Raw genomic sequence first — 115,343 nt, 5'->3', positions numbered from 1 at the left:
AAGGACGGCTTTTCGCACAAATAACCTACGACCAGACACAACGTCCGACCCATACTCGCTATTTTGACCAGAACAATGTCGTGGTCATTATGGAAAATCATCTGACTGGTGATATCATCTTGACACTTGAAGGAAAGCGTCATATCTTTAAATCTAAACAAGAATTTGTCGTCTTTTATCTGCAATATCGTGGATATGATACAGATCGTATTATTTATAATTCTCTAGCAACCCCCTTCTTGGTGGCCTATGCTCTTCGTCCTAAAAATGGTCGTGCAGAAGATGTTCTTTTCTGGCAAGAGCCTATCGGAGAATCCTTACCTGGTAATATGAAAGTAGCTATGAAAATGCCTCATCGCAATATCCGCATCGCTGTTCAGGACAATCATGCCAGAGAAGAAAAAGGGAATTCTGCAGGAACATATCAACGAGCAACTAGATAATCGTAGAAAACCGTTGAAAAGAGAGAAGCAAGAGTTTAGTATGATTGCAGTTCTAGGTGGCATTCTTTTTCTTATCACCCTCTTGGTCACAATCATCATGCAGTTGGGACAATTCTTTTAGTCTCGGATATTCTAGTCAGAATGATAAAAAACAGCAGACTTTCCTGCTGTTTTTTGTTACAATTTATACATGACTAAGAATCAAGAAAATAGAAGGGAGTGCCACTGTGTTAGCAATTGAAAAAATTAGGAACATCACTCCCGAAAATCTTCCATCTTTAACGATTTTGACGGGAGATGACTTGGGGCAATTTGAGCTGTTAAAAGACGAGTTTTTGAAGCAGATCCACTACGATCCAGCGGATTTGAATGTCACATTATTTGATATGAAAGAAACGTCTTATGCAGATGTGGAGCTAGATTTAGTCAGTCTGCCTTTTTTTGCAGATGAAAAGATTATTATTTTAGATCATTTTGCGGATCTAACGACAGCAAAAAAGCGCTATTTATCGGATGAAGAGCTCAAGTCCTTTGAGCAGTATTTGGAAGATCCTAGTAGCACGACCAAATTGGTCATTTTTGCAGAAGGTAAGCTGGACAGCAAACGCAGATTAGTCAAGATACTCAAGCGCGACGGACAGATCTTTGAAGCAGCTGAGATTAAGGAAACAGACTTACGTCAGTATTTTACCAAACAAGCCCAGCTTGAAGGTCTGGACTTTGCTCCGAAGGCTTTTGACCACTTGCTGATCAAATCAGGCTTTCATTTTAGTGAAATCAGTAAAAACTTGGCTTTTCTGAAGTCTTATAAGGAGTCAGGGCAAATTAGTCTAGAAGACATTGCTGAGGCCATTCCCAAAACCTTGCAGGACAACATTTTTGATTTGACTCAGCTGATTTTACAGAAACAAATTGATGCGGCACGGAGTTTGGTGCGCGATCTGACCTTGCAGGGTGAAGATGAAATCAAGTTGATTGCTATCATGTTAGGTCAATTTCGGATGTTTACTCAGGTTAAAATTTTGGCGGATAATGGCCGATCTGAAAGTCAAATCGTGGCGGAGTTATCAGACTATCTAGGCCGCAAGATGAATCCCTTCCAAGTCAAGTTTGCGCTTAAGGATGCGCGTGGTCTTAGCCTCAACTTTCTGAAAAGAACCCTGACCTGTTTGATTGAAACGGACTACCAGATCAAGTCTGGCCTTTATGACAAGGACTACCTTTTTGACCTTGCCTTGCTAAAAATCGCAACAGGAAACTTCTAAAAGCTTAGCAAAATTTATAAGCAAAATAGTTGAAAAATGTGCGTTTTTACGTTATGATTTGTATAATAATAAAGAAAATGAGGACAAGTAAATGGCAATTATTTTACCAGATCTACCTTATGCATACGACGCTTTGGAACCTTACATCGATGAGGAAACAATGCACCTTCACCATGACAAGCACCATCAAACTTACGTAAATAACGTAAATGCAGCGCTTGAAAAACATCCTGAAATTGGTGAAGATTTAGAAAAACTGTTGGCAGATGTTGAGTCTATTCCGGCTGATATCCGCCAAGCAGTGATCAACAACGGTGGTGGACACTTGAACCACGCTCTTTTCTGGGAATTGATGACTCCTGAAAAGACAGCTCCTTCAGCAGAACTTGCAGCAGCGATCGATGCGACATTCGGTTCATTCGAAGAATTCCAAGCAGCCTTCACTGCAGCAGCAACAACTCGTTTCGGTTCTGGTTGGGCATGGTTGGTTGTCAACAAAGAAGGGGAACTTGAAGTAACTTCAACAGCGAACCAAGATACACCAATCTCAGAAGGTAAGAAACCAATCTTGGGCTTGGACGTTTGGGAACATGCTTACTACGTGAAATACCGCAACGTGCGTCCTGACTATATCAAGGCTTTCTTCTCAGTGATCAACTGGAACAAAGTAGATGAGCTTTACGCAGCAGCTAAATAATAGAATTATAAAACGGATCGCAATGATTCGTTTTTAAATGCCCTTAAATTGACCTTTCTACTTGTTATTTTAATGAGAATCTTTTATAATACTAAAATATTAGGAGAAAAACTTTGATTAAAAATGACATAAAGAAACTGGCTTGCTGGTTCGGTGGTGTTTTCTTATTTATTTGTTTTTTAGGTCTTTTGGTGGAGCCACAGCGAGCTGATAAAAAGATAGCAGAAGCAGGTCAATCAATTGCTTCTTCACAGTCTACAGAAGGAGAGGAAACGAAGTCTGAGGCGACTGCGCGTGCTAGCAAGACGATGGAAGAGAAGCAACAGGTGATAGAGCAAGACCTTCCGACCATGGAAGCTTTGGGTTTATCTTACGATTATGCGAATATGACCTTGCCACAAGTTATTCAGGCTTACATGGATGACATGGGAATTGACTCTTCGCAGATTGCTTTTTCTTATAAAGATCTGACAAGTGGGCAAACTTATGCCATGAATGATACCCAGCCTATGACAGCAGGCTCTACTTATAAACTCCCCCTTAATATGTTGGTTGTTGATGAGGTAGCAGCAGGAAAATTATCGCTGGAAGAGCGGTTTGATATTACCAACACCAGCTATGAATACAAGGGAGAGCACGATAACTATGTAGCGGCCTTCAATGGCGCCATGTCTATTCCTGATATGCAGGAGTATTCCCTAGTCTACTCTGAAAATACGCCCGCTTATGCGTTAGCAGAGCGATTGGGTGGGATGGACAAGGCCTACAGCATGTTTGAAAGGTATGGTCGGTCAAAAGCTAAAATCAAGACGATCAGCGGCAAGAATAAAACAACAACGGACTATTATATTCAAGTTCTAGAGTATTTGTGGAATAATCAAGAAAAATACAAGGATATTCTTTATTTTATCGGTGTGTCCTTCCCCGGTGAATACTACAAACGCTATTTATACGATTTGACAATTTACCAAAAGCCTGGTTATGTTAGAGAGGCTCTCAATGTTGATGCTATTGTTATGGAGGAGAAGCCTTATATTGTGGCACTTTATACAGCCTATCTAGGTGGCAGCACAGAAGCCAGTGAGGAGATTAGTGGAGTTGGTATTGATCAGGTCGGTCAAATTGCCTATATCATCAATGAGTGGCACCGGGTTAATATGAACTAATCTAATAAATACGCCTTAGATGAAAATCTGGGCGTATTTTTGGTTTTTATTGCAGTGGAGTTTGATGATTTTTAGATTGAACGTTGTTTAGAAAAAATTCGAAATAGATTTGACATAAAGAAAGGGAAAATGTATAATCTATTTAGAAAAAAATCTAAACAGTTCAGGAGAAAAAACGATGATTTCCATTCATATCTTGATTGCTATGCTGCTGATTTTAGGGGCAGTCCTTGTTCCTTTGGTTTATTTTAAAAAGACCAAGCACATTTCTCTGCTAGTTTTCCTTTTAGGGGGAGTTGGCTTTTATCTGTCTAGTCAGGTTCTGGAAAATATCTTGCATCGTATCGTTTTACAGCCTCAGGCTGATGGGACTATTGCTTTGCGGATGGAAAATCCTTGGCTATACGTTCTTTATACTGTTGCTGCGGCAGCTATTTTTGAAGAAACAGGTCGCTGGGTCATCTTTTACTGGCTGCAAAAGAAGCGTCCACTGACCTTTGGGGATGGTGTGGCCTATGGCTTGGGGCATGGTGGTATTGAGGCTTTGTTTGTTGGTATTGTCAGTCTCTTAAACCTTTGGGTTATAGCTCAAGTAGTGACTCAGGGGAATGCTCAGATGCTGGCTCAAATTCCTCAAGCAGTTATTGACAATGTCCGTTCCATGAGTGCTGGCAGCATCTATCTTTTGGCTCTTGAGCGGATCTTGGCTATTCTTATCCAAATCTTGCTGACCTTCTGGGTTTGGAAGGCGGTCAAGGAGAAGGCTCCAGTGTATTTTTTAGCTGCGCTGGGACTTCACGCCCTGATTGACTTAGCGCCTTCCCTGGCTCAGGTAGGCTTTCTTCCGCCACTTGCAGTTGAAGCTCTGCTCTTGGTAGAAGTAGTGGCACTAGTCTTTCTGACCAAGAAAATCTTGAAAGTTTACCTGAAAGAAAGGTCTAATCATGGGGATCAGTCAAACGCTTAAAGCTCTAGCTGACCCAGTTCGGAGGGGGATTCTGGAAATGCTCAAGCATGGTCCAAAGTCTGCAGGGGAAATTGCCCAAGCTTTTGAGCTGACGCCTGCGACGGTATCCTACCACCTCTCTCAGCTAAAGAAAGCCGGTCTACTCATAGAAGAAAAGCAGAAGAACTTTATTTATTACAGCTTAGATGTCACTGTTTTTGAAGAAATTCTTGTCTGGTTTCAATCTCTTGGAGGAGGAAACGAAAATGAAAAAAAATAGTTTACAAGAATTAGGATGGGCACTTGGCGTCATGCTCTTGCCAGTTTTCTATGCCATCTGGGTCTATCAAGAATTACCAGATAGCCTAGCGATTCACTTTGACTTATCTGGGGAAGGAGACAGCTTTTTACCTAAGTTTCTGTTAATCTCTGCTTCTCCAATTGTCATGATGCTGCTAGAAGTTATGATTTATTGGTCTACTGTTGCTAAAGATATCTTAAATCCCACTTTTAAACACCTTATTCGCTGGATCTTTCCCTTTAGCTTTGTCTTACTCTATATGGCGACTATCTATGGGGGCTTAGACGAGGACTTTGATATCCGTAAAATAGCAACTGTGATCGTTGGTGTGGCTTTTATAATTATGGGAAATTATCTGCCGAAAAGAGTCCAGGCGGATAGAAAACCCATGAATAGAAAGTGGGCACGTCTTTTAGTTTTGCTAGGCTTTCTTATTTTTATAATGGCTGTTTTCTGCCTGTAAGCGGATTTATGCTATAATACTAATAGCAAGTAAGAAGGGTTATTATGATCAATAAGGAACATTATCAGATTATTAGGCAGCATCCAGCATTTGCACATTTTCCTGTGGAAATTTTTGATAAAATTGCTATTGAGATTCAATTCCGCAAGATTCCCAAGGGACAGATTATCTTCTTTTCAGGGGACCGTAGGGATCGTCTTTTCCTCCTGCATCGAGGCTATGTTCGTATCGAGCAGTACGATTCAACCGATACTTTTTCTTATATGGATTATATTAAAATGAATAGTGTGTTTCCATATGGGGGCATGTTTTTCGATGAGCGTTATCATTATACAGCTAGCGCGGTCACCAATGTCGAGTATTTCAGCATTCCTATGGACTTATTTGAAGACTATTCAAAAAAGAATGTCGATCAGCTGTTGTTTATCACCAAGCGTTTATCGCAGATTTTAGAATTTCAGGAATTGCGCTTACGGAATGTCGTCTCAGCCAGTGCTACAGATCGCGTGACCCAGTCTTTATCTATTTTATGCATGGATCTGTGCAAAGAGCAGGATACACTTCCATTTCCAATGAGTATGAAAGAGTTGGCCAAGTTAGGAGCCACCACACGTGAAACAGTCAATCAAGTTCTAAAAAAATTAAGAGAGGAAGAAGTGATTGACTACGAGCATAAAAAACTGACATTTAAGAATAAAGATTACTTTATGAGATATTTTGAAGGAAGCTAATCAATCATTTGATTGGCTTTTTTCAAACATTTTTACACATTTAAAAGTTTTTTCTGATCATATTCTAATATTAATTGAACATATATTTTTTACAAAAAAATATATATTCCTAAAAATAATAGAACAATCAAAATATGCAAAGAAAACGCTTTAAAATAAATAAATATCATAATGTTTTATAAAAAACGCAAAGGATTTGGCATTTGTAATGTAAGATTTTAGGTGTAAGCCTTTCCAATCCATGATAGAATAATAGCATAAAAGGGATTGGGAAACCAAACCTCAACGAAAAGGAGGACAATAGATGTCTACACATCCAATTCATGTTTTCTCAGAAATTGGAAAACTGAAAAAAGTTATGTTGCACCGTCCGGGCAAAGAGCTGGAAAACTTGCTACCGGACTACCTAGAACGTCTTCTTTTTGATGACATTCCTTTCTTGGAAGATGCTCAAAAAGAACACGATGCATTCGCTCAAGCTCTTCGTGATGAAGGAATTGAAGTTCTTTATCTCGAAAAATTGGCTGCTGAATCCTTGATTTCTCCAGAAATTCGTGAACAGTTCATCGAAGAATATTTGGAAGAAGCAAATATTCGTGGACGCGAAACGAAGAAAGCTATTCGTGAATTGCTGCATGGTATCAAGGACAACCAAGAATTGGTTGAAAAAACAATGGCAGGTGTTCAAAAAGCTGAATTGCCAGAAATTCCTGACGAAGCGAAGGGTCTGACTGACTTGGTAGAATCAGATTATCCATTTGCGATTGATCCAATGCCAAACCTTTACTTCACACGCGATCCATTTGCAACCATTGGTAATGCCGTATCGCTCAACCACATGTTTGCAGATACTCGTAACCGTGAAACACTTTACGGTAAATACATTTTCAAATATCACCCAGAATATGCTGGAAAAGTGGAATTGGTTTACAACCGTGAAGAAGATACCCGTATTGAAGGTGGGGACGAACTAGTTCTTTCTAAAGATGTATTGGCAGTTGGTATTTCTCAACGTACCGACGCAGCATCTATCGAAAAACTTTTGGTGAACATCTTCAAGAAGAATGTTGGCTTCAAGAAAGTATTGGCCTTTGAATTTGCTAACAACCGTAAATTCATGCACTTGGATACTGTCTTCACTATGGTTGACTATGATAAGTTCACAATTCACCCAGAAATCGAAGGCGACCTTCGCGTTTACTCAGTTACTTATGAAAACGAAAAACTGAAGATCGTTGAAGAAAAAGGTGACTTGGCTGAGCTTCTGGCTCAAAACCTTGGCGTAGAAAAAGTTCATTTGATTCGTTGCGGTGGCGGCAATATCGTAGCAGCTGGACGTGAACAATGGAATGACGGTTCTAACACCTTGACTATTGCTCCTGGTGTGGTGGTAGTGTATGACCGAAATACCGTAACCAACAAGATTTTGGAAGAATACGGGCTTCGCTTGATCAAGATTCGCGGAAGTGAATTGGTTCGGGGCCGTGGTGGACCTCGTTGTATGTCTATGCCATTTGAACGTGAAGAAGTTTAATTCGTGTTCAACAATTTATCAATAGAAATTTAATAACTAGAAAGAGGAAATAACAGAATGACACATTCAGTATTCCAAGGACGTAGCTTCCTTGCAGAAAAAGACTTTACTCGTGCAGAATTAGAATACCTAATCGGACTTTCAGCTCACTTGAAAGACTTGAAGAAACGCAATATTCAGCACCACTATCTTGCTGGTAAGAATATCGCCCTCTTGTTTGAAAAAACATCTACTCGTACGCGTGCGGCCTTTACTACAGCAGCTATCGACCTTGGTGCGCATCCAGAATACCTTGGTGCCAATGATATTCAGCTTGGTAAGAAAGAATCTACAGAAGATACTGCTAAAGTATTGGGACGTATGTTTGACGGGATTGAATTCCGTGGTTTCAGCCAACGCATGGTAGAAGAATTGGCAGAATTCTCAGGTGTTCCAGTATGGAATGGTTTGACTGATGAATGGCACCCAACTCAAATGCTTGCTGACTACTTGACAGTTCAAGAAAACTTTGGTCGTTTGGAAGGCTTGACATTGGTTTACTGTGGTGATGGACGTAACAACGTTGCTAATAGCTTGCTCGTAACAGGAGCTATCCTTGGCGTTAACGTTCACATCTTCTCACCAAAAGAACTCTTCCCAGAAAAAGAAATTGTTGAATTGGCAGAAGGCTTTGCTAAAGAAAGCGGCGTACACATCCTCATCACTGAAGATGCAGACGAAGCTGTTAAAGGTGCAGATGTACTTTACACAGACGTTTGGGTATCTATGGGTGAAGAAGATAAATTCGCAGAACGCGTTGCACTTTTGAAACCTTACCAAGTTAACATGGAATTGGTGAAGAAAGCTGACAATGAAGACTTGATCTTCTTGCACTGCTTGCCAGCATTCCACGATACGAATACTGTTTACGGTAAAGATGTTGCTGAAAAATTTGGCGTAGAAGAAATGGAAGTAACAGACGAAGTCTTCCGCAGCAAATACGCTCGCCACTTTGACCAAGCAGAAAACCGTATGCACACAATCAAAGCTGTTATGGCTGCTACACTCGGCAACCTTTACATTCCAAAAGTATAATTAATAAACCGTAATACCAACAGCTATGAGGGCTGCGACTAATAGCTTTAGTCCAGTCCTCTTTTATATGATGGAAATCTGTTATTTCTTATAAAAATTTGAAAAAATATTAAACCGAAATCTAAAGGCATTCAATTGAATGTGATAAAGGAGAATTTATGGCAAATCGTAAAATTGTGGTAGCTTTGGGAGGAAATGCGATTCTTTCTTCTGATCCATCAGCAAAAGCTCAACAAGAAGCTTTGGTGGAAACAGCTAAGCACCTTGTAAAATTGATCAAAAATGGGGATGATTTGATCATCACTCACGGTAATGGTCCTCAAGTTGGAAATCTCTTGCTCCAACATTTGGCTGCTGATTCTGAAAAGAACCCTGCTTTCCCACTCGATTCACTTGTTGCTATGACAGAAGGTAGCATCGGTTTCTGGCTGCAAAATGCCTTGCAAAATGCTCTTTTGGATGAAGGAATCGAAAAAGATGTTGCTTCAGTTGTGACACAAGTTGTTGTCGATAAAAATGACCCAGCTTTTGTTAACTTGAGCAAACCAATCGGTCCTTTCTATTCAGAAGAAGAAGCAAAAGCAGAAGCTGAAAAGAGCGGAGCGACTTTCAAAGAGGATGCTGGCCGCGGTTGGCGCAAGGTTGTTGCTTCACCAAAACCTGTTGATATCAAGGAAATCGAAACAATTCGTACCCTCTTGAATGCTGGTCAAGTGGTCGTTGCTGCTGGTGGTGGCGGAATTCCAGTCATCAAGGAAGACAACGGTCATTTGGCTGGTGTTGAAGCTGTTATTGATAAAGACTTTGCTTCTCAACGCTTGGCAGAATTAGTCGAAGCTGACCTTTTCATCGTCTTGACTGGTGTAGATTACGTCTTTGTCAACTACAATAAACCAGACCAAGAAAAGTTGGAACATGTGAATGTTGCTCAGCTGGAAGAATATATCAAACAAGACCAATTTGCCCCTGGCAGCATGCTTCCAAAAGTAGAAGCAGCTATCGCTTTTGTCAACGGTCGTCCAGAAGGAAAAGCAGTTATTACTTCCCTTGAAAATCTTGGCGCTTTGATCGAATCTGAAAGCGGAACAATCATTGAAAAAGAATAAGCTATTTTACTAGTAAATATATGTTATTTCTAACGTCTTTATATCAAGTTAGGAATATTTCTTGAAAATAAATGCGATATTTTCAAAAAATACTAGTTTTTTAGACCTTAATGTGGTAAAATAAATATAAATAGAAAGCGTTTTTCTTAAATATTTATTTAAGAAAGTGGTTGGTTTTTTGCACTTTGTTAGACATTAGGAGGAAAAACAAATGAGTGAAAAAGCTAAAAAAGGGTTTAAGATGCCTTCATCTTATACCGTCTTGTTGATAATCATTGCTATTATGGCAGTGTTGACTTGGATCATCCCTGCAGGTGCCTTTGTGGATGGTGTTTACAAATCCCAACCTCAAAATCCGCAAGGGATTTGGGATGTTCTCATGGCACCGATTCGGGCTATGCTAGGTACTCATCCAGAGGAAGGTTCGCTGATTAAGGAAACTAGTGCAGCGATCGATGTAGCCTTCTTCATCCTCATGGTTGGTGGTTTCCTTGGTGTTGTCAATGAAACTGGTATGCTAGACACTGGTATTGCTTCTATTGTGAAGAAGTACAAGGGCCGCGAAAAAATGTTGATTTTGGTTCTCATGCCTTTGTTCGCCCTCGGTGGTACAACTTATGGTATGGGTGAAGAAACTATGGCCTTCTATCCTCTTCTTGTGCCAGTTATGATGGCTGTTGGATTTGATAGCTTGACTGGGGTTGCCATTATCTTGCTCGGTTCACAAATAGGATGTTTGGCATCTACCTTGAACCCATTTGCGACAGGTATTGCTTCATCAACTGCAGGTGTAGGTCTTGGTGAAGGGATTATCCTTCGTTTGATTTTCTGGTTTGCTTTAACTGGTCTTAGCACTTGGTTCGTTTACAAGTATGCTGATAAGATCCAAAAAGATCCAACTAAGTCTCTTACTTATGCAACACGTGATGAAGATATGAAATTCTTCAATGTTGGAGAAGATGAAGAAAACGTTAATTCAACTCTTACTAAGAAACAAAAACATGTCTTTGTTCTCTTTGTACTGACCTTTGTCTTGATGGTCTTGAGTTTCATTCCATGGAGTGACTTAGGTATTACTCTCTTTGGAGACTTAAATACTTGGTTGACTGGTCTTCCAGTTATCGGTAAGATTGTTGGCTCATCTACAGCTGCTTTGGGTACTTGGTACTTCCCAGAAGGCGCAATGCTCTTTGCCTTCATGGGTATCCTTATTGGTGTTGTTTATGGTCTTAAAGAAGACAAGATTATCTCTGCTTTCATGAATGGTGCTGCTGATTTGCTCAGTGTTGCCTTGATCGTAGCGATTGCCCGTGGTATCCAAGTTATCATGAACGATGGTATGATTACCGATACTATCCTCAACTGGGGTAAAGAAGGCCTGAGCGGTCTGTCTTCACAAGTCTTTATCGTTTTGACTTATATCTTCTATCTGCCTATGTCATTCTTGATCCCATCTTCATCTGGTCTTGCCAGCGCGACTATGGGTATCATGGCTCCACTCGGAGAATTTGTCAATGTGCGTCCTAGCTTGATCATCACTGCTTACCAATCTGCTTCAGGTGTCTTGAACTTGATTGCACCAACATCTGGTATTGTGATGGGAGCTCTTGCGCTTGGACGTATCAACATCGGTACTTGGTGGAAATTTATGGGCAAACTTGTAGTTGCTATCATTGTAGTGACTATCGCCCTTCTTCTCCTTGGAACGTTCATTCCATTCCTATAAAGAGTGAGTGAGGTGATTCCATGAAAACATATATAACAAATCAAGTTAAAGATGAATTTCTTACATCATTAAAAACCTTGATCTCCTACCCTTCGGTTCTTAACGAGGGAGAAAATGGAACACCTTTTGGACAAGCAATTCAAGATGTCCTAGAAAAAACTTTAGAGATTTGTCGAAGTTTAGGTTTCACTACCTATCTTGACCCTAAAGGTTATTACGGATATGCAGAAATCGGTCAGGGAGCAGAGCTTCTGGCCGTTCTCTGTCATTTGGATGTTGTTCCATCAGGTGATGAGGCGGATTGGCGGACACCGCCATTCGAGGCATCTATCAAAGACGGCTGGATCTTCGGACGTGGTGTCCAAGATGATAAGGGACCATCTATGGCTGCTCTCTACGCGGTCAAGGCTCTGCTAGATAGCGGAGTAAAATTTAAAAAGCGGGTTCGTTTTATCTTTGGTACGGACGAAGAGACACTTTGGCGCTGTATGGGGCGGTATAATGAACTTGAAGAAACAGCGACGCTTGGCTTTGCACCAGATTCTTCCTTCCCTCTGACCTATGCTGAAAAAGGCCTCTTGCAAGTCAAGCTGCATGGTCCTGGTTCAGAACAGCTAGAGCTAGAAGCTGGAGAGGCCTTTAATGTTGTGCCTGGCAAGGCTAGCTATCAAGGAGAACTTTTGAAACAGGTCGTGGCAGGTTTGCAGGCAGCTTCTTTTGAATACGAGCAAAATGACCAACAAGTCACTGTTCTCGGTCTACCTAAGCATGCCAAGGATGCAGCTGAAGGTATCAATGCTATTGTTCGGCTAGCGACAGTTTTGCAGCCTTTACAAGCTCATCCTGCTCTGGCCTTTATTGCAGAAGCGGTGGGAGAAGATGCGACTGGTAGCCGTTTATTTGGTGACATTTCAGATGAACCCTCTGGTAGACTCTCCTTTAATATTGCAGGTCTGACGCTGAACTCAGAAAAGTCTGAAATCCGTATTGATATTCGGATTCCTGTCTTAGCGGATAAAGATCAGCTAGTAGCACAACTAGCGGAGATTGCTGGGCGCTACCAGCTGGACTATGAAGAGTTTGACTATTTGGCTCCGCTTTATATACCTAAGGACAGCGAACTGGTCAGTACCCTAATGGCTATCTATCAAGAAAAGACTGGCGATACTAGTCCAGCTATGTCCTCTGGTGGGGCTACCTTTGCTCGAACCATGCCAAACTGTGTAGCCTTTGGTGCTCTTTTCCCAGATGTAGAGCAGACGGAACATCAGGCCAATGAACGAGCGTCTTTGGAAGATCTCTATCGTGCGATGGATATCTATGCTGAGACTATTTTCCGCTTGGCAGGAGAGTAAAATTGCTAGGATAGATATCAGTGTTGCAGATTTTTCCAAGTAAAAACTGTGAATCAACACGAAAAAGAGTTGGATTTTCCAACTCTTTTGTCATTTACTAAAGAAAAATGGGGGTGCAAATTCTTTGAGTTTATCAAAGCATTCGATAGCAGCTTGATTATCTTCGCAGATGATCAGGCAGACATCGTCTCCGCAGACTGTAGCAACAATCTGGGGTAATTCCAGAGCGTCTAAAATGGCACCAAAAGATTGGGCTAGTCCGGGTAAGGTTTTCATGACGACTTGATGCTGAACGGGGCGGAGCATGACGAGGGCATCTTCCATATAGAAGCGCAGTCTTTTTTCCCAACGAGAAGGGGCGATGCTGTTAATGACATAGTAGGATTTGTCATTTTCGGTCACTTTGACTAGATTGAGAGTTTTCATGTCACGAGAAAGGGTAGACTGGGTGACAATGACACCATTTGCTTCCAATAGTTCTTGGAGTTCCTGCTGGGTATGGACTCTTTTTTCCATGATGAGGGAGCGGATGAGGCGATGCCTACTTTCGATTTTATTCATAGATTCACCTGTATTATTTGATAAACATAGCGTCGCCAAAGCTAAAGAAGCGATAGCGCTCAGCAATAGCGTGCTCATAGGCTTCAAGTGTCAGTTGGCGTCCAGCAAAAGCTGATACCAGCATGACAAGGGTTGATTTTGGCAAGTGGAAGTTGGTTGAAAAAGCATCAACAATCTTCCACTGATAGCCCGGTTTGATAAAGATATTGGTCCAGCCGGAGTCTGCTTGGATTTGACCCTCAAATTTGCTGCCGATTGTTTCCAGTGTTCGGATAGAAGTGGTACCGACAGCAACGATGCGGTGGCCGCTTGCCTTGACTTGGCGCAGGGTCTCAGCTGCTTCTTCAGACAAACTATAAAATTCGGAATGCATCTCATGCTCTTCCAGATTGTCAACTGATACGGGACGGAAGGTTCCGAGCCCGACATGCAGCGTCAGGTAGACGAGTTTAACGCCTTTTGCCGCAATTTTATCCAGCAATTCCTCCGTGAAATGAAGGCCAGCGGTTGGAGCAGCGGCGGAGCCGTTTTCTTTGGCATAGACTGTCTGGTAGCGTTCACGGTCTTCTAGCTTCTCGTGGATATAAGGCGGCAGGGGCATTTCACCCAAACTTTCTAGAACTTCTAGGAAAATACCCTGATAATCAAAGCGAACGATCCGTCCGCCGTGTTCTAGCTCTTCTGTAACAGTGGCAGTCAAACGACCATCACCGAAAGAAACACGCGTTCCGACTCTTAGACGCTTGGCGGGCTTGGCTAGAACTTCCCAGAAGTCTCCTTGGGTATTTTTCAAGAGCAGGAGCTCGACATGACCGCCGGTTTCAGGCTTGGTTCCATAAAGGCGAGCTGGCAGGACACGGGTGTTATTCATAACCAAGGCATCACCTGGCTCAAGTTGGTCAATAATATTGTCAAAATGTTGGTCACTAAACTGGCCAGTTTCCCGATCTACAATGAGTAGGCGAGAAGAGTCTCGCTTCTCCAGAGGGGTTTGAGCAATCAGTTCTTCCGGCAAGTGAAAATCAAAATCAGCAGTATTCATTCTATCTCCTTAAATAGTTCTCATGATCCAAATATAGTAGGCGGCAAGTAAAAAGGGAATACTGATAAAGAAAATTCCCAAGCATAAAAAAATTAGTTGCCAACCTAGATGTTTTTTTAAGAAAAGCCCAGTGGTAAAAAGGGCAATTCCGAGTAAAAAAATTATAATCATTGGTAATAGCATGCTTTTATTATACCATGATTTGACGCTAAGTCTCTTAGTAAAATTTGAAAAAATTAAGTAGAATCTACTTGACAAAAATTGGTCTATACCATATAATAAAATAAGGAATCAATCAAGAAAAATAGGAGAACAGAATGAAAGTTATTCGTGTTGAGAATCAAGTAGAAGGCGCAAAGGTAGCTTTAGAAATCTTGAAAGAAAAGTTGGCTCAGGGGGCTAAAACACTGGGCTTGGCAACAGGAAGTAGCCCGATTGAGTTTTACAAGCAAATCATTGCCAGTGACCTAGATTTGTCAGAGCTGACCAGTGTAAACTTGGATGAGTATGTGGGACTTTCAGAAGATAATCCCCAGTCCTATCGTTACTTTATGAATGAGCAGCTATTTAATAAAAAGCCTTTCAAAGAGAGCTTTTTGCCAAACGGTACAGCAGAAGATGTGGAAGCAGAAGTGAAACGCTACAATCAAGTCTTGGCTGATCATCCAGTGGATTTGCAAATTTTGGGAATTGGCACCAATGGCCATATTGGCTTTAATGAGCCAGGAACTAGTTTTGATAGTACTGTCCATATCGTCGATTTGGAGCAATCAACTATCCAAGCGAACGCTCGCTTCTTTGAGAAGATAGAGGACGTACCGACTCAAGCCATTTCAATGGGAATTCGGAATATCTTAGATGCAAAATCAATCATTCTATTTGCCTATGGCGCTTCTAAAGCTCAAGCCATCGCAGGAACAGTCCGAGGTGAGGTAACAGAAGCTGTGCCAGCTAGCGCCCTTCAAGGCCATGAAGATGTCGTGATTATTGCAGACAAAGAAGCTCTAAGTTTATTAGAAGCCTAACAATCTATTTCCTATCTAATTTTTAGATAGGATTTTTTATATTTATCAAAAACCTTGTTAAAAATATGGTATACTAATTAGGAATGATTTTTTTGGAGGATAAATGTGAAGAAGAAGTTTTTGGTGTTTGGATTGATTTTGTCTGCCTTTCTATCACCGCTTTCTGCTGCGGCAGATGAATTGGTAGATATGGCACGAAAAATGTATCCCAATGAAAATGTACAAGCAATCAATCGTCCTAAGTCATCTTTGATGATTGACGGAAATACGGGCGATATACTGTGGCAGGATAACATTGATGAGGTTCGCGATCCAGCTAGCATGAGTAAGATCATGACCTTGTACTTGGTTTTTGAAGCCATTAAAGAGGGAAAACTCAGTTTAGATACGGTGATTAAGGCGACGCCGCAAGATCAGGCGGTTGCGGGAATTTATGAAATTTCCAATAATAAAATCGTGGCTGGAGTCAATTATACTGTTTCTGAGCTGATTACCATGACAGTTGTACCCTCTTCTAACGCAACAACAGTGATGCTGGCAAATTACCTATCAGATAACGATCCCGATGCTTTCTTGGACAAGATGAACGCGAAAGCGCAGGAACTAGGCATGACCAATACCAAATGGTTTAATGCCAGTGGTGCAGCAGCAGTTTCTTTCAAGGGTTATTATACACCTCAGAGATATAACAATTATGTTAGCAACCAAACGACTGCGCGTGATTTAGGGATTTTAGCTTATAATTTTGTAAAAAACTATCCAGATATTTTAAACTATACCAATCAGGCCAAAGTGACCGTCAAGGCAGGCACGCCTTATGAAGAAACATTTGAGACTTATAATTACTCTCTGCCAGGTGCTCGCTATGCTTTAGAGGGAGTAGATGGTCTGAAGACAGGCTCAAGTCCGAACGGTGCCTTCAACTACATTGCAACTGTCAAGCGCGGAAACCAGCGCGTGATTGGCGTTATCATGGGCGTTGGCGACTGGTCTGACCAAGACGGTGAATATTACCGCCATCCATTTGGAAATGCCTTGATCGAAAAATCTTATGCTGACTATGAGTACAAGAAATTATTCTCTAAAGGGAAGCAAGAGATTGGTGGAAAAACTTATGATTTGCCAGAGGATTTTTATGCGACAGTCAAAAAAGGCGCGAAGGCAAAACCTGTAGTTGAGAATGGTGTCTTGAAGGCCGGAAATGATCTATACACACTCTCTCCAAAGATCTCTGATGAGATGAAAGTGGAGGAAGTAGATGCTTCTGTTACCCAGTCTGCCAAAGAAGAAGTCACTAAGAAAGAAAATAATAAAACTTGGTATAGTGACTTGCTGAGCAACCGCTGGTTAATTGCCTTGCCAATTGTCATTATTGTCCTGATTTTCTATATTGAGAATCGGAAATCGAGAAAAGCTAAAGCAAGGGCTAGAAAGCAAAGATTTAAATAAAGGCTTATGCTTATTTTGCAAGCTGAGATAGAGGCTGGGACAAAAGTCCTAGCCTCTCAATTGTCTTTGGATTGTCGAGCAAGACGCAGTGGTTGAGTGGACTCTACTACGCTGATTTCATCAGCTTTTACAGCCCTACTCAACTGTGCGGAGGTGGGACGACGAAATCGAATTCTAACGAATTACCGATTTCTGTCCCACTCTCTATTCTATTTTGGAGAGATTTTGATGATGGGAAAAAAGTTTTCTAATAGCTATTTGGCTTATTTTTTGATGTATAATTTTTATTTTCTGTCCAATTCATTGTTTTCGACCTTGATATCCGTTTATATGTTGGATAAGGGGTACACGGCTGGTCAAGTATCTATCGTCGTATCAGCTTCTTTCTTTTCTTCCATGCTGGCTCAGCCAATCATGGGGCTGTTAAATGATACTCTTGGCATCAAGAGGGTTTCGCTTATCAGTTTTTTCCTGATTATCCTGGGAGACATTTTTTTCATGGAGGCTGATAATCTATGGCTTTTAGTTATCTGGTATAGTTTTGTCTTGATGCTCATCAATGGGGTGGGTACCGTGATGGATGTACTAGCAACCCAAAGTCCTTATAAATATGGGAAAATCCGAATTTGGGGAACAATCGGTTATGCCGTCGGTTCACAGCTGGCAGGTTTGATTTATAAGAATATCTCTCCCCAGGCCATTTATTTGGTCTTTATTGGAACCATGCTGCTGAGTATTATAGGGGTTCTTGGTATGAATCCTAAGCGGGATAGGTTGGCTAAAAAGAGTGAAAAACGAGGCCATTCGCTCTTTTCAGCTATACTTAAAAACAGAACCTATCTTTTTTATCTTTTCCTTGTTGCCCTTTACTCTGGTGTGGGCAATACAGGGCATACCTATATTCCGTCCATGCTAGAATCCAGCGGTTTGAGTGTTGATTGGGCAACGACAGTTGTCGCAGTTTCTGTACTATGCGAGGCGCCCTTGATCTTTTATTCCTATCTTTTCATGGATAAGATAGCTGTCAAAAAGTTGCTCTATATTTGTTTAGGTATGATGCTCCTTCAGTACACAGTTTATGCTTTGAACTTTGGCTTGGATTCGAAAATTGCAGTTACCCTGCTTTCCAAGCATGCTTCTGGCATGGTACTGACTATGCTTAGTCTGCGCATCGTAGCAAATTTGGTAGATGAAAAATATTTGGTGACCGCTTTTGCGTTACTACAGACAGGGAGAAATCTAGGAACAATTTTCATTCAGAATATGTCAGGGTCTATCTTAGATGGTTTTGGCTATGGTAGTATGAATTTCATGCTGGCATCGATTATAGGTCTAGTGCTCTTGCTTGCTCTCTTTTTGAAAGTTCCTGAAAAAAAGAATCAGAATTTATTTGGATAAGAAAAAACGAGTTTGGAATTTTTTCAGCTCGTTTTTGTTTAGGGATATTACATAAGTGAGAGAATAAATAATACTTCGTTTTATTTCACAAGCCCTCTCTTTGGTGTTTTAATTACGAATAAAGATATAAAAGACATTGTTTTGAAAGGGAAATACTCATGTTGCTTGCGAAAAATAAAGAGGGGATTTTGCTGAATGCGATGGAAAATCAGCCTTCTCTAGGCGAACAAACCTTTTGTCCGGCCTGTTCGGGAGCGGTCCGCTTCAAAAAAGGAAGGGTCATGCGACCGCATTTTGCGCATATTTCTCTTGAAAATTGTTCATTTTATACGGAAAATGAAAGTGTGGAGCATTTGAACTTGAAAGCTGGACTTTATAGCTGGGGGAAGCAAAGCCAAGAGGTGCAGGTGGAGGCCTTTTTGCCTGAGATAAGGCAGATTGCCGACCTTTTGATAGATGACCGTATAGCGCTGGAGGTTCAATGCAGTCCACTCAGTCAGGAAAGACTTGAGGAACGGACGCTGTCTTATCGACAGCATGGCTATCAAGTTCTCTGGCTTTTGGGCAAGAAATTATGGTTAAAACAGTCGCTGACGAGACTGCAAAAGGACTTTCTTTATTTTAGTCAAAATATGGGCTTTCATCTTTGGGAATTGGATGAGAAAAAGCAGGAGATTCGGCTTAAATATCTCATTCACGAGGACTTGCATGGGCGTGCTCAGTACAAAGTCAAATCCTTTCCTTTTGGCCAAGGCTGCCTGTTATCCGTCTTGCGCAGCCCCTTTCAAAAGCAGGGGTTGGAGAGTTATCTGGCTAGGCAGGATCCTGAAATCTGTCGCTATGTTCGACAGCAGCTTTATTACCAGCAGCCTCGTTGGATGAAGCTCCAAGCTCAGCTCTATCAGAAAGGAGACAATCTTTTAACCAAGTCGGCTGAGGATTTCTATCCGCAAGTTCGGCCTGTCCAAGCTAGCTCCTTTTGTCAAATAACAAGAGACTTGGCGCCCTATTACCAGCACTTTCATCGCTATTATCAGGCTGAAAAAAATAAGCAGCTTCAAATTATCTATCCACCAGTATTTTATGCGAGGATTTCCCCCACTTTTATGATAAAATAGAAAAGATGGAGGAAATTTCTATGGCAAAACAAAGAAATGAAATTGAAGAAAAATATACTTGGGATTTGACTACTATTTTCCCGACTGATGAAGCCTTTGAAGCAGAGTTAGCGCAGGTTTCAGAAGAAGTGAAGAAAGCAGCTAGTCTGGCTGGGCATTTGCTGGATTCAGCGGACAGTCTTTTGACAACGACAGAAATCCAGTTGGACTTGATGCGCCGGATTGAAAAGCTTTATTCTTATGCTCACATGAAGAATGACCAGGATACTCGTGTGGCCAAGTATCAAGAATATCAGGCTAAAGGTATGACTCTTTATAGCGAATTTGGTCAAAGTTTTGCCTTCTATGAGCCTGAATTTATGGCGATTACAGAAGAGCAGTACCAAGCTTTCTTGGCTGAGCAGCCAGGTTTGCAGCTGTATCAGCATTATTTTGATAAGCTTTTGAAAAAGAAAGCCCACATCCTAACCCAGCGCGAAGAGGAGCTATTGGCTGGTGCTGGTGAAATCTTCGGTGCAGCGGGCGAAACTTTTGCTATCTTAGATAATGCAGATATTGTCTTTCCTATGGTGCATGACGAAGATGGAAATGAAGTTCAGCTTAGTCACGGCAACTATATCACCTTAGTCGAGTCTAAGAACCGAGAGGTCCGTAAGGAAGCTTATGAGGCTCTTTACAGCGTCTACGAGCAGTACCAGCATACCTATGCTAAGACTCTGCAGACCAATGTTAAAGTTCACAATTACAATGCGAAAGTCCGCAAGTTTTCATCGGCTCGTGAAGCGGCCTTGTCAGCTGACTTTATTCCAGAAAGTGTTTATGACAGCCTAGTTTCAGCTGTCAATAAGCATTTGCCTCTTTTGCAGCGTTATATCGCTTTACGAGCGAAGATTCTAGGCATTTCTGATTTGAAGATGTATGATATGTACACACCTTTGTCAGAGACAGACTACAAGTTTACTTATGAGGAAGCCTTGGCTAAGTCTGAGGAAGTTCTGGCTATTCTGGGTGAGGATTATTTGAGCCGAGTGAAGACAGCTTTTTCAGAGCGCTGGATTGATGTTCATGAAAATCAAGGCAAGCGCTCAGGAGCATACTCAGGCGGTTCTTATGATACCAATGCCTTTATGTTGCTCAACTGGCAGGACACGCTGGATAATCTCTTTACCTTGGTGCATGAGACAGGCCACAGTATGCACTCCAGCTATACTCGTGAGACCCAGCCTTATGTCTATGGAGACTACTCTATCTTCCTAGCTGAGATTGCTTCAACGACTAATGAAAATATCCTGACAGAGAAGCTCTTGGAGGAAGTAGAGGACGATGCTACCCGCTTTGCTATTCTCAATCACTTCTTAGATGGCTTCCGAGGAACCGTCTTCCGTCAAACCCAGTTTGCTGAGTTTGAGCATGCTATCCACAAGGCTGACCAAGAAGGTCAAGTTTTGACCAGCGAGTTTCTCAATGAGCTCTACGCTGACTTGAACGAGAAATACTATGGACTGAAAAAAGAAGATAATCCACAGATTCAGTACGAGTGGGCTCGGATTCCGCATTTCTACTATGATTACTATGTTTTCCAATACTCTACAGGATTTGCAGCCGCTTCTGCCTTGGCTGAAAAGATTGTCCATGGCAGTCAGGAAGACAAGGACAAGTATCTGGACTATCTCAAAGCCGGGAACTCTGACTATCCACTCAATGTCATTAAAAAAGCAGGTGTGGATATGGAAAAAGAAGACTACCTAAATGCTGCTTTTGCTGTCTTTGAGCGTCGCTTGGACGAATTCGAAGCCTTGGTCGAGAAGTTGGGACTGGCGTAAGATGGTCGAGACTTATAATCAAAACTCTAATCCCAATATGCGCCGGCCAGTGGTCAAGGAAGAGATTGTAGACTTTATGAGACAGCGACTCCAGCCAGTTTCTGGTGGACTCAAGGAGCTGGAGGATTTTGCCAGAGCTGAAAATGTGCCCGTGATTCCCCATGAGACAGTGGCTTATTTCCGCCTGCTACTCGAAAGCCTCCAGCCTGAGAAGATTTTAGAAATCGGGACGGCTATCGGTTTTTCGGCCCTTTTGATGGCGGAACATGCGCCTCAGGCTCAGATTACGACTATTGACCGCAATCCAGAGATGATTGAGCTGGCTAAGGCTAATTTTGCTAAGTATGACAGCCGTCAGCAGATCACCCTGCTGGAAGGCGATGCAATGGACCTGCTTGAGACACTGGAGGATTCCTACGACCTTGTCTTTATGGACTCTGCCAAGTCCAAGTATGTGGTCTTTCTGCCTCAGGTTCTCAAGCGCCTCAATCCTGGTGGTCTGGTCCTCATTGATGATGTCTTCCAAGGCGGTGATGTTGCCAAGCCTTTTGAGGACATTAAGCGCGGTCAACGGGCTATTTACCGAGGTTTGCACAGCCTATTTGACGCAACTTTGGATAGTCCAGATTTGACTGCGAGCTTGCTTCCTTTAGGAGATGGGCTGCTTATGATTAGAAAAAAATGACATCTTTGATTTTTTCTTAATTTCCAAAAATTTTTAGGAAAAATTAAGATATCAAGTTGGATTTGTGGTACAATAGACAAAGTGAATTTATTGAAGGAGTAGATAAAATAATGAAGAAAAAAATCCTTACAGGAGCAGTAACTCTCTTTTCTGTAGTGGCTTTAGCAGCATGTTCACAAACAGCAAAAGATAAAGATATTGTGACAATGAAAGGTGAAACAATCACAGTAAGTGAATTTTACGATCAAGTAAAAAATAATGGATCCTCTCAACAAGTCTTGCTTCAAATGGCCATTAAGCAGGTTTTTGAAGAAAAGTATGGCAAAAAAGTAACGGATAAAGAGGTTGAAGAAGCCTTTGAAAAAATGAAATCCGCTTATGGTTCTGCCTTCCAAAATGTTCTTGCTCAAAGCGGAATGACAGAAGATGCATACAGAGACCAGATCCGCGCAAATAAATTGGTTGAATACGCTGTTAAGAAAGCAGCTGAAAAAGAGTTGACAGATGACAACTACAAGGCTTTCTTTGAAACTTACACACCAGAGGTAACGGCTCAAATTATCAAGGTAGATAGTGAAGAAAAGGCTAAGGAAGTGCTTGAAAAAGCTAAGGCTGAGGGAGCAGACTTTGGTCAGTTAGCCAAGGAAAACTCAACCGACAAGGACACCAAAGATAAGGGCGGCGAGGTGAAATTTGATTCAACCTCAACAACAGTTGCGGATGCTGTTAAAAAAGCTACTTTTGCTTTGGAAGAAAATGGCGTTTCTGATGTAATCACTGTACGAGGTAAGCAGAATTATTCAGCAAGTTACTACATTGTTAAATTGGTGAAGAAAACTCAAAAATCTGCAAAATGGACAGATTACAAGAAGCAACTAAAAGAAGGAATCCTGACTCAAAAACAAAACGATGCAAGCTTTATTCGTTCCGTTATTTCTAAAGAATTGAAGGAAGCGAATCTGAAAGTGAAGGATCCAGCTTTCCAAAATGTCTTTGCCCAATATGTAGAAGGGGATACTTCTAGCTCATCGTCTAAAGAAGAAAGCAAGTCACAGTCTTCTAGTTCAGAAGAAAAGAAATCACAGTCTTCTAGCTCAGAAGAAGCAAAATCTGGGGCTTCAAGCTCAGAAGAAAGCAAGTCAGAAGCTGCTCATACTGAAGAAAACCCAGCTCCTGCAGCAGAATAAGCTTGACGAAAAGCCAAGAAGTCAGTATAATAAAATTATTGAGAATTGATTTTCTAGATCTCAGCTCAGAGAATTGGCGGTGCTGCGAGCCATGTGAGAGGAAAATTCATGCTACTCATGTTTCAAACTAAATAGTTAATGAGAATGACAAGTTCATTGAATGAAGGTGGTACCGCGGTTTTTCGCCCTTCAGACAAAGAGCTTGTCTTTTATCTTGACTCTGGAGGTAAAGCGATGAAAACCTATCTTGTCAAACAAAAATTGCGCCTAGGTGGCGAACGCTTTGATATCAAGGATGATCGAGGTAACGTAGATTACCAAGTAGAAGGATCATTTTTCCAGATTCCTAAGAGTTTCACCATCTATGATGCCCAAGGACAGACAGTTAGCCAGATCAGCAAAATCTTTCTAACATTTTTGCCTCGGTTTGAAATCAAGCTCAGTGACGGGACAAGCTTTTATATTCGCAAGAAACTGACTTTTTTCCGTGATAAGTATGAGTTTGATGATTTAGGCCTTCGTATTGAGGGCAATATCTGGGATTTGAACTTTAAATTACTAGATGATCGCGATCAAGTCGTGGCAGAGATTACCAAGGAACTTTTCCATCTGACCTCCACTTATCAGGTGAGTGTCTATGATGAGGCTTACTCAGATTTGGTCATTTCCCTCTGCGTCGCCATTGACTATGTGGAGATGCTGGAAAGTTCATCATAAAAAACATTAAAAAGATTGAAGGAGAAAAATAAAATGAAACAAATGTCAAGTGCTCAAATTCGCCAAATGTGGCTGGATTTCTGGGCAAGCAAAGGCCACTCTGTAGAACCATCAGTCAGTCTGGTGCCAGTTAACGACCCGACTCTTTTATGGATCAACTCAGGGGTAGCAACTCTTAAGAAATATTTTGATGGGACCATTATTCCTGAAAATCCACGCATTACCAATGCGCAAAAAGCGATTCGTACAAACGACATTGAAAACGTAGGGAAGACTGCGCGCCACCATACTATGTTTGAAATGTTGGGGAACTTCTCTATCGGGGATTACTTCCGTGATGAAGCTATTACTTGGGCTTATGAACTCTTGACAAGCCCTGAGTGGTTTGACTTCCCAGCTGAAAAACTCTATATGACCTACTATCCAGACGATAAAGATTCTTACAACCGCTGGATTGAAGTGGGAGTGGATCCTAGCCACTTGATTCCAATCGAGGACAACTTCTGGGAAATCGGTGCGGGACCTTCTGGACCTGATACAGAGATTTTCTTTGACCGTGGAGAAGCCTTTGACCCAGAAAATATCGGTATTCGCCTGCTTGCAGAAGATATCGAAAACGACCGTTACATCGAAATCTGGAATATCGTTTTGTCACAATTTAACGCGGACCCTGCTGTACCTCGTAGCGAGTACAAGGAATTGCCACACAAGAACATTGATACGGGCGCTGGTTTGGAACGTTTGGTGGCAGTTATCCAAGGGGCTAAGACAAACTTTGAAACAGACCTCTTCATGCCAATCATTCGTGAAGTTGAGAAATTGTCTGGTAAGGTCTATGACCAAGATGGCGACAATATGAGCTTTAAGGTTATCGCTGACCACATCCGTTCTCTTTCATTTGCCATCGGTGATGGTGCCCTTCCAGGAAACGAAGGTCGTGGTTATGTCCTTCGTCGTCTTCTCCGTCGTGCTTCTATGCACGGTCAAAAATTGGGTATCAATGAGCCTTTCCTTTACAAACTCGTTCCAACTGTTGGAAAAATCATGGAAAGCTACTACCCAGAAGTACTTGAAAAACGTGATTTTATCGAGAAAATCGTCAAGAGCGAGGAAGAGTCATTTGCTCGTACCCTTCACTCAGGTCAACACTTTGCCCAAGGCATCGTAGCAGACTTGAAAGAAAAAGGTCAATCTGTCATCGCTGGTTCAGATGTCTTCAAACTCTATGATACATACGGATTCCCAGTTGAATTGACAGAAGAAATCGCTGAAGAAGCTGGTATGACTGTAGACCGTGAAGGTTTTGAAGCAGCCATGAAAGAGCAGCAAGAACGCGCGCGTGCGTCAGCTGTTAAGGGTGGCTCAATGGGTATGCAAAATGAAACCCTTCAAAACATCACAGTGGAAAGTCACTTTAACTACAATGCTAGCCAATTGCCCTCTAAGTTGGTGGCTATTGTAGCTGACAATGCTGAAGTTGAAGCTGTTTCAGAAGGAACTGCCTCTCTCATCTTTGCAGAGACTCCATTCTACGCTGAAATGGGTGGACAAGTAGCTGACCACGGTCAAATCTTGGATGCTGCAGGAAACGTCGTGGCTACTGTAACAGATGTTCAAAAAGCACCAAACGGACAACCATTGCATACAGTGGAAGTTCATGCTCCGCTTGCTTTGAACCAAGAATATACCTTGGCAATCGATACCAATCGTCGTCACCGTGTCATGAAAAACCACACAGCAACTCACTTGCTCCATGCGGCTCTTCACAATATCCTTGGTCACCATGCGACACAGGCAGGATCTCTGAACGAAGTCGAATTCCTTCGCTTTGACTTCACGCATTTCCAAGCCGTAACTCCCGAAGAATTGCGCGCCATTGAACAACAAGTCAATGAGAAAATCTGGGAAGCAATTGCAGTAGAAACTGTTGAGACAGATATTGACACGGCTAAAGAAATGGGCGCTATGGCCCTCTTCGGCGAGAAATACGGTAAGGAAGTCCGAGTTGTAACCATCGGTGACTACTCTGTCGAACTTTGTGGTGGTACCCACGTTGGCAACACTTCTGAGATTGGTATCTTCAAGATTGTCAAAGAAGAAGGAATCGGATCAGGAACTCGCCGTATCTTGGCAGTGACTGGTAAGGAAGCCTTTGAAGCTTATCGTGAACAAGAAGATGCTCTGAAAGCAGTCGCAGCAACCTTAAAAGCACCTCAACTCAAGGAAGTACCTCATAAGGTTGAAGGCCTTCAAGAACAACTCCGTCAATTGCAAAAAGAAAATGCAGAATTAAAGGAAAAAGCCGCAGCGGCGGCAGCAGGTGATGTCTTCAAGGATGTGAAAGAAGTCAACGGCCACCGTTACATCGCTAGTCAAGTTTCTGTATCAGATGCAGGTGCCCTTCGTACCTTTGCGGATAACTGGAAACAAAAAGACTACTCTGATGTGCTTGTCCTAGTTGCAGCTATCGGTGACAAGGTCAATGTGCTTGTTGCAAGCAAGTCAAAAGATGTGCATGCAGGAAACCTTGTCAAAGAATTGGCACCAATCGTCGATGGACGTGGTGGTGGTAAACCAGACATGGCCATGGCAGGAGGAAGCAACCAAGCCAAGATCCAAGAACTCTTGGATGCAGTAGCTGGTAAATTGTAATCAAGTAAAGATCTATCCACTTGGGTAGATCTTTTTGCATACTCAAAAAGCTAAATCCGACTGGATTTAGCTTGATTGTAACAGCTAAAAAAGAAAGTAAAATTTACTATACGTCTGAATACAAGTTATAGCTCGTAAGGAAATTTAAAAGAGAGTGGGACAGAAATCGGTAATTCGTTAGAATTCGATTTCGTCGTCCCACCTCCGCACAGTTGAGTAGGGCTGTAAAAGCTGATGAAATCAGCGTAATAGAGCCCACTCAACCACTGCGTCTTGCTCGATAATCCAAAGACAATTGAGAGGCTAGGATTTCTGTCCCACTCTCTTGCTATCTAGTCCACTGTTTTACTTTTAATTCTAGCTCTCAGAAAGCGCAAATCATTAAAAATATAAATTAGAAAAATGATTTGACAAGAGTAAACGCCCCAATCTAACCTATAAATATCTATTTGAATAGTGATGGAAAACAGGGCATACATCATTAAGATAAAACTAGCTATGAAAAGTAGGAAGGATTGTAGGCTTGCTATAAAAGGATAGCCTCTCTTTTTCAAAATGGATTTGAATAAAAGAGCTAGGGCAGGTAAAATGGGAAATAAGGTAAAACAAGTCAAAAAATAGGGACCAGTTAAACTTCTAAAATATTTTCCCCAAAAGATAGAATCCTTGTTTTGAAAAATATAAATTGGATGTGATCCATCGTTTAAAAAGGGTAGGCCAAGGATGACCAGATAAAATACAATCAATAATCCAATTTGCCAAGAGAAACCTGCTTTCCTTCTCTCTTTATTGTCTGACATGTCTATCTCCCTTCTATGATTTTTCCTTGCTTAACCTCAACATAATCACCGTTAGTTTCATCAATAGTCCCCAAGACATAGGTTCCATCAGGTAAGCTTAATTGTTCTAGTAACTGTTGGATTTGGTCTCTTAGATAAAAATGTTCCTTGTATCTTTCTTCTGGCAAGATAATTTGAACATAAACTGCGCTATGTGATAAGGCATCATTTAAAGGTAAATCGTAGAATTCTTCAAGAATAGAATGTTTATTCCAAACGGCCTCTCTCATACGATCGCTATACCAATCTATACCTATAGTAAACCTATTTTTGTCAGATAGAATGCTTCTCAGCTTAACAGTTCCCCCTTTTAGGTGTGAAGCCTGATTTAGCTTACCCGTTAAGGATTGTTCCAATTTAGTTCGCTCAGGGTTAATTTCTAAAGCTTTTTCAAGAATTGGCGCATATACTCTGATAGATTCATCATAAGTCACCCCTAACTCAGATATAGGGTCCTTCCATACATCCATCCTGTCGAAATAAGGCATGACTAATTGTTTGAAGCGGACCGATTTTTTTACAGGAACAGAGATGGTTTTGTCCTTAATTTTTTCAGTATAGTTATAATTGACATCTATGCCCCAATTTTCTTCAGCCCAGGAAAAGCCAGTCATCTTAACATCTCCAAGAAAATTACGATTGGCGTAAAAGCCTTTGAGATGAGCTTCTAGATTCTGGTAGAAAAACAAAGACGAGACCACTAGAAAGCATACAAGCACCATGAAACTTTTTATCTTGTCCGTATCAATCTTTAAATTCTTTTTCAATGGCTTCCTCCTTAATGACTTGCTTAAACTCCTCTTCCGTACGGATTATTTCTGCTTTGCCACTCTTTGTATACTCCCTGCCAATACTCCAGTAAAATGAGTCGGCATCGGGGAAGAACATTTTTGTTAGGGTGATGCTATCGTTGAGGGGCATGTTTTCTTTTAAAACTACTATATAGCCGTATTTTTTCAATATTGAAAGGAGTAGGCTATCCTCTGGTTTGCGATCACTATCATCAGCATCACTATCCGTTAAACGTGATTGGTAATCGTTCTTTTTGTAACTAAACAAAGTAGGCCAATCCGTAGTTACATTTTCGCTATCATCCTTATATGCCTCTGTAATAAATGATGGACTTGAAAGTACCCGGTAGATCCCTCCATATCCGAAATGAATCGCCTCTTTAGGTCGTTTCTTTGTTGCTTTTTTAGTGGTTAGGTTTACATAGATTTCATCATTGTCTTTTATCTGGATTTTTACATATTCATCTTTTCCATCAGAATACATAAGATTATCCATCTCGCCTTCTATGGTGACATAACCCATATCTTGAACGAGTTTTAAGACATCAATGGTTTGGCCATCCCCTTGCTCCTGACCCAGTAGTTTATAATAACGAATTCGGAAGTATTCTTCCTTGTCCTTTTCTTTCAGTGTTCCTACATACTGCTTGGAATCCTGAAATGCTAAAAATTTCCGTCCGACAGCAAAATCATAGGAACTCCACTCGTCGCTCTCTTTAAAAGAAAGAGCCATCATAGGGAATTCTGGTGAGGTCTCGGCAATAGCTATATAATCAGTTAAACGCTGATTCTTTCCTTTATAGACATAATTTCGTTCTTTGACCACATAAGCAGCTTCTTTTGTGAAAAAGAAAGAACAAGCACCAGCGATCACAAAAATGACCAGTGCCGCTAAAGCATAAATCTGCCACATTTGCCAAGAGAAATTCTCTAGCTTCTTCATCCTATTCTCCTTTTAGATAGATTATGGACTATTATATCATTTTTTGTAAACTTCCTGCCATAAGCAAAAGAAAAGTATGATAAAATGGTATTATTATAGTTTTATAAGGGAAAAATATGAATCAAACACGTCTCAAAAAACTCCTAAAAATATCGAGTTTCTTTCTATTCGCTTTTGTGACATATCATGTCTACTATCAATCTCTCGTCCCTCATCTTACAGCCAGGAACGAGGAAGATGCTAGACTGAGCCAGTCCAAATATCAAATCGCCTATGGTCAAGTAAGAGATTTCCAAAAAATCGGAAATTTTGCTTTGGCTATTGATATGTTTGGTGATGTCCAGCAAAAGGAAGGCTACATTATTGCTCAGAATTATCGCATTCCCAAAACTCAGGATCCTTCTGAGGGGCAAGCATTTTATGACAAAGAAAAGTCTGAGTATTTTTATCAAATTGATATTTACAAAGAGGATGAAGGGATTCAGTCGCTGAGGAAGATTGATGTAAAAGATATCCTTCTCAAAGAAAAGAAGAAATATAAGATCATCAGTACGGCGAAAATAGATGCTTTTGACTCACCAACCAAGGCTCCCTATTTGGAAATAGGGCTGGAAGAAATCGATGGAGATACTCGAGAGTTCTCTCTTATAATTGATTTACAGACCTTAGAAAGTCGCATTACTCGCCTTATAGGCTCTTCATCTGAGGAAAAAATCACTAGCAGGACTAATAGAGAATTATCGGTTGTCAGAGCCAATCCTGTCTTTGCAGAGCGCTTGAAGAATCTGAGCTTCGTTATTGCTAGTAATGATACCATCACAATGCGACCATATCAGGGAGGAGAACTCATCAATCTCTACCAAGAATATCCTCATATTTTTGAAATGACTAAAAAAGGTAGTTTTACGATCTACCCACAGTTTCAATACAAAGAAGATTTAACTCAACAAGTTTCAAATTTTGCTAATCTTTTCAATTATCCAGGTGAGGCTCCCTTTTGGTCTGCTCAACAGAAACAAGATTACGAGGCAGACCGAGCTTTAAAACAGACAAAAGATTTATCGACTTCCCTTTCATATGATTTTTTCATGGAGAGGGTGAAAGAAGAAGGCAAGCTTAATGCGGTAGAAGGAGTGATTCCTATCGGTTTTGATATCAATACTGGGGAAATAGTCACCGTTGATTTCAAAAAAGGACCTGTTTATCTCCAAAATTTTGACCTAGAAGACCATATAGATAGTCTAAGCTTTATGGAGTCCAACTATTCCTATATAAGGGATGTGCGGTTTGATCAAGTCAGTATCGACACAGCCATGTCTTATAAATTAGGTAGAAAATCAGTAAATGATTACAGTAGGTTGATTGAGGATTCTAAAATTAATAAACCGCGAGAGACACGCTACATCACTTGGCTTCAATATAAAGCAAATAACAATGTACATGAATCCGATATGAATATCGTTAAGGGAATTGTGGATCAAGGGATCTTGTACAAAATCTTCTCCATATTTAGTCTTGAAGAAGGGCAGATGACAGTGAATCAGACTGGGACCAACAGCAATCTTGCAGTAGGGAAGACCAAAATATTAGTACAAAATGGCCATCAGCTTCTTGATTCATTACAGTTTGAGACAACTGATGTGCCTAGCTTGAATCACGATGAAATGATCCAGTCTGGTCGGATTATATATGTCCTTATCGATGGGCAGCTTCGTCAAGTAAAAGTTCCGGAGGAAAAGTAGGTGCAGAAGATAGTGATAAAAATAAAAAAATGCTTTCAAAATAAATTCTTTTTGAATGTTGCTGGCTATACCTTGGCTTTTACACTTGGTTTATTTTTGGCTTTTTATGTTTTTGAGAGGGAAAAAATAGCCATTCAGTCTGAGCAAAGACAGGCTAAAACATCCCAAGAAAAGAAAGCTACAAGAGCGAAAGATGAGACTGTTCAGATAGAAAAACTTGCAGATAAGATCTATATGGTAAAAAATCCTAATTCTGCCATCTTGTCTGATAAGTACGTCTTACAGCAAGAAATGAATTACTCTGATCAATCCTTCCACTTCGACAGCTATCAGGCCTTTAGTAAGGACAATAAACATAGCAACCATGTAAAAATTAAGCTTTTTAATCAAGTTGAAGCGTTGTATAAAGATTACGATTTAGTCCAATTGGCTCAAAAACTGCATAGTCAAGCTATACCGGGTAAAGTTAGCCATCAGCTCTATCAAGATCCTCAGGATGGGCAATATTATTTTGCTTGTGAAGTCTATCTACCGGGTGGTAAGGATGAAAATGATTACTCAAACGCTCATGAGGAGAAGCCTATCTATACTCTCTATACCAATATTGAAAACGGGCAGACCTTTTATCTAAAAGATTATTTTAAGCCCCTGAGTATCCGTGACAAGTATCCTGTCTATGGTGCTAGTAATCTGGATGACAAACTAGAGAAGTACGGCTTGGTTTTGCTCAACAGTCCGCATAACTTTACCCTCATTCAGGGGGAAGAAAATTTACAGATCAAAAAGTTAAAACTAAGCCAGCAATTTCCAAATGTAGAGGAAAAACTTGCTAGTGGCTGGAGTTTAGTTGTAACTGGAGAGGATTCTTATGAAACCAGTATCAGACTTCTAGCGTCTGAAGGAGAAACCGACCTCTATACAAATGTCAAACTAGATCGTTCTTATTCATCTGATGACCAAGATCATCTCTTAAAATCTTATCAGAATTTCCTTGAGTTATACAAGGAGAAATAAGCAAATTCCTTTCTATCAAAAAACATCGTTCCATATGAATCTTTCCAATGATACTTTTCATTGCTTTCATATGGAGCTTTTTTTATGCCTTCAGAAAGTTATTTTGGATTTACCAACTGGACATCCTTAAGAATATCTTTCTCAAACATTTGTAAAAGATCTAAGTCTTTATGACAAAAATCTTTATTTTTTTGACAAATATACTTGTCAAAAAGAAAAGAATCTGTTACAATGTATTTAAGTTAAGAAGAAAAGATAAAAGGAGGAACTAATGGAGATACTGTTTTGGTGTCTACTTCCGATATTTTCTGGTTTGTGGCTGACGTCATCCAGTGAATTGAAAAATGTAAAAAGGAAGTTGAAACGTTTAGAGAGAAATAAAGAAAGGAGTGGAGAAATGTCACGTTTTTTTAAAGAAATGATTGGGAAAAAACCGATCATCATTGGTGAAGTTTTCGGGACAGATTGCTGGGAGGTAGTTGATGCTGATGACGATTGGGTTAAGTTGAGTAAGACCAATAAAAAAGGTCAAACAAGAATGAAATTGATGCGAATTGACGATATCAAGTCTGTTGAACTGAAAGAAGACTGAGAGGTGCTGTCATGAAGCTGAAAAATCGACTTAAAGAGCTGAGGGCCAGAGACGGGCTGAATCAAACTGACTTGGCTAAGAAAGCCGGCGTGTCGCGGCAGACGATTAGCTTGCTGGAGCGGGATGAATACACGCCCTCCGTGATCATTGCTCTCAAAATTGCTCAGATTTTCAACGAAAGTGTCGAAAATGTCTTTCGCTTAGTGGAGGAAGAGTAGATATAAATGAGATGAAGTAGATACAATAATATCTTAGTGATTGTATTTATATTTTATTGGCCCATTTTGTTGCGATTATCTTGGGTGGTTTGCATATGCTGTCTTGGCAGCGACTGCTTGATTTTCCTCTGATAATTTGTGTTTATATCGTTGTTATGGCTGAAATGGATGCTGAGAAAAAAAGGAGAATTAGAATGAAAGAAAAAAGAAAGAAGTCAACTCGATACCGTTTTTGGAGAAATATTGTGTTTATTGCTGTGGGAGGTGTAGTGGGTTTTATCGCTGGCTCTCTGGTCGTTTATTATGACTTAGCAGTTAGAATTGATTTTAGCCAGCTGATTAGCCTGAAGGCAGTGCAAGATATCATGATAGTAGCCATATTTCTGCTTTTTCTAGGAACGCTTTATTATCTTCACATCAGCCGGGAAAGTATGTCACGCTTGGAGAAGATGGAAGATGACGAGGAGATAGAATCATTAGAACAAGCGGGAAATCGAGCTTATGCTCTAGCTGGTATTTTAACGAATTTAATGCAGATTCCCTTCATGTTTTATGCGGCTACTGGCTTTGCAGAGGGAATCCGTCACGCAGATTTTAATATTCTGCCAGTCTTTGGTAAATTTTTCTTCTTGGTTCTTTTAATAACTGTAGCTAGCATTCTAGTTCGAAAAGGATTTAAAACGGTGAATGGAGAAGAGCTCCCTCGCTATAGCAATGTCAGGGAAACCAGAGATTTCTTAATGGATAAGATGGATGAGGCAGAAAAACAGATTAATTATGAAGAAAATTTTGAATTAGTCATGAAATTAGTAAGCTTTATCTTTCCTAGTATCTATATTGGACTGATACTGTTAAATCTTCTATTCCAACTGGATACGATTTTGGCTTGGATTGCGGTATCGGTCATCTATCTTTATGTTACTGTCAGCCAGTACAAAATCGTTAAGCGTTATTACAAGTAAGAAAGTGAGAAGAGGCCTTATGTCACAAGTGATTCAAGTAGAGAATATTTCTAAAAGTTTTGGAGATAAAAAAGCTTTAGAACGGATTAATTTTCATATCGATCAAGGAGAAATTTTCGGATTTCTAGGACCATCTGGCTCGGGAAAAACAACCTTAATTAATATCCTGACAGGCCAGCTTGATGCCGACAATGGTCAAAGTAAAATCCTTGGTAAAGCTTCAGATGCTATTAATGCTCAGGATTTGGTGAAAATTGGCCTAGTATCTGATACAAGTGGCTTTTATGAAAAGATGACTCTCTATAAAAACCTGCAGATATATGCGAAATTATACGATTTAAAAAATGAGCGGATAGATGAAGTTTTAGAGCAGGTTGGTCTGTTAGAAAGCAGAAATATTGTAGCAGAAAAACTTTCGACAGGTATGAAGCAGCGGATGTTTCTAGCTCGGGCTCTTTTAAATAATCCTGAGGTCTTATTCTTGGATGAGCCAACGAGTGGACTTGATCCCCGTACTTCCAAGGTGATTCATGAGCTTTTGCTTGAGCTGAAGAAAAAGGGAACAACCATTTTTCTGACGACGCATGATATGCATGAAGCTAGTGCCCTTTGTGATCGACTGGCCCTGCTAAATAAGGGAGTATTAGTAGAATATGGCGAGCCGAAAGCTATTATTCAAAAATATAACACAGCCAAGAAAGTTAAAATTAGCTATGAAAATGGAGAAACCGAGCAAATTTCGTTCTCAGAATTGGCTACAAAAGACCTAAAATTGGCTATTACAGTACATTCTTGCGAACCTACATTAGAAGAAATCTTTATTCAATTAACAGGAGAAAAATTAGATGTATAAAAAAATTAAAGCTCTCACATGGCTGCGTACTCAGATTTTATTGACAAATTCTTCTTTGCTTATGTCCGTCTTGCTGCCCTTTGGCCTCCTATTTTTGTACAATATGATTTTAAATAAGAATGGCAATGCAGGCCAAGGACTATTGAAGATGATCCTGCCTATGACCTTTGCCATGAGTGGCGGCTACATGGTGTCTATTATGATGGCAGAGGACAAGGAGAAGCGTAATCTAAAAACCTTGATGCTGAGCGGGGTTCGTTCTGGCGAATACCTCTTATCCATGTTGGTTTATCCCTTCCTATTTACAGTCTTTGCCTTGCTTTTTTTCCCATATTATTTGCATGTAGACCTCTCTGGCAAATGGCCTATCTATCTTTTGATCAATCTCTTCATTATTGTTATTATCCTTTTAATCAATCTTTTTATTGGTGGTATTTCCAAGACACAATCTCAAGCTCAGGTTTATAGTTTATTTCCGCTGTTGCTGATTAGTTTCGTACCCTTATTTGCTAGTTTTGATAAAACAATACAGCATATTCTGCGGTTTACTTTTATGAATCCATTTATCAACTTCTTTGAAACAGGAGACTATTCTTTTAAAATTGAAGATTTCTCTAATTTGGTGATTTGGCTTCTTATTTTTATCAGTGCAAGCACTTATGTCTTGAGTAAAGGTCGAAAATGATGGAGGAGCCTTTATGAAACTCATTAAAAAAATCAACTTTATGGAAGAAAAGAAATATGTAATCGGTCTAAATGTAGCGGGGCTCTTGCTGATTTTTCCCTTCTCCATGCTTTTTGCGAAATTGACCCAGCTAATCTTCCGAGCCGATCATTATGATTTTTCGGGTCTAGATCTTGCCTATTTGTTAGTTTTTACCTTTATCCTTGTCGTCATCCATGAGTACATCCACGGTTTCTTCTTCAAGTTTTTTGGTAAAGGGAAGGCCAAGGTCAAGTTTGGTTTTAAAAATGGAATGGCTTATGCGACTAGTCCAGGAACTTTTTACAATCGTAAGGACTTCTTGGTCATTGGTTTGGCTCCCTTTGTTTTGATTAGCTTGCTTCTGACCTTGTTGGCCATGCTGGGCTTGCTCAGTTCAACTCTCTACATGCCTTTGGCTAGTATTCATGCAGCGGGCTGTGTTGGTGACTTTTACATCGCTTTGCTGCTGTTGGGCCAGACTGATGACATTCTGGTCGAGGATACTGAGGTTGGGATGAATTTTTACCAGAAAGAAGAGCCTAGTCAGGAATAGGAATCAGTGGCATTAGATACTTCTTGTAAAATGTCTATTAAAGAGTAATATACTTGATAATTTAATGATTTAGAGCAATGTTGATCCTGCCTAAATGGATGGCAGCGTGATACCAAATTCAAATTTAAGACAAATGAAACCCGAAGGACTAGGAGTTCCTTCGGGTTTTGTATATAAGAGAAAAATGCTTAGACAAGTTCGTCAATAGAAGTATAATCGAGATTCAAGCCTTCTGCAACTGGTCGGCTAGTGATGTGACCGTGATAGGTTGTGACACCTTCACGCAATCCAGCGTCGTCTGCAATAGCTTGTTTGAAGCCTTTGCCAGCCAACGCTTCGATATAAGGAAGGGTGACATTGGTCAGGGCGATAGTAGAAGTGCGAGCCACGGCACCAGGGATATTGGCTACTGCATAGTGGAGAACACCGTGTTTCTCATAAACTGGCTCATCGTGGGTTGTCGCGCGGTCAGCAGTCTCAATAACGCCACCTTGGTCAACAGCCACGTCAACAATAACAGAGCCGGGGCGCATTTGCTTAACCATATCGTCAGTCACCAGTTTTGGAGCTTTAGCACCAGGAATGAGCACAGCTCCAATCACGACATCTGCTTCGCGGACGCTTGCCTCGATGTTAAATGGATTGGACATGAGAGTTTGAATTTGGTTGCCAAAGACTTCTTCTAGCACGGATAGACGTTTGGCACTAATATCGAGAATCGTAACTTGAGCGCCTAGTCCCAGAGCGATACGGGCTGCATGAGTTCCTACAACACCGCCTCCGATAATGGTAACTTTACCTTTTGGAACTCCGGGGACACCGCCAAGGAGAACGCCAGAGCCACCTGTTTGCTTGGTTAGGAAATGAGCTCCGATTTGAACCGCCATACGACCAGCAACCTCACTCATAGGTACTAAGAGTGGTAGTTGTCCTTGTCCGTCACGTACAGTCTCGTAGGCTACCCCGGTAGTTTTAGCTGTTACCATAGCTTGGGCTAATTCGGGAGCAGCGGCCATGTGCAGGTAAGTGAAGAGTAGGAGGTCATCACGCAAGAATTGGTATTCAGCTTCCAGCGGTTCTTTAACCTTAACAACTAACTCAGCTGCCCAGGCTTCAGCAGCAGTGGCAACGATTTTTGCACCTTGCTTTTCATAGTCTGCATCTGCAAAGCCAGATCCAAGTCCAGCATTTGTTTCGATCAGTACCTGATGGCCTTTTCCTACAAGACTGTGTACACCAGCTGGCGTCAGAGCAACGCGATTTTCATTATTTTTAATTTCTCTTGGAATTCCGATTAACATAGAGCTTTACTCCTTTTTCTAACACTAGGATCTCCGAATACAGGACTACAAGGGGACCTAGGCCAATTATTGTGATGTTTTAATTTTAAAGGAAACTATCGCAAAAAGCAAGAAAAAAAGATTGTTTTGAGCAGGGAATTATGCTATTCTGTTAAGAAAAAATAGGAGGAAGAGATGGAAAATATCTATGTTGAGCTGAGTCAGCATTCCAGATTGGAAACGGAACGATTGATCTTGCGTCCAGTGACTTTGGATGACGCTCCAGCCATGTTTGAATATGCTTCAGACGAGGAGAATGTTCGCTATACCTTTGCGACCAACAAAAATTTAGAGGAGACCCGCAATAATATCGCCCTGTTTTATCTAGCCAGTCCTTTGGGGCGCTGGGGTATTGAGCTGAAGGAAACTGGCGACTTTATCGGGACGATTGACCTGCATAAGATCCGCTTGGACTTGAAAACGGCAGCTATCGGCTATGTGATCCATAAAAAATACTGGAATCAGGGCTACACGACTGAGGCCACTCGGGCAGTGCTTGAGCTGGCTTTTGAAGAAATCGGCATGAACAAATTGGTTGCCCTGCATGATATCGACAATCCTGCCTCTGGTCGTGTCATGCAAAAGTCAGGCATGATCTTTTCGCACGAAGAGCCTTACGCAGCCCTGGACAACCATGAGGAAGGGCGCATCGTGACACGGGTGCATTACTATCTGACTAGGGATCAATATTTTGCAAAAAAATGAGAAAGAATATTGACAAGTACCTATCTACATGATATAGTAGATAGGTAATGCTGATTTAGCTCAGTAGGCAGAGCGCATCCATGGTAAGGATGAGGTCGCCGGTTCGATCCCGGCAATTAGCACTAGATAAAGAGGTTGAGATTTTCTCAGCCTTTTTTGGTTTTAAATCAGGATTTCTCCTCGTTTAAATGCAATGCTTGTGGCTCTCATAGGCGCCCAAATATGATATAATAAAAGTAATATTAGCAAGGCAGGTAAAATATGTATATCGAAATGGTGGATGAAACCGGTCAGGTTTCTCAAGAAATCATCAAGCAGACTCAGGAAATCTTGGAGTTTGCGGCTCAGAAAACGGGCAAAGAAAATAAGGAAATGGCTGTGACCTTTGTGACCAATGAGCGCAGCCATGAGCTCAACTTGGAATACCGAGACACAGATCGGCCGACGGATGTCATCAGCTTGGAATACAAGCCAGAGCTGGATATTGCCTTTGACGAGGAAGACTTGGCGGATAATCCTGAGCTGGCTGAGATGCTGGAGGATTTTGATGCTTATATCGGCGAGCTCTTCATTTCGGTGGACAAGGCGCGGGAGCAGGCAGAAGAATACGGCCACAGCTTTGAGCGAGAGATGGGCTTTTTGGCGGTGCATGGTTTTCTGCATATCAACGGCTATGATCATTATACGCCGGAAGAAGAAGCGGAAATGTTTGGCTTACAGGAAGAAATTTTGACAGCTTATGGACTTACAAGACAATAAAAAAAACAAGCGCAAGTGGAAAAATCGAGATGTCATATCGAGTTTGGAGTTCGCTCTGACAGGGATTTTCACAGCTTTTAAGGAAGAAAAGAATATGCGGAGCCATGTTCTTTCAGCTGTAGCTGCCATCATTGCAGGTTTGATTTTTCGGATTTCAGCGACGGAGTGGCTGTTCTTGCTGCTAAGCATCTTTTTGGTGATCGCCTTTGAAATCATGAATTCAGCCGTTGAAAATGTTGTGGATCTGGCTAGTGATTATCACTTTTCTATGCGGGCTAAGAATGCCAAGGATATGGCAGCTGGTGCAGTTTTGGTGGTTTCTGGTTTTGCAGTTATTACAGGTTTGATTATCTTTCTGCCAAAACTGTGGGATATTATTTTTTAGAGAAGGAATAGAACAATGACTTTTAAATCAGGCTTCGTAGCCATTTTAGGTCGACCAAATGTCGGCAAATCAACTTTTTTGAATCATGTCATGGGGCAAAAGATTGCCATCATGAGTGACAAGGCTCAGACGACCCGCAATAAGATTATGGGCATTTATACGACGGATAAGGAGCAGATTGTCTTTATCGACACACCGGGCATTCACAAGCCTAAGACGGCTTTAGGCGATTTCATGGTGGAAGCAGCCTACAGCACGCTGCGTGAGGTGGACACGGTTCTTTTCATGGTGCCAGCTGATGAGGCGCGTGGTAAGGGCGATGATATGATTATCGAACGCCTGAAAGCGGCTAAGGTGCCAGTTATTTTGGTGGTTAATAAGATTGATAAAGTCCATCCGGATCAGCTCTTGGCGCAAATTGATGATTTCCGCCAGCAGATGGACTTTAAAGAAATTGTGCCGATTTCGGCTCTGCAGGGCAACAATGTTTCCCGTCTGATTGACATCCTCAGTGAGAATTTGGAGGAAGGTTTCCAATATTTCCCAGAAGACCAGATTACCGACCATCCAGAGCGTTTCTTGGTTTCAGAAATGATTCGCGAGAAGGTTCTACACCTGACTCGTGAAGAGATTCCCCACTCAGTTGCGGTGGTTGTTGACAGCATGAAGCGAGACGAGGAGACGGACAAGGTCCATATCCGAGCGACGATCATGGTCGAGCGAGACAGCCAAAAAGGCATTATCATCGGTAAAGGCGGCTCCATGCTAAAGAAAATTGGTTCCATGGCTCGTCGCGATATCGAGCTCATGCTCGGAGACAAGGTCTTCCTCGAAACTTGGGTCAAGGTCAAGAAAAACTGGAGAGACAAGAAGCTGGACTTGGCGGACTTTGGCTATAATGAGAAGGAATATTAAAAGAGCAAGAATTTTTCATTTCTGGTTATCGATTGAATTGTAGATAGGGAAATTGAATGAACAAAGACTATATTTCCTATATTCGCTCCAAGGTAGGGCATGATAAAGTTATCCTGAATTTTGCTGGTGGAATTCTAGCAGACGAGGACGGTCGTGTGCTTCTGCAGTTGCGAGGTGATAAGAAAACATGGGCGATTCCTGGAGGAGCTATGGAGCTCGGGGAGACTTCTCTGCAAGCAGCCGTGCGTGAATTTTACGAAGAGACAGGCATTGCTGTTGAAGCCAAGCGCTTGCTGAATGTTTATACGAATTTTGATGAATCCTATCCTAATGGTGACCAAGTACAGACGGTTGTCTTTCTGTATGAGTTGCAGGCACTGGAGGATTTTGATATTTCCAATTTTCATAATGAGGAAACACTGTGTTTAGGCTTTTTTTCTAAAGAAGAAATAGCAGAGCTGGAAAATGTATCGAATAAACACCGCCTGATGCTGGATGAGTATTTTTCGGACAGCTTTGCTATGGGGCTATGATATTGAGAATACTAAGAAAGGAGCTTTATGCCTGAATTACCTGAAGTGGAAACGGTTCGGCGTGGTTTGGAGCGTCTGGTTGTTGGCAAGACGATTGGGCAGGTGCAAGTCCGCTATACCAAGATGATTGGAACGGGAGTGGATAGCTTTGTCCATGACTTGCCAGGTCAGACCATTGAAAGGATTGGTCGTCGGGGCAAGTATTTGCTCTTTTACCTGACGGGCGGAGTGCTGGTTTCCCATCTGCGAATGGAAGGCAAGTATCTTTTTTATCCTGAAGCGGTGCCTGAGCGCAAGCATGCTCATGTTTTTTTTCAGATGACGGATGGTGGGACGCTTGTTTATGAGGATGTCCGCAAGTTTGGGACCATGGAGCTCTTGAGAAAGGATCAGCTGGAGCCTTATTTTGCTGCTAGAAAGCTTGGTCCTGAGCCGACAGATTCAGACTTTCTCTTGGCGCCTTTTGCAGCAGCTTTGGGTCGTTCCAAGAAGCCCATCAAACCTTATTTGCTGGAGCAAACCTTGGTCGTTGGGCTAGGGAATATCTATGTAGACGAGGCCCTTTGGCGGGCGCGGATTCATCCGGCAAGGTCAGCAGCTAGTCTGAAGCCTGCTGAAGTGAAACGGCTGCGTGAGCAGATTATAGAAGTTTTGCAGCTTGGGATTGAAAAGAGAGGATCAACCATTCGGACCTACCGCAATGCTTTGGGCGAAGATGGCACGATGCAGGATTTTCTGCAGGTCTATGGAAAGACCGGTCAACCTTGTGCTAGATGCGGCAGCCCGATTGAGAAAATTAAGCTGGGTGGACGCGGTACTCATCTCTGTCCTCATTGCCAGAAAGCGAGGTAGCTGTTGTGGTAAGAATTATTGGTATCACCGGCGGCATTGCTTCGGGTAAGTCAACAGTGACAGAGTTTCTGCGGCAGCAGGGCTATCAAGTCATTGATGCGGATCAAGTGGTGCATGAGCTGCAGGAGCCTGACGGACGGCTTTATCAAGCTCTTTTATCCGCTTTTGGCTCAGCTATCCTACAGGAAGATGGCCGCTTGGATCGGCCCAAGCTGGGAACTATGATTTTTGGAAATCCCGAAGTCTTGGCGCAATCCAGCCAGCTTCAGAACGAGATTATTCGAGAGGAACTGGCTAGCAGGCGAGATTTACTCGCAGAGACGGAAGATATCTTTTTCATGGACCTTCCCTTGTTGTTTGAGTTAGGATATGATAACTGGTTTGACCAAATCTGGCTGATGGATGTGACGGAGGAAATTCAGCTCAGTCGTCTTATGGCTCGAAATGCTCTCAGTCGGGAAGAAGCAGAAAAACGCATAGCAGCTCAGCTATCTCTCCAAGAAAAACGAAAGAGGGCGGACGTGCTGATTGATAATAATGCCTCGCTTGAGGGAACACGACAGCAGATTCGCGATGCTTTGCAGAAATTAGAAAGAAGATGATTCTATCACGATACAAGTAAATTGGAAACATAATCTGAAAATCGCCTGGTTTGGGAATTTCCTGACAGGTGCCAGTATTTCTCTGGTCACTCCTTTCATGCCCCTTTTTGTGGAGCAGCTAGGAGCGCGTGGTCACGAAGTGGAGTACTATGCAGGTCTTGGCATTGCCCTTTCGGCTGTTTCGGCAGCCTTTTTATCCCCTGTCTGGGGTAGTTTGGCTGACCGCTATGGCCGTAAACCTATGATGATTCGGGCAGCTACGGCTATGGTCTTTACCATGGGCGGCATTGCCTTTGTGCCTAATATTTTTTGGCTCTTGGTCTTACGCTTTCTCAACGGCGTTTTTGCGGGCTATGTGCCCAACAGCACCGCCTTGATTGCCAGTCAGGTTCCTAAGGAAAAGACTGGTTATGCGCTGGGAACTTTGGCAACTGGTGTCGTCGCTGGCAATCTCATGGGGCCCTTAATTGGTGGAGTGATTGCTGAAGTTTTTGGTATCCGCAATGTCTTTCTACTGATTGGCTTTTTCTTTCTGATTGCGACCCTGATGACGGCTGCTTTTATCCGAGAAGATTTTAGGCCAGTCACCAAGGAAGAGGAGATTGGCTTTGGGGAACTCATTCGCCAGATTAGATATCCCAAGCTCTTGCTAACTCTTTTTCTGACTAGCTTTGTTATCCAGTTTGCAGCCCAGTCTATCGGTCCGATTCTTTCCCTTTATATTCGGGAGTTAGGCCAAACGGACAATTTAATTTTTGTATCTGGCCTGATTGTTTCGAGTATGGGGCTGTCTAGTATGCTGAGCTCAAGTATTTTAGGTCGGATGGGGGATCGGATGGGCAATCATCGCCTGTTGGTTTTAGCTCAGTTTTATTCCATTATCATTTACCTGCTCTGTGCTCATGCAGGCTCGTCACTCCAACTCGGTTTTTATCGATTCTTGTTTGGTTTAGGGACCGGAGCCTTGGTGCCCGGGGTCAATGCTCTATTGAGTAAAATCACGCCTAAGTTTGGGATTTCTCGAATCTTTAGCTACAACCAGATTTTCTTTTATCTGGGTGGTGTCATCGGCCCCATGTCAGGCTCGGCTATTGCAGCGACAGCAGGCTATCATTCAGTCTTTTATGCTACAGCAGGCTTAGTGGGATTGAGTCTCCTTAGCAACCTTTTTTGTTTTGGAAATTTATTGAAAAAGAAGGAAATCTAGTGCGCGTTAAAATTCATTTGAAATGCTCCAGTTGCGGCAGTCAAAATTATCTAACTAGTAAGAATAGTAAGACTCATCCTGATAAGATTGAGGTATTGAAGTACTGCCCCAAGGAAAGAAAAGTAACCTTACATCTTGAATCTAAGTAGATTTTATGGTAAAATAGAAAAGATTTTAAGGAGTTTTATTTATGTATAGCCTATTATTAACGATTTTAGTCATTTTATCAGGTTTTATTGTCATTGCTATTTTCATGCAACCAACTAAAAACCAATCTAGTAACGTGTTTGATTCGAGTGCCAACGACCTTTTTGAGCGGTCAAAAGCACGGGGATTTGAAGCTGTGATGCAGCGTCTGACAGGATTTTTGATCTTTGTCTGGTTGCTGATTGCCTTGATATTGGCAGTATTATCTAGTAAATAAAATGGGCTCTGACTTTGTCTTGGCCTTTTTTTAAAGTTTAAAAGGGGCAATAACAAGAGTCCCTCATAGTATAGAAAGAAAGTATGAAAGAAGAAATCATAGAATATTTAAAAGAAAAGCAGCAGGCCAGCGTGGATGAGCTGGCGGCTGCTCTGGGGAAAGAGTCTTCCAAGGACTTTAGTGCCTTGGTCAAGATGATCTCCCAAATGGAAAGAAAGCATCAGATTCGCTTTGATGATGAGGGGCGGATTGAGCTTTACGAGAAAAAAAAGCAGGAGCGTCTGACGCTCAAGGGTGTTTTTCATGCCCACAAGAATGGCTTTGGCTTTGTCACCCTGAATGAAGAAGAGGATGATCTTTTTGTCAGCCGTAATGATGTCAATCATGCCATTGATGGCGATACGGTGGAAGTGGTCATTACCAAGGTGGCAGACCGCATCAAGGGAACGTCAGCTGAGGCTAAGATTATCGATATTTTGGAACACAGCCTGACGTCGGCAGTTGGCCAGCTGGTGTTGGATGAGGAAAAGCCCAAGTATGCCGGCTATATCCGCTCAAAAAATCAGAAAATCCGTCAGCCTATTTATGTCAAAAAGCCAGCTATGGTTTTGGATGGCACAGAGGTGCTCAAGGTCGCTATTGACAAATATCCGACCAAGAAACACAATTTCTTCGTGGCTAGTCTGGTCGATGTGGTCGGTCATGTCAATGATCCAGGTATAGATGTACTGGAAGTGCTAGAGTCGATGGATATTGTCTCCGAGTTTCCAGAAAAGGTCTTGGAAGAAGCCGAGCGAGTTCCAGACGCACCGACGGAGAGTGATTTGGAAGGACGTTTGGACCTGCGTGAAGAGATTACCTTCACCATCGATGGAGCGGATGCCAAGGACTTGGACGATGCGGTTCATATCAAGCGCTTGAAAAATGGTCATTTTCAGCTGGGCGTCCACATCGCAGATGTATCCTACTATGTCAAAGAAGGCTCTGAGCTAGACAAAGAAGCCCTCAATCGAGCAACCTCAGTCTATGTGACCGACCGCGTGGTGCCTATGCTGCCAGAGCGCCTGTCCAATGGAATCTGCTCTCTCAATCCCAATGTGGACCGTCTGACCCAGTCGGCTATTATGGAGATTGATGCCAAGGGGCGCGTGGTCAAGCATACCATTACTCAGTCTGTCATTAAAACGACCTTCCGCATGACCTACAGCGATGTCAACGACATCATCGCAGGTGATGAGGAAAAAGCTGCGCAGTTCAAGGCCATTGTGCCTAGTATTGACAGCATGGTTCGCCTGCATGAGATTCTGGAAAGCATGCGCTTTAAACGCGGAGCGCTCAACTTTGACACCAATGAAGCTAAAATTATCGTCAACAAGGAAGGCCGGCCAGTGGATATTGTCCTGCGTCAGCGGGGGATTGCTGAGCGCATGATTGAGTCCTTTATGCTGGTGGCGAATGAGACGGTGGCTGAGCATTTTGCTAAGCTAAATTTGCCCTTTATCTATCGGATCCACGAGGAGCCTAAAGCAGAGAAGGTGCAGAAGTTCATCGACTACGCCTCTAGCTTTGGGATTCGGATATACGGGACGGCTAGCTCTATGAGTCAGCAGGCTCTGCAGGATATTATGGAGGCGGTCAAAGACCAGCCTTATGAGGATGTCCTGTCTATGATGCTTTTGCGCTCCATGCAGCAGGCTCGCTACTCTGAGCACAATCACGGCCACTATGGTCTGGCAGCGGAGTATTATACGCATTTCACCAGTCCGATTCGCCGCTATCCGGACCTTCTGGTTCACCGGATGGTGCGGGATTATGGCAAATCTAAAGAAATAGCAGAGCATTTTGAGCAAGTGATTCCAGAGATTGCCAGTCAGTCTTCCAGCCGAGAGCGTCGGGCTATCGAGGCCGAGCGTGAAGTCGAAGCCATGAAGAAGGCTGAGTACATGGAAGAATTTGTTGGAGAAGAGTTTGACGGCGTGATTTCAAGCGTGGTAAAATTTGGACTCTTCGTTGAACTGCCCAATACGGTTGAAGGCTTGATCCATGTTACCAACCTACCAGAGTTTTACAGCTACAATGAGCGGACGATGACCCTGCAAGGAGAAAAGTCTGGCGTGGTCTTCAAGGTCGGTCAGCAGATTCGCATCAAGCTGGTTCGAGCGGATAAGGCTACGGGCGAGATTGACTTTGAATACCTGCCTAGTGAATTTGACCTGGTAGAGAAGACTAGCAAGAGTGGCAGAGGCAGGTCAGGCAAAAAGAGACGCCGTGAAGATGACAAGCGCAGCCATTCTTCCAAAGAAAAAGGCAACAGAGATAAGAAAGATAAGAAGTCCAAGAAAGGCAAGAGCCAGAAGGCATTTTACAAGGAACTAGTCAAGAAAGGAGCCAAGCATGGCAAAGGGAGAAGGAAAGGTCGTCGCGCAAAATAAAAAGGCCAGACACGACTACACCATTGTGGATACCATAGAGGCTGGCATGGTGCTGACCGGGACGGAAATCAAGAGTGTCCGGGCTGCCCGTATCAATCTCAAAGACGGCTTTGCCCAGATCAAGAACGGTGAGGCCTGGCTCAGCAATGTCCATATCGCTCCTTATGAAGAGGGCAATATTTGGAACCAAGAGCCTGAGCGTCGTAGAAAGCTGCTGCTGCATAAGAAGCAGATCCAAAAGCTGGAGCAAGAGACCAAGGGAACTGGTATGACGCTGGTGCCGCTTAAGGTCTATCTCAAGGACGGTTATGCCAAGCTCCTCCTCGGTCTAGCCAAAGGGAAGCACGACTATGACAAGCGCGAGTCCATCAAACGCCGTGAACAAAACCGCGACATAGCAAGACAGATGAAGAACTTTAATACAAGATGAAAGATCTTCAGGACAAGCTGTCGTATAAGATAAAGGGATATAATTTATAAAATAAAGCTTAATGTACGATATGAGCAAGAATTGACTACTGAATCATTTCTTGCTTTTTTGATAGTGATACCTTGAATGCCTTAGCACTTGTCAAGTCTGCTCTTTTCGAGTATGATAAAGACAGTTAAAATTTTGAAATTTGGCTTTCAGAGAAAGGATTTTTTATGACAGAAAAATTGCTAGCTTATAAACGCATGCCAGTGTGGACAGCTGAGACCATGCCCGAACTGGTCAAGAACAAGCACAATACCAAAGAGGGAACTTGGGGCAAAATCACTGTTCTCAAGGGACGCCTTAAGTTTATTGAGATGTCAGAGGAAGGTGAGGAGCTAGCTGAGCACATCTTTGAAGCTGGTCAGGATAATCCTTTCTCCCAGCCCCAAGCTTGGCATCGGGTCGAAGCCTTGACAGATGATTTGGAGTGGTATTTGGAGTTTTACTGTCGGCCTGAGGATTACTTCCCTAAGAAATACGGCAGCAATCCAGTGCACTCAGAGGTTTTGGAAGCCATGCAGACGGTCCGACCAGGACGGGCCTTAGATCTCGGCTGTGGTCAAGGCCGCAATGCTCTCTTTTTGGCCAAGCAGGGCTTTGAAGTAACGGCCGTAGATCAGAATGAGCTGGCACTGGAAATCCTACGTAGCATTGTCGAGCAGGAAGATTTGGATCTGCCAGTTGGGACTTACGATATCAACTCAGCTAGTCTGACCCAGACTTATGATTTGATCGTTTCTACCGTTGTTCTGATGTTCCTGCAGGCAGAGCGGATTCCAGATATTATCCGCAATATGCAAGAACATACAGCGCTTGGTGGCTACAATCTCATCGTCTGTGCTATGGATACAGAGGATTTCCCTTGCTCTGTTCCCTTCCCATTTACCTTTAAGGAAGGGGAGCTTGCCGAGTATTATAAAGACTGGGAACTGGTTAAGTACAATGAAAATCCTGGCCACCTCCATCGCCGTGATGAAAACGGGAATCGGATTCAGCTCCGCTTTGCGACTATGCTGGCTAAAAAAGTGAGATAAATTCTTTGAAGCTCAAGTCGGCTCTGCCAAAATCTCTAGTGAATTGATTATAAAGATTTTATAGTAGGATATTTTCTGATAAGACAAAAAATAATAGCCTTTCCTCTAAATAAGATGGGGCTATTTTTTTGTTTATCTGCTCTGATTTGAGAAAAAAGTAGAGGAAATATAGATTAGATAAAAAATATACACAATTTTGTGTAAACGCTTGCAAAAAATTTAGAAAGAGAGTATACTAAAATAGGAATGTTAAGGTATTACGGTTTATGTTGTTTAGACTGGGAGTTGATTCCAGCCCCGCAGATAGTCAAAAGGAGATAGACTATGAAGAAAATACTGCTCAGACTAATGTTCCTTGCAATGTTAGTTGCTCTTTTGCCTGTTCATGTGGCACAAGCGTGTTCTGCGTTTATTGTCGGTAAAGACCTGACAGCAGATGGCTCTACTCTATTTGGTCGGACAGAGGACTATCCCTACGCCCCTGACGGTGGTCGGCACAATCAAAACTATGTAGTTGTGCCAGCTAAGACCTATAAAGATGGCGATAAGATAGAAGACGAGTCAAATGGCTTTACCTATCCGCATTTGGCGAATGAAATGAAATACACAGCTGTCTACGACTCTGATCGTGACAACGGAAGTAACGGAAACTTCGCTGCGCATGGCTTTAATGAACTTGGTGTAGCTATGACAGCGACCGTTTCAGCAACACCAAATGACAAAGTGTTAAAAGAAGACCCACTTGTAAAAGATGGTCTTCCAGAAGCATCATTAGTTGACCTGGCTTTGCCTCGTGCAAAAACAGCACGTGAAGTTATTGAGACAGTTGCGAAAGTTCTGGACGAAAAAGGATCAGCAGAAGGAAATATCATCGTTGCAGCAGATAAGAATGAGCTGTGGTACATGGAAATCCTGTCTGGTCACCAATACGTAGCTATCAAATTCCCAACGAATAAGTATGCTGTCTTTGCGAACACTTACTATCTTGGTCACGTTGACTTGAACGATAAGGAAAATGTCATTGCTTCTAAAGATGTGGAAGAAGTAGCTAAAAAAGCAGACAACTATAAGACTGACAAAGATGGCAACTTTATGATTGCTAAATCATACGGACCTGATAAATATATGGAACGTAACCGTTCTCGGACCTATGCAGGTATCAAGTGGATGGATCCACAAGCAAAAGTAAATTATGACGATGAAGCTTTTGATCTCTTGCGCGAACCAACTGATCCAAATAAGAAATACACAGTTCATGATGTGATCGCTGAACAAAGAAATCGTTTTGAACACTTGCCAGAATATAAAGCAGATGACTTAGTTGAAGTCGGTAAGAAGATCGATGGCAATGTTTACAAATATGCACTAGGTAACGAAAACGTAATCGACGCCCACGTTTATCAAATCAAACCAAACCTACCAAATGCCTTTGGTGGTGTTATGTGGCTGGGTCTGGCACAAAGTCGCAACACACCATATGTACCATTCTATGGTAATGTAGAAGATACTTACGAAGCTTTCAAGAACCGTTCTACTAAATATGACGGAAAATCTTGGTATTGGACTGTATGGCATATTGACCAAATGGTTATGAAATATCCAGAAATCTTTGGTAACAGCATCCAAGAAAAATGGAAAGAAAAAGAAGCTGAATGGGATAAAGAACAAACCGAACGTGATGCCAAATATGCAAACTACACAGATGAACAAGCCAAAGCCGCTGGTCCAGAAGTGACGAAGGAAGCCTTGGAACGCTCAGAAAAAATCTTTAAGGAAATCAAAGCAGTTGAAGCAGAGATGGAAGAAAAGATTAAGAAGGAAAAAGGTAAAGATGCAGATCTTGTCTATACAGGATATAACAAAGCAAACCTCTTAGCTGATGCAGAAAAAGGAAAATCAGCGGACAAAGCTAGCGATACGAAGAAAGATAGCTCAAGTCAAACTACTTGGATTGTCATCGGCGTATTGGTTGTGCTAGTTGCTGGATTCTTCGGATACAAACAATTTAATAAAAAGAAGGAGGAAGAATAAATTTTGAAAGAAAAGCTAGAAGCTTAAGACTTCTGGCTTTTTTCCTCTCTCGGATAATAAACCTATATCCTAAAATACTTAGTAAGGAGATGAGGATAGAAGATTAGAATTGTCAAAAAACTAGGCTCCATCTTGCTTTTAGCGGTAAATTGCTATAAAATAGATAGGGTTAAACATCAATACTTTTATATTGCAAATAGGAGAAAAGATGACAAAAAAATTAAAACGTCCAGAGGTGCTGTCACCAGCCGGTACGTTAGAAAAGTTAAAAGTAGCTGTTCGCTATGGGGCAGATGCTGTTTTTATTGGTGGTCAAGCCTATGGCTTGCGTAGTCGTGCGGGGAACTTCACTTTTGAGCAAATGGAAGAAGGTGTCCAGTTTGCGGCTGAGCATGGTGCCAAGGTCTATGTAGCGGCCAATATGGTCATGCACGAAGGAAATGAGGCTGGAGCTGGAGAATGGTTCCGTCGTTTGCGAGACATTGGGATTGCGGCTGTTATCGTTTCTGACCCAGCCTTGATTGCGATTGCAGCTTCTGAAGCACCTGGTCTGGAGATTCACTTGTCAACGCAGGCTAGTGCAACCAACTATGAAACGCTTGAGTTTTGGAAAAATCTTGGTTTGACACGGGTTGTTTTGGCACGTGAGGTTTCCATGGCTGAGCTGGCTGAGATTCGCAAGCGTACCGATGTAGAAATCGAAGCTTTCGTTCATGGGGCTATGTGTATTTCTTACTCTGGCCGTTGTACCCTTTCCAATCACATGAGTATGCGTGATGCCAACCGAGGCGGTTGCTCACAATCTTGTCGTTGGAAATATGATTTGTACGACATGCCTTTCGGACAAGAACGCAAGAGTTTGAAGGGTGAAATTCCAGAAGAATTCTCAATGTCAGCTGTTGATATGTCCATGATTGATCATATTCCTGATATGATTGAAAATGGTGTCGATAGTTTGAAAATCGAAGGTCGGATGAAGTCTATTCACTACGTTTCAACGGTAACTAACTGCTACAAAGCAGCCGTGGATGCTTATTTGGAAAGCCCAGAAAAGTTTGAAGCTATTAAGCAAGATCTAGTAGATGAAATGTGGAAAGTAGCTCAACGTGAGTTGGCAACTGGCTTTTACTACCATACGCCAACTGAGAATGAGCAGCTTTTTGGAGCCCGTCGTAAGATTCCAGAATACAAATTTGTAGCAGAAGTGGTTGCTTATGATGAGGCTACACAAACTGCGACCATTCGCCAGCGGAATGTTATCCATGAAGGCGATCAAGTGGAATTCTATGGACCTGGTTTCCGCCATTTTGAAACCTACATTACTGACCTCCATGATGAAAAAGGGAATAAGATTGACCGTGCGCCAAACCCAATGGAATTACTGACGATTACAGTTCCGCAGCCAGTCCAACCTGGTGACATGGTTCGTGCCCGCAAGGAAGGTTTAATCAATTTGTATAAAGAAGATGGCACTAGTGTGACTGTTCGTGCTTAATTCGGAGCTAAGTCTGGAGAAATTTGCTAGTTAAGCAAGACTTGCCTGAGTTGATGCGAATTGATAGCAGAACTAGTTATCCTATAAATTCTGCTGTTGACTTTCAAAGAAAAAACTCTTCAAATCGCTTTTGATTTGAAGAGTTATTTTTTGAATTTGCGGCTTTCGGGCCGAATATCTTTTCTCTGGGCTTCACGGATGTTATTGGGAACTAGACTGATGCGTTGGATATCAGGCACACGGATGATGGTCGTCATGCTTTTTTTGAAATTTTTGACAATCAACTGTTGGCGGTCACGGTCATATTTGACAATATCTCCAGTAAAATTCTTATCCAGAAAAATAACATGGACACCAGAATTTTTCCGCAGAGCTAAGTCAATCGTATGTAGGATATGACTCTTGTCGTCCTCTTCCTGATCTGTCTTTTTATAATTGATAAACTCATTCGTCTTTTGTAAAATCATTTCGAGATATTTTTTCATAGATAAAATCTCCATAACTTGTTACAATATATTATATAATAAAATAAGTAAAAAAGTAAAATCTTTTACGAATAATGAGATAGAAAGTAGAAAAGAGGTAAAGTATGGCAGATTTTAAATTTGAAATCGAGGAAAAATTGCTCGTTTTATCGGAAAATGAGAAAGGTTGGACCAAGGAGCTAAACCGCGTAAGTTTTAACGGGGCGCCTGCCAAGTACGATATTCGCACTTGGAGTCCTGACCACAGCAAGATGGGTAAGGGAATCACCCTTTCCAATGAAGAATTTCAAGTTCTTTTGGATGCGTTTAAAAACGGGTAGAGAAAACTCTATCCGTTTTTTCTATTTCTCTGAAAAATAGGGATGGAATTTCAGACTCTTAAAAATAGGAATGCTGATGAGCGTAATTGCTACAATTTTTAAAAGATCAGGAAGAATGAAAGGTGTGACACCAACGGCAATGGCTTTAGAAAATTCCATATTAGCTAGAAAATGAAGTCCGATAACTCCACCGACGAAGACCAGTGTATCTCCGATCAGATTAGCCAAAAAGATCGTGTAAAACTTGCTATCCTTGCTTGTCAGACTGGAAGTAAGCAGCGCAAAGAGTAGATAAGCCCAGAGGTAGCCCGCGCTTGGACCAAAAAGTGCTTGAAATCCACCGCTTCCTCCGGCAAATACCGGCAGACCAATAGCTCCTAGCAGCAGATAAAGCAGAACAGACAAGACAGCTTCGCGGGTTTTAAAAATGGTTGCAATTAAGCCCACGGCAAAGGTCTGCAGCGTAATGGGAATGGTACCGATAGAGAAACTAAGCTGGGAGAGTACAGCTAAGAATGCAGCGCCGATAGCTGGGAGGGCAAGAAGAAAAGCTTTGTTCTTGTTCATAATAGTAAACCTCTTTTTAAAATTATGGTAACTATTTTAAATCAAAATAAAAAAAAGTCAAGTCTTTTTACATCAGACTAGACAGTTGTTTGCTTATTTCCGCTTTTTGCGGCTCCGAATGAGGAGGAAGATAAAGGCGATTAAACCAAAAATATTAAAGAAAATAATTCCCAGAGCTGCTAATAATTTTTTCGTCTTGCTCATTTCCAATCCCCTTTCTCTTAGTATTTCTTACTATCATATCAAAAATACGGTTTTTTGAATAGCAGAAAGGGTAAAAGATGGTTGGGAAGTCATGAATATTTCAAGAAAATAAGACTATCTTCAAAAATTACAATTTATAAGTTTGTCCAGAAGAAGTGAGCCAACTAAATAAAAAAGAGGAAGATCCATTAAATAAATCTTCCTCAATTTTAGAAATAATTTAGAATTTCTTGAATGATAATTGAATTTTGTGCTTTAAAATAAAGAAAGAAGTCAAAGAACAAAGCCAGATAGTGTGACTAGCTCTAACCAAATGGCATAAGACTTCTTTCTTACAAAAATGTAAGATAAAAATCAAAAATGAAAGGATAAGTTATGGTTGTCTTCTTTTCTTTATTTTATGATAATACTGAGCTGTAGAAAGGCAAAAGAAGAAACTTTTAGCGCATGGTGACAAATTCTTCGGAGCCAGTTGGGTGGATGGCAACGGTGGCGTCGAAGTCGGCTTTGGTAGCTCCCATCTTAATAGCAACAGCGAAGCCTTGGATCATCTCATCTACGCCATAGCCAATGCCGTGGAGGCCGACAACCTTTTCATCCTGACCAGCAGTGATAAGCTTGAAGCGAGCCTGCTGGCGGTGCTGGGTGACAGCTGAGTACATGGATGTGAAGCTAGAGGTGTAGACATGAACTTGCTCAGCACCATAATCTCGAATAGCTTCTTCCTCCGTCAGCCCTACTGTGCCAATAGCGGGGTGGGAGAAGACGACAGTCGGAATAGTGGAGTAATCCATCTTGGCATCTGTCTTGCCGTTAAAGAGGCGCTCAGACAGGGTGCGGCCAGCCTTGATTGCTACTGGCGTCAGCTCTTTTTCGCCCGTCACATCGCCCAAGGCATAGATGCCAGGTACGACAGTGTTTTGGTACTCATCCACAGCGATAAAGCCACGGTCATTTAGGGTAACTCCTGCAGCATCAAGATTGAGCCCTTGGACATTTGGCTTGCGGCCAATAGCCCAGATGATCCGATCGGCAATATGGCTACTGCCGTCTTGGAAGTAGAGTTGTAGTTGGCCATCAGGAAGTTTTTCCACTCGTTCGGGTATCTTGTGAGCATGAAGACTAGGGCCAGATTTTTCCATCTCAGCTACCAATCCGTCAATCAGATAGCTATCGAAATTGCGGAGAGGACGGTCGCGACGGACAAAGAGATCCGTCTTGACACCTAGAGTATGGAGGACACCAGCAAGCTCCACTGCGATATAGCCTGCTCCGACGACAGCAACAGACTTGGGTAGCTCTTCCCAAGCAAAGACATCATCAGAAGTCTCACCGTATTCGGCACCAGGAATCTGAGGAATGGCTGCATGTGCACCCGTTGCGATAACGATGTGCTTGGCGCGAATCAATTCTCCATTGACTTCGACTGTATGCTTGTCAACGAAATGAGCGCGACCTTCGATCAGTTCAACGCCGTTGCGTTTGAAGCTGCCATCATAGGATGAGCGAGCGCGGTCAATGTAGGCTTCCCGATTCTTTCGTAAGGTAGCAAAGTCAAAGTGCTGATTTTCTGAAGTAAAGCCATAGTCTGGTCCGTAGTGTTGGATGGCCTCGGCAATCTGAGCACCGTACCACATGATTTTTTTAGGGACACAACCGACATTGACACAGGTTCCCCCTAATTTCTTTTCTTCAATGACAGCTGCTTTAGCACCATGCTCACCAGCACGATTCATGGTAGCAATACCCCCGCTACCACCGCCAATTGCAATAATATCGAATTCTTTCATAGTTAGATAGAAGCTCCTTTAATCAATATGAAGTAATTGTACCTTTTTTAGAAAATGAATGCAAAAATCTGCTATGATTTAGAGATCCTGCAGCGTTTTTAGAGGAAAAATGGTCTTTTAGGGATTTTGTCTCTTTTCCTATCACAATATGTTAGGCATATGATATAATGTAGTATAAAAGAAAAATGGTTTTCATCAAGAGGAGGAAAAAAGATGAAAAAGCTGAAAAAATGGCAGCTATTTAGTATTATCGGAGTTGCTGTTGTAGTTGTATTGGGAGCAATTTCTGCAATAGTCCTGAGCAATCTTAGTTCTACAACAGAACCTAAGGAAGTTGCACCAATTGTGCAGCAGGCAAAAGAAGGTAGCATAGCCTCATCTGTCCTGTTGACGGGGACCGTAACGGCTAACTCAGAGCAATATGTTTATTATGATGCTACCAAGGGCGACTTGGAGTCCGTCCTAGTCAATGTTGGCGACCAAGTAGCTGTAGGACAAGCACTTGTTCAATATAAGAGCACAGAAGCTCAAGCAAATTATGATGCAGCAGTTCGTGCTGTCAATAAGGCTGACCGTCAGATTAATGACTTACAGACTAATGGGGCGACAGTAGAAAAAACTGGCGATGAAGAGACGGATAGTAAATCCCTTGCTTCTGCTCAACGTACCGTCGATTCTCAACTGGCTGATTTGCGTGATGCACGTTCAGACGCTGTGGACAATATGAACAAGGCGCAAGCTTTGTTGAATGCAGCGACTGTTACAAGTACTGTTGAGGGGACAGTAGTAGAAGTAAACCGCGATGTATCCAAATCCACAACAGGAACTAACCAAACCTTGGTGCACATCGTCAGCAATGGTAGCCTTCAAATCAAGGGAGAACTCTCTGAGTACAATCTGGCTAATTTGTCAGTTGGACAAGAAGTAACCATTACCTCAAAAGTGTATCCAGATAAAAAATGGACAGGTAAAATTAGCTATATTTCCAACTATCCTAAGGATGGACAGCAAGCTTCATCAACTAATACAGGTGGCGCAGCTTCCTCTGCAAAATATCCATTTACAGTCGATATTACAAGTGAAATTGGTGATTTGAAGCAAGGTTTCTCTGTCAGCGTTGAAGTGAAAAACAATACAAAAGGGATTCTTGTACCAGCAAGCAGTATCATCTCAGACGGAGACAAGAACTACGTTTGGACTGTCGAAAAAGGTAAAGCAAAGAAAGTGGAAGTGACCTTAGGAAATGCTGATGCTGAAAATCAAGAAATCTCATCTGGTTTGACAAAAGACAGTAAAGTTATCACCAATCCAACAGATAGCTTGAAAGATGGTCAAGAGGTGAAAGCGGATGAAAAAACTCATTGATCTACGGAATATTAATAAAACCTATCGGAATGGTGATCAAGAACTTAAAGTTTTAAAAAATATCAATTTGACAGTTGAAGAAGGCGAGTTTGTGGCCATTATGGGGCCGTCAGGTTCCGGAAAGTCCACCCTGATGAATATTATCGGGATGTTGGATCGTCCTTCTACTGGTGAGTATTTTTTAGGAAATGAAGATGTTGCAAACTTGGGTGACAAAAAATTAGCCAAGGTTCGCAATAATCAAATCGGCTTCGTTTTTCAGCAATTTTTCCTCTTATCTAAATTAAATGCCCTTCAAAATGTGGAACTCCCGTTGATTTATGCGGGGGTGTCACAAGGAAGTCGAAAAAATTTAGCTAAGCAGTATTTAGAAAAAGTAGATTTGGGCACTCGTATGACTCACTTGCCATCAGAGTTGTCTGGGGGACAGAAGCAACGTGTTGCGATTGCGCGTGCCTTGGTAAACAATCCTTCGATTATTCTTGCCGACGAGCCGACAGGAGCCCTCGATACCAAAACTGGCGAGCAAATTATGGAACTCTTGACGGAGTTGAACGCTGAAGGAAAAACGATTATCATGGTTACTCACGAACCTGAAATTGCTGCCTATGCTAAGCGTCAGATTGTCATTCGTGATGGGGTCATCTCTTCAGATAGCGCTGAGAAGGAGGAACGTGATTAATGCAAAATTTTAAATTTGCCATTAGTTCCATTCTTGGGCATAAGATGCGGGCTTTTCTGACCATGATTGGGATTATCATCGGGGTTGCGTCTGTTGTCGTCATCTTGGCACTGGGAAATGGAATGCAACAGGGAGTTACCAAGAGCATCACAAAAGAACAGAAGTATGTCAGCTTGCTTTATTCTCCCACTAAAAATAATTATACGATGGGAGTTAATTTGATGGAGGTCAATGGTGGTCAAGATGCAGATAGTGAGATACTAGAGGAACCACCTGTTGTCCAAGAGTCTTGGGTCAAGGAACTACTCAAAATTGACGGAGTCAAGGGCTATTATGTGACCAACGGTTCGACAGCTGACTTTTCTTATCAGAACAAGAAGTCTGATAAGGTCAACATTACGGGCGTGAATGCTACATTCTTTAAAATTAGAAAATATGAGATTTTAGCTGGACGAACTCTCTTGCCTAGTGACTATCAAAGTTTTTCTAATGTGATGATGATTGATGAAACAGTGGCAACCAGCCTGTTTGGAAGTAGTGCGGAAGCCCTGAATAAAATAGTTTCAGTCGGTGATAGTAATTATCGGGTTGTTGGTATCTATAAGGATCCCAATGCTGGTCAGAGCATGAGTATGAGCTCAGGTAGCGCCTTGATGGCTAATACACAGGTAGCATCTGAATTTCATACAGATGAAATCTCAACTGTCTATATCTATGTGCCAGAAGTGGATCGTATCAACGAAGTTGGTGTAGAAGCGGCCAAAGAATTGACGGCTCTTTCAGGAGCTCGTCAAGGAGAATATCAAATCCTGAATATGGATACCTTGCTGGAGCAGTACAATCAAATCACAGGAACTATGACCGGTGTTATCGGAGCTATTGCAGGAATTTCCCTCTTTGTTGGTGGTATCGGTGTGATGAATATCATGCTAGTATCCGTTACAGAGCGGACACGGGAAATTGGTTTGCGAAAAGCTCTTGGAGCAACGCGTGGAAATATTCTCACGCAGTTCTTGATTGAATCCATGGTATTGACCCTTATCGGTGGCCTGCTTGGTCTTAGCCTTGCCTACGGGATCAATGCTCTGCTAGCTGCAGTCGTGCCTGAAAACGTATTTGGAGGCCCACCAGTTGTCTCTGTCACTGCAGCAGTTGGAAGCCTTGTCTTCTCAGCCATGGTTGGGATTGTCTTTGGTATCCTGCCAGCCAATAAAGCATCTAAATTAGATCCGATTGAAGCGCTGAGATATGAATAATGTAAGTAAAAGTCTGGGAAACCAGACTTTTTGTCATGTGAAAAATCCCACTGGAATTCCAGTGGGATTTGTTTTTTAAAAATTGTGTAAGTTTGAGATTACTTCATTGTTGGGAAGAGCAATACATCGCGAATGGTAGTCACATCTGTGAGCAACATTACAAGACGGTCGATACCGATTCCGAGGCCTCCAGTTGGTGGCATACCGTATTCCAAAGCTTCAACGTAATCATAGTCGATACCAGTTGCTTCGTCATCGCCCAGTTCTTTAGCTTTTGCCTGTGCTTCAAAACGTGATAATTGATCGATTGGATCGTTCAACTCAGTGAAGGCGTTGGCATATTCTTTGGTCATGATGAAGAGCTCAAAGCGGTCCGTGAAGCGTGGGTCTTCTGGGTTTTTCTTAGCCAGAGGTGACACAGCAACGGGGTGACCGTAGACAAAGGTTGGCTGAATCAAGGTTTCTTCAACAAATTCTTCAAAGAAAGCATTGATGATGTGTCCAACTTCAGTATAATGTTTTTCAACTGGTACTTTCTTTTCCTTAGCCAAGGCAGCAGCCTCTTCGAAGGTCATATCTTGCCAGAAGTCTACGCCAGTGATCTCTTTAATAGCATCCACCATATGAACACGTTTGAATGGCTCGTTGATCTTGATCTCAGTGCCTTGGTAGTTGACTGGACCATCACCTTTAACTGCTTTAGCAGCATGTTGGATAATGCCTTCTGTCAAGTCCATGATGTCTTGGAAATCAGCATAGGCTTGGTAAACTTCGATAGAAGTGAACTCAGGGTTATGAGTGGCATCCATCCCTTCGTTACGGAAGATACGGCCAATTTCATAGACGCGTTCCATACCACCGACGATAAGGCGTTTCAAGTGAAGCTCAGTTGCAATCCGTAGCACCATGTCAATGTTTTGAGCATTGTGGTGGGTAATGAATGGACGAGCAGCAGCACCGCCTGCTTCGTTGTGGAGAACAGGTGTTTCAACTTCAAGAAAGCCTTGACCATCCAAGTAACGACGGATTTCTGAGATAATTTTTGAACGAGTGACAAAGCGCTCAAAGCTTTCACGGTTAGAAATCAAGTCCAAATAACGTTTGCGGTAGATAGTTTCAACGTCAGTCAAACCGTGGAATTTCTCTGGAAGGGGACGCAGAGCTTTTGAAAGGTGAGTAATATGTGTTGCTTTGATAGAGAGTTCTCCCATATCTGTGCGCATCACATCGCCTTCAATTCCCAAGAAGTCACCCAAGTCAGCTTTTTTGAAAATCTCATAGTTTTCTTCACCAACCTCGTCCTTACGAACGTAAATCTGGATTTGGCCTTCACAGTCTTGGATGTGGGCAAAGCCGACTTTCCCTTTTCCACGTTTAGTCATCAAACGACCAGCAATAGTTGCTTTTTCGTTCAATTCATGTAATTCTTCTTTGGATTTGTCGCTATATTTTTCTTTAAGTTGAGCAGAATTTGCAGTGCGTTCAAAACGTTTTCCGAAAGGATCAATTCCTTGCTCAGCCAGCGCGGCCATTTTTTCACGGCGAATAATCTGCTGGTCATTTAATTCTTCAATATGTTCAGTAGTCATTTTCTTCCTCCTAAGGCTTTCCCTTCTATTCTATCACAAAATAAAATGAAATTCAGCAATAATTATCGATAAAAATAGAAAAACTGCGATGTTTAAAGATTCGCAGTTTCATCAGTTAGCATGTAATCTAAGTTGTTCCAAGTAAGTAACTTGAAAGAGTCAAAATCGTCTGTTTCCAAAATGGTGACACTAGCGTTGGCCAAGCCTCCGTCCTTACGGAGCAAAGATGTTTCGTAACCGAGCAGGCGACGAATGCTGGCAGTTAGGTTGGCTCCATGTCCGATAATCAAGACATTTTGATAACCTTTCCCTTTGAGAGACTTCACGAAGGCAATTGTCCGATTGGTGGTTTGAGCGACGGATTCTGCATCAAATAGTTGGTGATCAAACTGGGATAGATCGTGGCGAAAAGCCCACATCTGCTGAGGATAAGTGTTTTCTACAGTAGTAATTTTGGCTCCTTCTAGTTTTCCAAGAGCCCACTCTCTTAGTTCAGGAGTCGAAACAATGTCGGTTTGATACTGGTTTTCACTTTGGATAATTTCTGCAGAACGGTAAGCACGCGGCAAATCGCTAGAGTAGATTTTATCGAATTGAACGTTTGATAAATGCTTGCCCAAACGCTTGAGCTCATCAATGGATGTCGCCAGTAGTGGAGAATCTCCGCTTGCCCCTTGGAAACGCATTTCTAGATTCCATTCGGTTTTTCCATGTCGGATAAAATACAATTTCATATCAAGATCCTTTTTCTTTTTGAAGCTAAAAACTTAGTCCTCTTTCAAGTCTGCGAACTGCGCTTGAACAAAATCAGCCAAGTCCTGAGCCTTGATCTGGATGCTACGGCCGATCTCGCCAGCAGAAACAATGATGCTTTCGCGACTCAGAGCCGTTTGGTCAATGAAAATGGGGAAGGAGTGTTTTTGGCGAATGCCTATAGGATTATTGGCGCCATGGATGTAACCAGTCGTTTTTTCTAAATCTTTCTGCGGAATCATGCTGACTTTTTTATTGCCTGAAATTTTTGCTAATTTCTTTTCCGACAGATGTTCGGTGATGGGGAGAATGCCAATGACTGTTCCTGTTTTATCCCCGTTTAAAGCCAGTGTTTTATAAATGAGTGAGCGGTCAAATTCCTCTGTCAGGCTATCATCCAAAGCATTAATCTGCAAGCCTTGGTGCTCGATTTTTGCCTTGTTTAAAATTTGCTCAACCAGTGTTTTTTTGAGTTTTGTCTTTTTAGCCATTATTTATATTTCTCTTCTAATTGGGACATCCAAATTCCTAGCCAGATACCTAGTCCAAAGAAAAAGGCAGCAAGAACGAGTGTGAAAATGGATACGCCTGCATAACTAATGCTCTCACTGTTGCCACTTTGAGGGAGAACAATGAGCAAGGTGCTGGACAATACAATGCCAATGATAAAATGGTAAACGCGGGAATGATAATGCTTCAAAATGTAATCCATGGCTTTTGAAAAGAGAATCAGAGCCAGAGCGCCACCGATACCGATTGGCAGGAAGGTGCCAAATAAATCCAGGCGTTTAAATCCTGTCAGCATGGGAGTATAGAGCCCTAAAATCAATAGCAGATTTGAAGGGCTGAGTCCCGGAATCAAGATTCCTAAAGCGATAAGAGCACCCGCTAAAACAAAGGACAGGAAATTAGCTGGCAGTGTTCCCACCATTCCATTCAGCGAGTAAAGAAAGATCCCTGACAAGATGAAACTAAGCCAGAAGGTAACAGTGTCGGCTCGATCTCTGTCGGATTCCTTGACGGATTCTTTGATTAGGCTGGGAATGGTGCCGATGATGGCTCCAGCAAAGCCCCAGAGAACGATAACCTTGTAATTATCCAGCAAGAGATTGACTGGATAGGAGAAGGCTGCGATCCCTAAAACCATCCCAATAGCTACAGGAGTGAAGTAGAGAACATTCTCGATAAAATTTTCTTTGATATGGGCTAAAAAGCGAATCATTCGCTCATAAATCCCCAAAATAGCAGCTAATACACCGCCAGACACACCAGGCAGAATGAAGCCAAGCGCGATAATCATTCCTTTTAAAACTCTAGCAATCCATGAAATCATAATATCTCCCTACAAGTTTTTTCATTAGACTATTGTACCATAAAGCTACACACTTTTCTGAAAAAAGCAAGAAAAATATCTTGTACAGAGAAAAAAGATACAAGATTTCCTAACAGTTATCTTGCATCTTTTTTATTTTGGTGTTGAAAATAATTTCTTATAAGTCTCTTTTTTATCCTGTACAGGAGAGAGCTGATTGAGGTCTAAGTTATGTGGGAAACCTTCCAATTTACCTTCTGAGGTGTATTGATGGAGGTCATAGGGCTGTTCAGTATTTGGAGCAGCGTTATAGTAGCCGTCATTATAGCCATAAGTTGGAATCCAAACGGCAGTAAATTTCTCAGTTGAGATACTATGCTCTTCCATGAAATAGGTCCCAATGTAGATACCAATATTTTGAGCTCCAAGACTTTCAAGCTTGGCACGAAAGGCCTCAATTCCTGCGTTCATGTCGCCCATGGTCTTTTCTTCAACATCAAGCCAGTAAAAGGTAGGTTTATATTTCGAAGATGCCTTGTAGAAGCTTTCAGCCTCTTTTTCCATTTCTTTGATATTGCCTGCTGCTATATAAGCATACACAGCCACAGGAATCCCCCGTTTTTGAAACTCTTGGATATGGGTAGCAAATGATTTGTCAAGTCCATTTAAATGAGTGGCAACATTTTCTTTTTTTGCTTGAGCTCCACTATGCACGCGAATGATAGCACCAGAAATATTTGTTGATAAGGTATCATAGTCTATTTCGCTGGGCAATTGCCAACCGGAAAGGTCAACGATAGGCTTATTAAGCAATTCTTCCTCAGGTTCGTCTGAAGGAGTTTCCTCCTTTTTTTTCTTGGTTGTCACCTGACTGACTTGAGATTTTTTTGTTTGGGCTTGTTTAATTTGCACATCAAGATGGTGCTTGCTTATGACAATATATAGAATAAAGCAAGCAAAGAATAGCAAGAGTGCAAGCGGTTTAATCCTTTTTCTCATACTGTTTCATTGTAACGTAAAATAAATAGAAAAGCAAAGTATTTATCTATATTTCCATCGAAATACGAAAATGTAATCTGATTGCAATAGAAGATAAAACAATTTGAAATAATTGGATATTTGAGGCGATAAATAAGTAAATATCTATTGAGACCACCCTAATGCTTTTTTTTCGAATCAAAAGGTGGTATAATGAAGGTTGAATTTTTAGAAATTAAATGGTGAAATATGAAAATTGACAAAAAGCATTTATTGAATTACTCAATTTTGATTCCGTACATGCTGTTATCTGGCATTGGCTTGATTGTCGTTTATTCCACGACGAGTCCTATCCTCATTCAAAATGGGCTCAATAGTTTTCGAATGGTCGCCACTCAAGCAGGTTTCTGGCTCTTCAGCTTGGTGATGATTGGGATTATTTACCGAATGAAGCTGGATTTTCTGAAGAGGCCAGGAGTGATTACGTTTGTTATCATAGCTGAAATTATTCTTCTTTTACTCTCACGCTTTATCACAGGAACGATCAATGGGGCACATGGTTGGCTCAAAATAGGCCCAGTTACTGCTCAGCCGGCAGAATACCTGAAGATTATTTTGGTCTGGTATTTGGCCCTACAGTTTTCTAAGAAACAAGAGCAAATAGAAGTATATGATTATCAAGCAATCACCTTTAATCAGTTGATTCCGCGTGCCGTTACTGACTGGCGGGTTATTGTTGCTTTCCTGATAGGCCTGGTGGTTATTATGCCCGATTTGGGAAATGCGACCATCCTGCTCTTGACAGTTTTGATTGTAATTTCTACCAGCGGAATTGCTTACAGATGGTTCTCGACCATGCTTGGCGCTGTTGTAGGAGGGTCGGCAGCAGTTTTAGCGAGTATTTGGTTGATAGGTGTCAAGCGTGTTGAGCAAGTTCCTGTTTTTGGATATGTTGCAAAGCGTTTTAGTGCTTTTTTCAACCCTTTCGACGATTTGTCTGGCTCAGGTCACCAGTTGGCCAATTCTTACTATGCCATGAGTAATGGTGGTTGGTTTGGCTTAGGCTTAGGAAACTCCATCGAAAAACGAGGTTACCTACCAGAGGCTCATACAGACTTTGTTTTCTCGATTGTTATTGAGGAAGTCGGATTCTTTGGAGCAACTTTAATTTTAGCCCTGCTCTTTTTCTTGATTTTACGGATTATTCTCGTAGGTACAAGGGCTAAAGACCCATTTAATTCTATGATGGCTTTGGGAATTGGTGGTATGATTCTAATGCAAACCTTTGTCAATATTGGTGGTATCTCGGGCTTGATCCCTTCAACCGGTGTAACCTTCCCATTCTTATCTCAGGGGGGGAACAGTTTATTGGTTCTATCAGTTGCCATTGCCTTTGTTTTAAATATTGATGCTAATGAGCGACGAAACGCCATGTATCAGGAACTAGAAGTAAGTCAATCCTAAAAGATCTTCTTGTATGTTAGCTCTTCAGCAATAGAAAGGTGTAAATAATGTCATTTACAAAATTAGAAAATTATAGCAATAAAGAAATGATTCGAGAAGAAGTCTCTATTTTAACGGACTTGTTGGTAGATATTACTCGGGATATTCTCAGTCCTGACACTTTTGCTAAAATCTCCATGATTGAAGAACTAGCAGTTCAATCTAAATACCAAGAGCTGAAAGCAGTAGTAGAAGAATTATCCACGGATGATATGGTCTATATCTCACGCTATTTTGCTATTTTACCTCTGCTCATCAATATTTCTGAAGATGTTGACTTGGCTTATGAGATCAATCATCAAAATAATATTGACCAAGACTACCTTGGTAAGCTTTCGACGACGATTGATTTAGTTTCAACACGAGAAAATGCGCAGGAAATCCTGGAAAATCTAAATGTTGTTCCTGTTTTGACTGCTCATCCGACTCAGGTTCAGCGCAAGACCATGTTGGATTTGACCAATCATATCCATACACTTTTGCGTCAGCATCGTGATGTTAAAGCTGGTCTGGTGAACGAAAAGAAATGGTTAGCCAATCTCCGTCGCTATATCGAGCTGATGATGCAGACCGATATGATTCGGGAAAAGAAACTTAAGGTTACCAATGAAATCACTAACGTTATGGAGTACTATAACAGTTCTTTTCTTCAAGCAATCACGAACCTGATGCTAGAGTATAAACGCTTAGCAGAAGAAAAAGGAATCCATTTGGAAAATCCTAAACCAATCACCATGGGAATGTGGATTGGTGGTGACCGTGATGGAAATCCATTTGTAACCGCTGAAACTCTGAAATTGTCTGCGACGGTACAGAGCGAAGTTATTCTGAATTACTACATTGACAAGGTTTATACGCTCTATCGTAACTTCTCCCTATCTACTAATCTTTCAAAAACAAGTGAAGCTGTAGCCAAGATGGCAGCTTTGTCCAGCGACAAGTCTGTTTATCGGGAAAATGAGCCTTATCGCCGTGCTTTTCATTACATTCAGTCCAAGTTGATTCAGACCTTACTTTATCTGAAAGAAGGTAATTTCTCCGGTGAAGGGCATCGTTTGGCTGATAAAGCTGAAGCAGTCCTGCATGCAAATGCTGCTACCTCGGTCAGCCATAATGGTAGAGAAATCATTCCAAATTATATCCAGTCTAAACTTAGTGGTAGTTTAGATGAATTACGAAAAGAACAACTTCCATCTTACAAAGATGCGCAAGAGTTTAAGGAAGATCTTCTAGTTATTCGTGATTCTTTGCTGGAGCACAATGGACAAGCTCTGGTGACCGGAGAACTTACTGAATTGCTACAAGCAGTTGACATTTTTGGTTTCTTCTTGGCCAGCATTGACATGCGTCAGGATTCCAGTGTCCATGAGGCTTGTGTGGCGGAGCTCTTGGCTTCTGCTAATATCGTAAAAGATTACAGCAGCTTGTCAGAGGAAGAAAAATGCCAAGTTCTCCTCAAGCAGCTTCTGGAGGATCCACGGATCCTGTCAGCCACTCATGCACCTAAATCTGAACTTCTACAAAAAGAATTGGAGATTTTCAAGACGGCTCGTCAGCTTAAGGATGCGATTGGCGAAGATGTTATCAAGCAAAATATTATTTCCCATTCGACTAGCGTATCAGATCTGCTAGAGTTGGCGATTATGCTCAAGGAAGTCGGCTTGATCGATGAAGAAGGTGCGCGTGTGCAGATTGTTCCTCTGTTTGAAACGATTGAGGACTTGGATAACTCCTGCGATACTATGGAGAAATATCTGTCTCTGCCAATTGCTCAAAAATGGATCGCTTCTAAAAACAACTACCAAGAAATCATGCTGGGCTACTCAGATAGTAATAAGGATGGTGGCTATTTATCATCGTGCTGGACACTTTATAAGGCTCAGCAACAACTGACAGCTATTGGTGATAAGTTTGGCGTCAAGATTACCTTCTTCCATGGTCGTGGAGGAACTGTCGGTCGTGGCGGTGGCCCAACCTATGAGGCAATCACTTCGCAACCATTGCGAAGTATCAATGATCGTATCCGCCTGACAGAGCAGGGTGAGGTTATCGGCAATAAATATGGTAATAAGGACGCTGCTTACTACAATCTGGAAATGCTCGTATCGGCAGCTATTAACCGTATGATAAGCTATAAGAAGAGTGATAGTAATACGAGCAATGAATACGAGAGAGTGATGGATCGAGTGGTCGATCGAAGCTACCAAATCTATCGCGATCTAGTCTTTGGCGACGAACGTTTCTACGATTACTTCTTTGAGTCTAGTCCTATTAAGGCCATTTCTAGCTTTAATATCGGTTCTCGTCCAGCGGCCCGTAAAACGATAACTGAAATCGGCGGCTTGAGAGCCATTCCTTGGGTCTTCTCATGGTCTCAAAGTCGGGTTATGTTCCCTGGTTGGTATGGCGTTGGCTCTAGCTTCAAAGAATTTATCGATGAAGATCCTGAAAAGAATCTGGCCTTCCTTCAATTTATGTATCAGAGATGGCCATTCTTCCAGTCCCTCTTGTCAAATGTTGATATGGTGCTGTCCAAGTCCAATATGAATATCGCTTTTGAATATGCGCAACTTTGTGAAGACCAAAATGTACGCGATATTTTCAATACAATCCTAGATGAATGGCAGCTGACCAAGGATGTTATCTTGGCGATTGAAGGCCATGACGAGCTCTTAGCAGAAAATGCCTATCTCAAGGATAGCTTGAACTATCGGATGCCTTATTTCAATGTTTTGAACTATATTCAGCTTGAGCTGATCAAGCGTCAGCGCCGAGGAGAACTTTCACCAGAACAAGAACGTTTGATCCACATTACCATCAATGGAATTGCGACAGGACTACGAAATTCTGGTTGATGCACAAGGAGCTTTAAATACTATCAATAAAAAATCGGCTTTTGAGCCGATTTTTTATTGAGTTTAAACTATTTTGAATCAATAACTTATTTCCTGTGATTCGTGTAAATAAAAAATGAAAAAGTTTTCATATCTGTGCGCTAAAATACTTGAAAGTGTTTACAATTAGTGATACAATGATAAGTGTAGAAAAATGAAAACGATATTTTCAACAAAAGAAAGGAAACTATATGAACACAGACGACACAGTAACCATTTATGATGTCGCCCGTGAAGCGGGAGTTTCAATGGCGACAGTCAGCCGAGTTGTAAATGGTAACAAGAATGTAAAAGAAAATACACGAAAAAAAGTACTAGAAGTAATTGAACGTCTTGACTATCGTCCTAATGCAGTTGCCCGTGGCTTGGCCAGCAAAAAGACGACCACTGTTGGTGTTGTAATTCCTAATATCACGAATAGTTACTTCTCTACTTTAGCCAAAGGGATTGATGATATTGCCGAAATGTATAAGTACAATATCGTCCTGGCAAACAGCGATGAAGATGATGACAAGGAAGTTTCGGTTGTTAATACCCTTTTCTCTAAGCAAGTAGATGGTATTATTTTTATGGGTTACCATCTGACAGAGAAAATTCGCTCAGAATTTTCACGTTCACGGACACCAGTGGTTCTAGCGGGCACGGTGGATGTAGAACATCAGTTACCAAGTGTCAATATTGATTATAAACAGGCAACGGTTGATGCTGTGGAACTATTGGCTAAACGCAACAAGAAAATTGCTTTTGTCAGCGGTCCTTTGGTAGATGATATCAATGGTAAAATCCGCTTGTCTGGCTACAAAGAAGCTCTGAAGGGCAAGAAAATTTCATATAGCGAAGGCTTGGTCTTCGAGTCTAAATATAGCTACGATGACGGTTATCATCTAGCTGAACGTCTGATTGCTTCAAAGGCAACGGCGGCTTTTGTGACCGGAGATGAGTTGGCAGCAGGTTTGCTTAATGGTTTGGCTGATCGAGGTGTTCGTATTCCTGAAGACTTTGAAATCATTACTAGCGATGATTCGCAAATTGCTCGCTTTACTCGCCCTAATCTGTCTACTATCGGACAACCTCTGTATGACATCGGTGCGATTAGTATGCGGATGCTGACGAAGATTATGCATAAAGAAGAGTTGGAAGAGCGCGAAGTTCTCTTAGCTCATACGATCAATGAACGTAAATCGACTCGTAAATAATAAAATTGATACGGAATGGGACAGAATTAAATTTTGAAAGAATTTAGTTCTGTCTCGTTTTTTGTTTTAGTTAAACACAGTCGCCGAATATAAGAGACTCTGAGTTTCTTCTTTACAGAAATTTAGGTATAATAGAAGTAGGAATGCTGAAATTAGTTCTTGTTCCACTTATTTGACTGACGAAGGTTAAGAAGAAATAGGCTAGTTAGAGCTTGGGATAGATTTTCAGTAAAACGAAAAAAATAAAGAAGTGGAAACGCATTTTTTCTGTCTTCTTTTTACTAGTAGGCATCATTTATCGTAGCTGTATTAAGGAGAATTTTGTGATTACACAACTAGATACCAAGACTGTTTATAGTTTTATGGATAGTTTAGTCTCTATCAAAAAATATGTTCAAGGGGCCAAGGACTTGGGCTACAAAAGTCTAGGCATGATGGATGTGGACAATCTTTATGGGGCTTATCATTTTCTAGAGGAGGCAAAAGCGGCAGGACTTCAGCCCTTGCTAGGTCTGGAAATAGAAATTTATAAAGATGGAAATCCTCTCAATCTGAGACTGTTGGCCTTGGATAGTCAGGGCTATCGCAATTTGATGAAGATTTCGACTCTGAAAATGATGAATCGTCAAAATTGGGAAGACTTTCAACATCTTTTTAAAGGGCTGGCTCTGATTGTGCCAATCTTTGAGGGCGTGGATCAACTAGATCTTGGCTTGGACTTTTATGTTGGAGTCTTTCCAGATACGCCAAGGCAGGAATTGACTAGGCCAGTCCTGCCCTTACATACGGTTCGTTACTTTGAGCAGGGAGATTTGGAGACCTTGCAGATGTTGAGGGCGATTCGGGACAATATCAGCTTGCGAGAGGTAGGTCATCTGTCAAGCCATGAATTTTTATTAGCACCAGCCTCTTTAGAAGAAGCTTTCGCTGAAAACTTTCCAGAGAGTTTGGCCAACTTAGAGCGATTGGTGGCCGGTGTTCACTATGAAATCAATACTGAGTTGAAACTTCCGCGCTTCAATCCAGAGCGTCCTGCTGTAGAGGAGTTGCGGGAGTTAGTTGAGGCAGGATTAGCCAAGCGAGGACTTGCAGGTGAAGCCTATCAAGCAAGGCTGGATCAGGAGCTGGATGTCATTCATCAGATGGGCTTTGATGATTATTTCCTCATCGTCTGGGATTTGCTGCGCTTTGGCCGCAGTCAAGGTTATTACATGGGGATGGGACGTGGCTCTGCAGTTGGCAGTCTGGTGGCCTATGCTTTGGAAATTACAGGCATTGACCCAGTAGAAAAGAACCTGCTGTTTGAACGTTTCCTAAATCTAGAGCGCTATACCATGCCCGATATTGATATTGATATACCCGATGTGTATCGGCCAGAGTTTATCCGCTATGTCCGAGATCGCTATGGTAGCATGCATGCGGCTCAGATTGTGACCTACTCAACCTTTGGAGCCAAGCAGGCCATCCGAGATGTCTTTAAGCGCTTTGGTTTGCCAGAGTACGAGCTGACCAATATGACCAAAAAAATCGGCTTTCGAGACAACTTAACCACTGCTTATGAGCGAAATATAGCCTTTCGTCAGATTATCAATAGCAAACTAGAATACCAGAAGGCCTTTGAAATTGCCAAAAAAATCGAAGGAAATCCACGCCAGACCTCAATCCATGCGGCAGGTGTCGTCATGAGTGACGATGATTTGACCAATCAAATCCCCTTAAAATACGGGGAGGATATGTATCTCACCCAGTACGATGCCCACGGTGTGGAAAGTAATGGACTGCTTAAGATGGACTTTCTGGGCCTGCGCAATTTGACCTTTGTCCAGCGGATGAAAGAAGCGACTCTAGACAAATACGGAGTTGATATTGATATTGCTGGTATTGACCTGGAAGATGAGGAAACTCTACGCCTCTTTGCAGCGGGTAATACCAAGGGTATTTTCCAGTTTGAACAAGCGGGTGCCATCAGTCTTTTGAAAAGAGTCCAACCCGTCCAGTTTGAAGAAGTAGTGGCTACCACCTCTCTCAATCGTCCCGGAGCTAGTGATTATATTGATAACTTTGTCAAGCGCAAGCATGGTCGCGAGCGCGTGGAGATGATTGATCCGAGCTTGGAGGATATCTTGGCTCCAACTTATGGCATCATGCTTTATCAAGAGCAGGTCATGCAGGTCGCCCAGCGCTTTGGTGGTTTTAGTCTGGGGAAGGCCGATATTTTACGACGGGCGATGGGCAAGAAAAATGCTGCTGAAATGCATAAAATGGAGGAAGAATTTGTCAGGGGAGCTGTCAAATTGGGGCACTCAGAGACTAAAGCCAAGGAAGTCTTTGCGGTTATGGAGAAATTTGCCGGTTATGGCTTCAACCGCAGTCATGCCTATGCTTACTCAGCCCTAGCTTTTCAGTTGGCCTATTTCAAGGCTCATTATCCAGACATCTTCTTTGATGTTATGCTCAACTACTCGAGCTCGGACTATATCACGGATGCACTCGGCTTTGGCTTCGAACTGGCTCCTTTGACCATCCACAACATTCCCTATAAAGATAAGTTTCAGGAGCGGAAAATTTATCTTGGCCTGAAAAATATCAAGGGCTTGCCAAGGGATTTTGCTTTCTGGATCATAGAAGAGCGCCAAAAGAATCCCTTCAGCAGTGTGGAAGATTTCATTTTACGTCTGCCTCAGAGTTATCATAAGTTGCCACTTTTAAGTCCTTTGGTGCAATTGGGGCTCTTTGATGTTTTTGAGCCCAATCGCCAGAAGATTTTGCACAATCTACCGAATCTTTTTGTCTTTGCAGATGAGTTGGGGAGTTTATTTGCTGATACTAGCTATTCATGGACGGATGCTGAGGATTTTACTGCTGCAGAAAAGTTTGAGCAGGAGCAAGCCCTGATTGGGATTGGACTTAGTGCTCACCCGCTCATTAGCCTAGCCAAGAAAGCCAATCGTTCTTTTGTCTGGATTGAAGAGTTGGCAGATAATAGTAAGGCGACCATTCTAGTAGAAGTCCAGTCTATCAAGGTTATTCGCACAAAAAATGGTGAAAACATGGCCTTTATGCAAGTGACGGATACCAAGAAAAAGTTAGATGTTACTTTATTCCCTGAAGTTTATCGCCGCTTTGCTCAACTAATCCAAGAAAAAGGCTATTACTATCTGACTGGAAAAATTCAGGAGAGAGATGGCCGACTACAGATGGTTCTAGCAGGGGTGGAAAAAGCAAGCTCAGAACGCTTTTGGATCCAATTAGCTGATACTAGTCACGACAGGCAGATTGCGGAGATCCTGCAGCGATACCCAGGGGATATTCCCGTGGTGCTACGCTATGAGAATGACAAGAAAACGGTTCCTGCATCAGGCTTTCAAGTTCAAAAATCAGACCAACTTCAAGCTGAACTAGAAAATTACAGCATGAAAACGGTTTTTCGGTAAAAAATCAGGAAAATAAGAGAATTTTTATTCTTATTGTGGTATAATCTATAAGAATGTTAAAAAGATAAAGGAGCATATTACGAAATGAAACGTATTGCTGTTTTGACCAGTGGTGGAGACGCCCCTGGTATGAATGCTGCCATCCGTGCAGTAGTTCGCCAAGCAATCTCAGAAGGAATGGAAGTTTTTGGTATCTATGATGGGTACGCAGGTATGGTTGCCGGTGAAATTTATCCACTTGATGCTGCTTCAGTAGGAGACATCATTTCACGTGGTGGTACTTTCCTTCACTCTGCTCGTTACCCTGAGTTTGCACAACTTGAAGGCCAACTTAAAGGGATTGAGCAGTTGAAAAAACACGGTATCGAAGGTGTCGTTGTTATCGGTGGAGACGGTTCTTACCACGGAGCTATGCGCTTGACAGAGCATGGTTTCCCAGCTATCGGACTTCCAGGAACTATCGATAACGATATCGTTGGTACTGATTTCACGATTGGATTTGACACTGCAGTAACTACTGCAATGGATGCGATTGATAAGATTCGTGATACATCATCAAGTCACCGTCGTACTTTCGTTGTTGAAGTAATGGGACGTAACGCTGGTGATATCGCTCTTTGGGCAGGTATTGCAACAGGTGCTGACGAAATCATCATTCCTGAAGAAGGCTTCAAGATGGAAGATATCGTAGCTAGTATCAAAGCTGGTTATGAATGCGGTAAAAAACACAACATCATCGTTTTGGCTGAGGGAGTTATGTCTGCCGATGAATTTGGTAAGAAACTCAAGGAAGCTGGAGACACTAGTGACCTTCGTGTAACTGAGCTTGGACATATCCAACGTGGTGGTTCTCCAACTGCGCGTGACCGTGTATTGGCATCACGAATGGGTGCACACGCTGTTAAACTCCTTAAACAAGGAATCGGCGGTGTCGCTGTTGGTATCCGTAACGAAAAAATGGTTGAAAATCCAATTCTTGGTACAGCAGAAGAAGGAGCTTTGTTTAGCTTGACTGAAGATGGCAAGATTGTGGTGAACAACCCACACAAAGCTGATCTTGAACTCGCTAGCTTGAACAAGAGCTTGTCCTAATCAACTTTCATTAATTTGGTAACATGACCATAAAGGTCGAATTATATAAAGGAGTCACAAAAATCATGAACAAACGTGTAAAAATCGTTGCAACTTTGGGTCCTGCGGTTGAAATCCGTGGTGGTAAAAAATTCGGTGAAGATGGATACTGGGGTGAAAAACTGGACGTTGAAGCTTCAGCTAAAAACATTGCTAAATTGATTGAAGCAGGAGCAAACACTTTCCGTTTCAACTTCTCACACGGTGACCACCAAGAACAAGGTGAGCGTATGGCAACTGTTAAACGTGCGGAAGAAATCGCTGGTAAAAAAGTTGGTTTCCTTCTTGACACTAAAGGTCCAGAAATCCGTACAGAATTGTTCGAAGGCGAAGCAAAAGAGTACTCATACAAAACTGGTGAAAAAATCCGTGTTGCAACTAAACAAGGAATCAAATCAACTCGCGATGTGATTGCTTTGAACGTTGCTGGTGGACTTGATATCTACGATGATGTTGAAGTAGGTCGCCAAGTATTGGTTGACGATGGTAAACTTGGTCTTCGCGTTGTAGAAAAAGACGATGCAAGCCGTGAATTTGTAGTTGAAGTTGAAAATGACGGTGTTATCGCTAAACAAAAAGGTGTAAACATCCCTAACACTAAAATTCCTTTCCCAGCTCTTGCTGAGCGCGATAACGACGATATCCGCTTTGGTTTGGAACAAGGTATCAACTTCATTGCGATTTCGTTCGTACGTACTGCAAAAGACGTCAACGAAGTTCGTGCAATCTGTGAAGAAACTGGTAACGGACATGTTCAATTGTTCGCTAAAATCGAAAACCAACAAGGTATTGACAACTTGGATGAAATCATCGAAGCTGCTGACGGTATCATGATCGCTCGTGGTGACATGGGTATCGAAGTACCATTCGAAATGGTTCCAGTTTACCAAAAAATGATCATTACTAAAGTTAATGCAGCTGGTAAAGTTGTTATTACAGCAACAAACATGCTTGAAACAATGACTGAAAAACCACGTGCGACTCGTTCAGAAGTATCAGACGTATTTAACGCTGTTATCGACGGAACTGACGCTACAATGCTTTCAGGTGAGTCTGCAAATGGTAAATACCCACTTGAGTCAGTAACTACAATGGCTACAATTGACAAAAACGCTCAAACTCTTCTTAACGAATACGGACGTTTGAACTCAGATACTTTCGAACGTAACTCTAAGACAGAAGTTATGGCTTCAGCTGTTAAAGATGCTACTAACTCAATGAATATCAAATTGGTTGTTACTTTGACTAAGACTGGTCACACTGCTCGTTTGATCTCTAAATACCGTCCAAATGCTGATATCTTGGCATTGACATTTGACGAATTGACAGAACGTGGCTTGATGTTGAACTGGGGTGTTATCCCAATGTTGACAGAAGCACCTTCATCAACTGATGATATGTTCGAAATCGCTGAACGTAAAGCAGTTGAAGCAGGTCTTGTTGAGTCTGGTGACGATATTGTTATCGTTGCAGGTGTACCACTTGGCGAAGCTGTTCGTACAAACACAATGCGTATCCGTACAGTACGTTAATTTATTTCATAGTATTCAAAAACCGATAGATCCATTCTATCGGTTTATTTTTTGTTCTAGAATTTTTAATTGATTTCGTAATTGTGAAAACTTCAAAATAAGAATATTAACATTTTGCATATCAAAAAGGAGAAGAACCTTATAATCTTCTCCAGATTTTATATTTTCTTCAATTGACCACAATTTATAAGGAATAAAAAACAATAGTGTAACTATGATAATTATGGATTATCGTTATATTATTGGTTAATAATGGATACTCTCTATATCACTTTTTCTCTTTTCTAGATTCTAATCCCCAACCGATTATCCAGCAGCAGACGAGCAGATAATTTTCAATCCAGCCCAGTAGGTTTGCTTGATTTGCTTTTTCCAGATGGCCTAGCAGATGGTTGGTACCAAAGCCCAGTCCACCCAGAATCAGTGCTAGCAAGGTCATACGCAGATAGAACCAATCATACTTTATGTTGGCGGCAATGACTAAAGGCAGAATAGCCAGATTCCAGAAACCTATTTCCCGCTGCCAGTAGGGAGCTAGGCCGTAGATGGACTCATTTCCCAAGAGTTGGGGCTGGAAAATCTGGATTATAGCCGCGCCCAGCATAGCTAAGATCAGTAAAATGAAAGTCACTCGTAAAAATTTATTCATACTTGTCTCCTTTCTTCTTTGTAGATTATAATGTTTTTGAAAATGATTTTCAAGTTTTCATTTTTTACAAAGGAATCTATAATAAAATATTTTACAGCCAAGTTCTATCTTTTTAGGTACTTTTGTGGTATACTAGATTAGTTGCAGAAATACAGTTTTTCTATTCAGTGGGAACTAGCGACCGAGTCGGCGCTTTTTTAGTGCCTGGACTTGAGAGACCATATTTACGAAGAGAAGAGCGAATACTCTCAGAAAATCAAGATTTAGCAAGCGACAAGTGCTTGGTATGTTTCGATAGTTGAGTATCAAAAGCCTTATAAGGTGGCTTCGCACCGCCTTTAGAAAGAAGAAGAACATTGAAATTTAATGAATTACATTTATCTGCTGAATTGCTAGCAGAGATTGAAAAAGCTGGTTTTGTAGAAGCAAGCCCTATTCAAGAGCAGACCATTCCGCTTGCTATGGCAGGTAAGGATGTCATTGGTCAGGCCCAGACTGGGACAGGAAAGACAGCAGCCTTTGGCTTCCCAGCTCTGGAGAAAATTGATACAGATAATCCTACTGTGCAGGCTTTGGTTATCGCTCCAACCCGTGAATTGGCTGTGCAGAGTCAGGAAGAGCTTTTCCGTTTTGGCCGCAGCAAGGGTGTCAAGGTACGCTCTGTCTACGGTGGTTCCAGCATCGAAAAGCAAATCAAGGCCCTCAAATCAGGTGCTCATATTGTCGTAGGAACACCTGGCCGTCTCTTGGATTTGATCAAACGCAAGGCGCTTAAGCTGAATCAAATTGAAACTTTGATCTTGGACGAAGCGGATGAAATGCTTAACATGGGCTTTTTGGAAGACATTGAGTCTATCATTTCCCGTGTGCCAGAAGAACGTCAGACATTGCTCTTTTCAGCGACCATGCCTGATGCTATCAAGCGTATTGGTGTCAAGTTCATGAAGGAGCCTGAGCATGTCAAGATTGCTGCCAAGGAATTGACAACGGAGCTGGTAGACCAGTATTATATCCGTGTCAAAGAAAATGAAAAATTTGATACCATGACTCGCCTGATGGACGTGGAGCAGCCTGAGCTGTCAATCGTCTTTGGTCGGACCAAGCGCCGGGTGGATGAGCTGACTCGCGGTCTGAAAATCCGTGGTTTCCGAGCAGAGGGTATCCATGGTGATTTGGATCAAGGCAAGCGCCTTCGCGTTCTGCGTGACTTTAAAAACGGCAATTTGGATGTTTTAGTGGCGACAGATGTGGCTGCGCGTGGATTGGACATTTCTGGTGTGACCCATGTCTACAACTACGACATTCCGCAGGATCCAGAAAGCTATGTTCACCGGATTGGTCGGACTGGTCGTGCTGGTAAGTCAGGTCAGTCTATCACTTTTGTTGCGCCAAATGAAATGGGCTATCTGCAGATTATCGAAAATCTGACCAAGAAGCGTATGAAAGGCCTTAAGCCAGCGACTGCGGAAGAAGCTTTCCAAGCTAAGAAAAGAGTTGCCCTTAAGAAGATTGAACGCGATTTTGCTGACGAAAGCATCCGTTCTAACTTTGAGAAATTCAGCAAGGATGCCCGCAAGCTGGCAGCAGAATTTAGCCCAGAAGAGCTGGCCATGTATATCCTCAGCTTGACGGTACAGGATCCAGATACCCTTCCTGAAGTAGAAATCGCCCGTGAAAAACCATTGCCATTTAAAGCATCTGGTGGCGGTTTTGGTGGAAAAGGTAAGAGTGGTCGTGGAAACGGTCGTCGAGGCGACCAAGGCCGTGATCGCCGTGGCGGACGTGAAGATCGAGAGGGTGGCCGCCGTGACTTTAAACGCAAGTCAAACAAGAACAGTCGCGACTTCGAAAGCAGAGGAAATAAACGCCCACAACGCACTTCCAGCGAAAAGAAAACCGGCTTTGTTATCCGTAATAAAGGCGATAAATAAACAAAAAATCCGATGTCAGCTGACATCGGATTTTTCTATTGAAAATAATTTGAATATCTTTCAAGATTTGTTTGAAAACAGCACAATGAAAACGCATAAACAAACAATAATCTATTTTTTTGAAAAAAAGTATACATTTTTTTGTTTATATGAAAAAATTGTAGTATAATGATATAAGCAATGGTGCATGGACATTAAAGTGATTTGAGGTGTCCAAGGAACCTAAGAATCAAAGGGGAAACTTTGATGAGACGTCTCTAGACATCAACAACAAGGAGGATTGTACATGAAGGAAAGTCGTCATAAAGTGATCTTACAAGAGCTGGACCAGACGGGAGTTGTGTCTGTAAAGAACCTGAAGGAATTGCTGAATGTAACAGATATGACCATTCGGCGAGATTTGATTGATCTTGAGAAGCAAGGACTTTTGATTCGGGTGCATGGTGGAGCTCATAAAAAGGTGAAAGATAGCTTGAATGAAGCTTCGCATTCTGAAAAAACGATGTTAAATATCGAAGAAAAGAAGCTGATCGCTAAGAAATGTGCTGATTTGATTGCTGAAGGAGACACAGTTTTTATCGGATCAGGTACTACAACGGATTTTATAGGCGATTATTTAGATGGGAAAAATATTAGTATTGTAACCAATTCTCTCCCTATTTTCGAAAAGTTGAAGGATTATCCTAATTTTGATTTGATTTTGATTGGAGGACGCTATCGGGTCAAGACCCAGACTTTTGTGGGGCAGTTTGCCAATAAACTTTTACGAGAAATCAAGGTATCAAAGGCCTTTATTGGAGTGAACGGAATTGACGGCCACAATGTGACGACTGCCAATGAAGAAGAGGGGAATGGGAATGCCATTATTCTCAACAATGCAATTGAAAAATACATTGTTGCAGATAATAGCAAATTTGATAGCTATTCTTTCTATAGTTTTTACCGTTTGGACAATATTGATGCGATTGTAACGGATGACCATATCTCTCCGAAAGTGAGAGCAAAATATAGTTCTTACACCAAGATTCTCTGATTTGATCGCGTTGTCATGAATATTAATTTGAGATTCTGAAAGCTGCGAATTTCGTAGCTTTTATTTCTTGTTTCAAATGAATTGCATTTAATAGTGGGGGAAAAGTTTTTGTATATCAACTTAGACTTGCTAAGGATATTTTTATGACTCGTGTTATTCCTTAACAATTCAGAATGACGAAATGTTCTATCTTCATATGAACATTAAAATTTTAAGTTATTAGGTAAATAAACAAAAAATAACAAAACAAACTATTGACAGCGCTATCACATAATGATATAATTAATTAAACGAACAAAAAGAAACAAAAGGAGAGATGATAAAATGGCGCTTGCCCAATTATTTGATGAAAATCTAGTGTTTTGTTTACATGCAGAAAATCAAGAAGATCTTTTTCATCAAGTAGCTGATTTGTTAGAAGAAAGAGAAATTGTAACTTCTTCTTATCGAAACGCTTTACTTGAAAGAGAAAAGGCGTTTCCAACTGGATTGGATATGGAATTTTTAGGCAAGGAATTGCCGAATGTTGCCATACCTCATACGGATATTGCGCATAATTTGACTGAAAATGTGGTAGTTGTTAAGCTAGATCAGCCTGTAACCTTCCACAATATGATTTCTCCTACGCAAACCGTTGAAGTGTCTCTCTTGTTCTTTATTATCAACAACTCTAGCTCAAGCCAGACTAATATCTTAGCTCAGTTGATGGATTTCTTCACTAGCGAAGGAAATCTAGCTGGTTTAGCTTCTTTGAACTCAAAAGAAGAGTTGTTCCAATATATTTCAAAAGTTATTAAATAAATAAATCGGAGGATTTTATTATGATTAAAATTTTAGCAGCCTGCGGAGCAGGGGTAAACTCAAGTCACCAAATCAAGAGTGCTCTTGAGGAAGAGTTGTCAAACCGCGGTTATGATGTACATTGTGATGCCGTGATGGTTAAGGATGTCAATGAAGATCTAATGCAAGGTTATGATATCTTCACGCCAATCGCTGCAACAGATCTTGGTTTTGAACCAGGAATTCCAGTTATCGAAGCTGGACCAATTTTGTTCCGTATTCCTGCAATGAGCGCTCCAGTCTTTGACAATATTGAAGCAGCTATTAAAGAACACGGACTAAGTTAATCTATTCTTTATCTTGTTAACATTCATATAACAAAAAAAGGGAGGAATTATTATGGATGTCATTATTGACCTAGCCAATAAGATTTTCAAGCCAGTCTTGGAAATGGGTGGTCCTATCATCATGCTGATCATCTTGACAGTATTGGCCTTACTATTTGGAGTGAAATTCTCCAAAGCGCTTGAAGGTGGTATCAAACTTGCCATCGCTCTTACTGGTATCGGTGCCATCATCGGTATGCTTAACGGAGCTTTCTCAGCATCACTTGCTAAATTCGTTGAAAACACTGGTATCCAGTTGAATATCACAGACGTTGGTTGGGCGCCACTTGCAACCATCACTTGGGGTTCTCCATGGACCTTGTACTTCTTGCTCATCATGCTCATTGTCAATGTGGCAATGTTAGCTATGAAAAAAACAGATACATTGGACGTGGATATCTTTGATATCTGGCACTTGTCAATTACTGGCTTGCTCATCAAATGGTATGCAGATAAGAGCCATGTAAGTCCTGCTGTGTCACTCTTGATTGCAACTTTAGCAGTTGTCTTGGTTGGTGTCTTAAAGATTATCAACTCTGACTTGATGAAACCAACTTTTGATGATTTGTTGAATGCGCCAAGTTCATCACCAATGACTTCAACTCACATGAACTACATGATGAACCCTGTTATCATGGTTTTGGATAAGATTTTTGACAAATTCTTCCCTGGGTTGGACAAATATGACTTTGATGCTGCCGCTTTGAATAAGAAAATCGGTTTCTGGGGATCTAAATTCTTCATCGGTTTCCTTCTTGGTATAGTTATCGGTATCATGGGAACTCCGCACCCAGTGTCTGACGTTGCTGAAGCAGCAAAATGGTCACTTGTTATCAAAGGATGGTTGTCTCTTGGTTTGACTGCCGGTGTCTGCTTGGAGCTCTTCTCACTTATCGGATCATGGTTTATCGCAGCCGTTGAACCACTTTCACAAGGTATTACAAACGTAGCAACAAAACGTCTTCAAGGACGTAAATTCAACATCGGTCTTGACTGGCCATTTATCGCTGGTCGTGCAGAAATCTGGGCCTGCGCTAACGTGCTTGCACCAATCATGTTGATTGAAGCAGTTCTGCTTTCTAATGTAGGGAACGGTATCTTGCCATTGGCTGGTATCATTGCGATGGGTGTGACACCTGCCCTTCTGGTTGTTACTCGTGGTAAATTGCTTCGTATGATTGTCTTTGGAACACTCTTGTTACCACTCTTCCTTCTTTCAGGTACCCTGATTGCACCGTTTGCAACAGAACTTGCTAAAGGTGTAGGTGCTTTCCCTGAAGGAGTTAGCCAAACTCAATTGATCACTCACTCAACACTTGAAGGACCAATCGAAAAACTCTTGGGCTGGACTATTGGTAATACTACTACAGGTGATATTAAAGCTATCATTGGTGCTATTGTCTTCCTTGGTGCTTATATTGGAATCTTTGCTTGGTACAGAAAGCAAATGATCAAACGGAATGCGGAATATGCAGCAAAAGCAAAATAATATCCGTTAACTATTGTTAAATATTGTAAGACTAGGGAAGCTAGATTGTCCATTTCCAAATGGGAATGTTGATAATCTAGCTTTTCCTATGTAATGAATAGAAAAGGCTAAGCAGAGAGAAGTCAGAAGCCTGCCTTTTTCTCTGAAGTAGAGAGGAGATTTGGATGGTGATCGCGCTAGAAAATGATGAATTAACAGTGCAGTTTAAGCAATTGGGAGGAGCGCTTTCTTCAATCAGGGATAAGGATGGTGTAGAATACCTCTGGCAGGGAGATGCGACCTATTGGAGTGGTCAAGCTCCAGTTCTTTTCCCCATTTGTGGGAGTTTGCGTAATGACACTGCTCACTATGTATTAGAAGATGGTCAAGAAGCGAGTGGAGTCATTCCACGGCATGGGCTCATTCGCAAGAAAGAATTTGAATTAGTAGAACAAACGGATACGAGTGTGACTTTTGCTATTGAGGACACAGAGGAGATGTTTCAGAACTATCCCTATCATTTCCGCTTATCAATTCGCTATAGCTTGATTGGTAAGAAGCTTCGTACCCAGTATATTGTGGAGAATCTTGGAGATAGTGGCGCCATGCCGTACTTCATCGGAGGCCACCCCGGTTTTAACTGTCCTTTACTTGATGATGAAAAGTATGAAGATTACTATTTGGAGTTTGAAGAGGAAGAAACTTGCAGCGTTCCTCTCTCTTATCCTGAAACTGGTATGTTGAACTTTTTCGAACGTTCAAGCTTCCTAGATCATCAAAAAGAACTGGCTTTGGACTATGCTCTATTTGCTAAAGATGCAGTGACCCTTGATGAGCTAAAATCGCGGACTGTTGCTCTTCGTTCTCGGAAACATGATAAAGGGTTACGTTTGGATTTTCAAGAATTTCCAAATCTAATTATCTGGTCAACTATTAACAAAGGACCATTTATAGCCTTGGAACCTTGGTCAGGTTTGTCGACCTCATTAGAAGAGGGTGATTATTTAGAAAGCAAGAAAAATGTCCGTCTACTCCCAGCAGGAGAAAAAGAAGAAATTGGATTTGATATTACTATTTTTTAAAGAAAAATTTCAAAAATGTTTAAAAACAAACATATAATGTTGACAGCAAACACGAAATGTTGTATTATAAACTTGTGAATCAAATAACGTTTAATGTTTTAAAACATTTTAGTTCATTATATAGAAAATTAAAGGAGGACTTAATATGTCTATTATCATTGGTGCAGATGCTGCAGGTTTGAGATTGAAAGAAGTTGTGAAAGACTTCTTGGAAAAAGAAAACTTCCACGTTGTGGATGTTACAGCTGAAGGTCAAGACTTTGTTGATGTGACTCTTGCTGTTGCTGCAGAAGTAAACAAAGAAGAACAAAATCTTGGTATCGTGATTGATGCTTATGGTGCTGGCCCATTCATGGTTGCAACTAAAATCAAAGGAATGGTTGCCGCAGAAGTATCTGACGAACGTTCAGCTTATATGACTCGTGGCCACAACAACTCACGTATGATTACTATGGGTGCACAACTTGTTGGTGATGAATTGGCGAAAAACATTGCTAAAGGTTTTGTTAACGGTAAATACGATGGCGGTCGTCACCAAATTCGGGTCGACATGTTGAACAAAATGTGCTAATTAGATTACAGTAAGAAAGGTAAGATAAAAATGAGAATTGCAATTGGATGTGACCACATCGTAACAGATGAAAAAATGGCGGTTTCAGAATTTTTGAAATCAAAAGGATATGAAGTCATTGACTTTGGTACCTATGATCATACACGTACTCACTACCCAATTTTTGGTAAAAAAGTCGGTGAAGCTGTAACTAGCGGTCAAGCTGATCTTGGTGTTTGTATCTGTGGTACTGGTGTTGGTATCAATAACGCTGTCAACAAAGTTCCTGGTGTACGTTCTGCCTTGGTTCGTGATATGACAACAGCTCTTTATGCTAAAGAGCAATTGAATGCCAATGTTATCGGTTTTGGTGGTAAAATCACTGGTGAATTGCTTATGTGCGATATCATTGAAGCTTTCATCAAAGCTGAATACAAACCATCAGAAGAAAATAAAAAATTGATTGCGAAAATTGAGCACGTTGAAAGTCACAATGCTCACCAAGCAGATGCAAACTTCTTTACAGAATTCCTTGAAAAATGGGATCGCGGTGAATACCACGACTAAGAGGTAACGCATGATTTTAACAGTCACGATGAATCCATCCATTGATATTTCCTATCCTTTGGATGAATTAAAAATTGATACTGTCAACCGTGTGATGGACGTGACCAAGACAGCTGGTGGAAAGGGTCTCAATGTTACGCGAGTTCTTTCAGAATTTGGTGATTCTGTTGCTGCTACTGGTTTAGTTGGTGGCAAACTTGGTGAGTTTTTGGTAGAACATATCGATGATAAAGTAACGAAAGATTTCTTCTCCATTCAAGGAGAGACTCGTAACTGTATCGCAATTCTACACGGAGACAACCAAACAGAAATTCTTGAGAAAGGGCCTGAAGTTCTGGAACAAGAAGGTCAAGATTTCTTGGCTCATTTCAAAAATCTCCTTGCCACCGTGGAAGTAGTAGCTATCTCTGGTAGTCTTCCAGCAGGTCTTCCGGTTGATTACTATGCAAACTTGGTAGAGCTTGCTAATCGCGCAGGCAAACCAGTTGTTCTAGACTGCTCAGGTGCAGCTCTTCAGGCGGTTCTTGAATCACCACACAAACCAACAGTTATTAAACCAAATAACGAAGAATTGTCTCAGCTTCTTGGGAAAGAAGTTTCTGAGGATTTGGATGAATTAAAAGAAGTTCTTCAAGAGCCGTTATTTGCAGGGATTGAGTGGATAATCATTTCACTTGGTGCCAATGGTGCTTTTGCTAAACATGGTGATACTTTCTACAAGGTAGATATTCCAAGAATTCAGGTAGTCAATCCTGTCGGATCTGGAGATTCTACTGTTGCAGGGATTTCATCAGGACTTCTTCATAAGGAATCGGATGCAGAACTCCTCATCAAGGCAAATGTCCTTGGTATGCTCAATGCTCAAGAAAAGATGACAGGTCATGTCAATATGGCTAACTATAAAGCTCTATATGATCAATTAATAGTAAAAGAGGTATAAAATGGCTTTAACAGAACAAAAACGCAGATATTTGGAAAAACTCTCTGACGAGAACGGCATCATCTCAGCTCTTGCCTTTGACCAACGTGGTGCTTTGAAACGCCTCATGGCTCAATACCAAACAGAAGAGCCAACAGTGGCTCAAATGGAAGAACTCAAAGTCTTGGTAGCAGATGAATTGACAAAATACGCGTCATCTATGCTTCTCGACCCTGAGTATGGACTTCCAGCTACAAAAGCGCTTGATGCTAATGCAGGTCTTCTTCTTGCTTATGAGAAAACAGGTTATGACACAACTAGCACCAAACGCTTGCCAGACTGCTTGGATGTTTGGTCTGCCAAACGCATCAAGGAACAAGGTGCGGATGCTGTGAAGTTTTTGCTTTACTACGATGTAGATAGCGCTGACGAACTTAACCAACAAAAACAAGCCTACATTGAACGCATCGGCTCTGAGTGTGTGGCAGAAGACATTCCATTCTTCCTTGAAATCTTGGCTTACGATGAAAAAATCGCTGATGCTGGCTCTGCAGAATACGCCAAAGTGAAACCACACAAGGTTATAGGTGCCATGAAAGTCTTCTCAGACCCACGCTTCAACATCGATGTCTTGAAAGTGGAAGTTCCAGTCAATGTTAAATACGTTGAAGGTTTTGGTGAAGGTGAAATCGTGCATACACGCGAAGAAGCAGCAGCCTTCTTCAAAGCGCAAGATGAAGCAACTAACTTGCCATATATCTACTTGAGTGCGGGTGTATCAGCTAAACTTTTCCAAGAAACACTTGTCTTTGCCCACGAATCAGGCGCAAACTTCAATGGAGTTCTTTGCGGCCGTGCAACCTGGGCAGGATCAGTTGAAGCCTACATCAAAGACGGTGAGACAGCAGCTCGTGAATGGCTTCGCACAACTGGATTTGAGAACATTGACGAACTTAACAAGGTTCTTCAAACAACAGCGACTTCATGGAAAGAACGTATCTAATTTAATCTTGAATGTAGAAATCAAAAAACGTAGTAAGTTTCAGGACTTGCTACGTTTTTCTTCTATATAAGCTAGTTTTTCAGCTCGTTTCTTCTTTTTGAAGAGGGCTTCAGCCGACATGGCTGCAGATTTGTCGGGGTATTCTTCTTGATAGATGAGTGTGACGGGCAATCGGGCGCGAGTGTACTTGGCTCCTTTTCCAGACTGATGTGTTTTGAGACGAGCTTCTACATCGGTGGTATAGCCTGTGTAGAGGGTGCCGTCTTCGCATTCAAGGACGTACATATAGGCTTTATTTTCCATAGTAAATCTCTTGAATTTCTGGTGTATAGCTGCCGTCTTGCTCGTGGATAAAGAGAGGTGGGAGGATTTTCAGGCCGTCTGGTGAACCATCTTTAATAGCCTCGATTAAGAGCATATTGGCTTCTCTCCCCTGCTTGGGATAGACAAACTGGATGCGCTTGGGCGCTAGATTATGGTTTTTCATAGTTTCTAAAATATCCAAAAATCGGTCAGGACGGTGAACCATTGCTAAGCGGCCATTGGACTTGAGGACTCGCTGGGCTATCGTACAAATCTCTTCTAAATTCGTAGCAACTTCGTGACGTGCTAGCAGATAATGCTCACTGCCGTTAAGATTGGAATGTTCATCTACCTTGAAATAGGGAGGATTACAGAGAATGATGTCAACCTTACTGCCAGAGATGTGGTTGCCTAGATTTTTCAAGTCGTCATGGATGACCTGCATCTGTTGAGTAAGGTTATTTAATTCAATGGAACGCTGGGCCATATCTGCCAAACGTTCCTGAATTTCCACCGCTAGAATCTGGGCCTGAGTCCGTGTGCTAGCAAAGAGACCAACAGCCCCGTTTCCAGCGCAGAGATCAACGATGAGCCCTCGTTTGGGTAATTTTGGAAAGCGAGAAAGCAGGACACTATCGACTGAATAGCTAAAAACCTCGCTATTTTGAATGATTTTTATATCAGTGGAAAAGAGTTGGTTGACTCTTTCCCCGTCTTTTAATTTTGCTTCTGTCATACCAACATTATAGCATGATTAAGTGCTATTCCAAAGAAGAAAGAGAAATTTTATAGGAAAAAACACCTGACTATGTCTGTCAGGTGCGAATTTTAGTTGAATTCATATTTTTGCTTGATAGTACAAGCGATGAAAATTCCGATAAAGAAAACCATGAGAATCAGATAGACTGGCAAGGTTGCGGCTGTCAGCGTTGCAATTTCCAAAAGGTGTTGCAGGACAAAGGCGGATAGATAGAAGCCTGCGACTGAAAAAATGATCAGAAGAGCGCGCCAGAGGTTGAGTGGCAGGCAGGCCCGGATGACGGACAAGAAGCTGATGCTGCCTAGCAAGTAGTAGGACAGAGTGGCCATTTCAATGTCGCTCCAGCCATGGCTGCTGCCCCAGATACGGACAAATAGCACGCTGAAGATAATCATGAGGGAGCTTGGCAGAGCCAGCTGCAGGGAGCGTTTGAGGAAGTGCTTTTCAACCGGCTTAATATTGCGCTCAAAAGTGAGGACAAAGGGTGGGAAACCTTCGACAAACTGGTCAATCAAGGTGATTTGAATCGGAATGAATGGGAAAATCAATAGATATTCCGGCTTGCCTAGCAGGACGCTGGCGATACAGATGATAGCTAGGATGAAAGAATAAATGGTCTTGATGAAGAAAATCGGAGCAATCCGGCCGATATTGTTAACAACACGGCGGCCTTCAAAAAGAATCTCAGGGACATCGTTAAAGTCGGAATTAAGAAGGACTAAGTTGGCAATCTGCCGAGTTGCGGGGTCGCCCTCTGCCATGACGATGGAGCAGTCAGCTTCACGCAAGGCTAAGATATCATTAACACCATCTCCTGTCATAGCTGTTGTCCGGCCAGCTGCCTTGAGAGTCTGGATGAGCAGCTTTTTCTGATGAGGAGAAACACGGCCGAAGATGGCTGTTTCTTCTGCTTGCTCAACCAGTTCTTGATCGCTGATTTTAGAGCAGTCGATGTAGCTGTCGTAGTTGGCAAATCCAGCCTGGCTCGCAATATGGGAAACGGTCACAGGATTGTCGCCAGAGATGATTTTCAAATCAACATCCTGAGAGCGCAGGTAGTCCAGTGTCTCGGCTGCTCCCTCACGAATAGGGTCAGTGATTTCCAGGACAGCCAGAGCGGTCATATCTTCAGGCAGTTGGATACTGTGTTTGTTTAGCACTTGGTCGCTGTGAGCCAGCACCAAAACCCGCGATCCGCGTTTTTGAGCCTCTCCAACCGCTGCAGGATTGCTGTCCAGCAGCATTTCGGGCGCTCCCAAAAAGATAGTTCCGACACTGGATAAGTGCATAGCGCCCCATTTTCGGTCACTAGAAAATGGAATAACATTGTCGCTAGTATAGGTGTGCTCCAGGTGGCCGTATCCCTTGCGGATAGCCTGGGCTGTTGGGTTATTATCCTCACTGGTTTGGATGTAGGCTGCTAAGATTTGACCGACTGTCTCATCAGAAAACTTATCTGACAGACTATGCAAGGCTTCAACAGTCATCTTACCTTGAGTAATTGTCCCGGTCTTGTCCAGGCAGAGAGTATCCACTCGAGCCAGAGTTTCAACTGAATACATTTCCTGAACAAGAACCTTGCGCATGCCCAGCTTGATGACAGCTGTCAGGAGTGAAGTGACTGTCAGCAGGGCGATTCCCTTAGGCAGCATACCCAAAAGAGCTGTCGAGCTGGTAATGACAGAGTTTTTGACAGGCAATCCCTTTATCATTAGGGCTTCAAAGAAGAGAGCCAATCCGAAAGGAATGATGATTTTTCCGGTAAAGCGGGAAATTTTCGCAAGATTGTATAGAATGCGCGAGTTGATAGGCTTGAGGGTTTTAGCTTCAGTCATGAGCTTGTTGGCATAGTTGTCTGCGCCGACATGGTGCACCTCAGCATAGATCTGCCCACTGGCCAGAAAGCTACCAGACAGCAACTCAGCGCCTTTTTCCTTGAGAACCAAGTCACTCTCCCCTGTCAGCATGGCTTCATTGGCCTCGGCAACACCCTCTACTACACGGGCATCACTGGGAATTTGCTCGCCGGCTGACAGCTTGATCAGATCGCCCAGTACAATTTCTTCTGGCTGAATCTTGACTTCCTGGCCGTCTCGGATGACTGTGACCAGCTCTCGGCTGACCAGATTGAGCTTGTCAATCATGTGCTTGGCTCGTAGTTCCGTAATAATACCAGTGACAGCATTAAAGCTGATGACGGCGAAGAAGACCAGATTGCTCCAAGCTTGGACAGAGACCAAGGCCAGAGCGATCACAAAGTTTAGGGCATTAAAAAGGGTGAAAACATTCCGCTTAACGATTTGCCAGTTACTAGTACTGGTGTCACTAGTAAAATCGTTGGTCAAGCCCTGCGAAATCTTTTCATCTATTTGGATTTGGTTTAAACCGATTAATTCTTTCTTATTCATGAGACTAATGATACCATTTTTTTATAGAAATAGCTATCAGAATCAGCTGTTACAGCCAAAGTTTGGAAAAATATTGCAGACTATAAGGGTATAAGGTATAATGGGAAAGGATGTAATAAATTTCAAGTACAATCACAGTTTGAAATAAGGAGAGTTTATGTTTTATACTTATTTGCGAGGTTTAGTGATTTTTATCCTGTGGACCTTAAACGGCAATGCGCATTACCACAATAAAGAAAAGATTCCTTCAAAAGATGAAAATTATATCTTGGTTGCCCCTCACCGAACATGGTGGGATCCAGTTTACATGGCTTTTGCGACCAAGCCCAAGCAGTTCATTTTCATGGCTAAGAAACAACTCTTTGAAAATCGAGTGTTCGGCTGGTGGATTCGCATGTGTGGTGCCTTTCCCATCGACCGAGAAAATCCTGGACCGTCAGCGATCAAGTACCCAGTCAATATGCTGAAAAAGAGCAATCGTTCCCTGATTATGTTCCCGAGCGGCAGCCGCCATTCTACGGATGTCAAGGGAGGAGTGGCAGTGATTGCTAAGATGGCTAAAGTCCGTATCATGCCTGTAGTCTATGCTGGTCCCATGAGCTTCAAAGGCTTGGCAGCTGGGGAGCGCGTGGATATGAACTTCGGTAATCCAATTGATATTTCGGATATCAAAAAGATGAATGATGAGGGAATTGAGGAAGTGGCTCGTCGGATTCAGGCAGAGTTTGACCGCTTGGATGCAGAAGTGGCGCCTTATCAGACAGGTAAAAAGCCAAATATCTTCTGGCGGATTTTACGAGCAATTGCCTTTATTCCAGCAGCATTGATTGGTATTCTAACTTTCATTTTTAGTTTCCTTGCAAGCTTTGTCTGGGATCCAGATAAGCATAGAAAATAAGATACGAATCAGCTTCCTTAGCAATCTTGCTTGGGAGCTGATTTTTTTATGCGAGTGAGCTATAATGTTGGTATGTTTTATAAGGAGGATGCTATGTCTCTTGCTTTTTTATCTTTTGTAACCTTATCACTGTTTATGCTGCACGAGTTTGATGAGATTATCCTGATTCGGCCTTGGATTTCTCAGAATCAAAACCATCAAGGCTATCAAAAGGAGATGTTCATTGCCAGAAGAGGAAGTTATCTTTCTGCTGAAAGCATTGCTCTGATGATTGCGGAGGAATTTCTACTGGCTTTTATTCTCTTGCTGCTTGCCATTCTATTTCGCATTCCCGAGCTGGCTCTGGCTATTGGCTTCTGTCATACTCTCCATCTGCTGGGCCATATTATGCAAGTGTTTCGCTTTCGTCGCTGGGTACCGGGCGGCTTCACAGCTTTGACGACTTTTCCTATACTCATCTTAGTCTTTGTCCTTTATCTGAGTCAGCAGTCAGTTTCTTGGCCGCTGCTTCTGATTCTAAGCGTGCTTGTGATGGCTTTTCTTTTGGCAAATCTGGTTTTTTTACATAGCAGAGCTAAAAAGTTAGAAGCTTGGATATACAGGATAAGCAAAGCAGATTGATATTACAGCTTCTATTTTCATCAATGGCCTTTCTATCTATACGACTTCTTGCAAAATAAAGATTTTAAAATATGATAAGCTGAAAATTCTCTCGGTTTGTCATATTTTTTTTGAATTTTTTACGAATATAAAGATAAAGGAGAAAAATTATGTTTGAAAAAATAGTTGAAAAATTAAAGGAATACAAGATATTTATTGGACTTTCTTTGATAGGAATCGTCTTGGCTGGCTTTTTCTTGCTGAAGGGGAACGCTCAGCCACAGAATCAGGTCAGCGCACTGGCTCAGGAAGTGGTTACATCAGCTTCATCTGAAACCAATGCAGAAAAAAGAAGTGCGAATCAAGAAAAAATCGATTCAGAAAAAGATATGGATTCAGAGGAATCTGAGAAAGAAGTCACCGTTGATGTCAAAGGTGCTGTCAAAAATCCAGGAGTTTATCAGTTGCGGGCAGGAGCGCGTGTGCATGATGCCCTACAAAAAGCAGGTGGCCTATTGCCAGATGCCGAGTCAAAATCCATCAACCAAGCACAAAAATTAACAGATGAGGCAGTTGTCTATGTAGCTAAAGTCGGTGAGGAAGGAGCAGATGTGACGCAAGCTAGTCAGACGCCCGCTGGAAATGGGGGAACAGAGAAAGGAAAGTCTGACTTGGTCAATCTCAATACGGCGACCGAAGCTGAACTTCAGACAGTTTCAGGCATCGGTCAAAAGAAAGCGCAAGACATCATTGCTTATCGGGAAGCCAATGGTAAGTTTAAGTCAGTAGACGAGCTGAAAAATGTTTCAGGAATCGGTGCAAAAACCTTAGAAAAGTTAAAAGACTATGTCACAGTGGATAAATAAATTTCCCATCAAACCAATCTATTTTTGTCTTTTGCTGGTGCTGACCTACTTTGCGATTTACACTAGTAGTCTGTCAGCTTATCTAGGTTTGGCAGTTCTCCTTGTTCGGCTCTTTTGGCTTTATTCGACTAGAAATAGTCTGCTTGTTTTGGTGTTCTTGAGTCTCTTTGCAGGATTTTTCCTATTTCGGAGAGAAATGGCTAATCAAGCCTTTCGAGATGAACCGGAAACCATTTCTACCATTGTGATCAAGCCAGATACAATTAAAGTCAATGGCGACTCGCTTTCTTTTCGCGGTCATTCCAATGGTCGAACCTATCAGGCTTTTTATAAAATCCAGTCAGAAAAGGAAAAACAAGCTTTTCAAAAGCTGAGCGATCAACTCCTTGTGAAGATTGATGGAGAACTCAGTTTAGCAGAAGACCAACGCAATTTTTCAGGCTTTGACTATCGGGCTTATCTAAAAACGCAAGGGATTTACAGGATTTTGAAAATCAATCACATCAAGTCCAGTCAGCATTTTAGCAGTCTTAATCCTTGGGACTGGCTGTCGGTTTGGCGGAGAAAAGCCTTAGTTTACATCAAGGAAAATTTTCCTAGCCCCATGAGCCACTATATGACTGGACTTTTGTTTGGTGATTTGGACACAGATTTTGCTGAGATGAATGAACTTTATTCTAGTCTGGGGATTATCCATCTCTTTGCCCTATCTGGGATGCAGGTCGGCTATTTCATGGATGGTTTTCGCAGGATTCTTCTCAAATCTGGTTTGAAAAGAGAAACCGTCGATTGGATACAGTTGCCCTTTTCCTTTATCTATGCAGGTTTGACGGGCTTTTCAGTGTCAGTCGTGAGGAGTTTAGTACAAAAGCTGCTCTCGCAGTTTGGTGTGACTAAGCTGGACAACTTTGCTTTGACAATCATGCTATTAGCCATTTTCATGCCCAATTTTCTCTTGACGACGGGTGGCGTTCTTTCCTGTGCCTATGCTTTTGTCATATCTGTCATGGATTTTGAGCATTTACCTCCCGTGCGAAAGGTGCTGGCAGAAAGTCTGACCATTTCACTTGGAATTCTACCGATTCTGATTTTCTATTTTTCCGAATTTCAGCCATGGTCTATTCTGCTGACCTTTCTATTCTCAGTCATTTTTGATCTTTTTATGCTTCCAGCCCTGACCTTTATTTTTGTCCTATCACCTCTTTTGAAAATCACTCAGGTCAATGTCTTATTTGAACTGCTGGAAGGGCTAATCCGTTGGACAGCCTCTATTTCTTCTCGACCAGTGATTTTCGGTCAGCCATCTATCTGGATGATGCTAGGCCTGCTTATCACTCTTGGCTTGCTCTATGATTTTCGCAGACAGAAGAAAGTTGTGACCTTACTTAGCTTGGTTCTTGCTCTGCTATTTTTTCTCACAAAGCATCCTCTACAAAATGAAATTACAGTCATTGATATTGGGCAGGGAGATAGCATTTTCTTACGTGATTGGCGGGGGAAATCTGTTCTGATTGATGTGGCTGGTCGAGTGGAGATTGGCAAGAAAGAAGCCTGGCAGAAGCGGATTTCTTCAACAAATGCAGAAAAGACCTTGATTCCCTATCTGAAAAGTCGGGGAGTGAGCCGCTTGGATGTGCTGGTTTTGACCCACACAGATACCGATCACATGGGTGATATGTTGGAGGTGGCCAAGCATTTTTCTATAAAGGAAATTTACGTATCTAAGGGAAGTTTGACCCAGTCGGATTTTGTGGAGAAACTGGATCGGATGCAGACGAAAGTCCATGCGGTAGAGGTAGGGGATAAGCTTCCGATTTTTGATGGAGCTTTGCAGGTTCTTTATCCTGAGGAGACGGGCGACGGCAGTAATGATGACTCTGTCGTCTTGTACGGGAAGTTTTTTGGAACCAGCTTTTTGTTCACAGGAGACTTAGAGGAAAATGGCGAAGCTACCTTGATGCGGCGTTTTCCGCAACTCAAGGTGGATGTCTTAAAAGCAGGCCACCACGGTTCTAAAGGATCCTCTAGCCCAGAATTTTTACATCAGCTTCAGCCCAAAATTGCCCTCATCTCTGCCGGTAAGAATAACCGCTACAAGCATCCTCACCGGGAAACTCTGGACAGATTTGAGAACATTCAGACACAGATTTTCCGTACAGATGAACAAGGAGCTATTCGCTTCAGTGGCTGGGATTCATGGGAAATCGAAACGGTAAAGTAACACCTGTTTCCTTGCTCTGAGAGTGAGCCAAGATTAACTTACCTTGATTTCGAGCTAAAATTATGATACAATGAATTCTGTTAATAAAAATTTAGAGGAGATTTCTATGTTTTCTGCTTATAAAAAATTTTGGACTCGTTATGCAGACTTTAGTGGTCGTTCAAGTCGTTCGGATTACTGGTGGGTTGTCCTATGTCATTTTTTGATTACCTTACCATTTTCGTATATTGCCCTTTTTGGTTTTCTCATTCCGCTTTTTAGTGAAGTTTATTATGCAGGACTATACGATTATGAACCAGATTTATCGGGAGTTACGGCTGGCGCTGGTTTGGCTGTGTTCATAATGTTCTTACTTGCCATCTATTGGGTTGCAACAATCGTTCCTAATCTTGCCATCGCTGTTCGTCGTCTTCGTGATGCTGGCTTCCATTGGGCATTTATTTTTCTCACTGTAGGGCCTTCACTAGCTTCCTTCATTCCAGTGTTGAATATCCTAGCTGCTTTAGTCAGCTTGCCATGTAGTATTGCTTTAATTGTCTTGCTTTGCCAAGCTAGCAAACCAGCTCAGCAAGTTAAAGGAGCTCCTTATGGTCAACAAGGATTCCAAGGTCAGCAATTTGGTCAAGCTCAACAACCAGTTCAAAACCAACAGTTTGCTCAGCCTGGATTCCAAGGACAACAACAGCCGGCACCAAACCAACAATTTGGTCAAGTTCAACAGCCAGCTCAAAACCAACAGTTTAGTCAGCCTGTTAACCAAGAGCAACCATTTGCTCAGCAACAAGCACCCGTTCAGAATCCAGAATTTAGCCAGCCTCAGCAACCTTTTGGTCAAAATCAAGTGAACCAGCCAACTCAACCGTTTGCTGCTAGCCAAGCCCAAACTCAAGATTCAACCCAATCAGCATTCTCAGCCTCAGTTTCAGAACCAGCTGAATCAGTTCATTCAGTAGAAGCTCATCAGTCTCAGGCTGAAACTGCAGAACAGGCTCTGGGAAATGCTTCTGAACAAATCACTAACTCAGAGTCAATCTCTCAATAAAATCTATAAGATATCAACCCTAGATAGTTTCAATCTATCTGGGGTTTTTTGTCGTCTTTTAAACTTTTGTAACCAAAATGTCTTTCTATTCGTTATACTAGTAGAAAGGGGGAAGAATAGAAAAGTATTGCATAGAGAAAAGTAGTATCAAATGAAAAGTAGCAGCTGCGAGCTTTGGATTAGAAAGACTTTTCACTATTATTCTGCTTTTTAAAGGAATGCAAGTAGGGAGAGATTTGAAGAGAAGTTGTGGGGAGGTGAGATTATCAAACTGGATGAATACGAAAACATCTTGATTGGCTTTGCCCGAGAGATTGTTTTCTACTTGCAAAAGTCAGGAGCTTCTAAGGCCGAGGCAGAAGATGTGGTACAGGATGTTTTTGTCAAAATGTTAGAGACTGATCTGGTCATCCCAGCAGAGAAGATGCGAGCTTGGATGTATCGGGTGTCCATTCGCCGCTATATCGATCGCTATAGGCGCGATCAGCATTATCTAGAAATTTTGCAAAAGGAATTTTTTAAACAAGATGAGATTCGACCGTTTGAAAACGACCATTATGAGCTGTTAAGGACGACGATAGAAGAACTCCCGACTAAGGAAGTAATGCTTTTAGATCTTTATTATTTCCAAAATTTTACAGTAAAGGAAATCGCTCAAATTATGTCGTATTCTGTAAGTAAAGTGAAAGTGCAACTCATGCGTAGCCGAATTAAGCTCCGCCATAAATTGGAAAAGAAAGGATATAAAAATGGAAACATTTGAAATTTTAGCGAAGAAAAGTAAAAGAAAACGACTTTGGAAGACAGTTGCCATCAGTAGTCTTGTCTCCTTAGCTTTATTGCTTTTACTAGGAAAGGGATTGATAGAATTAGCCTCGAGTAATGGTCGAAATTTGCAGAAAGAGTACGAAGTTATGTCGGAAATCGCCTACCCTAATGTTGACTATGACAGTCTTTACTACACTCAAAATTCTTTGTTTTCAGGAACCTTACATTCTGATCGTTTCAAAGATTTAGATGGAGTGAAGGTGGCTTATCCTTCCTATGAGGGGAACTATTCACTCATAGGTGCTTTTAGAGATCCGACTGCGGAAGGGACTTATTTGTCTCTCTCAGGAACCTATACGCGAACCCTGCGTCAAAAATATCCGGTCTTCTACAATATTAATGCTAAAGGAACAATAGATACAAAGCGAATCCCTCAAGAACTTGCTTCTGTCAAAGAAATGCCGAATCAATTGGTGGAAGTAGCTTTGACTTTTGATAAAGCTTATACCTATAAGGAAATCCAGCAGATGATACCGAACAATCTCAAAATCAACTGGTACTGGATTGGCAGTCAGTCAGAAGATGGTGAAAAAGGTATTGAACTGTTTTCCGATCCCCAGTTCACCTACGGAGCTAACACTAGTCTTCTCTTTACTTATGATTCAGATGTTAGGAAGAAGGCAAAAGAGGCTAAGAAAGAGCAGCAGACTTTCTTGGATTATCTGAAAAAGGCAGATAAAAATCTTTTCCCAAGTCTTAGTGGGTACAACATGTATAATGATGTTGAGGCCTATCTAAAGAAATTTGGTCAGCTAGATATTCGTGAACCAGAAAATCGGGATCAATTGACTTTCTCCGGTGTTATCTTGACAGGAAAAGCTGAAAATTTCACTCAATTAGAAGGAAAAGGGTGGATTTATGCTTCGAGTATCGGTGCTTCCGTTCCCAATCAGCCTTACTATAAGCTAGATAAGGAATAATTGACAAAAAATGTGTAAAAGGCTTGCATTTTCAGTAAAATTTGATAAAATAGTAAGGAAAGTTAGACTGTATTGCCTACTGTCTATCTATAAAATATATTTTATTGGAGGCTTTTACTCAAATGGCAAAAGAAAAATACGATCGTAGTAAACCACACGTTAACATTGGTACTATCGGACACGTTGACCACGGTAAAACTACTTTGACAGCAGCTATCACAACTGTATTGGCACGTCGCTTGCCTTCATCAGTTAACCAACCAAAAGACTATGCGTCTATCGATGCTGCTCCAGAAGAACGCGAACGCGGTATCACTATCAACACTGCGCACGTTGAGTACGAAACTGAAAAACGTCACTACGCTCACATCGACGCTCCAGGACACGCGGACTACGTTAAAAACATGATCACTGGTGCCGCTCAAATGGACGGAGCTATCCTTGTAGTAGCTTCAACTGACGGACCAATGCCACAAACTCGTGAGCACATCCTTCTTTCACGTCAGGTTGGTGTTAAACACCTTATCGTCTTCATGAACAAGATCGACTTGGTTGATGACGAAGAATTGCTTGAATTGGTTGAAATGGAAATCCGTGACCTCTTGTCAGAATACGACTTCCCAGGTGACGATCTTCCAGTTATCCAAGGTTCAGCTCTTAAAGCTCTTGAAGGTGATACTAAGTACGAAGACATCATCATGGAATTGATGAACACTGTTGATGAGTACATCCCAGAACCAGAACGTGATACTGACAAACCTCTTCTTCTTCCAGTCGAAGACGTATTCTCAATCACTGGTCGTGGTACAGTTGCTTCAGGACGTATCGACCGTGGTACTGTTCGTGTCAACGATGAAATCGAAATCGTTGGTATCAAAGAAGAAATCCAAAAAGCAGTTGTTACTGGTGTTGAAATGTTCCGTAAACAGCTTGACGAAGGTCTTGCAGGGGACAACGTAGGTGTACTTCTTCGTGGTATCCAACGTGATGAAATCGAACGTGGTCAAGTTATCGCTAAACCAGGTTCAATCAACCCACACACTAAATTCAAGGGTGAAGTTTACATCCTTACTAAAGAAGAAGGTGGACGTCACACTCCATTCTTTAACAACTACCGTCCACAGTTCTACTTCCGTACAACTGACGTTACAGGTTCAATCGAACTTCCAGCAGGTACTGAAATGGTAATGCCTGGTGATAACGTAACTATCGACGTTGAGTTGATCCACCCAATCGCCGTTGAACAAGGTACTACTTTCTCTATCCGTGAAGGTGGACGTACTGTTGGTTCAGGTATGGTTACTGAAATCGAAGCTTAATTCGATTTCGTTCCCAGATAACAATTATAAAATCAGACACGAAAAGTCTCGCTTCGGCGGGGCTTTTTCTTTTAGAGAAAGCCTTTTTCTCGCAAACATGATATAATAATTCTATATTTTGTTGTTGAAAAGAGACGGTATGAAATTACTTTATACGGATATCCGCAGTCCTTTGACAGCGCATTTGGCTAAGCAAGCTCAGGACTTGGCAGCGGCTGGCAAGCGGGTCTTTTATATAGCGCCCAACTCCCTTTCTTTTGAAAAGGAACGAGCAGTTTTGGAAAAATTGGAAAATCAGGCTTCCTTTGCCATTACGGTGACACGTTTTGCCCAGATGGCTCGCTATTTTGTCCTCAATGATGTTCAGGAAGGACAGGCCTTGGATGATATTGGGCTGGGCATGTTATTTTATCGGATTTTATCGGGAATGGATGACCGGGAGCTCAAGGTTTATGGGCGGATTAAGAAAGATGCACAATTTATCCAGCAACTGATAGACCTTTATCATGAGCTTCAGACAGCCCAGATGACTTTTGCGGATTTGAATCATCTAGAAGAGCCAGAGAAGCGCGAGGATTTACTCAAGATTTTCACGGCTTTTTCTGCTGCTCTTCAGGCAGGAAATTATGATGCGACCTCTAAACTCACGATTTTTACCCAGCATATTCTAGCTGGAGATTTGGATGGGGAATTGGCTAATCTCGCGCTGGTTATTGATGGCTTTACTCGCTTCTCAGCAGAGGAGGAATATCTAGTAGATTTGCTGCATCGCAAGGGAGTGGAGATTGTCATCGGCGTTTATGCTAGTCAAAAAGCCTACCGGACAGCCTTTCGTGAGGGCAATCTTTATCAGGCCAGCGTGGACTTTTTGCTCAAGCTAGCTCAAACTTATCAGGTCAAGCCAGAGTATCTGGCAGATGGTTCGAGTCAGCTTGATGATGCCTTTGGCAAGATTTCCAAGATTTTAGAGAGTCGCTATGATTTTTCTGAAACCCATGTGGAATTGACTGCGGAGGATCGCTCTCACGTAGAGATTTGGTCGGTGCGCAATCAGAAAGAGGAACTGGAATATGTGGCCAAGTCCATCCGTCAGCGGCTCCACGATGGCGCCCGCTACAAGGATATCCGATTGCTTTTGGGTGATGTGGAGGCCTACCAGCTCCAGCTAAAGACCATCTTTGATCAGTATCAGATTCCCTTTTATTTGGGGCGGTCTGAGTCCATGTCCCAGCATCCTTTGGTCCAGTTTTTAGAGTCGCTGGAGCGCTTGAAACACTATAATTTTCAGACGGAAGATTTACTCAATCTTCTAAAAACGGGCCTGTATGGTGGCTTGAGCCAGGAGGAGCTGGATAACTTTGAACAGTACCTTCGATTTGCTGAGATTAAAGGGGCAACCAAGCTAGGGAGAGATTTTACCATTAATCGTCAGGAGAAATTTGACCTGAAGCGGCTCAATGTCCTGCGTCGGAGTCTTATCACGCCTCTGTTAGACTTTTTCAAATCTCGTAGTCAGACAGTGGCTGGTCTCTTAGCTAAATTTACCAGCTTTATCAAAGAAGTTCGCTTGGATGCCAATCTGACTGGTCTGCTGGAAGGAGCAAGTCAGCAGGAAGTGGAACGGCAGGAGGAAGTCTGGAAGACCTTCTGCCATGTCTTAGAGCAGCTTGCACAGGTGTTTGATGCTAGCAAGCTCAAGATCGATGATTTTCTGGCTCTGATTCTGTCTGGCATGCTTCTGGCCAAGTACCGAGTTGTACCAGCGACAGTGGACGTGGTGACAGTTCAGTCCTATGATTTGATTGAGCCCATGGCTGCGCCTTATGTCTATGCTATCGGATTGACGCAGGAGCGCTTGCCCAAGTTAGCGCAAAATAAAAGTCTGCTCAGTGACGAAGAACGTCAGAAATTAAATCAAGCGACTGGGGACGAGGCTGAGTTGCAGATATCCAGCAGTGAAAATCTCAAGAAAAATCGCTTTGCAGCGCTATCCTTGCTTAATTCAGCGACAGAAGATTTGGTTTTGTCTGCTCCTGTCTTAATCAATGAAGTAGAAGATGCCATGTCTTCCTATCTGACAGAGCTGGAAATAGCGCCTATTTCCCTACCTATCATCAGCAAACGACCACAGGCTAGTAGCGACGATATTGGGACTTATCGGGCTCTGCTGGCGCGCGTGATTGACCTCTATCAGGAAGATATTGACCGCGAATGGACTCCGGAGGAGCAGACTTTTTGGGCGGTGGCAATTCGAGTCTTGCGTAAGAAGTTGGCAGCTGAAGGGATTTCTATTCCCCAGATCAGCGAGGAATTGAAGACGGAGACTCTCAAGTCTGAAACCCTCAAAGCTCTGTATCCTTCAGAGCAGCCTTTGAAACTGTCAGCTTCTGCCCTCAATGAATATTTTAAAAACCAGTATGCCTATTTTCTTAAGTATGTCTTGCGGTTGCAGGAGGAGTGGACCATTCAGCCGGATGCGCGCAGTCACGGGATTTTCCTCCACCGAATCTTTGAAAAGGTTATGCAGGAGCAGCTGGAGCAGGATTTCGACACTCGCTTGCAGCGGGCTATGGAGGAGACTAGCTGGGAGGATGAGTTTGAGTCTATCTATGGAGAAAATGGCGAGACCCAATTTGCCCGCCGTTTGCTATTGGACACGGCTCAGGCCACTGGTCGTATCTTGGCTCAGTCGGATGGGCTGGAGGTCATCGGTGAGGAGACTGACTTTGGTCATGATCGGCCTTTCTTGCTTTTGGACAATGGCAGAGCTCTTCAAGTGAGCGGCAAGGTGGACCGGATTGATCGGCTGACGGAGACGGGGAGTCTGGGAGTTGTGGATTACAAGTCAGGCGATACCAAATTCAGCTTTGAGAAGTTCTTTAATGGGCTTAATTCTCAGCTGCCGACCTACCTAGCAGCTATCCGAGAAATGCCAGAATACCAGGAAGACAAGGGAATTTTCGGTGCCATGTACCTACAGATGACGGAGCCTCTAGCTAGCTTAAAGGAGACCAAGGCGCTGGACGAGGCGGTGAAACAGGTTATGAAAAGTCAGGTCTATAAAGGCCTCTTTCTGGCTGACCAAGCCAAGGACTTGGGCACTAACTATGAGAAAAGCAAGGTTAATTTGCTGACAAAGGAAGAATTGGAAGTGATTTTGGCTTATAATGCTTATCTCTATCAGCAGGCAGCAGAAGGCATTTTAGCTGGTCGTTTTGCCATCAATCCTTATACAGAAAATGGTCACAGTATTGCCCCTTACGTGGACCAGTTTAAAGCCATTACAGGCTTTGAGGCCAATCTTCATCTGGGGCAAGCTAGACAGCTGACCAAGTTAAATCTTGAGCAGTACGAAAAGCGGCCAACAGGTGAGAAGCTGCGTCAAGCCTGGCTAGAAAAAATCAAGGAGGAGTTGGACAAATGAGACGGATTCCCTTTTTAAACGAGCAGGATATCCTAGTCAAGCAGGCTGAAGAAGCTGCCTCTGACAAGCCGCAAAAGCGCACACCAGAGCAGATCCAGGCCATCTACTCCTCTGGTCAGAATATTCTTGTTTCGGCTTCGGCTGGATCTGGTAAGACCTATGTTATGGTTCAGCGGATTATTGACCAGATTCTCAGAGGTGTGGAAGTCAGCCAACTCTTTATCTCTACCTTTACTGTCAAGGCGGCAGGTGAGCTCAAGGAACGGCTGGAGAAGGAGCTGAGTCTGTTACTCAAGGAGACTTCAGTTCAGGAACTCCGCCAGCATCTGGCTCAGCAGTTGGCTGAGATTGCCAATGCGGATATTGGCACAATGGATGCCTTTACCCAGAAAGTGGTCAATAAGTACGGCTACTTGCTGGGGCTGGCACCGCATTTTCGGATTTTACAGTCGGTCAGTGAGCAGCTCATTCTGCAAAATGAAGTCTTTGACCAGCTTTTCGATACCTACTATGATAGCGATCAGCAGGAATTATTCAGCCGCTTGGTCAAAAATTTCTCTGGCAAGCGTAAGGACATTGCTGGTTTCCGCCAGCAGATTTATAGTATTTATAGTTTTCTCCAGTCTACCAGCAATCCGCGGAAATGGTTGGAGGAAACCTTTCTGCTAGGCTATGAAACCAGTGATTTTGATGCAGAGCGGGAGCGAATACTCTCTGGAGCTAGGCAGTCTTTGCTGGATTTGGAAGATTTTTTTCAGAGCCATCTGGCTCATGAAGGACAGGCTTTTGCTGGGGCTAAATATCAGGAAAATATTCAGGCGGCCTTAGATATCTTGGCTGAGCTGACAGAGCAGACCGGATCTGAGCAGTTACTAGACCTGATTCAGCGCTTTTTAGAATTGGCCAAGACCTCTAACCATCAGGCTTTTACTGCCCGAGTTGGTAAGAATGCGGACGAACTAAAAAAAGAGCTTGCCCAAGCCTATAATGAAGCCCGTAAGCCCTTGATAGAGCGAATTAAAGAGCTGGATGTCCGCCTCTATCATCTGAACTTTATGGAGCAGCATCAGGCAGAAGCTCTTCCACTACTGGATTTGTTGCGAGATTTTGTCCGAGATTTCTCACAGGCTTATTTGGAGCGTAAAGTAGCAGAAAATGCCTTTGAATTTGGTGATATCAGTCATTTTGCTATTGAAATTTTAGAAAATTATCCAGAAGTGCGGCGTTTTTATCAGGATAAGTACCATGAGGTGATGGTCGATGAGTATCAAGACACCAACCATACTCAGGAGCGAATGCTGGAATTGCTGGCTCGAGGAAATAATAGCTTTATGGTCGGCGACATTAAGCAGTCCATCTATCGATTCCGTCAGGCCGATCCGCAGATTTTTAACGATAAGTTTAAACTCTATCAGGCCGATCCTAGTCAGGGCAAGCTGATTATTCTCAAGGAAAATTTCCGCAGTCACATCGAGGTGCTGGAAGCGACCAATGATATCTTTAAACGACTCATGGACGAGGAAGTCGGTGAGATTGACTACAATGAGACCCACTATTTGGTGGCGGGAAATCCAGCCAAACAGGAGCCAAATCCAGCCAATCAGGCGGAGTTCCTGATTTATGATGGCAGTGCCGATAGCGAAGAAGAGGATTCTGGCCAAGGACTACCTAGTATTTCAGCTGGTGAAGTCGCCTTGGTAATCAAGGAAATCATCCGCCTCCATAATCAAGAAGGGGTGGATTTCAAGGATATTACCTTGCTAACAGCTTCGCGGACCCGCAATGATCTGATTTTGGCAGAGTTTGACCGGCATCATATCCCGATTGTGCCTGATGATGGCGAGACCAATTATCTCCAGTCGGTAGAGGTCATGGTGATGCTGGATACCCTGCGGACCATTAACAATCCTCTCAATGACTATGCCCTGACCGCTCTCCTAAAGTCGCCAATGTTTGACTTTGATGAGGATGAATTGGCTCGGCTAGCCTTGCAAGCTTCCAGTACCAAGTCTATGGAAAATCTCTACGAAAAGCTGAGGAATGCTCTGGCTGATCAAGGTCTGGAACCTCAGCTTATCCATGATGAATTGCGCAAGAAACTGCAGCACTTCCAGGAAACGCTGAATGACTGGCGCAACTATTCCAAGATGCATTCTCTCTATGATTTAATCTGGAAGATTTATCAGGATCGTTTTTACTACGATATGGTCGGGGCTCTGCCCAACGGTGAGCAGCGTCAGGCCAATCTCTATGCCCTGTCCTTGAGGGCCAACGACTATGAAAAGTCGAGTTTCAAGGGTCTGTCCCGCTTTATCAGCATGATTGACCGAATTTTGAAAAATGAGCACGATTTGGCTAGTGTCCCTCTGGCTGCTCCGAAAAATGCAGTCCAGCTAATGACTATCCATAAGAGTAAGGGGCTGGAGTTCAAATATGTCTTTCTGCTCAATATGGACAAGGCCTTCAATCGTCAGGATAGCAGCTCTGCTATTATCCTTAGCCGACAAAAAGGCATCGGAATCAAATATGTAGCCGATGTGGATGTTGAGGCTCAGGATCCTCATGCGCCCAAGCAGATCCGTATTTCTATGGAGACCCTACCCTATCAGCAGAATGCCGAAGAACTTAAGCTGGCGAGCCTGTCTGAGCAGATGCGCCTGCTCTATGTGGCCATGACGCGGGCTGAAACCAAGCTCTATCTGGTCGGAAAGGGCAAGCAAGCTAAGCTCCAAGAGCGCAAGTGGGGGACTAGCCAAAATGGTCGCTTATCTAGCAGTCTTCGAAGTCAGCTGACCAATTTTCAGGATTGGCTCTATGCTATTCAGTCAGTGTTTGAAAAGGAAAATCTGGCTTATCAAACCCGCTTTGTAACTGATCAGGAGCTGACAGATGAGCAGATTGGAGTAGTGAAGCAGGCTGATCCTATTCCAGTAGATGATTTGACGGGCAACCGTCAGTCAGAAGATATCCGCCGAGCTCTGGATATCTTGGAGAACGTAGACCGGCTCAACAGCCTCTATCAAGTGGCTATTGAATTGCCTAGTGTCCGTACACCCAGTCAAATCAAGAAGTTCTATGAACCAGTTATGGACTCAGAAGGGCTGGACATTATGGATGCACCTCGAAGTTATCAGACTCAGCTGACTTTTGAACTGCCTGATTTTGGCAAGAAGAAGCAAGTCACAGGAGCCCAAATCGGTTCTGCTGTCCATGAGCTCATGCAAAGGATTCCGCTGGATCGTCCTATTACTAAGACTAGCATTCGCCAAGCCTTGACTCAGGTTCAGGCAGATGCGGCAGTTAAGAAAGAGATTGATTTAGCTAAGATTGAGGCCTTTTTCGCTACAGAACTAGGTCAGCTAATCCAGCAGGAGGCGAATCATCTCCATCGGGAAGCACCTTTTGCCATGCTCAAGCAGGATCCAGCCAGCGGTCAAGACTTTGTCGTTCGGGGAATCTTAGACGGCTACCTGCTCTTTGATGATCGCATTGTCCTATTTGATTATAAGACTGACCGCTATCATGAGCCGACAGAGTTGGTAGAGCGCTACCGAGCTCAGCTGGATCTCTATGCCGAAGCCCTCAGTCGTTCCTATGGTCTTAGCCAAGTAGATAGATATTTGATTCTACTAGGAGGGACTGAGTTGCAGGTGGTCAAAGTGGACTAGTTTGCTTGGAAAATAATTAGAGTTCTAGCAAGAAAGGATATTACTAAGGGAATTGCTTGGTGGAAGGCTAGGTACACGAATTAAGTACTAATCTTCCCTTGGCGTTTCCTTTTTTTGCTTCTTTTGGGTATAATAGAAGATATGAAAGTATTACTATATCTAGAAGGAAAGTCTGTTTTAGAAAAATCAGGTATCGGACGTGCCTTGCAGCATCAAATGCATGCACTGGATCTGGCAGGAATTCCTTATACCACAGATGTTTTAGGGGATTATGATGTCGTGCATATCAACACTTACGGACCTCGTAGTTTGCTTCTTCTTCATGCAGCTAAGCGGAGAGGCAAAAAAGTGATCATGCACGGACATTCGACCAAAGAAGACTTTGAAAATTCTTTTATTGGCTCCAATCTTTTTGCGCCCTTGTTTGGTAAATATCTAGCGCACATGTATAAAATGGCGGATTTTATCATTACTCCGTCTGAGTATTCAAAAAAATTGATTGAATCCTACGGTGTGACGACGCCCATTATGGCTGTCTCAAACGGCATTGACCTGTCGAAATACAAGAAAGATGAACGCAAGGAAGCAGTCTTTAAAAAACATTTTCAGATTGCAGATGGGCAGAAAGTCGTAATTTGTGCCGGACTTTATTTCAGACGAAAAGGAATCGAAGACTTTGTCGAAGTAGCTCGCAGAATGCCAGATGTCCGCTTTATCTGGCTGGGTTCTATCAATCTTTGGCTTATTCCGCGCAAAATTCGAGATCTTGTCCTCTTTAATCATCCTGAAAACGTAGAATTTCCGGGTTATTTCAAAGGTGCAGTTTTCCAAGGAGCCATGTCAGGCAGCGATGCCTTCTTTTTCCCGTCTTATGAAGAGACTGAAGGGATTGTAGTCTTAGAAGCGCTGGCCAGCGGCCAACACGTAGTTCTGCGTGATATTCCTGTTTATAATGGCTGGATTGATGAGGAGTCGGCGGAGCTTTGTCATAATGTAGATGAGTTTGTCGAATCGCTTCGTAAGGTTCTCGACGGAAAAGTAGATAAACGTGAAGCAGGCTATCGTGTTGCGGAGAGTCGCTCTATCGATGACGTCGCACTGCAGTTAGTCAAGGCTTACCAAACAGTTTTGGAGATGTGATATGCGGATTGGTCTTTTTACAGATACCTATTTTCCTCAGGTTTCCGGGGTGGCGACGAGCATTCGCACCCTCAAGACTGAGCTAGAGAAACTAGGTCACAAAGTCTTTATTTTCACTACGACGGACAAGGATGTCAACCGCTATGAAGATTGGCAGATTATCCGTATTCCCAGCGTGCCTTTCTTCGCTTTTAAGGATCGGCGCGTGGCTTATCGTGGTTTTTCCAATGCCTTAGAAATTGCTCGCCAGTACCAGTTGGATATTATCCATACTCAGACAGAGTTTTCACTGGGTCTCTTGGGCATCTGGATTGCCAAGGAACTGCGGATTCCAGTGGTTCACACCTACCATACCCAATATGAGGACTATGTGCACTATCTTGCCAAGGGCATGGTGATTCGCCCAAGTATGGTCAAGTACATCGTGCGTGGTTTCATGAGCGATTTGGATGGTGTCGTTTGTCCTTCTGAGATTGTCTACGATCTTTTGGTCGGCTACAAAATCAAGGCGGAAAAACGGGTCATTCCAACAGGAATCGACTTGGTCAAGTTTGACCGCCCAGAACTCTCACGGGAAGACATTAAGAAACTGCGCTTTAAGCTGGAAATAGCAGAAGATGAGGTCATGCTGCTCAGTTTATCAAGAATTTCCTACGAGAAAAATATCCAGGCGATTGTTGAAGCACTGCCAATGGTGTTGGAAGAAAATGCCAAGGTGAAGTTGGTCATTGTTGGAGATGGGCCTTATGCTGAGGACTTAAAAGCCTTGGTAGCCCAGCTTCATATTGAGGATTCAGTCATTTTTACAGGGATGATTGCACCAAGCGATACAGCCCTCTACTATAAGGCGGCAGATTTCTTTATCTCAGCCTCAACCAGTGAGACGCAGGGGCTGACTTATCTGGAAAGTCTAGCCAGCGGTACACCCATCATCGCCCATGGCAATCCTTATCTGGATAATGTAATCAGCGATAAAACCTTTGGCACTCTTTATTATGAGAGCCGGGATTTGGCGGGAGCTATTTTGGAGGCCATTTTGGCAACACCAGATATGGACGAGAAAAAGCTAGCCGATAAATTATACGAGATTTCCGCCGAGAATTTTGGTCGTCGAATCTATGAATTCTATTTGGATTTGACCATTAGTAAGGATTTTCATAATGATCTCAATCCAGAAGAAACGATGGCCAAACGCTTGGCCAAGACCATTGTCTATTTACCAGGAAAAATCATGTCACTGCCGGTCAACAGCTCAACTAGGATGATAAAAGCATCTAAGAAGCAGATTAAGAATATTCGGAAATATTGGGAATAAACTTTCTCATAAGGCCTAATGAACGGAGGTGCTCTTATGAAAGTCTATAAAAAAGAAATTTTCTTTTTGCTCCCCCTTTTCTTTTTCTATTTTGTCTTTTACATACTGTTACGGTATGTTCCAATGGATTCCATATTAAGTAAGGGGCTAGTAGTTGGAAATGTTCTCATCTACTCTCCTCTGGCGACCCTGTTGGTGTCCTTGCTCTATGCAGCTTTATATGGATTTTCTTTGCGCTTTTCTTTCTTGGTTGCCCTCTTATTTTTCCTGACTATTTTCACCTTTGGGGAGTGGATTCCTCTTTATCATGCCACCTATTTCCTATGCTCACTAGCTGGAAATGGCTTGGGGCATGTGATTTATCGATTTACTAGGAAAAATAACAGAGCTGAAAACCAATAAAAGTTCTTGCAAATTTTTTCAATCGTGCTATAATAATTTTTAGAGACATATCACCTGCAGGAAATCTTTTAGAGAGCGCGTGGAGCTGGAAATCGCGCAGAGGATGTAGTTGGGACTACTCTACTGACTTTTATGAAAACATAAAACGGTGGCTACGTTAGAGCCAATCAGAGGTGTAGGTCTTTTTGACTTGCATAAATGAAGGTGGAACCACGTTGCGACGTCCTTTCGAGGATGTCGTTTTTTGTATGGAGAATAGTTACGACAAAGTTAAAATGAAATTTAGCTAAGAGCTGAATGAGGTGATAGATTTGAAGAAATATTTATCTTGGATGATGACTTGTACCTTCCTATTAGTCTATGTTTGGCTAATGAAAACTCTTAGCCTATGGGGAACGGAAAATATTATCGTCTTTTCATTTTTTCTACTCATTCCTCTCTTGCCATTTCTTGCCCCCTTTCTTGGTATCTTAATGTTTTTCAACAACAAGAAACTAATTATAACAGGATATCTTTTAAGTTTGACAGCTGCTATCTATTTGGTCAATGCAATCAAAAGTTATCCGATAAGAATATACATGAGAGGTGAGATGACTCAGGAGGAATATTTGTCTCTCATTCTTTCTTTGGTAGGCTATCTATTTATTTCTACGCTTTTCTTTATTTTTAGAATGAAAAAGCTAAAATGAAATTGATTGTTATCATTCTTTGTTGATAGCTGGTTTCCCAGTTCTTCAAAACTCAGTTATAAAAATATGATAAAATTTTAAGGAGAAAACCATGATTAAGATTACTTTCCCAGATGGCGCTGTTCGTGAATTCGAAGCTGGCGTGACTACTTTTGAAATTGCCCAATCTATCAGCAATTCCCTAGCTAAAAAAGCTCTCGCTGGTAAATTCAACGGCAAACTCATCGACACGACTCGTGCTATCACTGAAGATGGAAGCATCGAAATCGTGACACCTGATCACGAAGATGCCCTTCCGATTTTGCGCCACTCAGCGGCTCACTTGTTCGCTCAAGCAGCTCGTCGCCTCTTCCCAGACATTCACTTGGGAGTTGGTCCAGCTATCGAAGATGGCTTCTACTACGATACGGACAATCAAGCTGGTCAAATCTCCAACGAAGACCTTCCTCGTATCGAAGAAGAAATGAAAAAAATCGTTAAAGAAAACTTCCCATCTATTCGCGAGGAAGTGACCAAGGACGAAGCACGTGAAATCTTCAAGAACGACCCTTACAAGTTGGAATTGATTGAAGAACACTCTGAGGACGAAGGCGGTTTGACTATCTATCGTCAGGGTGAATACGTAGACCTTTGCCGTGGACCTCACGTTCCTTCAACTGGTCGCATCCAAATCTTCCACCTGCTCCATGTAGCTGGTGCTTACTGGCGTGGAAATAGCGATAACGCTATGATGCAACGGATCTACGGTACAGCTTGGTTTGACAAGAAAGACTTGAAGAACTACCTTCAAATGCGCGAAGAAGCCAAAGAACGTGACCACCGCAAACTTGGTAAAGAGCTTGACCTCTTTATGATTTCTCAAGAGGTTGGTCAAGGTTTGCCATTCTGGTTGCCAAATGGTGCGACTATCCGTCGTGAATTGGAACGCTATATCGTGGATAAGGAGTTAGCTTCTGGCTACCAACACGTCTACACTCCACCACTTGCTTCTGTAGAGCTTTACAAGACTTCTGGTCACTGGGATCATTACCAAGAAGACATGTTCCCAACCATGGACATGGGTGACGGGGAAGAATTTGTCCTTCGTCCAATGAACTGCCCACACCACATCCAGGTCTACAAACACCATGTTCACTCATACCGTGAATTACCAATTCGTATCGCTGAAATCGGGATGATGCACCGTTACGAAAAATCTGGTGCCCTAACTGGTCTTCAACGTGTTCGTGAAATGTCTCTCAACGACGGCCACCTCTTTGTAACTCCAGAACAAATCCAAGAAGAATTCCAACGTGCCCTTCAGTTGATTATCGATGTTTATGAAGACTTCAACTTGACTGAATACCGCTTCCGTCTCTCTCTTCGTGACCCTCAAGATACTCACAAGTACTTTGACAACGATGAGATGTGGGAAAATGCCCAAACTATGCTTCGTGCAGCGCTTGACGAAATGGGCGTGGACTACTTTGAAGCTGAAGGTGAAGCAGCCTTCTACGGACCAAAATTGGATATCCAGGTTAAGACAGCCCTTGGAAAAGAAGAAACCCTTTCGACTATCCAGCTTGACTTCTTGCTTCCAGAACGCTTCGACCTTAAATACATTGGGGCTGACGGGGAAGAACACCGTCCAGTCATGATCCACCGTGGGGTTATTTCAACCATGGAGCGCTTCACAGCTATCTTGATTGAGAACTACAAGGGTGCCTTCCCAACATGGCTTGCACCACATCAAGTGACCCTCATCCCAGTATCTAACGAAAAACACGTGGACTATGCATGGGAAGTGGCTAAGAAACTCCGTGACCGTGGTGTCCGTGCTGATGTGGATGAGCGCAATGAAAAAATGCAGTTCAAGATTCGCGCTTCACAAACCAGCAAGATTCCTTACCAATTGATCGTTGGGGACAAGGAAATGGAAGACGGAACTGTCAACGTTCGTCGCTACGGCAAAAAAGAAACACAAACTGTCTCAGTCGATGATTTTGTTCAAGCTATCCTAGCTGATATCGCCAACAAATCACGTGTGGCTAAAGAAGATTAAAATAAAAAGGCAAATTCGATTGAGGGAGCTCCTCAATAGGCTTTGCCTTTTCATTTTTTACAATTTTGTTAAACGTAATCCTCTCTCATCCCTGTGTTTTGTCTAATCCCATGAAAAATGATATAATAGACTAAAAGGACAGGGGAGAGAGATGTTAAAGAGAGATTTACTGAGAAATATTATTATTGTGACGGTATTTATTGCCATTCTGGTGGGGCTACGCTTGTTTGTCTATACACCTTATCGCATCACCAAGCAAGATGCCAATTCTTTCTTAGCGGAAAATGATTTGGTCTTGGCGGATAAGACAGCCAAGCTTGCTCGTGGGGAATTTGCCCTCTATGAGGTCGATGGAAAAGAGTATGTCGGCCGTGTCATTGCTATAGAAAATGACAAGGTGACCTATATGGATAACTTACTGTATCTGAACGATCAGGTGCAATCAGAGCAATATATCGAAAAGATGCGAGAGAAATATCTGGCTTCGGCTGCCAGCACGGGCTATTATACCCACGATTTTTCTGTTGTTGACTTAAAAGGAGCGACTTCTGATACCATCCCTAAAAATTCTTTTTTAATCTTAAATGATCGGCGAGAAAACACGAAAGATAGCCGTGAGTTTGGTCTGATCAAAAAAGATCAAATTAAGGGCAGTGTAGAATTTCGCGTATCTCCCTTAAACAAATTTGGTTTTATTGAAACGAAGTAGTAAAAAACTAGGCTGGAAATTCCAACCTAGTTTTCTTTTTTAGATGTTTTAAGACTTTCTTTGGTTTTCTTAAGCTCTTTTTTCAGCGAGAAGTTTTTAGACATGCTGATGAGAAAGGTTGTAATAGAGCCTAGGAGGACAGAGACCAAAATCAAAATGATTAAGGGAAGTTTAAAGCTGAAGAGGATAAAGCTAACATTGACGCTCTGCATATTGGCCAAGGAAATGCTAGCAACCAATAGGATGGTAATCAATAGCAGGATATAGTGTAATTTTTCTTTCATAACGATCTCCTAATTATTCAAATTCAGCCTTGCTCTTGATATCGCCATATTCTTCTTGAGTTTCTTGGGCTAGGATATCCTCATAAGCTGCTAATTCAATGTTAGAGCCATACTTGTTTTTCAGAGCAGTGGTCACCAGACGGTAGGCCAAGTTCGCATTGCGAGACAAGATGGGACCATGGAAGTAGGAGCCGAAGACATTTTTATAATGAACGCCTTCGTTGCCGTCTTCTTGGTTGTTGCCGTTTCCATAAACGACCTTGCCCAGAGGTTTTTCATCGTCAGAGAGGAAGGTTCGTCCTTGGTGGTTTTCAAAGCCGTAGTAGGTCTCGTTAAATTCTTCGTTATGAATCTTGATGTCACCAATATAGCGATTCTTGACTTGGTTGAGAGTATAATGTCCCATGATGCCCAGACCTTCGATTCGACGGCCAGAAGCCTCGATATAGTATTGGCCAAGAAGTTGGAAACCGCCGCAGATAGCTAGCACAACGCCGTTTTCATTGATAAAGCTTTCCAAAGCTTCTTTTTTAGCTGGCAGATCACGAGCCACGATCGTTTGCTCATAGTCTTGACCTCCGCCAAAGAAGACGATGTCATAGCTATCCTTATCAAAGTCATCCTCTAGGGAGACAATATCAACCTCGACTCTAGCGCCTAGCTTTTCAGCTACATACTTGAGCATGAGGACATTGCCGTTGTCGCCATAGGTATTCATAAGGTCGCCGTAGAGATGAGCGATTTTTAAGTCATAGTGATAGTCCTGGTTTTCAGGAGAAACGAGGGATCTATAAACCATTAGTTCATCTCCTTTCTGATTACTTGTCGTTCTGCCAGCAACTCGCGGAATTCCAGCATAGCGGTATAAGTAGCTAGGATATAGGCGTGCTTGGTTTCTTGCTGTTCAATGGTCTTAAAGACTGCTTCCAAATCTTTGACTTCGGTAATCTGCTCTGCTGGATAGCCCGTTACCCGCAGTCGACGCGCAATCTCAGAATGGCGGACTCCGCCTGCAACGACCTGAGGGATATCCATCTCTAAAATTTTCTCAAAATCTGCATCCCAGATCCAGCTAGTATCAATACCGTCCGCATAGTTGGCATTAAGCAGGACAGATAGGCTAAAATCAAAAGGTGCCAGCTCAATCATTTCCAAGGCTTGGGTGGCTCCGACCGGATTTTTGATCAAGACCAAGGTACATTCCTTATCGCCGATTTTGAAAGTTTCCTGACGGCCAAAGACAGCCCGGCTCTTGTCAAAGCCAGCCTTGATAGTAGCCGGCTCAACTCCGAAGAACTGAGCAACTGACACAGCGGCCAAGGCATTGTAGATATTGTAGAGACCACCGATATTGATCTGATAGTCTTGCCCATCAATGGTAAAGGCAGAGCGATTGTGCTCAAGTGCTTTGAGTGCAGTCAGACTGTAGTCTAGCTTAGGACGCTTGAAGCCACAGTCCTCACAGATGTAAGCTCCGAGATTTGCATAAGTATTGAGCTCGTACTTGAGGATATGCTCGCACTTAGGACAGAGGATACCATCGGTATTGTAGTGTGCTAGCTTAGGTTGGCTTTTCTCCGTGTCAAATCCATAGTAGCGGACAGGATTTTTCAGGCTGACCGAGTTAAAGAGCGGGCTGTCACCATTCATCAGCACAGTTGCTTCAGGTACCTTAGCTGCAGCATCTAAAATCATCTGGTAAGTTGTGTAGATCTCACCATAGCGGTCCATTTGGTCACGGAAAATGTTGGTAAAGACGAAGAGGCTAGGCTTGATATAATCACAAATCCGAGACAGGCTGGCTTCATCTATTTCCAGCACAGCGATATTTTTGCCAGATTTGCCTTTTTTAGCTGTCAGGAAGGTTGTCGTAATCCCCGTAATCATATTGGCGCCGCTGGGATTGGTCACCACTTCTCCGAAGGCTTCCTTGAGAATGCCCACTGTCAGAGCTGTAGTCAGAGTTTTCCCATTGGTTCCGGTAATAACCACAACTTCGTAGTTTTTGGCCAAGTTTTGCAAAATGTTTTTGTCAAATGTGAGGGCAACTTTCCCTGGCAGAGTCGAGCCGCGTCCCATTTTGCTGAGAACAAAGTGGGAGGACTTGCCTGCCAAGAGGCCCAATGCTGTATTTATCTTCATAAGAAATATTTTATCATAAAAAAGTAAAGAAGGTTACAGAAAAATATCCTTAAAAGTGATATAATAGTTGAGAACTGTTTGTTTTTGACTGGGAGGGCCACTATGCAATGAATTTTCAACAACTAACCAATCTCCAATACTGGGCTAATGTATTCAGTAATCCTTGGAATATTTTAATCAACATTATTGATATTGCTTTAGTCACCTGGATTTTATATCATTTTACTAAAGCAATTGCCGGGACTAAAATTATGATTCTGGTTCGAGGAGTGCTCTTCTTCATCTTGGCACAGTTTTTAGCGAATATCATTGGTTTGACGACCATTTCATGGTTGATCAATCAGGTTATTACCTACGGGGTCATTGCGGCAGTGGTGATTTTCTCGCCTGAGATTCGGACTGGTCTTGAAAAGTTGGGTAGAGCAACCGAGATTTTTTCAGCCACGCCAGTCAGCAGCGAGGAGAAATTGATTCAAGCCTTTGTTAAGGCAGTGGCTTATATGAGTCCGCGTAAGATCGGTGCCTTGGTGGCTATTCAGGGCGCTCGAACGTTGCAGGAATACATTGCAACGGGAATCCCACTGGATGCGGATATCTCTGGGGAACTGTTGATCAATATTTTCATTCCTAATACGCCTCTGCATGATGGGGCGGTTATTATCAAAGATAATAAGATTGCTGCTTCGTGTGCCTATTTGCCGCTTACAGAAAGCACAGGTATTTCCAAGGAATTTGGGACTCGGCACCGGGCTGCGATTGGCCTTTCAGAAGTTTCAGATGCCTTTACTTTTGTCGTGTCTGAGGAGACAGGCGGTATTTCTACGACACATAATGGAGTCTTCAAGCATGACTTGAGTTTGAGCGAGTTCGAATCACAACTGCGGGAAGTTCTGCTATCAGACAAGCATGAGAAAATGAGCCTAAAGAATCGTATCCTAGGAGGATGGAAGAATGAAAGAAAGTAAAAAAATTCTTTATATTGTCTCCTCTTTATTCTTTGCGATAATTTTGTTTATTTATGCGACCTCTAGTAGTTTTCAAAATAGTATCAGCATTCGTCAAGTGACCTCGGAAACGTACAGCAATACGATTTCCAATGTTCCGATTGATATCAAGTATGATAGTGAACGGTACTTCATTAGTGGCTTCACTTCCGAAGCTAGCGTTGTTTTGACGGGTTCTAATAGAGTGGCTTTAAGTAGCGAAATGCAGGAAAGTACACGGAAGTTCCATGTGGTAGCGGATTTATCCAATGCATCAGAAGGAACAGTCGATGTGCAGCTGAAAGTCGAAAATCTACCTAGCGGCCTGTCTGCTACGGTTAATCCGCAAAAAATTTCAGTCAAGATAGGTAAAAAAGCAAGCAAGAAAGTACCAGTGAAGTATCTCATCACAGGCAGTCAGGTTGCAGAAGATATTTCTATCACAAATGTGAGCTTGGAGCACGAAGAAGTTACAGTGACAAGCGATGAAGAAACTTTGGAAAAAGTTAATCATGTCGCAGCAGTCTTACCAAGCAACGTCACTATTTCAGGAAATTATAGTGGGGCAGCTTCCTTACAGGCCATGGATGCCAATGGGAATGTTTTGCCAAGTGTTGTGACACCGTTTGAAACAACGATGAAAGTTACGACCAAAACGACACATTCGAATTCGTCAAGCTCAAAATCGAGCTCAAGTTCGAATTCATCTAGTAAATAAATGCAAGATTTGAAAGGAAAATTTTAAAAATGGGTAAATATTTTGGAACCGATGGTGTTCGTGGAGAAGCCAATGTGGAATTAACGCCGGAATTGGCCTTTAAACTGGGCCGTTTTGGTGGATATGTTCTGAGCCAACACGAAAGTGAAGTTCCTCGAGTGTTTGTTGGCCGTGATACACGTATTTCGGGAGAAATGCTGGAGAGTGCCTTGATTGCAGGTCTACTTTCTGTGGGGATTCACGTCTACAAACTAGGTGTGATCGCTACTCCGGGTGTTGCTTACTTGGTTAAATCCGAAAAAGCTAGCGCGGGTGTCATGATTTCAGCTAGCCACAATCCTGCTCTTGATAACGGCATCAAATTCTTTGGTGGCGATGGTTATAAACTGGATGATGAGCGCGAACTTGAAATCGAAGCTTTGCTGGACGCAGTAGAAGATACCCTTCCACGTCCAAGTGCAGAGGGCTTAGGAAAAGTCGTGGACTATCCTGAAGGCCTGCGTAAGTACCAACAATATCTTGTTTCAACAGGTTTAGATCTTGAAGGAATGCACGTTGCCCTCGATACGGCAAATGGCGCTGCTTCAACTAGCGCCCGTCAAATTTTTGCTGATTTGGGTGCCCAGCTGACTGTTATCGGAGAAAATCCAGATGGTCTCAACATTAACTTAAATGTAGGCTCAACTCATCCAGAAGGCTTACAGGAAACAGTCCGTGAATCAGGAGCAGCGATTGGTCTCGCTTTTGATGGTGATAGTGACCGTTTGATTGCTGTTGATGAAAATGGCGATATTGTAGATGGTGACAAGATTATGTACATCATCGGCAAGTATCTTTCTGAAAAAGGCCAATTGGCTCAAAATACAATTGTGACCACCGTTATGTCCAACCTTGGTTTCCACAAAGCCTTGGAGCGCGAAGGCATCAATAAAGTAGTGACTGCTGTTGGGGATCGCTATGTGGTAGAAGAAATGCGCAAGAACGGTTATAATCTAGGCGGTGAGCAATCTGGACATGTCATTATCATGGATTATAATACCACTGGTGATGGTCAGTTGTCAGCGGTACAATTAACCAAAGTGATGAAAGAAACTGGCAAGAGCTTGTCTGAACTTGCAGCAGAAGTGACCATTTACCCACAAAAATTGGTTAATATTCGTGTCGAAAATGCCATGAAAGATAAGTCAATGGAAGTTCCTGCTATCAGAGACATTATTGAAAAAATGGAAACTGAAATGGCAGGAAATGGCCGTATCCTTGTCCGCCCAAGTGGAACAGAACCGCTTCTGCGTGTTATGGCTGAAGCGCCAACTCATGAAGAAGTGGACTATTATGTGGATACAATTGCGGATGTTGTCCGTGCTGAAATTGGCATCGATTAAAAGCGAGATAAAATTCAAAAGATTGGAGAAGCCTCCTATTTGGAGTGAGTTCTTCA

Annotated in this window: 106 protein-coding genes and 1 tRNA gene (1 of these 107 running past the window's edge); 86 read left to right on the top strand and 21 right to left on the bottom strand. The window is 42.3% G+C overall.

Going from position 1 to position 115,343, the window contains the following annotated elements; translation table 11 throughout:
- From FZ954_RS05360 to FZ954_RS05295, 14 genes are all read left to right on the top strand, one after another.
- Positions 1–443, top strand: partial view of a hypothetical protein gene (locus tag FZ954_RS05360; RefSeq protein WP_262366225.1) — the 3' portion only. The gene continues 367 nt to the left of window position 1, outside the view; only the last 443 of its 810 coding nucleotides appear in the window; its start codon lies off the left edge, out of view; its stop codon occupies positions 441–443.
- Positions 388–564, top strand: coding sequence for a hypothetical protein (locus tag FZ954_RS05355; RefSeq protein ID WP_048764492.1), 177 nt, complete (start codon positions 388–390; stop codon positions 562–564). The genes FZ954_RS05360 and FZ954_RS05355 overlap by 56 nt, the downstream gene beginning before the upstream one ends.
- Before the next feature lie 106 nt (positions 565–670).
- Positions 671–1,708, top strand: coding sequence for a DNA polymerase III subunit delta (gene holA, locus FZ954_RS05350; RefSeq protein ID WP_148877618.1), 1,038 nt, complete (start codon positions 671–673; stop codon positions 1,706–1,708).
- A gap of 91 nt (positions 1,709–1,799) precedes the next feature.
- Entirely contained in the window at positions 1,800–2,405 is a 606-nt protein-coding gene (gene sodA / locus FZ954_RS05345; protein ID WP_148877617.1) for a superoxide dismutase SodA, read from the top strand.
- Positions 2,406–2,518: 113 nt separating this feature from the next.
- Positions 2,519–3,571, top strand: a complete 1,053-nt coding sequence (locus FZ954_RS05340; protein WP_148877616.1) for a serine hydrolase — start codon at positions 2,519–2,521, stop codon at positions 3,569–3,571.
- A gap of 178 nt (positions 3,572–3,749) precedes the next feature.
- Positions 3,750–4,538 carry a YhfC family intramembrane metalloprotease gene (locus FZ954_RS05335; protein WP_125389613.1) on the top strand — a complete coding sequence of 263 codons (789 nt, stop codon included), beginning with the start codon at positions 3,750–3,752 and terminating at the stop codon, positions 4,536–4,538.
- On the top strand, positions 4,516–4,797 hold the full coding sequence (locus FZ954_RS05330; RefSeq protein WP_002896078.1) for an autorepressor SdpR family transcription factor: 282 nt from the start codon (positions 4,516–4,518) through the stop codon (positions 4,795–4,797). Before FZ954_RS05335 ends, FZ954_RS05330 begins: the two co-directional genes overlap by 23 nt.
- Positions 4,784–5,281: a DUF1648 domain-containing protein gene (locus tag FZ954_RS05325; protein WP_148877615.1), complete on the top strand. Its 498-nt coding sequence runs from the start codon at positions 4,784–4,786 to the stop codon at positions 5,279–5,281. Before FZ954_RS05330 ends, FZ954_RS05325 begins: the two co-directional genes overlap by 14 nt.
- Before the next feature lie 44 nt (positions 5,282–5,325).
- Complete coding sequence (locus tag FZ954_RS05320) at positions 5,326–6,012, top strand: Crp/Fnr family transcriptional regulator (RefSeq protein ID WP_148877614.1); 687 nt, start codon at positions 5,326–5,328, stop codon at positions 6,010–6,012.
- A gap of 304 nt (positions 6,013–6,316) precedes the next feature.
- Positions 6,317–7,546, top strand: a complete 1,230-nt coding sequence (gene arcA, locus FZ954_RS05315; RefSeq protein ID WP_005590767.1) for an arginine deiminase — start codon at positions 6,317–6,319, stop codon at positions 7,544–7,546.
- 57 nt (positions 7,547–7,603) lie between these two features.
- Positions 7,604–8,620 (top strand): ornithine carbamoyltransferase, encoded by a 1,017-nt coding sequence (argF, locus tag FZ954_RS05310; RefSeq protein WP_148877613.1) that lies wholly within the window; start codon positions 7,604–7,606, stop codon positions 8,618–8,620.
- Positions 8,621–8,778: 158 nt separating this feature from the next.
- Entirely contained in the window at positions 8,779–9,726 is a 948-nt protein-coding gene (gene arcC, locus FZ954_RS05305) for a carbamate kinase (RefSeq protein ID WP_045499180.1), read from the top strand.
- 211 nt (positions 9,727–9,937) lie between these two features.
- Positions 9,938–11,452 carry a YfcC family protein gene (locus FZ954_RS05300; RefSeq protein WP_148877612.1) on the top strand — a complete coding sequence of 505 codons (1,515 nt, stop codon included), beginning with the start codon at positions 9,938–9,940 and terminating at the stop codon, positions 11,450–11,452.
- Between the two features lie 20 nt (positions 11,453–11,472).
- Positions 11,473–12,807, top strand: a complete 1,335-nt coding sequence (locus FZ954_RS05295) for a dipeptidase (protein ID WP_148877611.1) — start codon at positions 11,473–11,475, stop codon at positions 12,805–12,807.
- A 90-nt stretch (positions 12,808–12,897) separates the two neighbouring features.
- Here the strand turns inward: FZ954_RS05295 and FZ954_RS05290 are convergent, their stop codons facing one another.
- Both FZ954_RS05290 and queA read right to left on the bottom strand, forming a co-directional pair.
- Positions 12,898–13,368 (bottom strand): arginine repressor, encoded by a 471-nt coding sequence (locus FZ954_RS05290; protein WP_005590761.1) that lies wholly within the window; start codon positions 13,366–13,368, stop codon positions 12,898–12,900.
- A gap of 13 nt (positions 13,369–13,381) precedes the next feature.
- The gene (gene queA / locus FZ954_RS05285) at positions 13,382–14,410 is read right to left on the bottom strand and encodes a tRNA preQ1(34) S-adenosylmethionine ribosyltransferase-isomerase QueA (RefSeq protein WP_148877610.1); all 1,029 of its coding nucleotides are present in this window, start codon (positions 14,408–14,410) and stop codon (positions 13,382–13,384) included.
- 317 nt (positions 14,411–14,727) lie between these two features.
- Here queA and nagB point away from each other — a divergent pair, with 317 nt between their 5' ends.
- From nagB to alaS, 9 genes are all read left to right on the top strand, one after another.
- Positions 14,728–15,435, top strand: a complete 708-nt coding sequence (gene nagB, locus FZ954_RS05280; protein ID WP_148877609.1) for a glucosamine-6-phosphate deaminase — start codon at positions 14,728–14,730, stop codon at positions 15,433–15,435.
- A 105-nt stretch (positions 15,436–15,540) separates the two neighbouring features.
- A complete protein-coding gene (locus FZ954_RS05275) occupies positions 15,541–16,884 on the top strand; it encodes a DUF1958 domain-containing protein (protein WP_148877608.1) in 1,344 nt (447 codons plus the stop codon).
- Positions 16,885–17,115: 231 nt separating this feature from the next.
- Positions 17,116–18,282 (top strand): MFS transporter, encoded by a 1,167-nt coding sequence (locus tag FZ954_RS05270; protein WP_187423331.1) that lies wholly within the window; start codon positions 17,116–17,118, stop codon positions 18,280–18,282.
- A gap of 158 nt (positions 18,283–18,440) precedes the next feature.
- Positions 18,441–19,400: a competence protein CoiA gene (locus tag FZ954_RS05265; protein WP_148877606.1), complete on the top strand. Its 960-nt coding sequence runs from the start codon at positions 18,441–18,443 to the stop codon at positions 19,398–19,400.
- A gap of 20 nt (positions 19,401–19,420) precedes the next feature.
- Complete coding sequence (gene pepF, locus FZ954_RS05260) at positions 19,421–21,223, top strand: oligoendopeptidase F (protein WP_148877605.1); 1,803 nt, start codon at positions 19,421–19,423, stop codon at positions 21,221–21,223.
- A 1-nt stretch (position 21,224) separates the two neighbouring features.
- On the top strand, positions 21,225–21,908 hold the full coding sequence (locus FZ954_RS05255) for an O-methyltransferase (RefSeq protein WP_148877604.1): 684 nt from the start codon (positions 21,225–21,227) through the stop codon (positions 21,906–21,908).
- Positions 21,909–22,018: 110 nt separating this feature from the next.
- Positions 22,019–23,095, top strand: a complete 1,077-nt coding sequence (gene prsA, locus FZ954_RS05250) for a peptidylprolyl isomerase PrsA (protein WP_005592327.1) — start codon at positions 22,019–22,021, stop codon at positions 23,093–23,095.
- 138 nt (positions 23,096–23,233) lie between these two features.
- Positions 23,234–23,812: an LURP-one-related/scramblase family protein gene (locus tag FZ954_RS05245; protein WP_187423325.1), complete on the top strand. Its 579-nt coding sequence runs from the start codon at positions 23,234–23,236 to the stop codon at positions 23,810–23,812.
- A gap of 33 nt (positions 23,813–23,845) precedes the next feature.
- Positions 23,846–26,464: an alanine--tRNA ligase gene (alaS, locus tag FZ954_RS05240; RefSeq protein WP_148877602.1), complete on the top strand. Its 2,619-nt coding sequence runs from the start codon at positions 23,846–23,848 to the stop codon at positions 26,462–26,464.
- A gap of 332 nt (positions 26,465–26,796) precedes the next feature.
- Here the strand turns inward: alaS and FZ954_RS05230 are convergent, their stop codons facing one another.
- The 3 genes from FZ954_RS05230 to FZ954_RS05220 are packed head-to-tail and all read right to left on the bottom strand — an operon-like array spanning position 26,797 to position 29,037.
- On the bottom strand, positions 26,797–27,264 hold the full coding sequence (locus FZ954_RS05230; RefSeq protein WP_148877601.1) for a hypothetical protein: 468 nt from the start codon (positions 27,262–27,264) through the stop codon (positions 26,797–26,799).
- Positions 27,265–27,266: 2 nt separating this feature from the next.
- Positions 27,267–28,070 carry a hypothetical protein gene (locus FZ954_RS05225; RefSeq protein WP_148877600.1) on the bottom strand — a complete coding sequence of 268 codons (804 nt, stop codon included), beginning with the start codon at positions 28,068–28,070 and terminating at the stop codon, positions 27,267–27,269.
- On the bottom strand, positions 28,048–29,037 hold the full coding sequence (locus tag FZ954_RS05220; protein WP_148877599.1) for a hypothetical protein: 990 nt from the start codon (positions 29,035–29,037) through the stop codon (positions 28,048–28,050). Before FZ954_RS05220 ends, FZ954_RS05225 begins: the two co-directional genes overlap by 23 nt.
- 116 nt (positions 29,038–29,153) lie before the next feature.
- Here FZ954_RS05220 and FZ954_RS05215 point away from each other — a divergent pair, with 116 nt between their 5' ends.
- From FZ954_RS05215 to FZ954_RS05180, 8 genes are all read left to right on the top strand, one after another.
- A complete protein-coding gene (locus FZ954_RS05215; RefSeq protein ID WP_148877598.1) occupies positions 29,154–30,779 on the top strand; it encodes a hypothetical protein in 1,626 nt (541 codons plus the stop codon).
- Complete coding sequence (locus FZ954_RS05210) at positions 30,780–31,793, top strand: hypothetical protein (protein WP_148877597.1); 1,014 nt, start codon at positions 30,780–30,782, stop codon at positions 31,791–31,793.
- Positions 31,794–32,190: 397 nt separating this feature from the next.
- Positions 32,191–32,385: an aspartyl-tRNA synthetase gene (locus tag FZ954_RS11925; protein WP_235285268.1), complete on the top strand. Its 195-nt coding sequence runs from the start codon at positions 32,191–32,193 to the stop codon at positions 32,383–32,385.
- Positions 32,386–32,396: 11 nt separating this feature from the next.
- The gene (locus FZ954_RS05200) at positions 32,397–32,603 is read left to right on the top strand and encodes a helix-turn-helix transcriptional regulator (protein WP_148877596.1); all 207 of its coding nucleotides are present in this window, start codon (positions 32,397–32,399) and stop codon (positions 32,601–32,603) included.
- A 194-nt stretch (positions 32,604–32,797) separates the two neighbouring features.
- The gene (locus FZ954_RS05195; protein ID WP_148877595.1) at positions 32,798–33,565 is read left to right on the top strand and encodes a DUF3169 family protein; all 768 of its coding nucleotides are present in this window, start codon (positions 32,798–32,800) and stop codon (positions 33,563–33,565) included.
- 19 nt (positions 33,566–33,584) lie between these two features.
- Entirely contained in the window at positions 33,585–34,418 is an 834-nt protein-coding gene (locus FZ954_RS05190) for an ABC transporter ATP-binding protein (protein ID WP_148877594.1), read from the top strand.
- Positions 34,411–35,103 (top strand): ABC transporter permease, encoded by a 693-nt coding sequence (locus FZ954_RS05185; RefSeq protein WP_148877593.1) that lies wholly within the window; start codon positions 34,411–34,413, stop codon positions 35,101–35,103. Before FZ954_RS05190 ends, FZ954_RS05185 begins: the two co-directional genes overlap by 8 nt.
- Positions 35,104–35,116: 13 nt before the next feature.
- The gene (locus FZ954_RS05180; RefSeq protein WP_148877592.1) at positions 35,117–35,677 is read left to right on the top strand and encodes a DUF3267 domain-containing protein; all 561 of its coding nucleotides are present in this window, start codon (positions 35,117–35,119) and stop codon (positions 35,675–35,677) included.
- Between the two features lie 188 nt (positions 35,678–35,865).
- On the opposite strand, the gene ald is transcribed toward FZ954_RS05180, so the two are convergent.
- Entirely contained in the window at positions 35,866–36,978 is a 1,113-nt protein-coding gene (gene ald, locus FZ954_RS05175; protein WP_148877591.1) for an alanine dehydrogenase, read from the bottom strand.
- Between the two features lie 174 nt (positions 36,979–37,152).
- Here ald and FZ954_RS05170 point away from each other — a divergent pair, with 174 nt between their 5' ends.
- From FZ954_RS05170 to FZ954_RS05095, 16 genes are all read left to right on the top strand, one after another.
- A complete protein-coding gene (locus FZ954_RS05170; RefSeq protein WP_148877590.1) occupies positions 37,153–37,722 on the top strand; it encodes a GNAT family N-acetyltransferase in 570 nt (189 codons plus the stop codon).
- Positions 37,723–37,771: 49 nt separating this feature from the next.
- Positions 37,772–37,844: transfer RNA gene (locus FZ954_RS05165), tRNA-Thr, on the top strand.
- 139 nt (positions 37,845–37,983) lie between these two features.
- Positions 37,984–38,481: an rRNA maturation RNase YbeY gene (gene ybeY, locus FZ954_RS05160; protein WP_015605451.1), complete on the top strand. Its 498-nt coding sequence runs from the start codon at positions 37,984–37,986 to the stop codon at positions 38,479–38,481.
- The gene (locus tag FZ954_RS11920; protein WP_061909639.1) at positions 38,462–38,866 is read left to right on the top strand and encodes a diacylglycerol kinase family protein; all 405 of its coding nucleotides are present in this window, start codon (positions 38,462–38,464) and stop codon (positions 38,864–38,866) included. Before ybeY ends, FZ954_RS11920 begins: the two co-directional genes overlap by 20 nt.
- Before the next feature lie 15 nt (positions 38,867–38,881).
- Entirely contained in the window at positions 38,882–39,781 is a 900-nt protein-coding gene (gene era / locus FZ954_RS05150; RefSeq protein WP_048791656.1) for a GTPase Era, read from the top strand.
- Positions 39,782–39,837: 56 nt separating this feature from the next.
- Positions 39,838–40,314, top strand: a complete 477-nt coding sequence (locus tag FZ954_RS05145; protein ID WP_148877589.1) for an NUDIX hydrolase — start codon at positions 39,838–39,840, stop codon at positions 40,312–40,314.
- A 27-nt stretch (positions 40,315–40,341) separates the two neighbouring features.
- Positions 40,342–41,166, top strand: a complete 825-nt coding sequence (gene mutM, locus FZ954_RS05140; protein ID WP_148877588.1) for a DNA-formamidopyrimidine glycosylase — start codon at positions 40,342–40,344, stop codon at positions 41,164–41,166.
- Between the two features lie 5 nt (positions 41,167–41,171).
- Positions 41,172–41,768 (top strand): dephospho-CoA kinase, encoded by a 597-nt coding sequence (coaE, locus tag FZ954_RS05135; RefSeq protein WP_148877587.1) that lies wholly within the window; start codon positions 41,172–41,174, stop codon positions 41,766–41,768.
- A 10-nt stretch (positions 41,769–41,778) separates the two neighbouring features.
- Entirely contained in the window at positions 41,779–42,975 is a 1,197-nt protein-coding gene (locus FZ954_RS05130) for a multidrug efflux MFS transporter (RefSeq protein WP_398587633.1), read from the top strand.
- On the top strand, positions 42,975–43,124 hold the full coding sequence (gene rpmG, locus FZ954_RS05125; protein WP_005590723.1) for a 50S ribosomal protein L33: 150 nt from the start codon (positions 42,975–42,977) through the stop codon (positions 43,122–43,124). The genes FZ954_RS05130 and rpmG overlap by 1 nt, the downstream gene beginning before the upstream one ends.
- A gap of 41 nt (positions 43,125–43,165) precedes the next feature.
- Complete coding sequence (gene secG, locus FZ954_RS05120) at positions 43,166–43,399, top strand: preprotein translocase subunit SecG (protein ID WP_005590722.1); 234 nt, start codon at positions 43,166–43,168, stop codon at positions 43,397–43,399.
- A gap of 83 nt (positions 43,400–43,482) precedes the next feature.
- Positions 43,483–45,831 (top strand): ribonuclease R, encoded by a 2,349-nt coding sequence (rnr, locus tag FZ954_RS05115; RefSeq protein ID WP_148877585.1) that lies wholly within the window; start codon positions 43,483–43,485, stop codon positions 45,829–45,831.
- Positions 45,794–46,261 (top strand): SsrA-binding protein SmpB, encoded by a 468-nt coding sequence (gene smpB, locus FZ954_RS05110; RefSeq protein WP_002894882.1) that lies wholly within the window; start codon positions 45,794–45,796, stop codon positions 46,259–46,261. The genes rnr and smpB overlap by 38 nt, the downstream gene beginning before the upstream one ends.
- Positions 46,262–46,476: 215 nt before the next feature.
- Positions 46,477–47,340, top strand: a complete 864-nt coding sequence (gene tehB, locus FZ954_RS05105) for an SAM-dependent methyltransferase TehB (RefSeq protein ID WP_148877584.1) — start codon at positions 46,477–46,479, stop codon at positions 47,338–47,340.
- A 324-nt stretch (positions 47,341–47,664) separates the two neighbouring features.
- On the top strand, positions 47,665–49,371 hold the full coding sequence (locus FZ954_RS05100; protein WP_148877583.1) for a C69 family dipeptidase: 1,707 nt from the start codon (positions 47,665–47,667) through the stop codon (positions 49,369–49,371).
- A 208-nt stretch (positions 49,372–49,579) separates the two neighbouring features.
- Positions 49,580–50,866, top strand: coding sequence for a U32 family peptidase (locus FZ954_RS05095; protein ID WP_048791652.1), 1,287 nt, complete (start codon positions 49,580–49,582; stop codon positions 50,864–50,866).
- 143 nt (positions 50,867–51,009) lie between these two features.
- Here the strand turns inward: FZ954_RS05095 and FZ954_RS05090 are convergent, their stop codons facing one another.
- Entirely contained in the window at positions 51,010–51,366 is a 357-nt protein-coding gene (locus FZ954_RS05090; RefSeq protein ID WP_148877582.1) for a hypothetical protein, read from the bottom strand.
- 89 nt (positions 51,367–51,455) lie between these two features.
- Between FZ954_RS05090 and FZ954_RS05085 the strand changes: the two genes are divergently transcribed.
- Positions 51,456–51,671 (top strand): YdbC family protein, encoded by a 216-nt coding sequence (locus tag FZ954_RS05085; protein ID WP_005590703.1) that lies wholly within the window; start codon positions 51,456–51,458, stop codon positions 51,669–51,671.
- A gap of 21 nt (positions 51,672–51,692) precedes the next feature.
- Here the strand turns inward: FZ954_RS05085 and FZ954_RS05080 are convergent, their stop codons facing one another.
- Positions 51,693–52,238, bottom strand: coding sequence for a biotin transporter BioY (locus tag FZ954_RS05080; RefSeq protein ID WP_148877581.1), 546 nt, complete (start codon positions 52,236–52,238; stop codon positions 51,693–51,695).
- A 644-nt stretch (positions 52,239–52,882) separates the two neighbouring features.
- On the bottom strand, positions 52,883–54,232 hold the full coding sequence (gene gorA / locus FZ954_RS05075) for a glutathione-disulfide reductase (RefSeq protein WP_148877580.1): 1,350 nt from the start codon (positions 54,230–54,232) through the stop codon (positions 52,883–52,885).
- Positions 54,233–54,445: 213 nt separating this feature from the next.
- Here gorA and FZ954_RS05070 point away from each other — a divergent pair, with 213 nt between their 5' ends.
- Genes FZ954_RS05070 through FZ954_RS05060 form a run of 3 tightly spaced genes read left to right on the top strand, consistent with a single transcriptional unit; the run spans position 54,446 to position 57,535 of the window.
- Positions 54,446–55,597 (top strand): efflux RND transporter periplasmic adaptor subunit, encoded by a 1,152-nt coding sequence (locus FZ954_RS05070; RefSeq protein WP_005590698.1) that lies wholly within the window; start codon positions 54,446–54,448, stop codon positions 55,595–55,597.
- The gene (locus tag FZ954_RS05065) at positions 55,581–56,279 is read left to right on the top strand and encodes an ABC transporter ATP-binding protein (protein WP_125373290.1); all 699 of its coding nucleotides are present in this window, start codon (positions 55,581–55,583) and stop codon (positions 56,277–56,279) included. The genes FZ954_RS05070 and FZ954_RS05065 overlap by 17 nt, the downstream gene beginning before the upstream one ends.
- Positions 56,279–57,535: an ABC transporter permease gene (locus FZ954_RS05060; RefSeq protein WP_125370650.1), complete on the top strand. Its 1,257-nt coding sequence runs from the start codon at positions 56,279–56,281 to the stop codon at positions 57,533–57,535. Before FZ954_RS05065 ends, FZ954_RS05060 begins: the two co-directional genes overlap by 1 nt.
- 98 nt (positions 57,536–57,633) lie before the next feature.
- Here the strand turns inward: FZ954_RS05060 and lysS are convergent, their stop codons facing one another.
- The 5 genes from lysS to FZ954_RS05035 all read right to left on the bottom strand — a co-directional run bounded on the left by lysS (position 57,634) and on the right by FZ954_RS05035 (position 62,188).
- Positions 57,634–59,124: a lysine--tRNA ligase gene (gene lysS / locus FZ954_RS05055; protein ID WP_148877579.1), complete on the bottom strand. Its 1,491-nt coding sequence runs from the start codon at positions 59,122–59,124 to the stop codon at positions 57,634–57,636.
- A gap of 92 nt (positions 59,125–59,216) precedes the next feature.
- Positions 59,217–59,858 carry a histidine phosphatase family protein gene (locus FZ954_RS05050; RefSeq protein ID WP_148877578.1) on the bottom strand — a complete coding sequence of 214 codons (642 nt, stop codon included), beginning with the start codon at positions 59,856–59,858 and terminating at the stop codon, positions 59,217–59,219.
- Positions 59,859–59,891: 33 nt separating this feature from the next.
- Positions 59,892–60,368, bottom strand: a complete 477-nt coding sequence (locus tag FZ954_RS05045; protein ID WP_148877576.1) for an aminoacyl-tRNA deacylase — start codon at positions 60,366–60,368, stop codon at positions 59,892–59,894.
- The gene (locus tag FZ954_RS05040; RefSeq protein WP_148877573.1) at positions 60,368–61,210 is read right to left on the bottom strand and encodes a DUF368 domain-containing protein; all 843 of its coding nucleotides are present in this window, start codon (positions 61,208–61,210) and stop codon (positions 60,368–60,370) included. Before FZ954_RS05040 ends, FZ954_RS05045 begins: the two co-directional genes overlap by 1 nt.
- Positions 61,211–61,342: 132 nt before the next feature.
- Positions 61,343–62,188 (bottom strand): glycoside hydrolase family 25 protein, encoded by an 846-nt coding sequence (locus FZ954_RS05035; protein WP_062005752.1) that lies wholly within the window; start codon positions 62,186–62,188, stop codon positions 61,343–61,345.
- A 228-nt stretch (positions 62,189–62,416) separates the two neighbouring features.
- Between FZ954_RS05035 and ftsW the strand changes: the two genes are divergently transcribed.
- The 6 genes from ftsW to pyk all read left to right on the top strand — a co-directional run bounded on the left by ftsW (position 62,417) and on the right by pyk (position 73,857).
- Positions 62,417–63,631, top strand: coding sequence for a cell division peptidoglycan polymerase FtsW (gene ftsW / locus FZ954_RS05030; RefSeq protein ID WP_045499297.1), 1,215 nt, complete (start codon positions 62,417–62,419; stop codon positions 63,629–63,631).
- Positions 63,632–63,678: 47 nt separating this feature from the next.
- The gene (gene ppc, locus FZ954_RS05025; RefSeq protein WP_148877571.1) at positions 63,679–66,525 is read left to right on the top strand and encodes a phosphoenolpyruvate carboxylase; all 2,847 of its coding nucleotides are present in this window, start codon (positions 63,679–63,681) and stop codon (positions 66,523–66,525) included.
- A gap of 230 nt (positions 66,526–66,755) precedes the next feature.
- Positions 66,756–67,760 (top strand): catabolite control protein A, encoded by a 1,005-nt coding sequence (ccpA, locus tag FZ954_RS05020; protein WP_005590686.1) that lies wholly within the window; start codon positions 66,756–66,758, stop codon positions 67,758–67,760.
- 323 nt (positions 67,761–68,083) lie between these two features.
- Complete coding sequence (locus tag FZ954_RS05015) at positions 68,084–71,194, top strand: DNA polymerase III subunit alpha (RefSeq protein WP_148877568.1); 3,111 nt, start codon at positions 68,084–68,086, stop codon at positions 71,192–71,194.
- A gap of 84 nt (positions 71,195–71,278) precedes the next feature.
- The gene (gene pfkA, locus FZ954_RS05010) at positions 71,279–72,286 is read left to right on the top strand and encodes a 6-phosphofructokinase (protein ID WP_148877566.1); all 1,008 of its coding nucleotides are present in this window, start codon (positions 71,279–71,281) and stop codon (positions 72,284–72,286) included.
- A gap of 65 nt (positions 72,287–72,351) precedes the next feature.
- Entirely contained in the window at positions 72,352–73,857 is a 1,506-nt protein-coding gene (pyk, locus tag FZ954_RS05005) for a pyruvate kinase (RefSeq protein ID WP_148877564.1), read from the top strand.
- 268 nt (positions 73,858–74,125) lie between these two features.
- Here pyk and FZ954_RS05000 read toward each other — a convergent pair whose 3' ends face one another.
- Entirely contained in the window at positions 74,126–74,506 is a 381-nt protein-coding gene (locus FZ954_RS05000) for a hypothetical protein (RefSeq protein ID WP_148877562.1), read from the bottom strand.
- A 356-nt stretch (positions 74,507–74,862) separates the two neighbouring features.
- Here FZ954_RS05000 and FZ954_RS04985 point away from each other — a divergent pair, with 356 nt between their 5' ends.
- The 10 genes from FZ954_RS04985 to lacD all read left to right on the top strand — a co-directional run bounded on the left by FZ954_RS04985 (position 74,863) and on the right by lacD (position 84,225).
- Positions 74,863–76,437 (top strand): DEAD/DEAH box helicase, encoded by a 1,575-nt coding sequence (locus FZ954_RS04985; RefSeq protein WP_148877557.1) that lies wholly within the window; start codon positions 74,863–74,865, stop codon positions 76,435–76,437.
- A 286-nt stretch (positions 76,438–76,723) separates the two neighbouring features.
- On the top strand, positions 76,724–77,470 hold the full coding sequence (locus FZ954_RS04980) for a DeoR/GlpR family DNA-binding transcription regulator (RefSeq protein WP_148877555.1): 747 nt from the start codon (positions 76,724–76,726) through the stop codon (positions 77,468–77,470).
- 324 nt (positions 77,471–77,794) lie between these two features.
- Entirely contained in the window at positions 77,795–78,271 is a 477-nt protein-coding gene (locus FZ954_RS04975) for a PTS sugar transporter subunit IIA (RefSeq protein ID WP_061909576.1), read from the top strand.
- A gap of 20 nt (positions 78,272–78,291) precedes the next feature.
- On the top strand, positions 78,292–78,597 hold the full coding sequence (locus FZ954_RS04970) for a PTS sugar transporter subunit IIB (protein ID WP_005590672.1): 306 nt from the start codon (positions 78,292–78,294) through the stop codon (positions 78,595–78,597).
- 52 nt (positions 78,598–78,649) lie between these two features.
- The gene (locus tag FZ954_RS04965) at positions 78,650–80,125 is read left to right on the top strand and encodes a PTS galactitol transporter subunit IIC (RefSeq protein ID WP_125373277.1); all 1,476 of its coding nucleotides are present in this window, start codon (positions 78,650–78,652) and stop codon (positions 80,123–80,125) included.
- 164 nt (positions 80,126–80,289) lie between these two features.
- Positions 80,290–81,186, top strand: a complete 897-nt coding sequence (locus FZ954_RS04960) for an aldose 1-epimerase family protein (RefSeq protein WP_148877553.1) — start codon at positions 80,290–80,292, stop codon at positions 81,184–81,186.
- 145 nt (positions 81,187–81,331) lie between these two features.
- Positions 81,332–81,757, top strand: a complete 426-nt coding sequence (gene lacA / locus FZ954_RS04955; protein ID WP_125373275.1) for a galactose-6-phosphate isomerase subunit LacA — start codon at positions 81,332–81,334, stop codon at positions 81,755–81,757.
- 30 nt (positions 81,758–81,787) lie between these two features.
- Positions 81,788–82,303, top strand: a complete 516-nt coding sequence (gene lacB, locus FZ954_RS04950; protein ID WP_148877551.1) for a galactose-6-phosphate isomerase subunit LacB — start codon at positions 81,788–81,790, stop codon at positions 82,301–82,303.
- 10 nt (positions 82,304–82,313) lie between these two features.
- Positions 82,314–83,243 (top strand): tagatose-6-phosphate kinase, encoded by a 930-nt coding sequence (locus FZ954_RS04945; RefSeq protein WP_148877548.1) that lies wholly within the window; start codon positions 82,314–82,316, stop codon positions 83,241–83,243.
- 1 nt (position 83,244) lies between these two features.
- Positions 83,245–84,225, top strand: coding sequence for a tagatose-bisphosphate aldolase (lacD, locus tag FZ954_RS04940; protein WP_148877546.1), 981 nt, complete (start codon positions 83,245–83,247; stop codon positions 84,223–84,225).
- 39 nt (positions 84,226–84,264) lie between these two features.
- Here the strand turns inward: lacD and FZ954_RS04935 are convergent, their stop codons facing one another.
- The 3 genes from FZ954_RS04935 to FZ954_RS04925 form a co-directional block, all read right to left on the bottom strand.
- The gene (locus FZ954_RS04935; protein ID WP_148877543.1) at positions 84,265–84,528 is read right to left on the bottom strand and encodes a GIY-YIG nuclease family protein; all 264 of its coding nucleotides are present in this window, start codon (positions 84,526–84,528) and stop codon (positions 84,265–84,267) included.
- Positions 84,518–85,264 carry a tRNA1(Val) (adenine(37)-N6)-methyltransferase gene (locus FZ954_RS04930; RefSeq protein ID WP_125405780.1) on the bottom strand — a complete coding sequence of 249 codons (747 nt, stop codon included), beginning with the start codon at positions 85,262–85,264 and terminating at the stop codon, positions 84,518–84,520. Before FZ954_RS04930 ends, FZ954_RS04935 begins: the two co-directional genes overlap by 11 nt.
- Before the next feature lie 92 nt (positions 85,265–85,356).
- The gene (locus FZ954_RS04925; protein WP_148877541.1) at positions 85,357–87,696 is read right to left on the bottom strand and encodes a cation-translocating P-type ATPase; all 2,340 of its coding nucleotides are present in this window, start codon (positions 87,694–87,696) and stop codon (positions 85,357–85,359) included.
- A 157-nt stretch (positions 87,697–87,853) separates the two neighbouring features.
- Between FZ954_RS04925 and FZ954_RS04920 the strand changes: the two genes are divergently transcribed.
- The 16 genes from FZ954_RS04920 (at position 87,854) to lepB (ending at position 109,778) form a co-directional block, all read left to right on the top strand.
- Complete coding sequence (locus FZ954_RS04920) at positions 87,854–88,594, top strand: 1-acyl-sn-glycerol-3-phosphate acyltransferase (RefSeq protein WP_148877539.1); 741 nt, start codon at positions 87,854–87,856, stop codon at positions 88,592–88,594.
- Between the two features lie 72 nt (positions 88,595–88,666).
- Positions 88,667–89,215: an HXXEE domain-containing protein gene (locus FZ954_RS04915; protein ID WP_187423324.1), complete on the top strand. Its 549-nt coding sequence runs from the start codon at positions 88,667–88,669 to the stop codon at positions 89,213–89,215.
- A gap of 149 nt (positions 89,216–89,364) precedes the next feature.
- Positions 89,365–90,060 (top strand): helix-hairpin-helix domain-containing protein, encoded by a 696-nt coding sequence (locus tag FZ954_RS04910; protein ID WP_148877533.1) that lies wholly within the window; start codon positions 89,365–89,367, stop codon positions 90,058–90,060.
- A complete protein-coding gene (locus FZ954_RS04905; protein WP_148877531.1) occupies positions 90,041–92,281 on the top strand; it encodes a DNA internalization-related competence protein ComEC/Rec2 in 2,241 nt (746 codons plus the stop codon). The genes FZ954_RS04910 and FZ954_RS04905 overlap by 20 nt, the downstream gene beginning before the upstream one ends.
- A gap of 106 nt (positions 92,282–92,387) precedes the next feature.
- Positions 92,388–93,323, top strand: a complete 936-nt coding sequence (locus FZ954_RS04900) for a DUF805 domain-containing protein (protein ID WP_148877527.1) — start codon at positions 92,388–92,390, stop codon at positions 93,321–93,323.
- A gap of 292 nt (positions 93,324–93,615) precedes the next feature.
- A complete protein-coding gene (locus FZ954_RS04895) occupies positions 93,616–94,086 on the top strand; it encodes an RNA polymerase sigma factor (RefSeq protein WP_187423330.1) in 471 nt (156 codons plus the stop codon).
- The gene (locus FZ954_RS04890) at positions 94,073–95,071 is read left to right on the top strand and encodes an anti sigma factor C-terminal domain-containing protein (RefSeq protein ID WP_148877521.1); all 999 of its coding nucleotides are present in this window, start codon (positions 94,073–94,075) and stop codon (positions 95,069–95,071) included. Before FZ954_RS04895 ends, FZ954_RS04890 begins: the two co-directional genes overlap by 14 nt.
- 122 nt (positions 95,072–95,193) lie before the next feature.
- Complete coding sequence (tuf, locus tag FZ954_RS04885) at positions 95,194–96,390, top strand: elongation factor Tu (RefSeq protein ID WP_005590656.1); 1,197 nt, start codon at positions 95,194–95,196, stop codon at positions 96,388–96,390.
- Positions 96,391–96,529: 139 nt separating this feature from the next.
- Positions 96,530–99,814: an ATP-dependent nuclease subunit B gene (gene rexB / locus FZ954_RS04880; protein ID WP_148877517.1), complete on the top strand. Its 3,285-nt coding sequence runs from the start codon at positions 96,530–96,532 to the stop codon at positions 99,812–99,814.
- Positions 99,811–103,482 carry a helicase-exonuclease AddAB subunit AddA gene (gene addA, locus FZ954_RS04875; protein WP_148877514.1) on the top strand — a complete coding sequence of 1,224 codons (3,672 nt, stop codon included), beginning with the start codon at positions 99,811–99,813 and terminating at the stop codon, positions 103,480–103,482. The genes rexB and addA overlap by 4 nt, the downstream gene beginning before the upstream one ends.
- A 141-nt stretch (positions 103,483–103,623) precedes the next feature.
- A complete protein-coding gene (locus FZ954_RS04870; protein WP_148877511.1) occupies positions 103,624–104,622 on the top strand; it encodes a glycosyltransferase family 4 protein in 999 nt (332 codons plus the stop codon).
- A 1-nt stretch (position 104,623) separates the two neighbouring features.
- Positions 104,624–105,937, top strand: coding sequence for a glycosyltransferase family 4 protein (locus FZ954_RS04865; RefSeq protein ID WP_148877509.1), 1,314 nt, complete (start codon positions 104,624–104,626; stop codon positions 105,935–105,937).
- Between the two features lie 36 nt (positions 105,938–105,973).
- Positions 105,974–106,339 carry a hypothetical protein gene (locus FZ954_RS04860; protein WP_148877507.1) on the top strand — a complete coding sequence of 122 codons (366 nt, stop codon included), beginning with the start codon at positions 105,974–105,976 and terminating at the stop codon, positions 106,337–106,339.
- A 332-nt stretch (positions 106,340–106,671) separates the two neighbouring features.
- Positions 106,672–107,028, top strand: a complete 357-nt coding sequence (locus tag FZ954_RS04855; protein ID WP_148877642.1) for a hypothetical protein — start codon at positions 106,672–106,674, stop codon at positions 107,026–107,028.
- 91 nt (positions 107,029–107,119) lie between these two features.
- Positions 107,120–109,069: a threonine--tRNA ligase gene (gene thrS, locus FZ954_RS04850; protein ID WP_148877505.1), complete on the top strand. Its 1,950-nt coding sequence runs from the start codon at positions 107,120–107,122 to the stop codon at positions 109,067–109,069.
- A gap of 151 nt (positions 109,070–109,220) precedes the next feature.
- The gene (gene lepB / locus FZ954_RS04845) at positions 109,221–109,778 is read left to right on the top strand and encodes a signal peptidase I (RefSeq protein WP_148877503.1); all 558 of its coding nucleotides are present in this window, start codon (positions 109,221–109,223) and stop codon (positions 109,776–109,778) included.
- 26 nt (positions 109,779–109,804) lie between these two features.
- On the opposite strand, the gene FZ954_RS04840 is transcribed toward lepB, so the two are convergent.
- Genes FZ954_RS04840 through murT form a run of 3 tightly spaced genes read right to left on the bottom strand, consistent with a single transcriptional unit; the run spans position 109,805 to position 112,204 of the window.
- The gene (locus FZ954_RS04840; RefSeq protein WP_125405732.1) at positions 109,805–110,062 is read right to left on the bottom strand and encodes a LapA family protein; all 258 of its coding nucleotides are present in this window, start codon (positions 110,060–110,062) and stop codon (positions 109,805–109,807) included.
- A gap of 13 nt (positions 110,063–110,075) precedes the next feature.
- Positions 110,076–110,861, bottom strand: a complete 786-nt coding sequence (gatD, locus tag FZ954_RS04835; RefSeq protein ID WP_148877501.1) for a lipid II isoglutaminyl synthase subunit GatD — start codon at positions 110,859–110,861, stop codon at positions 110,076–110,078.
- Complete coding sequence (gene murT / locus FZ954_RS04830) at positions 110,861–112,204, bottom strand: lipid II isoglutaminyl synthase subunit MurT (RefSeq protein WP_148877498.1); 1,344 nt, start codon at positions 112,202–112,204, stop codon at positions 110,861–110,863. The genes gatD and murT overlap by 1 nt, the downstream gene beginning before the upstream one ends.
- Positions 112,205–112,311: 107 nt before the next feature.
- Between murT and cdaA the strand changes: the two genes are divergently transcribed.
- From cdaA to glmM, 3 genes are read left to right on the top strand one after another with little or no spacing between them, the layout of a single operon-like run.
- Positions 112,312–113,169, top strand: coding sequence for a diadenylate cyclase CdaA (gene cdaA, locus FZ954_RS04825; RefSeq protein WP_148877496.1), 858 nt, complete (start codon positions 112,312–112,314; stop codon positions 113,167–113,169).
- Positions 113,156–113,905: a YbbR-like domain-containing protein gene (locus FZ954_RS04820; protein WP_148877494.1), complete on the top strand. Its 750-nt coding sequence runs from the start codon at positions 113,156–113,158 to the stop codon at positions 113,903–113,905. Before cdaA ends, FZ954_RS04820 begins: the two co-directional genes overlap by 14 nt.
- 29 nt (positions 113,906–113,934) lie before the next feature.
- Positions 113,935–115,287 (top strand): phosphoglucosamine mutase, encoded by a 1,353-nt coding sequence (gene glmM / locus FZ954_RS04815; RefSeq protein ID WP_148877492.1) that lies wholly within the window; start codon positions 113,935–113,937, stop codon positions 115,285–115,287.
- Positions 115,288–115,343: the final 56 nt, after the last annotated feature.

It is taken from the genome of Streptococcus sp. Marseille-P7375 (genome assembly GCF_902460365.1).
GTDB classification, from domain to species: Bacteria; Bacillota; Bacilli; order Lactobacillales; family Streptococcaceae; genus Streptococcus; species Streptococcus cristatus_I.
Note: the sequence above shows the minus strand (reverse complement) of the source record. Positions and strands in the feature narration are given on the sequence as shown.

Coding starts and splice junctions, on each gene's coding strand:
- FZ954_RS05355 (WP_048764492.1), top strand. CDS start 388: ATGCCAGAGAAGAAAAAGGGAATTCTGCAGGAACATATCAACGAGCAA.
- sodA (WP_148877617.1), top strand. CDS start 1,800: ATGGCAATTATTTTACCAGATCTACCTTATGCATACGACGCTTTGGAA.
- FZ954_RS05335 (WP_125389613.1), top strand. CDS start 3,750: ATGATTTCCATTCATATCTTGATTGCTATGCTGCTGATTTTAGGGGCA.
- FZ954_RS05330 (WP_002896078.1), top strand. CDS start 4,516: ATGGGGATCAGTCAAACGCTTAAAGCTCTAGCTGACCCAGTTCGGAGG.
- FZ954_RS05325 (WP_148877615.1), top strand. CDS start 4,784: ATGAAAAAAAATAGTTTACAAGAATTAGGATGGGCACTTGGCGTCATG.
- FZ954_RS05320 (WP_148877614.1), top strand. CDS start 5,326: ATGATCAATAAGGAACATTATCAGATTATTAGGCAGCATCCAGCATTT.
- arcA (WP_005590767.1), top strand. CDS start 6,317: ATGTCTACACATCCAATTCATGTTTTCTCAGAAATTGGAAAACTGAAA.
- argF (WP_148877613.1), top strand. CDS start 7,604: ATGACACATTCAGTATTCCAAGGACGTAGCTTCCTTGCAGAAAAAGAC.
- arcC (WP_045499180.1), top strand. CDS start 8,779: ATGGCAAATCGTAAAATTGTGGTAGCTTTGGGAGGAAATGCGATTCTT.
- FZ954_RS05300 (WP_148877612.1), top strand. CDS start 9,938: ATGAGTGAAAAAGCTAAAAAAGGGTTTAAGATGCCTTCATCTTATACC.
- FZ954_RS05295 (WP_148877611.1), top strand. CDS start 11,473: ATGAAAACATATATAACAAATCAAGTTAAAGATGAATTTCTTACATCA.
- FZ954_RS05290 (WP_005590761.1), bottom strand. CDS start 13,368: ATGAATAAAATCGAAAGTAGGCATCGCCTCATCCGCTCCCTCATCATG.
- queA (WP_148877610.1), bottom strand. CDS start 14,410: ATGAATACTGCTGATTTTGATTTTCACTTGCCGGAAGAACTGATTGCT.
- nagB (WP_148877609.1), top strand. CDS start 14,728: ATGAAAGTTATTCGTGTTGAGAATCAAGTAGAAGGCGCAAAGGTAGCT.
- FZ954_RS05270 (WP_187423331.1), top strand. CDS start 17,116: ATGGGAAAAAAGTTTTCTAATAGCTATTTGGCTTATTTTTTGATGTAT.
- FZ954_RS05265 (WP_148877606.1), top strand. CDS start 18,441: ATGTTGCTTGCGAAAAATAAAGAGGGGATTTTGCTGAATGCGATGGAA.
- pepF (WP_148877605.1), top strand. CDS start 19,421: ATGGCAAAACAAAGAAATGAAATTGAAGAAAAATATACTTGGGATTTG.
- FZ954_RS05255 (WP_148877604.1), top strand. CDS start 21,225: ATGGTCGAGACTTATAATCAAAACTCTAATCCCAATATGCGCCGGCCA.
- prsA (WP_005592327.1), top strand. CDS start 22,019: ATGAAGAAAAAAATCCTTACAGGAGCAGTAACTCTCTTTTCTGTAGTG.
- FZ954_RS05245 (WP_187423325.1), top strand. CDS start 23,234: ATGAGAATGACAAGTTCATTGAATGAAGGTGGTACCGCGGTTTTTCGC.
- alaS (WP_148877602.1), top strand. CDS start 23,846: ATGAAACAAATGTCAAGTGCTCAAATTCGCCAAATGTGGCTGGATTTC.
- FZ954_RS05230 (WP_148877601.1), bottom strand. CDS start 27,264: ATGTCAGACAATAAAGAGAGAAGGAAAGCAGGTTTCTCTTGGCAAATT.
- FZ954_RS05220 (WP_148877599.1), bottom strand. CDS start 29,037: ATGAAGAAGCTAGAGAATTTCTCTTGGCAAATGTGGCAGATTTATGCT.
- FZ954_RS05215 (WP_148877598.1), top strand. CDS start 29,154: ATGAATCAAACACGTCTCAAAAAACTCCTAAAAATATCGAGTTTCTTT.
- FZ954_RS11925 (WP_235285268.1), top strand. CDS start 32,191: ATGTCACGTTTTTTTAAAGAAATGATTGGGAAAAAACCGATCATCATT.
- FZ954_RS05200 (WP_148877596.1), top strand. CDS start 32,397: ATGAAGCTGAAAAATCGACTTAAAGAGCTGAGGGCCAGAGACGGGCTG.
- FZ954_RS05195 (WP_148877595.1), top strand. CDS start 32,798: ATGAAAGAAAAAAGAAAGAAGTCAACTCGATACCGTTTTTGGAGAAAT.
- FZ954_RS05190 (WP_148877594.1), top strand. CDS start 33,585: ATGTCACAAGTGATTCAAGTAGAGAATATTTCTAAAAGTTTTGGAGAT.
- FZ954_RS05185 (WP_148877593.1), top strand. CDS start 34,411: ATGTATAAAAAAATTAAAGCTCTCACATGGCTGCGTACTCAGATTTTA.
- FZ954_RS05180 (WP_148877592.1), top strand. CDS start 35,117: ATGAAACTCATTAAAAAAATCAACTTTATGGAAGAAAAGAAATATGTA.
- ald (WP_148877591.1), bottom strand. CDS start 36,978: ATGTTAATCGGAATTCCAAGAGAAATTAAAAATAATGAAAATCGCGTT.
- FZ954_RS05170 (WP_148877590.1), top strand. CDS start 37,153: ATGGAAAATATCTATGTTGAGCTGAGTCAGCATTCCAGATTGGAAACG.
- ybeY (WP_015605451.1), top strand. CDS start 37,984: ATGTATATCGAAATGGTGGATGAAACCGGTCAGGTTTCTCAAGAAATC.
- FZ954_RS11920 (WP_061909639.1), top strand. CDS start 38,462: ATGGACTTACAAGACAATAAAAAAAACAAGCGCAAGTGGAAAAATCGA.
- era (WP_048791656.1), top strand. CDS start 38,882: ATGACTTTTAAATCAGGCTTCGTAGCCATTTTAGGTCGACCAAATGTC.
- FZ954_RS05145 (WP_148877589.1), top strand. CDS start 39,838: ATGAACAAAGACTATATTTCCTATATTCGCTCCAAGGTAGGGCATGAT.
- mutM (WP_148877588.1), top strand. CDS start 40,342: ATGCCTGAATTACCTGAAGTGGAAACGGTTCGGCGTGGTTTGGAGCGT.
- secG (WP_005590722.1), top strand. CDS start 43,166: ATGTATAGCCTATTATTAACGATTTTAGTCATTTTATCAGGTTTTATT.
- rnr (WP_148877585.1), top strand. CDS start 43,483: ATGAAAGAAGAAATCATAGAATATTTAAAAGAAAAGCAGCAGGCCAGC.
- smpB (WP_002894882.1), top strand. CDS start 45,794: ATGGCAAAGGGAGAAGGAAAGGTCGTCGCGCAAAATAAAAAGGCCAGA.
- tehB (WP_148877584.1), top strand. CDS start 46,477: ATGACAGAAAAATTGCTAGCTTATAAACGCATGCCAGTGTGGACAGCT.
- FZ954_RS05100 (WP_148877583.1), top strand. CDS start 47,665: ATGAAGAAAATACTGCTCAGACTAATGTTCCTTGCAATGTTAGTTGCT.
- FZ954_RS05095 (WP_048791652.1), top strand. CDS start 49,580: ATGACAAAAAAATTAAAACGTCCAGAGGTGCTGTCACCAGCCGGTACG.
- FZ954_RS05090 (WP_148877582.1), bottom strand. CDS start 51,366: ATGGAGATTTTATCTATGAAAAAATATCTCGAAATGATTTTACAAAAG.
- FZ954_RS05085 (WP_005590703.1), top strand. CDS start 51,456: ATGGCAGATTTTAAATTTGAAATCGAGGAAAAATTGCTCGTTTTATCG.
- FZ954_RS05080 (WP_148877581.1), bottom strand. CDS start 52,238: ATGAACAAGAACAAAGCTTTTCTTCTTGCCCTCCCAGCTATCGGCGCT.
- gorA (WP_148877580.1), bottom strand. CDS start 54,232: ATGAAAGAATTCGATATTATTGCAATTGGCGGTGGTAGCGGGGGTATT.
- FZ954_RS05070 (WP_005590698.1), top strand. CDS start 54,446: ATGAAAAAGCTGAAAAAATGGCAGCTATTTAGTATTATCGGAGTTGCT.
- FZ954_RS05065 (WP_125373290.1), top strand. CDS start 55,581: ATGAAAAAACTCATTGATCTACGGAATATTAATAAAACCTATCGGAAT.
- FZ954_RS05060 (WP_125370650.1), top strand. CDS start 56,279: ATGCAAAATTTTAAATTTGCCATTAGTTCCATTCTTGGGCATAAGATG.
- lysS (WP_148877579.1), bottom strand. CDS start 59,124: ATGACTACTGAACATATTGAAGAATTAAATGACCAGCAGATTATTCGC.
- FZ954_RS05050 (WP_148877578.1), bottom strand. CDS start 59,858: ATGAAATTGTATTTTATCCGACATGGAAAAACCGAATGGAATCTAGAA.
- FZ954_RS05045 (WP_148877576.1), bottom strand. CDS start 60,368: ATGGCTAAAAAGACAAAACTCAAAAAAACACTGGTTGAGCAAATTTTA.
- FZ954_RS05040 (WP_148877573.1), bottom strand. CDS start 61,210: ATGATTTCATGGATTGCTAGAGTTTTAAAAGGAATGATTATCGCGCTT.
- FZ954_RS05035 (WP_062005752.1), bottom strand. CDS start 62,188: ATGAGAAAAAGGATTAAACCGCTTGCACTCTTGCTATTCTTTGCTTGC.
- ftsW (WP_045499297.1), top strand. CDS start 62,417: ATGAAAATTGACAAAAAGCATTTATTGAATTACTCAATTTTGATTCCG.
- ppc (WP_148877571.1), top strand. CDS start 63,679: ATGTCATTTACAAAATTAGAAAATTATAGCAATAAAGAAATGATTCGA.
- ccpA (WP_005590686.1), top strand. CDS start 66,756: ATGAACACAGACGACACAGTAACCATTTATGATGTCGCCCGTGAAGCG.
- pfkA (WP_148877566.1), top strand. CDS start 71,279: ATGAAACGTATTGCTGTTTTGACCAGTGGTGGAGACGCCCCTGGTATG.
- pyk (WP_148877564.1), top strand. CDS start 72,352: ATGAACAAACGTGTAAAAATCGTTGCAACTTTGGGTCCTGCGGTTGAA.
- FZ954_RS05000 (WP_148877562.1), bottom strand. CDS start 74,506: ATGAATAAATTTTTACGAGTGACTTTCATTTTACTGATCTTAGCTATG.
- FZ954_RS04980 (WP_148877555.1), top strand. CDS start 76,724: ATGAAGGAAAGTCGTCATAAAGTGATCTTACAAGAGCTGGACCAGACG.
- FZ954_RS04975 (WP_061909576.1), top strand. CDS start 77,795: ATGGCGCTTGCCCAATTATTTGATGAAAATCTAGTGTTTTGTTTACAT.
- FZ954_RS04970 (WP_005590672.1), top strand. CDS start 78,292: ATGATTAAAATTTTAGCAGCCTGCGGAGCAGGGGTAAACTCAAGTCAC.
- FZ954_RS04965 (WP_125373277.1), top strand. CDS start 78,650: ATGGATGTCATTATTGACCTAGCCAATAAGATTTTCAAGCCAGTCTTG.
- FZ954_RS04960 (WP_148877553.1), top strand. CDS start 80,290: ATGGTGATCGCGCTAGAAAATGATGAATTAACAGTGCAGTTTAAGCAA.
- lacA (WP_125373275.1), top strand. CDS start 81,332: ATGTCTATTATCATTGGTGCAGATGCTGCAGGTTTGAGATTGAAAGAA.
- lacB (WP_148877551.1), top strand. CDS start 81,788: ATGAGAATTGCAATTGGATGTGACCACATCGTAACAGATGAAAAAATG.
- FZ954_RS04945 (WP_148877548.1), top strand. CDS start 82,314: ATGATTTTAACAGTCACGATGAATCCATCCATTGATATTTCCTATCCT.
- lacD (WP_148877546.1), top strand. CDS start 83,245: ATGGCTTTAACAGAACAAAAACGCAGATATTTGGAAAAACTCTCTGAC.
- FZ954_RS04935 (WP_148877543.1), bottom strand. CDS start 84,528: ATGGAAAATAAAGCCTATATGTACGTCCTTGAATGCGAAGACGGCACC.
- FZ954_RS04930 (WP_125405780.1), bottom strand. CDS start 85,264: ATGACAGAAGCAAAATTAAAAGACGGGGAAAGAGTCAACCAACTCTTT.
- FZ954_RS04925 (WP_148877541.1), bottom strand. CDS start 87,696: ATGAATAAGAAAGAATTAATCGGTTTAAACCAAATCCAAATAGATGAA.
- FZ954_RS04920 (WP_148877539.1), top strand. CDS start 87,854: ATGTTTTATACTTATTTGCGAGGTTTAGTGATTTTTATCCTGTGGACC.
- FZ954_RS04915 (WP_187423324.1), top strand. CDS start 88,667: ATGTTTTATAAGGAGGATGCTATGTCTCTTGCTTTTTTATCTTTTGTA.
- FZ954_RS04910 (WP_148877533.1), top strand. CDS start 89,365: ATGTTTGAAAAAATAGTTGAAAAATTAAAGGAATACAAGATATTTATT.
- FZ954_RS04905 (WP_148877531.1), top strand. CDS start 90,041: ATGTCACAGTGGATAAATAAATTTCCCATCAAACCAATCTATTTTTGT.
- FZ954_RS04900 (WP_148877527.1), top strand. CDS start 92,388: ATGTTTTCTGCTTATAAAAAATTTTGGACTCGTTATGCAGACTTTAGT.
- FZ954_RS04890 (WP_148877521.1), top strand. CDS start 94,073: ATGGAAACATTTGAAATTTTAGCGAAGAAAAGTAAAAGAAAACGACTT.
- tuf (WP_005590656.1), top strand. CDS start 95,194: ATGGCAAAAGAAAAATACGATCGTAGTAAACCACACGTTAACATTGGT.
- rexB (WP_148877517.1), top strand. CDS start 96,530: ATGAAATTACTTTATACGGATATCCGCAGTCCTTTGACAGCGCATTTG.
- addA (WP_148877514.1), top strand. CDS start 99,811: ATGAGACGGATTCCCTTTTTAAACGAGCAGGATATCCTAGTCAAGCAG.
- FZ954_RS04870 (WP_148877511.1), top strand. CDS start 103,624: ATGAAAGTATTACTATATCTAGAAGGAAAGTCTGTTTTAGAAAAATCA.
- FZ954_RS04865 (WP_148877509.1), top strand. CDS start 104,624: ATGCGGATTGGTCTTTTTACAGATACCTATTTTCCTCAGGTTTCCGGG.
- FZ954_RS04860 (WP_148877507.1), top strand. CDS start 105,974: ATGAAAGTCTATAAAAAAGAAATTTTCTTTTTGCTCCCCCTTTTCTTT.
- FZ954_RS04855 (WP_148877642.1), top strand. CDS start 106,672: ATGATGACTTGTACCTTCCTATTAGTCTATGTTTGGCTAATGAAAACT.
- thrS (WP_148877505.1), top strand. CDS start 107,120: ATGATTAAGATTACTTTCCCAGATGGCGCTGTTCGTGAATTCGAAGCT.
- lepB (WP_148877503.1), top strand. CDS start 109,221: ATGTTAAAGAGAGATTTACTGAGAAATATTATTATTGTGACGGTATTT.
- FZ954_RS04840 (WP_125405732.1), bottom strand. CDS start 110,062: ATGAAAGAAAAATTACACTATATCCTGCTATTGATTACCATCCTATTG.
- gatD (WP_148877501.1), bottom strand. CDS start 110,861: ATGGTTTATAGATCCCTCGTTTCTCCTGAAAACCAGGACTATCACTAT.
- murT (WP_148877498.1), bottom strand. CDS start 112,204: ATGAAGATAAATACAGCATTGGGCCTCTTGGCAGGCAAGTCCTCCCAC.
- cdaA (WP_148877496.1), top strand. CDS start 112,312: ATGAATTTTCAACAACTAACCAATCTCCAATACTGGGCTAATGTATTC.
- FZ954_RS04820 (WP_148877494.1), top strand. CDS start 113,156: ATGAAAGAAAGTAAAAAAATTCTTTATATTGTCTCCTCTTTATTCTTT.
- glmM (WP_148877492.1), top strand. CDS start 113,935: ATGGGTAAATATTTTGGAACCGATGGTGTTCGTGGAGAAGCCAATGTG.